Source organism: Candidatus Mycobacterium methanotrophicum (assembly GCF_023515995.1).
Lineage (GTDB): Bacteria > Actinomycetota > Actinomycetes > Mycobacteriales > Mycobacteriaceae > Mycobacterium > Mycobacterium methanotrophicum.
Genome location: NZ_CP097320.1, coordinates 1,700,240 through 1,812,393, shown reverse-complemented (window position 1 = coordinate 1,812,393; position 112,154 = coordinate 1,700,240). Strand labels below are relative to the sequence as shown.

Below are 112,154 nucleotides of genomic sequence, written 5' to 3'. Positions count from 1 at the left end.
TCGTCGTCAAGGTCAAACCGAGGAGCCGCAAAGGTCCACTCGTAGAGGTCGGCGCCGATGGTGGGCTGACGATCTACGTCCGTGAGCCCGCCGTCGACGGCCGGGCCAACGAGGCCGTCGTCCGGCTACTCGCCTCGCACCTAGACGTGCCGCGCAATCACGTGGAACTGATATCCGGCAGGTCAGCACGCGTCAAGCGATTCCGCGTCACCGGTTAGGCATACGCCCCGCGGCGGCCGTTAGCCCGACGGTTCCGCGCCTTTGGGCGCGTCGAGGGTTTCCAACACGACTTCGGCGACGTGCTTCATCGTGGTCCGCCGATCCATCGCGGCGCGCTGTATCCACTTGAACGCCTCCGGCTCGGTCATCCCCTGGTTGGCCTGTAACAAGCCTTTCGCTCGTTCGACGAGCTTGCGGGTTTCCAGTCGCTCCGACAGGGTGGCGACTTCCCGCTGCAGCGCCCTGACCTCGCTGAACCGGCTCAGCGCCAGTTCAATCGACGGGATGAGGTCCGAGATGGTGAACGGTTTGACCAGGTAAGCCATCGCGCCCGCGTCTCGCGCCCGTTCGACGAGGTCACGCTGACTGAACGCGGTCAGCACCACAATCGGTGCGATGTGTTTGCGGGCAATCTCCGACGCCGCGTCGATGCCGTCCCGGCGCGGCATCTTGACGTCCATGATCACCAAGTCGGGCTTGAGCTGCTCGGCCAGCTCGACGGCTTCCTGGCCGTCGCCGGCCTCGCCGACGATTTCGTAGCCTTCTTCGCGGAGCATCTCGGCCAAGTCGAGCCGGATGAGCGCCTCATCCTCGGCGATCAGCACGCGCGGCGCGGTTTGGCTATCGACGTTGGTCGTGGAGCTGGTCATGACGACATTCTGTCCTGGTTCCCGGCGATCATCGGCCGCGGGGTCGTGACACTCGACTCCTTGCGGCAATCCTCTAGGGTGGGATGCCGTAGAGAGCAGGCCCTCGTATCCCAACTGGCAGAGGAAACGGATTCAAAACCCGTCCAGTGTGAGTTCGAATCTCACCGAGGGCACTCACAAACGGTGCTGTACACGATCGGCCACGGCGCCAAGACCGCTGAACAACTGACCGCCCTACTTCGCCAACATGACATCGAACTGCTGGTCGACGTGCGCAGTGCCCCCGGTTCGCGTCGCAATCCGGATGTTGAGAAAGAGGTCATGCCGGACTGGCTGTCCGCCGCCGGAATCGGCTACCGCCATGAGCGCGATCTTGGCGGACGACGCAAGCCGCCCGCCACGCAACTACCGCGCGACCGATGGTGGCAAAATCAAGCGTTCGCCAACTACGCGGCCCACACCCGCACACCCGAGTTCCACGCCGCATATCAGCGACTGCTGCAGGAGGCCGACGGCCATAACGTCGCCATCATGTGCGGGGAGCCGACCTGGTGGCGTTGCCACCGGCGGATGATCGCGGACCTGGCCACTCGCGATGGCCGGATGGTGCAGCACATCATGCCCAACGGGTCGCTGGTCGGACATTCCATGTCAGGGTGGCTGATCCATTAAGCTTTTGCCGTGGCAGCTAACTTTGCCGTGGCGGCTAAGAAATGCGGTGCCACACAGCCAGCAGGTTCGGGGCGAACGCCGGACTGCGTAGCGGCAGTGCGGGCACAACCGCGCGTGCGCGATCAGCTCTATACCGACCGCATCGCGCGCCGGCGCCGCATACTGCGCCTCAACACATCCCTCGCGACATTCATCAGCGCGGGATTCGGGGTCATGCAGTTTGTTGTCGTGCCCCAGCTGTGGTGGACCGGTGTGATTTAGTCGCAGCCTGCCTGGTGGTAGTCCAACTCGCCGTTAGCGCATTGTCCTGGCGGCGACCTTGGCCGCCATCGCCGCCGCGATGGTGATCACGCTGCAGTTCCTCGTCCCCCGCGCTACCGGTGTTGAGCCACAGTGGTTTATGTCCCTGGGCTTCGTCGTCACCTCCGCCTGCGCGATGGCGGTCGCGACGGTGTGGTACGCACTGCGCCACGCGCGGGAGGCCGTGGAAATGGAATACCGACGCTCCGAAGCCCTGTTGGTCAATATCTTGCCGGCCAGCATCGCCGAGCGGCTAAAAGACCCGGCGCGCAACATCATTGCCGATAAATACGACGACGCCGCGGTGCTGTTAGCCGACATCGCCGGTTTCACCGAGCGGGCCAGCGACATCGCGCCGGACAAGCTGATCCGATTGCTGGATCGGATTTTCAGCGACTTCGACGCGCTGGTGGATAAACACGGACTGGAGAAAATCGAAGTCAGCGGCGATTCCTACATGGTGGTCAGCGGAGTGCCCCAGCCGCGGCCGGATCACCTCGAGGCATTGGCAGGCCTTGCGCTCGACATGGCCGCAGCTGCAAGCGAATTGAAGGATTCGCGCGGCAATACGTTGCCTTTGCGTATCGGACTTGCCAATGGTCCGGTCGTCGCGGGCGCGGTGGGCTCTCGCCGCTTCGTGTTACAGGAACGGGGTGTCGTCGAGGTCAAAGGCAAAGACTTCATGCGCACCTGGTATCTCGTTGGCCGCAAACCCGACACTGGTTCCGGCGGAGTGCGTGCGCAGGCGCCGCAAACGGCGGGGGTCTGAGTCCTAACGCAAACCTTCCATCCTGATCGTCATTTGTGCGAGACTTCGGGCATGGAAACCACTGCTGTCCCAAGGTTGTTGCCGCATCTGTGGAAGTCGACGCTGGTGTCTGGAATTCTGGCCCTGGCGTTGGGCATCTTGACGTTGGTGTGGCCTGGCGATTCTATTCTCATCGCGGCCATTCTTTTCGGCGTTTACCTGCTGATCACCGGAATCGCGCAAGTCGTCTTCGCGTTCAGTCTGCATGTCTCTGCCGGCGGGCGCGTGCTGTTGTTCATCAGCGGCGCCGCGGCGCTAATTCTGGCGGTGCTCGCTTTCCGGCATTTCGGCAAGGATCCACTGACCGCGATCCTGTTCTTGGCAATCTGGATCGGCGTCGGCTTCATCTTCCGCGGCGTGGCGACCACGGTCTCGGCGATCAGCGATCCCGCATTGCCGGGCCGCATCTGGCAGATATTCCTTGGGCTGATCAGTCTTTTGGCCGGCATTGTGCTGATCGCGTCGCCCTTTGAATCACTGGCGATCCTGACGCTGATCGTCGGCATCTGGCTGGTCGTGATCGGCGCCTTCGAGATCGTGTCGTCGTTCGGTATCCGTAGCGCATCCAACAGGGCCGACAAGGCGCTGGCGGGTGGACCACATGACGCGGCCTGACCGCGCCGACCGTGATGCGCACATCAATTGTCGTAGCGTTAGCCGTCTACTACACTACGTCGGAGTAGCTCGCGCCCGTCGTCAGGGAGATGACACATGAACGTCGTCGACATGTCGCGGTGGCAGTTCGGTGTCACCACCGTCTACCACTTCATCTTCGTGCCGCTGACCATGGGTCTGGCGCCGCTGATCGCCATCATGCAAACCGCGTGGATGGTCACCGGCAACACCGCGTGGTATCGGCTGACCAAATTCTTCGCCAAGCTGTTCTTGATCAACTTCGCGATCGGTGTGGCCACCGGGATCGTGCAGGAGTTCCAATTCGGGATGAATTGGAGCCAGTACTCCCGGTTTGTCGGCGACGTGTTCGGCGCGCCACTGGCGATGGAGGGGCTGGCTTCATTCTTCTTCGAATCCACCTTCCTCGGGTTGTGGATCTTCGGCTGGAGCCGGCTGCCCCGGCTGGTGCACCTGGCGTGCATCTGGATCGTCGCGATGGCGGTCGAGGCGTCCGCGTTCTTCATCATCTCCGCCAATTCCTTCATGCAGCACCCGGTCGGCGCGCATTACAACCCCGCCACCCGGCGCGCGGAGATGACCAGCATCGTGGCGTTGCTGACCAATAACACCGCCCAGCAAGCGTTTTTGCACGCCTTCACCGGCGGATTGCTGACCGGGGGGACGTTCGTCGCCGCGGTCAGCGCGTGGTGGATGGTCCGCGGCAAAGACGACAACGATGCCCGCACCATGCACCGCCCGGCCACCATCCTTGGATGTTTCGTCGTGCTGGCCGCCGCGGTCGCATTGTTATTCACGGGGGACGCGCAAGGCAAGCTGATGTTCCGCCAGCAACCGATGAAGATGGCGTCGGCGGAAACACTGTGCGACACAGCGACCGACCCCGACTTCTCCGTGTTGACTATCGGCACGCACAACAACTGCGACCACGTCACCCGGGTGATCAAGGTGCAGTACGCATTGCCGTTTTTGGCCGACGGCCGGTTCAGCGGTGTGACGCTGCAAGGGGTGAACGACCTGCAACGCGAATACCAGCAGCGCTTCGGGCCCGGCGACTACCGGCCGAACCTGTTCGTCACCTACTGGTCGTTCCGAATGATGATCGGGTTGCTGGCGATTCCGATGCTGTTCGCGCTGGCCGCATTGTGGTTGACCCGCGGCGGGCACATCGCGAACCAGCGCTGGTTTGCCTGGTTCGCGCTCCTGACCATTCCCACGCCGTTCCTGGCCAACATCACGGGCTGGGTGTTCACCGAGATGGGCCGCCAACCGTGGATCGTCGCACCCAACCCGACCGGCGACCAAATGATTCGGCTGACCGTCCGCCAAGGCGTCTCGCAGCACGCCCCCGCAATGGTCATTACCTCCCTGGTCATGTTTGCCCTGGTCTACGGGGTGCTCGCGGTGATCTGGTTCTGGCTGCTCAAGCGCTACGTCGTCGAGGGGCCACAGAAATACGACGCGGAACCGGCAGCGCCCCGCTCTCCCAGCGACGACGAGGTCGCACCGCTGTCGTTCGCCTATTGACACCTGCTGTCCGAAAGGAGCTGACCGATGGGACTGCAACAGTTGTGGTTCGGCATCATCGCAATGCTGTTCGTCGGCTTCTTCATCCTCGAAGGCTTCGACTTCGGCGTGGGCATGCTGATGGAACCGTTGGCCCGCGCCCGCGCCGGCGCCGGCGATCCGGAGGCGCGTCGCCGCGCGGCACTTAACACCATCGGTCCGGTGTGGGACGGCAACGAGGTTTGGCTGATCACCGCCGGCGCGGGGATGTTCGCCGCATTTCCCGGCTGGTATGCCGCCGTCTTCTCCAGCCTGTATTTGCCGCTGCTGGCGATCCTGTTCGGCATGATCGTGCGTTCGGTGTCGATCGAATGGCGCGGCACGGTCGACGACTCGAAATGGCGGACATGGGCCGACTTCGGGATCGCGGCCGGGTCCTGGCTACCCGCCGCGCTGTGGGGCGTGGCGTTCGCCATCCTGGTGCGAGGGCTCCCGGTGGACGCCAATGGACGCGTCGACTTGTCCATCACCGACGTGCTCAATGCGTACACGCTGCTGGGCGGTCTGGCCACAGCGGGGCTGTTTCTCTTTTACGGCGCAGTGTTCGTCGCCCTGAAGACATCGGGCGCGATCCGCGACGACGCTCACCGCTTCGCGGTGCGGCTGTCACTCCCGGTGACCGGACTGGTCGGCGGGTTTGGGCTTTGGACGCAACTGGCCTACGGCAAGAATTGGACCTGGCTGGTGCTGGGCCTCGCGGTGGTCGCACAGCTGGCAGCAGTTGCGCTGGTGTGGCGACGAGCATCCGATGGCTGGGCTTTTCTGTGCACTGCCGTGGTCGTGGCAGCCGTGGTGATCCTTCTTTTTGGAGCGCTCTATCCGAACCTCGTGCCTTCGACGCTGAACAAGCAATGGAACCTGACGATCTACAACGCGTCGTCCACGCCGTACACCCTCAAGATCATGACCTGGGTGACGGTGTTGATGGCTCCGTTGACGGTGATCTACCAAGCCTGGACGTATTGGGTTTTCCGGCAACGGATTTCGACTGACCGTATACCGCCGTCGACCGGTCTGGTGAGGCGCACGTCCTGAGCGCGAGCAGCCGGGGGCCCCTGGATCCGCGATTGTGGCGGGCATCGGCGGCGTTACGCCATTTCCTAGCCGCGACAACGGTTTGCGGTGTAGTGATCTCAGGTTGCGCGATCAGCTCTGCGATCCTGCTGGCGCACATCGCTTCCCGGGTCATCACCGACCCAGCCGCGCAGACCCTAAGCCAGTGGGCGCCGATGTTGTCGATCCTGCTGGCGGTATGGGCGGTGCGAGCCGTGGCGCACTGGCTGCAGGCGCGGTTGGGCCAGCGTGGGGCCAGCGCGGTGATCGCCGACCTCAGCGGCCAGGTCCTTAACGCCGTAACCGCCTGCCAACCCCGCCAACTGGCAGCCCAGCGCGACGCCGCGGCCGCGGTGGTGACCCGCGGGCTCGACGCGCTGCGGCCCTATTTCACCGCGTATCTTCCGGCGCTGCTGCTGGCGGCGATCCTGACCCCGGTGAGCGCTCTTGTGGTCGGGCTCTATGACCTGAAATCGGCTGTGATCGTATCGATCACGCTGCCGTTGATTCCCATCTTCATGGTGCTGATCGGCCTGGCGGCTGCGGAGCGGTCCGCGGCAGCGCTGGCCGCGATGGCCATTTTGCAGGCCCGGCTGCTCGATTTGATCGCCGGAATTCCGACGCTGCGGGCCCTCGGTCGCGCCACCGGGCCCGAACGCCGCATCGCCGAATTGGCCGACGCCCACCGGCGGTCAACGATGGCGACACTGCGGATCGCGTTCCTCTCCGCGCTGGTGTTGGAGCTGCTCGCCACCCTCGGTGTCGCCATGGTCGCCGTCAGCATCGGACTGCGCCTGGTGTTCGGTGAGATCAGTTTGACCACCGGTTTGACCGTGCTGTTGCTCGCGCCCGACGTCTACTGGCCACTGCGCCGCATCGGCGTGGAATTCCATGCCGCCCAAGATGGCCGAGCCGCCGCGGACACGGCGTTCGCACTGATCCAGGATGCCCCACCCGCCGTCCCGGGTTCCCGGACAGTCACGGCGCGCAGTGCCGTAATCGTGCTCGACGAGCTCAGCGTCGCTGGGCGCGACGGGCCGCGTCCGCACGATCTCAGCGCAGTGATCCACCCCGGTCAGGTCACGGTGCTCACTGGTGCCAACGGCGCAGGAAAAAGCACCACGCTCCAGGTCATCGCCGGCATCACCGCGGCCAGCAGCGGCCGCGTCACCGTTGCCGGAGTCGAAATCGCCGATCTCGAATCGACCGCGTGGTGGCAGCAGGTCTCCTGGTTGCCGCAACGCCCTGTGCTGATACCCGGGACCGTCGCCGACAACCTGACACTGTTCGGCGCTCTCGCTGACCTTGATAGCGCCGGTGCTGCAGCCGGATTCGACCAAGTACTCGCCGAGCTGCCCGACCGGATGCACACCGTCATCGGAAGCCGCGGAGTGGGGCTGTCGCTGGGTCAGCGGCAACGCCTCGGCTTGGCCCGCGCGCTCGCCTCACCGGCGCCGGTGCTGCTGCTCGACGAGCCCACCGCACACCTCGACGCCGCAACCGAAACCCGGGTGCTGCGGGCCATTGTCGAACGCGCGCGCGCCGGCGCCACCGTGGTGCTGGTCGGCCACCGCGAACATGTCGTCGGCATCGGTGATCAGGTCATCGAAGTGGCCGGGGCGCAGGACCTTCATCATGCTCGCGTCTGATCCCCTGCCGACCGCGCTGCGGCTGTTGCACCCGCGAACCCCGCGCTTGCTGCTCGGGATCGCGCTGGGGGTGCTATCGCTGGGCAGCGCGTTGGCGCTGGCCGGACTGTCGGCCTGGTTGATCACCCGTGCTTGGCAGATGCCGCCGGTGCTCGATCTGTCAATCGCGGTGGTGGCGGTGCGCACCTTTGCGATTTCCCGTGGCGTACTGCACTATTGCGAGCGGCTGGTCAACCACGACACCGCGCTGCGGGTCGCCGGCAGCGCCCGTGTGCTGCTCTTTACCCGGTTAGCGCACGGTCGGCCCGACATCGCGACCAGATTGCACAGCGGCGAGCTCGTCGCACGGCTCGGCGCTGACGTCGATCAGCTCGCCGACGTGCTGGTACGCGCCTTGCTGCCGTTCAGCGTGGCAGCCGTGCTCGCGGTCGCGGCGATTGCGGTCGTCGGGATCATCTCGCCGTTGGCGGCAGCGATCCTGGCGATGTGTCTGCTCGCCGCCGGCATCGTCGCGCCGTGGCTGTCATCGCGGGCTGCCCGTGCACAGGAACTTGTTGCACGCCAGCATCATTCCGGTCGTGACGTGGCGGCGATGCTGGCGTTAGAGCATGCACCCGAGCTGCGAGTCGGTGGTGTGTTGCCCACGATCATCGCCGAGTCACAACGCCGGCAACGTGATTGGGCCGATGCCATCGATGCCGCGGCCCGGCCGGCCGCGTTCGCGCAGGCTCTTCCCACGGCGGCGATCGGCGTCAGCGTGCTGGGCGCCGTTGTGGCAGGCATCGGTATGGCAGGCTCCGTCGCGCCCACCACATTGGCTGTTCTGATGCTGTTGCCGCTATCGGCATTTGAGGCGACGACACCGTTGCCCGCCGCGGCCACCCAGCTGACACGATCACGGTTGGCGGCGCGGCGTCTGCTCGATTTGGCCCCGCGTGACACCGCGGCGCCGCCCACGGATCCTGGGCCCGCTTCGGCCGCCACACCAGCGCATCCGCTGTCTACCGGGCGGCTTCGCGCCGACAGCGTCGTCACCGCCGGCCGGGCTTCGCGGATGCCGGCGGCGGTGTCTGTCGACCTGCCGCCCGGCGCCCGCCTCGCGGTCACCGGCCCCAGCGGCTCCGGTAAGACGACGCTGTTGATGACCCTCGCAGGTCTGCTCACGCCGTTGCGTGGCGACGTCACGCTCGGCGAATTACCGCTGCCCAGTTTTCGTGAAGCTGCAATTCGCTCGGCCATCGGCTTTTTCGCTGAGGACGCGCACATTTTCGCCACTACCGTGCGGGATAACCTGCTGGTGGCGCGGGGCGACTGCCCGGATAATCAACTGAACATCGCGCTGCGCCTGGTCGGGCTGGACGCCTGGCTGGCCGGTCTGCCGGACGGTCTGGACGCGGTGTTGGGCGGCGGCCCGGAGGCGTTGTCGGCGGGGCAACGTAGGCGTCTGTTGCTCGCCCGGGCACTGATCTCACCCGCGCGGATTGTGTTGCTCGATGAACCGACCGAACACCTCGATGCCGCCGACGCCGAGCCTATTCTGCGCAATCTGCTGAACGCGCACGGTGGTCTCATCGCGGCAGAGCGGACGGTGGTGGTGGCTACTCATCATTTGCCCAACGACATTCGCTGTCCCGAACTGCGTATCGGCCCCGGCGGATACTCTGGCGAACAGTCGACGAGGACGTCCGATCGAGAAAGCGAGCCATGACCGAACCTCCGGACACGCCGTCGGGCAGACGCCAAAACTCCGAGGGAACACCGCAAACGGCGCCGCCATACCGATATCCGTACCCATACCAATATCCGCATCGGCCCGGCCCATACCCGAGCGGTTATTCACCGCCGCACTACGGTTATCGGGCGCCGGTGCAGCCCGAAAACGGCCTCGGCAGCGCCGCGCTGGTCCTGGCGGTTGTCGGGTTGCTCGGTTCCCCGGTGCCGTTGGTCAACATCGTCAGCATCGTGCTGGGCCTCGTCGCGATCGTCATCGGGGCCCTCGGGCGCGGACGGGCCAAGCGCGGCACCGCCAACAATGGCGGGGTGGCAATCGCGGGCATCGTGTTGGGCGCCCTGGCGATAATCGTCAGCTTGGCTTTCATTGCACTCTGGGCGACGCTCTGGAAGGACGCCGGCGGCGGCGACTACATCCGCTGCATACGGCATGCCGGATCGAACCACGTCCAGCAGCGGCGCTGCGCCGATCAATTTCGGCATAACGTCCAAAACCGGTTGAGCGTCACGCTGACGTCGACGCCGGTGCGCTAGACCGCTAAAAGTTGCGGCGACGCGGCGTGAACTCCAGCGAGAGCATCACATAGATCAACGGCACCAGGTGCCTTAGCGACACCAGCGCATACCGCCGCTGGCCCGGCGAGTGGAATTTACGTAGATATCGGTACAGCGACTCAAGCGCGATCAACGGATTCAGCAGATGAATGAGCCAATAAAACAGGCCTTGCATCCGCCCGCGCTGCTTTTGATCGAAGATCTCCGGAAAGGCCGCGAACGCCAACGAAACCCGCTGCGCCCCGGTGTCTTTCGCCGCATTGATCATGTCGATGCTGAGCCGTTCGTCGATCCCGTTGGGTGCTCCGGAACGACGCCACGGCACATCGAGGGTGATATCGCGACCGTGCCCGGCGGTGGCGTACCGATGGAAGCCCTGCACCCGCCCGGATTTGTCCCGCGCGATGATCAGTTTGACGCCCGGGTACCTGCCCTCCAGCACGCCGTCCAGATTCATGCAATATCCGCGGTCGGTGTGCCCACCGCGGACTGACGTCCGCAGCACCTCGGTCAGCTCGGCCAACAACCGACCGTCGAGCTCCTGCTCGTCGACGATCTCGGTGGTGATCCCGCAATTGTGCGTGCGCTTGACGGCCTGACGCAGGTTGCGGAACTTGCGCCCAACCATGTCGAAGGTGGCCACGTCGATGACGACATCGCGGCCGATCGGTATCGGACGCAACGCTTGGCCGAGCACTTTCGGGTCCGTCCACAGCTCAAGCCGGTGCTCACTGCAGGCCAGGACGACGATTCGCCACCCGCGGGTATGGCACATTTTGGCGAAGTCGGCGACCAGCGCAGGGAACTGCGCCTCGTCACCGACCGGATCCCCGCTCACCACCGCGAAGCCGATTCGCGTCCGGTATGCGAGCGCCGCCCTCTGGTCCGCACTGAACAGGTAACACTTGCCCGCCTGCATGGCAAACGGCGCCAGCGGGTCGCCGGCGGTGGCGTTGATCAAGGCCCACACCCGAGACAGGTCGTCGGGATGCCCACGTGCTGACGCGGGCCACGTCAGCGCCAGGCCGGAGCCGGCGATCAGCACGTCGCCGATGAGATCGAAAGCAAGCACGTGTGCGCCGATCCCGGTGGACAACACGAGAACAGCGATGGCCGCGTGCCCGGCCGTCACCGGGCGACCCAGAAAGATACCTCGCGCGATCAGGGCGACCGCGGCAAGCGCCGTCAATGACCATCCCACCCTGCCAGTCGCATGCCAGCCCGCGTGGTCACGGCCGTGGGCGATCGCCGTCACCAGCCAGCAAGCCGCGCTGAATACGGCTGACGCCCCGACCCAACGGGCCGCCGAGGAGTTGACGTGAACGACGACCCGTTCACTTGCGCGGACTCCGGGCGCGACGTCGATCGACGACTCGCACACGCCTAACCTCCGGCTGTTCGGAAACAAATAGGCGGCACGCAGAGCTGCTGCGTCACAGGGCCGTCACCGGTATGCCGCTAGCGCCCGATTACCCAACCACCTCGAACGTTACGCTTCGGGCCGGTTTTGCTTTGGGCAACATTCGGTGCGCCGCAACCGAATCGTTGCCGGCTGTTTTGCGTCGGCCTACCGCCCCGGCCCGGGGAAATACTTCACCACGCCTTCTTGCATCACGGTGGCGACCGGCTGGCCCGCGCGGTTGAAGAAATAGCCGGTCCCAAGCCCACGTGAATCGGCGGCCACCGGCGAGGATGTGGAATACAACACCCAGTCGTTGAAGCTGACCTGGCGATGAAACCAGACCGAGTGATTGACGGTCGCAGCAAAGATGCGGTCGAACCCCCACGAGAGTCCATGGGTGGTGATGATCGAGTCCAGCACCGTGGTGTCCGAGCAATAGAGCATCGTGGCGGTGTGCAGCAGCGGGTCGTCGGGCAGCACACCGTCGGCTTTCACCCAAACTCGGTTGTAGTCGAGCCGGTCGCCTTTCTCCCGCATCACCCACGAGGGGTCGTTGGTATAGCGCCATTCGATTGGTTGCAACGCATTGACGAACAACGGAACGGTGTGCTCATATCCGCGGAGCAACTCCTTGATCGACGGCAACGTCTCCGGGTCGGCGACCTCGGGCGGTTCGACGTTGTGCTCGAGGCCGCGACCGCCGGCCAGGTAGGAGATCATGGCCGTCGCCAACAAGGTGCCATCCTGCGTCACCTCGATGCGCCGGTTCGCAAAGCGGCGCTCGTCGCGCAACCGCACCACCTGGAATTCCATGTCTTTGGCGGTGTCGCCACCGTTGATGAAGTGCACCGACAGCGCGTTGGGCGGCAAGTCGCGGGTCAGCGTGCGGGTACCGGCCACAAATGATTGCGCCGTCATCAATCCGCCGAATGTCCGAGGCGGGTTCTTACTGGGATGGGCGCCGATGAAGACGTCATCGCCCATGGGGTGCAGGTCGAGAACCGCCATCAGCTCGTCGAAGTCAGACACCCGGTCAGCCTAATGGCCCGGCTCTAAACGTCGTCCTCGCCGATCCGGTGCACATGAATCATATTGGTCGACCCGACGGTGCCCGGCGGCGCGCCCGCCACGATCACCACCAGGTCGCCGCGTTTGTAGCGGCCCAGGTCCAGCAGCGACTTGTCTACTTGGCGGATCATGCCGTCGGTGGTTTGGATGATGGGCACTATGAACGTCTCGGTGCCCCATGTCATGGCGAGTTGGCTACGCACTTCGGGCAATGGGGTGAACGCCAGCAGCGGCAGCGGCGTATGCAGTCGCGCCAGTCGCCGTACGGTGTCTCCGGATTGGGTGAAGGCGACCAAAGCCTTGGCGTCCAGCCGCTCGCCGATATCGCGAGCGGCGTAACTGATCACCCCGCGCTTGGTGCGTGGGACGTGGGTCAGCGGCGGGGCGGCGGTCGAATTCTCTTCCACCGCGCACACGATGCGGGCCATCGTCTGGACAGCGGCCAGCGGATGCTTGCCGACGGCGGTTTCGCCGGACAGCATCAGCGCGTCGGCGCCGTCGAGCACCGCGTTGGCGACGTCAGAGGCCTCGGCCCGTGTCGGGCGGGAGTTTTCGATCATCGATTCGAGCATCTGGGTCGCGACGATGACGGGTTTTGCGTTCTCCCTGGCTATTTGGATGGCCCGCTTCTGGACTAGTGGAACCTCTTCAAGCGGCAGCTCGACTCCCAGATCGCCGCGGGCGACCATCACGGCATCGAATGCCAGTACAACTGCTTCGAGGTTGTCGATGGCGTCGGGCTTCTCGAGTTTGGCGATGACCGGTACCCGGCGGCCGATTCGATCCATCACCTCGTGGACCAGCTCGACATCGGATGGCGAACGCACGAATGACAGCGCCACCATGTCGACGCCCAAGTGCAGTGCGAATTCGAGATCGTCGACGTCCTTGGTGGACAACGCGGGCGCCGACACGTTCATCCCGGGCAGCGACATTCCCTTGTTGTTGCTGACCGGTCCGCCCTCGGTGACAGTGCACACGACGTCGTCCCCGTCGATGTCCTCGACCACCAAGCCGACGTTCCCGTCGTCGACCAGAAGGCGATCGCCGGCCGCGGCGTCTTGGGTCAAGTACTTGTAGGTGGTCGAAATCCGGTCGTGGTTGCCCAGGAAGTCCGACACAGTGATCCGCACGGTCTCGCCGTCGGCCCAGTAGGTCGGCCCGTCGGCGAAACGGCCGAGCCTGATCTTCGGGCCCTGCAGGTCGGCAAGCACGCCCACCGCGCGCCCGGTGACGTCCGAGGCGGCCCGCACCCGGCCGTAGGCGGCTTTGTGATCGCTGTAGTCGCCATGGCTGAAGTTCATTCTGGCGACGTCCATCCCGGCTTCAACCAGCGCTCTGACCGATTCGTCAGTGTTGGTGGCCGGACCGAGAGTACAGACGATCTTGCCGCGTCTTGCCACGATGCAACAGCATAGTCCTGCTGGCTGATCATCGCCGAGACGGTTACCGATCCGGCAGCCGGCTAACTCGTGACTAGCGTCGGAACGAAGGGGAATCCCGGCAGGTTACGCAGCACTGTCCAGGCCAGCGTCGCGATGACGACACTCGCCACCGCCGGTACTGGTAAGAGGGAATTTCCCGAGCGGCGGCGCAGCAGAAACCATCCGGTCAACATCGGGGTCCCGACGAGCAGAAACGTATTGTCGGTGATCGCCGCGGCTAGATCACCGTGCAGGATGTCGTGAATCGTCCGCAGGCCTCCGCATGCGGGGCAGTTCCACCCGGTGAGCAGGCGAAAGGGGCAAACGGGAAAAATCGAGTCCGGTCTGTGCGGGTCCACCACGCCGACGTAACCGAGCGCGCCGGCCAGCAGCGCACCCGGACCCAGTGCTGCGAAAAGCCCGCACCTGGCGCCGCGCTCAGCCGGATCGGTCACGTCTTTCAGCATGCCAGTCGGTGTTACCCCGCGGGCGCAGCCGGGAACCCAGCTTTCTCAGCTTCCGCGTGACTGCGTTGCGGTCGGGTCGATCGGCTCCGAGCGTCGGCTTCTCCGGCCCGCCCGTCGCGACCGCCTCCGGCGTCTCGGCCAGCTCGGCCTCGGGGGCGTCGACCTCGGCGTCGTCGGCCTCCGCCGTGGCCGCTTCGGCCTCCCCCGTGGCCGCTTCGGCCTCCCCCGTGGCCGCTTCGGCCTCGACGCCGGGTTTGTCCCCCGGAGTCGCGGGGGTCGTCTCCGCAGGCGCCTCAGTCGTCGCAGGCTCAACAACCGCCTCGCCCACCGCATCCGGGACAAGTCGGTCAGCGGCCGAGGCACTCAGCGTCGCCGGGTCCTCGCGGCCCTTGGGAGCCAGGATCAGATACACCACCGCGCCGATGAAGACAAAGGTCGACGTGAAGGAGTTGATTCGGATCCCGGCGATATGGGTGGCGGCGTCGTCACGCAACAGCTCGATGCAAAAACGTCCGATGCAGTACCCGGCGACATACAGCGCGAAAAGGCGACCATGGCCGATCGCAAAACGCCGATCCAGGTAGATCAGCACGGCGAAAACCACCAGGTTCCAGAGCAATTCGTAAAGGAACGTCGGTTGTACAACTTTGTCAAGCACTCCGGTCGAGATGCCATTGAGGTCGTCCTGGTATCCGGCCGCGTCCCGCCGGACGAAAATCTTCAGTCCCCACGGGATGGTGGTCTCGCGGCCGAAGAGCTCCTGGTTGAAGTAGTTGCCCAGCCGGCCGATCGCTTGCGCGAGAACGATTCCGGGAGCTATCGCGTCGCCGAAGGCGGGAAGCGGAATGCTGTGGCGACGGCAGGCGATCCACGCACCCACGCCCCCCAGGGCGACCGCCCCCCAGATGCCCAAGCCGCCATCCCAAATACGCAGCGCCGCGCCGAGTCCCGCGCCACCCTCACCGAAGTACGTCCGCCAATCGGTTGCCAGGTGGTAGAGACGGCCACCGATAAGCCCGAAAGGCACTGCCCACAACGCAATGTCATAAATGACGCCGCGCTCGCCGCCGCGGGCCTCCCAGCGCCGATCGCCGATCAGCAGCGCAGCGACGATGCCGATGATGATGAACAGTGCATAGGCGCGGATCGGCACCGGCCCGAGGTGCCACACTCCTCGGGGCGGGCTGGGGAAATAGGCGATGACCGTCGTCGTCATAAGTCAACAGATCCTCTGTCGCACACCGGTGGCCAGTTCCTCGGTCAATGCCCGTAGCGTCGGCATACCCGCAGTCAGTGCAGAGACGAGGGCCGAACCGACGATCACACCGTCGGCATAGCCCGCGATTTGAGCGGCCTGTTCGCGTGACCGGACACCCAAACCGACGCCAACAGCGATGTCAGAAACCGCCTTCACCCTGCTCACCAGTTCAGGCGCCGCCTGCGACACCGCGTCGCGGGCACCGGTTACCCCCATGATCGATGCCGCGTAAACGAATCCGCGCGACGCCTGGACCGTCGTCGCCAACCGCTGCGGCGTCGATGAGGGTGCGACCAAAAAGATCCGGTCCAAGTGATAGTGGTCGGACGCCGCCAACCACGCGTCGGCCTCATCGGGAATCAGGTCCGGCGTAATCAAACCGTGCCCGCCAGCGGCGGCGAGGTCCCGCGCGAACGCGTCAACCCCGTAGCGCAACACCGGGTTCCAGTATGTCATCACGACGGCACGGCCACCGGATGCAGTGATCGCCTCGACGGCGGTCAGCGTATCCCGAACTCGTACACCGGCGCGTAGCGCAATCTCTGACGCGTTCGCGATCGTCGGCCCGTCCATGCCCGGGTCCGAGTAGGGCACCCCGACTTCGATGAGGTCGCACCCCGATTCGATCAACGCTGTCATCGCGTCGATCGACGTTTGCACGTCGGGGTATCCGGTCGGCAGGTAGCCGATCAGCGCCGCGCGCTTATCGCGCCGGCATGCGCTGAAAAGCTCCGTCAGACTGCTTGTTTCGCTCTGCTCGACAGTCATGACGGGCCGCCGTCCGCCTTGTCGAGCAGGCCGAACCACTTCGCCGCGGTCTCGACATCTTTATCTCCGCGGCCCGACAAATTCACCACAATGACCGAACCGCTGCCCATCTCGACGCCCAATTTGACGGCGCCGGCCACCGCGTGCGCCGACTCGATCGCCGGGATGATGCCTTCCGTCCGGCAGAGCAAGCGAAACGCGTCCATCGCCTCGCTGTCAGTGATCGGCCGATATTCGGCGCGCCCGGTCTCTCGCAGCCACGCGTGTTCGGGACCGACACCCGGATAATCCAGACCTGCCGAAATCGAATGCGATTCGGTGGTCTGTCCGTCCTCGTCCTGCAGCAGAAAGGAGAACGATCCCTGGAACGCGCCCGGCGACCCGCCGGCGAAAGTGGCGGCGTGCCGGCCGGTCTCAACGCCGTCGCCGGCAGCCTCGAAGCCGACCAGTCGGACACCCGGGTCGTCGAGGAAGGCGTGGAAGATGCCGATGGCATTGGATCCTCCGCCGACGCACGCGGTGACGGCGTCAGGCAGTCGCCCGGCCTGATTCTGGATCTGCACACGGGTCTCGAGCCCGATGACGCGCTGGAAATCACGGACCATCGTCGGAAACGGGTGCGGCCCGGCGGCGGTGCCGAAACAGTAGTAGGTGTTCTCGGCGTTGGCGACCCAGTCGCGAAACGCCTCGTTGATCGCGTCTTTGAGGGTCTGCGAACCAGATTCGACTGAAACGACTTCGGCGCCCAACAATCGCATCCGCGCCACATTGAGGGCCTGCCGCGCGGTGTCGACGGCGCCCATGTAGACGACGCAATCCAAGCCGAGCAGCGCGCATGCGGTTGCGGTGGCCACCCCATGCTGGCCCGCACCGGTCTCTGCGATCACCCGCGTCTTGCCCATCTGTCGGGCCAGCAAGGCCTGACCCAGCGCGCTGTTGAGTTTGTGAGAACCCGTGTGGTTCAAGTCTTCTCGTTTGAGGAATATCCGTGCCGCGCCGGCGTGCGCGCGGAGCCGAAGGGCCTCATACAGCGGGGATGGCCGACCGGTGTAATGCAGCTGCAACTTATCGAGGGTGTCTAGGAATGCCTGGTCGGTGCGCACCTTTTCGTAGGCAGCGGCCACTTCCTCGATCACCGCCATCAGCGCTTCGGCGACATAGCGTCCCCCGTACACACCGAAATGACCCCGGGAGTCGGGATCGTGGTGGGTGCGCTCGGCGATCGCCGCGCTGGAAGCCGGAAGTTCAGGGTGCAAGATATCTGCCATCACGAAGACTCAACGCGTAAGCGCTGCATAGCGTTCAACCATTTCTGCGCATGCATCCCATGAACGCCGGGCTAGCGGGCCGGCTTCGGACACGACGGGTGCTTGCCCGCGGTGACCAGGTCGGCGACGGCTGCACGGGGATCGCCGCTGGTAACGAGGCCTTCACCAACCAGCACAGCGTCAGCGCCCGCGCCGGCATAAGCCAGCAGGTCAGCGGTGCCACGCACGCCAGACTCCGCGATCCTGATCACGTCGCTGGGCAGCCCGGGCGCGATGCGCGCAAAGCAGTCTCGGTCGACTCTCAGCGTGCGCAGGTCGCGGGCGTTCACGCCGATCACCCGTGCTCCAGCCGTCAGCGCCCGGTCGGCGTCCTCCTCGGTGTGCACCTCGACCAGTGCGGTCATACCCAACGACTCGATGCGCTCCAGCATCGACTCCAGCACAGGCTGACCCAGCGCCGCGACGATCAGCAACAGCATGTCGGCACCGTGCGCACGTGCCTCGTGAATCTGATACGGCCCGATCACAAAGTCTTTGCGCAGCACCGGAACCGACACAGCTGCGCGCACCGCGTCGAGATCCTCCAGCGAGCCGTTGAAGCGTCGCTGTTCGGTCAGCACACTGATGATCCGCGCACCGCCGTCTTCGTAAGCGCACGCCAATTTGGCTGGGTCGGGTATTGATGCGAGCTGTCCCGCCGACGGGCTGGCGCGCTTGACCTCCGCGATGACGCCGATTCCCGGCTCGCGCAACACCGCCAAAACATCCAGCGGCGGCGGCACCGCCTCTGCGGCCGCCTTGATCTCGGACATGCTGGCGGCAGCCTCACGAGCGGCAACGTCGGCGCGGACCCCTTCGATGATGGAGTCGAGCACGCTTGCCGAACTCATGTCGGTCCTTTTCCCCTTTTGCCCTAGGGCTGCCCAGCAGATCAACGGCGTCCCTCGAAGGGTAGCGACCGTCGGCGCGCGGTCCGTCACCGACCCTCGGTGTGATCGGTTGGGTCCTCGCCTTCGTCGAGGGCATCCCAGATCATCCGCTCCGAGATAGTCTTCTCGTTGCGCTGCGCCAGTGACCGGCGCGCCGCGGGTGTGACGTATTTGGCGCCAGTGCCGCGAGCCGAGGTCGCCGAGCGCATCGACAGCACGGCGGCGACCAGCGTGCACAGCGCAGTCGCCAGGGTGATCGCCGGACCGGGGTAATGCCGCTGGCTGCCTACCAACCACAGCACCGGGACGTGCGCGAGGTCAGCGGCTCGCACGGCCACATCCGGGGTGACCAACGTGCTGATCGCCAGATAGCCGGTCGCCAGGCTGGCGACGGCCACCAGCATCGCGAGGATCCGCAGCGGCCAGCCCCGCACCGCCAACGCGGCGACGGCGGTGGCCAGCAGCAGCAGCGCCAACGGGACCAGGGCCGATGACCATGCCGCGCCAGACAGCGTGGTCAATTTTGGCGGGCTCAGCCCGTCGAATGTCCGCAGGTCCACCCAGGTCAGCCGGGATGCCGCCCACAACCCGGCGGCGGCCACCACCAGCAGGGCCTGCGCTATCCGCAGGGTCCGCCGATCCGGGCGGCCGGGCGCGGCGTCAGCCATCCTGCGCCGTCTCCGGACCGGTCAGGGTTTCTGCCGCGGCGATCGCGTTGAGCACGGCCCGCGCCTTGTTCGTCGCCTCGGTGTGCTCGTAGGGGCCGTTGGAGTCGGCCACGACGCCCCCGCCGGCTTGAACGTGGGCGGTGCCGTCGCGCATCAGGGCAGTGCGGATCGCGATCGCAAAGTCGGCGTTACCGGCAAAGTCGAGGTAGCCGATTACGCCGCCGTAGAGACCGCGGCGGGTCATTTCGACCTCTTCGATCAGTTCCATGGCGCGCACCTTCGGGGCACCGGACAGCGTCCCGGCCGGGAAGCAGGCAGTGACGGCGTCCAGGGCGCTGCGCCCCTCGGCCAGCATTCCGGTGACCGTGGACACCAGGTGCATGACGTGGCTGTAACGCTCGATGTGGCTGTAGTCCTCGACGCGGACGCTGCCCGGCACACAGACCCGGCCCAGGTCGTTACGGCCCAAGTCGACCAGCATCAGGTGCTCGGCGAGTTCCTTGTCGTCGGCCAGCAACTCCTTTTCCAGCAGCTGATCCTCTTCTTCGGTGTGACCGCGCCACCGGGTTCCGGCAATCGGATGGGTCGTTGCCCACCCGTCGTTGACGGTGACCAGCGCCTCCGGACTGGATCCTACGATTGAGAAATCCGTTCCGCCAACGCTATTCGGTACATGCAGCAGATACATGTAGGGGCTTGGATTGGTCGCCCGCAGCATCCGGTAGACGTCGATCGGATCGACGTCGGTGTCCATCTCGAAGCGTTGCGAGGGCACCACCTGAAACGCTTCGCCGGCCGCAATCTGCTCGACGAGGTGGTCGACGATCTTCCCGTATTCCTCGACGGTGCGCTGCGCGCGGTACCGCGGTTCGGGTCGGCTGAACGTGGCGACTGTCGAGGACAGCGGCTGACCCAGCGCGGCGGTCATCACGTCCAACCGCGCGATGGCGTCGTCGTAAGCCTCGTCGACCCTTTCGTCGGTGCCGTTCCAGTTCACCGCGTTGGCGATCAACGTGATGGTGCCCTCGTGGTGGTCGACGGCCGCCACGTCGGTGGCCAGCAGCAGCAGCATGTCGGGCAAGTTGAGGTCGTCGACGGCCAACTCAGGCAGCCGTTCCAGGCGTCGCACCAGGTCGTAGGCGAAGAAGCCGACCATGCCGCTCGACAACGGCGGTAACCCCGGCAAAGCGGGAGTGGCAAGCAATTCGCACGTCGCGCGCAGGGCTTGCAGCGGGTCCCCGCCGGTAGGAGCGTCATGGAGCGGCGTGCCGAGCCACACGGCCTCGCCGTCACGCACTGTCAATGCCGACGGCGCGCCGGCGCCGATGAACGACCACCGCGACCAGGACCGGCCGTTCTCGGCTGATTCCAGCAGAAAGGTGCCCGGCCGGTTGGCCGCCAGCTTGCGGTAGGCGGACAATGGCGTCTCGGCATCGGCTAAGACCTTGCGGGTCACCGGCACCACGCGATGCTCGGCCGCTAACGCGTGGAAATCATCCCGCGAGGTGGTGGCGGCGTCGAGATTGGCGTGCACCTTTCTATCTTCCCAGATGCTTCGTTGACCTCCGGCGTAGCGTAGGTGGCCATGAAGACCGGTGACACCGTGGCCGACTTCGAGCTGCCCGATCAGACTGGGACCCCGCGCAAGCTGAGCGCCCTGCTGTCCGACGGACCCGTGGTGCTGTTCTTCTACCCCGCCGCAATGACACCCGGCTGCACCAAGGAGGCGTGCCACTTCCGCGACTTGGCGGGCGAATTCGCTGCCGTGGGCGCCAACCGCGTCGGCATCAGCGTCGATCCCGTTGCAAAGCAAGCCAAATTCGCCGACACACAGCGTTTCGACTACCCCCTGCTGTCCGACACCGATGGTGCGGTCGCCGCCCAGTTCGGCGTCAAGCGGCGGCTGCTCGGCAAGTTGATGCCGGTCAAGCGCACCACGTTCGTCATCGACACCGATCGCAAGGTGCTCGACGTGATCTCCAGCGAGATCAGCATGGACACGCACGCCGACAAGGCGTTACAGACGTTGCGGGCCCGCAGCTAGCCGGCGCCTTTGTAGCATGCTCGCATGCCGCTGAACCGGGGCCTGGGCGAAGGCGATGTGTTCGCCGGATACACGATCGTGCGGCGGTTGGGGTCCGGCGGAATGGGTGAGGTCTATCTGGCCCGGCATCCGCGGCTGCCCCGCCGGGACGCCCTGAAGGTGCTGCCGGCCGGCCTGACCGCGGACGCCGAGTATCGGCAGCGATTCAGCCGCGAAGCCGACATCGCCGCCGAGTTGTGGCATCCCCACATCGTCGGCATCCACGACCGCGGCGAGTTCGAGGGACAGCTGTGGCTGTCAATGGATTACGTCGAGGGCACCGATGCCGCCGAATTGCTGCGCACCCGGTTTCCTTCCGGGCTGCCCAAAGTTGAGGTGTTCGAGATTGTCAGCGCCGTCGCTGACGCGCTCGACTACGCGAATCAACGCGGACTGCTGCACCGAGACGTCAAGCCCGCCAATATCCTGCTGACCGAAGCCGATCCGCCAGCACGCCGGATCTTGTTGGCCGACTTCGGCATTGCCAAAGACGTCGGTGATATCAGCGGCCTGACCGCTACCAACATGGTGGTCGGGACCACGGCCTACGCGGCGCCTGAACAACTCATGGGTTCTGATATCGACGGGCGGGCCGACCAATACGCGCTTGGTTGCACCGCTTTTCACCTGCTGACCGGAGCGGCGCCGTATCAGAACTCCAATCCGGCAGTGGTCATCAGCCAACACCTGTCCGCGCCTCCCCCACTGATCGGCGACCGACGACCCGAGCTCGCGGCACTCAACGGCGTGATCACCAAAGTGCTGGCAAAGGATCCCGGTGGCCGCTACCGTACCTGTTCGGATTTCGCGACGGCACTGACCGGCCAGCCGAGGACGGCCGCGGCGGCGAACACGCTTGCCGCCCAGGCAGCCTCGGCACCGACGACGCTTGCTGCCACGCCACAGTCCACGCCGGCGCAAGCCCCGCGTCGGCGGTTGCCGCCAGCGCTGTGGGTATCGGTCGTGGTGACGGTGGTGCTGCTCGCGGTGGCGGCAGTAGTGGGCGTCGATATGATGCGTCGTCACGCGCACCTGCCGGGCCAAAGCGCACCCACCGCGGCCAACCCGCCGACCGACGGCGCCAGCTTGGTCCCAAGCCAGCCAGGCGCAGGTGTGCCCGCGGCGCCGTCATCGATCCAGCTCACGAGATACATCACCGATCAGACGGGCGTGTTGGCCCCCGCCGGCCGAGCCGCCGTGGAGGCTGCCATCAACCGGCTTTACGCTCAACGTAACGTGCACCTTTGGGTGGTGTACGTCAACGATTTCGGCGGGCTCACCCCCTTGAGGTGGGCGGAGGAAACGATGCGCGCCAACGGGTTTAGTAACACCGACGGGCTTTTGGCGATCGCCACCGAAGCGCACCGATTCTCGTTCCGCGTACCGAGCGATGTCCCGGGCGCAACGCCCGCCAACGTCGAGGCCATCCGGCGCAATCGCATCGAACCCGCTGTGCGCAACGGCGAATGGGCCCGCGCGGCGGTGGCCGCAGCCAATGGCTTGGAGAGCATCGGCTAGAACCTGCTAGCCGTCAGTCAGGCGCCCCGATCTCGTCGCAGATCGGTGGGATGATGACCAAGTTGCCTCGCGGGGTGCAGAAGGGGTGCGGCGGTGGCGGAGGCGGTGAAGGCGGAGGCGTGAAGATTGGAGCCGGAATGTCCGCCGAGACAAAGCCACTCACCGGATTTCCCCGAAGGTCGATCATCCGTACGTTACCTTGGCCGAACGGAACCTCGTACCAGGTGCGGCGCACGCCCCGCGCAGCGCGCTCGCCAGGGCAACGTCTGGTGCGGCAAGGCGCGACGGGAGGAGTTCGACGAACGGCCAGCCGAGCCGAGCCAGGGGACGGCGCTGACGGCGGCCCCCCTCGCGGACAGCGCTTTGTCCGTCATTCTCTTATACCCCTGGGGGCATAGTCACGGCCCGACGCGGCCCTTTAACGGGGACCGAATCCGGCGCACCGTCGACAAAGTAGTTGCCCCGCATGAGGAGCTGCCGGTCCACGACCAGTCCGACCGGGAGGAGCGGCTATGACCGTTGAGACGCCCTCTATTTCTTCTTCTTCGCTGCGAGCGCGGCGGCCGTTCCCGGCCCGGTTGGGCCCCAAGGGAAATCTGATTTACCGCCTGGTCACGACGACCGACCACAAGACGATCGGGATCATGTACGTGGTGACCTGCTACGCGCTGTTTTTCGTGGGCGGGCTGATGGCTCTGTTCATGCGCACCGAGCTTGCTTCGCCGGGACTGCAGTTCTTGTCCAATGAGCAATACAACCAGCTGTTCACCATGCACGGCACCATCATGCTGCTGCTGTATGCGACCCCGATCGTGTTCGGTTTTGCCAACCTGGTGCTGCCGCTGCAGATCGGGGCCCCCGACGTGGCGTTCCCCCGACTGAACGCGTTTTCCTACTGGCTGTTTCTGTTCGGCGCGCTGATCACACTCGCCGGCTTCATCACCCCCGGCGGCGCCGCCGATTTCGGCTGGACCGCCTACACCCCGCTGGCCGACGCCATCCACAGCCCCGGAGCGGGCGGTGATCTGTGGTCAAATCCTGGCGTTACGGCGAGCCCGTCACTGTCGATGACCCGTGGGGTTACGGCAATTCGCTGGAGTGGGCCACCAGCTGCCCGCCGCCGCGGCACAACTTCTACGAGTTACCACGGATTCGTTCCGAACGTCGGGCGTCCGAACTGCACCATCCGGACATGGTGGCGCGCATGCGCGCCGAATCCCACGTCGGCCGTCACCGTGAGGTCATCACCGAGTCCGAGGCGGTGTCGGGTCTACGCACATAACGCGGATGCTCACGATCACCACGGAACGAACACCACGGAATGTACCCGGTAGGGTATGTGTTGCGAATACTACTGATGCAGGCCTGAAAGGATCACCATGACCAGTGCCCCAGATACCGACCAGCACTTGACGAGCATGCCCCGTATCGGTGACCCGGCTCCCGCGTTCAGCGCCGCCACCACCCAGGGGGAAATCAACTTCCCTGCCGACTACGCCGGCAAATGGGTGATCCTGTTCTCCCACCCGGCCGACTTCACCCCGGTGTGCACCAGCGAATTCATGACCTTCGCCTCGATGCAACAGCACTTCGCCGCCTACAACACCGAGTTGGTTGGGTTGTCCGTCGACGGACTCGCCAGCCACATCGCCTGGTTGCGCACGATCAAGGACAAGATCACCTTCCGTGACATGCGTGAGGTGGAGGTGACTTTCCCGCTCATCGAAGACGTGTCGATGTCGATTGCGCAGAAATACGGGATGATCATGCCCGGCGAAGACTCCACCAAGGCGGTGCGCGCGGTCTTCGTGATCGACCCCAAGGGCGTGATCCGGGCCATCATCTACTACCCGTTGAGCCTCGGCCGCAACTTCGACGAGTTGCTGCGTGTCGTGAAGGCTCTGCAGACGGCCGACCACTTCGATGTCGCGACGCCGGCGGACTGGCGCCCGGGTGATTCCGTGATCGTCCCCACCGCGGGCACCTGCGGAACCGCCAAGGAGCGGATGGACGGTCACGTCGACGGCGTCGAATGCCAAGACTGGTTCTTTTGCACCAAACAGATCACCGCCGACGAGGTCGAATCCGCGATACGCGCTGATGGCGCCACCTAGCAGATCACGGTCGGTGCGTTGACCGAATCCCTGCCCACGCGACCGGCCCACCGGCCAAGAATGGAGTCTTCGATGAACGGCAACCGCACTCGGCAGCCGGCACCCCGGTGGTCCGCTGTCGGATGACGAGCGGGCCGATCTAGTGCTGATGCGCGAGGAGGAACGACTGGCGCGCGACTTGTACCAGAGGTTCCACCAGGCTTGGGGTGTACCGATCTTCGACAACATCGCCACCAGCGAGCAGCGCCATTACTAGGCGATCGGGCGGCTGCTCCAGCGCTACAGCGTCCCCGATCCGTCGGTAGGACAGCCCGCCGGTGTCTACGCCGAGACCGAACTGCAGGACGCCTACGACACGTGGCTCGCCCGGGGGCTGACGTCGGTGGCAGCAGCATGCGCGGCCGGGATCGAACTCGAAACCGGTGACATCGCCGACCTGTCGGCGGCCGCGGACGGCAGTGACCAGCCGGCAATCCTGAGAGTGTACGAACACCTGCGAGCCGCTTCCGAGAATCACCTGAGGGCCTTCGAAGCCGCGCTGTCAGGTCGGCCGCTGGGCGGCGGCCGAGGGTGGCACCGGCGCGGCGGCGAAGGCTGCGGGGACGGTTGCGGCGGTGGGCGGCACAGTCCCGGGGGTGCTCACGGCCACCATGGTGGGCGGGGACGACGCGAGAAGTGCTGAAGCCAAAAGAGGCTGCGGGCGGCTCGGGAGATGCCCTCGGCGCTCATCGGGTGCTGGTCGGCGAAGGCGGCGAGGTCCCCAGCGTCCAGGCCACGAGACACAGCGAGCCCGATCTGGCCGATCGTCGCCGGTTTCGCCGAAGATCTGCGCCCGGCTGTCCTCGGCGAACGAATAGGCGCCCTCCTGGATGGAGACGCCCTGCGCCACCGCGGATGTGCGGGTCAGACCCACATAGGCGGCGGCCGGAAGGGTGAACACCGTCGTAGGAGTCGACAGGAAGTCCACGACATCGGCACGGTGATCACCGGCCATGATGTTGTTCGTGGCGGCCAGGGATTGACGGACCGCGGCGTGGAACAGCGGGGTTTTCCCGTTGACGTCACCGCAGGCGTAGATGTGGCGGAGAGTGGTTTGCGGGGTGGGATCGACCTGCACGCCATGGGCGCCTACCGCCGATCTGTTCGGGACTCCACCGCTTGCCCAACAGCTCGGCGACGACATTACATAGCTGCTCGTCACGCGCTAAGCGGCGCGTCCGCGACGGCCGGGATTGCCGCTCGACTGTAAGCCGCTCCGCCGTAGCAGGCAGGTAGCGGCCCTGATCATCCGCGTTGCGGCGCAGCTCCCGTGAGACCGTGGAGGCCGCCCTGCCCAGCTCGTCGGCGATGCCGCACACACCGACACCCGCACGGTGAAGGTCGGCGATCGTCGTCCTCTCGGCCAGCGACAGATATCGAGGATGCCGCGGCCTGTGTTCTGCAAGACTCACCGGTGGATAGTGCACCGGCTCGCCGGCAGTGTTGCGGATTGTGCGCCCGTAGCGCCAGCGTGTCCCCGTCCTGCGGTTGATTCCCACGATCCGGCACGCCTGCCGGTTGCTTACCCCTTGCGCAATCAGCCGAACGAACCACTCCTGCTTCTCGACGTCGCCGTGTCGGGTCTTTCGCTGTGCTCCCACCTGCAACCTCCGCATAACCTCGGTGTTGCGACGTTCACTGGAATCTGCCTCGGGCGTGTTGGCCCCCGCCAACGGATTAGAGGCCGCCGGCTGACAGCGCGACCGTCAGACGCTGTCCCACTGCTCGTCGGCTGCATCGGGGATGCAGTGATACCCGATCACAGGAGTCCCCCGGTTCGCCACGCCGCCGTTGACGTTGAGGCAGGGACCGAGAGCACTCGTGATCTGGCCGTTGGCCTGCTGATTCCACTGCTGGTTGGTCGCGTTGTTCTGACAGGGTGCGAGGGTCACCGGGGTGGTGTCCGCTGCGTTGGCGATGCTCAGGCAATTCCCGGCGACGGCCACGTTCTGGATCTGTCCGCCGTTGATAGTCCACAGCTGGGAGTGAGATCCGTTGCAGGGATTGATCACCGTCGCGGTGTTGCCGCCCCCAGGGGCGTCGAGACACCAATTGCCCATTCGGCTCCGCAACTGGACCTGATCGGCGGCACTCACCACACCAGCGCTGAGCAGCGCGACACCGAATGCTGCGCCGGCGACGACAAGGGCCGGCCGCACATTGCCCATCGACTGTGATTCGTGCATTTAGCTCCATCCACTTGCCTTGGTCCATCCTCACGCGCCGCAGGCTGCGCAGGCTAGACCGCTTCAGTCGTCCGGCTCCAGCAGCACGTCGGCGTCGAAGCAGCTGTGGTCGCCGGTGTGGCAGGCGCCGCCGACCTGGTCGACGAGCAGCAGCACCGCGTCGCCGTCGCAGTCCAGCCGCACCGAATGCACGTGCTGCGTGTGGCCGGATGTCGCCCCCTTCACCCACTGTGCGCCACGTGACCGCGAAAAATACGTGCCTTCACGGGTTTTCAGAGTGCGGGCCAGCGCCTCGTCGTCCATCCAAGCGACCATCAACACGTCGCCGCTGCTGCGCTCCTGGACGACGGCGGCGAACAGCCCGTCGGCATTGCGCTTGAGGCGCGCGGCGATAGCGGGATCCAGCGTCAACGCACGGTGATCCCTTCTGCGGCCATGGCCGCCTTCACCTGGCCTATTGTCAGCTGCCGGAAGTGAAAAACGCTGGCGGCCAACACCGCATCGGCACCCGCGGCAATCGCAGGAGCGAAATGTTCCGCTGCACCTGCGCCTCCGCTGGCGATCACCGGCACCGTCACCGCCGCGCGAACCGCCCGCAACATCGCCAAATCGAAGCCGGCCTGGGTACCGTCGGCGTCCATCGAATTGAGCAGGATCTCCCCCACTCCGAGCTCGGCGCCGCGGGCCGCCCAGTCGACGGCGTCGATGCCGGCGCCGCGCCGCCCGCCGTGGGTGGTGACCTCCCAACCCGACGGCGTCGGGTCCGAGCCGGCCGGCACAGTGCGGGCGTCGACGGACAACACGATGCACTGAGACCCGAACTGATTGGCCAGCTCGGCCAGCAGCTCGGGGCGGGCGATGGCGGCAGTGTTGACCGACACCTTGTCTGCCCCCGCCCGCAGCAATACGTCGACGTCGGCGACCGTACGCACTCCGCCGCCCACAGTGAGCGGGATGAACACCTGCTCGGCCGTGCGGCGCACCACCTCCAGCATGGTGGCCCGCCCTGACGACGACGCGGTCACGTCGAGAAAGGTCAGCTCGTCGGCGCCCTCGGCATCGTATACGGCGGCAAGCTCCACGGGATCACCTGCGTCTCGCAGGTTCTCGAAGTTGACACCTTTGACCACCCGGCCGTCGTCGACATCCAGGCAGGGAATCACCCGCACCGCGAGGCTGGTGCCGCAATAAGCCTCAGTACTCATCCGGTTGTCCAACCTTGCGCAGGGTCTCGAGCATCTGGGCATGCACACCAGGTGCGGCGGCCAAGGCCGACCGTGAATCGGGGGACCACGGCTCGCCGGCCAGGTTCGTGACGACGCCGCCGGCCGCCCGAACCAGTGCTACACCCGCCGCGTGATCCCACACATGATCGCCGAAACTGATTGCGCCGCCAAGAATCCCGTCGGCGACATAAGCGAGGTCGATACCGGTGGCGCCGTGCATCCGCAGCCGCGACGACACCCGGCTGAGCTCTTCGAGCACCGCTAGCCGGTAGCGGCCCGGGAATCGGCCGCGCGAGTCGGCACTGAAGGTTCCGACACCGATGATCGATTCGGTGAGCTCACCCTTGGCCAACGACGGCTGCGGCACACCGTTTTTCATCAGTGGACCGCCGGCGACCGCGACGTAACGCTCGCCGGTGAACGGTAACCAGGTCAGGCCGGCCACCGGATCTCCGTCGTGCAGCAGACCCAGCAGAATCGCGGCCATCGGCGAACCGGCCGCGTAGTTGAAGGTTCCGTCGACCGGGTCCAGCACCCACACCCACGTCGAATCGAGCTCCGCTCCGCCGAACTCCTCACCGTGCACGCCGATTCCGGTGGTCTTCAACAACGCGTCGCCGACCTGGCGCTCAATCTCAAGATCAACCTTGGTGGCGAAGTCGTCGCCCCGCTTGCTGACCGCGGAGTCCGCGCGGTGCCCGACGACGAACGGTTCTGCGGCAGCGTCCAGGATCGCCGATGCCTCGGCCACCAGCGCGTCGAGATCCATTGCCGCACTACCCCGCCACGGCTGCCAGCGCCTGCGGCAACGTGAATCGCCCGGCGTAAAGCGCCTTGCCCACGATTGCGCCCTCGACTCCGCTGCCGGTCAGCGTGGCAATGGCGCGCAAATCATCGAGGCTGGACACGCCGCCGGAGGCGATCACCGAGGCCTCGGTGCGCTCGGCGACCGCGCGCAGCAAGTCGAGGTTGGGCCCGGTCAACGTGCCGTCCCTGGTGACATCGGTGACAACGAACCGCGAACACCCTTCGCTATCGAGGCGTTTCAGCACTTCCCACAGGTCGCCGCCGTCGGTCTCCCAGCCGCGGCCGCGCAGCCGATGATCGCCGTCGACGATTTGGACGTCCAGCCCGACCGCGACTTTGTCGCCGTGCTCGGCGATCATCGCGGCGCACCACCGGGGATTCTCCAACGCGGCGGTGCCGAGGTTGACCCGCGCGCATCCGGTCGCCAGGGCGGCCGTCAACGAGTCGTCGTCGCGGATACCGCCGGACACCTCGACCTGCACGTCGAGCTTGCCCACCACCTCGGCCAGCAGCTCACGGTTGGAGCCGCGGCCGAACGCGGCGTCCAGGTCCACCAGGTGAACCCATTCGGCCCCGCCGCGTTGCCAGCTCAGCGCGGCGTCCAGCGCTGAGCCGTACTCGGTTTCGCTGCCGGCGCGGCCCTGCACCAGACGCACCGCCCGACCCCCGACCACGTCGACGGCGGGCAACAAAATCAACCCCACGGCTATAACCCCTCGACCCAATTGCTCAACACGGCGGCCCCGGCGTCCCCGCTTTTCTCCGGGTGGAACTGGGTGGCAGCCAGCGGCCCGTCTTCAACGGCGGCCAGGAACGGCACCCCATGGGTGGCCCACGTCAGCAGCGCCTCGGATCGGCCTTCCCACCGTTGCGCCGCATAGGAGTGCACGAAGTAGAACCGGGCGTCGGCGTCAAGCCCTTTGAGCAGTGCGGTGCCGGGCGCCGCGGCCACCACGTTCCAGCCCATGTGCGGGATCACCGGTGCGTCCAACCGGGTCACGGCACCGGGCCACTGCCCGCAGCCGTTGGTCTGCACGCCGAATTCCACACCGCGGGCGAACAGGATCTGCATGCCGACACACACGCCCAGCACCGGTCGCCCGCCGGCAACGCGCTGCGCGATCACCCGGTCGCCCGCTATCCCGCGCAGCCCGGTCATGCAGGCCTCGAAGGCGCCGACGCCCGGCACCATCAACCCGTCGGCGGCCGCAGCGGCGTCCAGATCGGCCGTGACGTCCACCGACGCGCCGGCGCGCTGCAGCGCACGCTGGGCCGACCGCAGATTGCCCGAGCCATAGTCGAGGACCACAACCGACTTGGCTTTCACCGGTGTACCGCCCAGGAAGTCGCGGCATTTATGCCAGGGAGGAGTGGGCGGTGTTGTCGGATCGCGGCGGTAGCTTTCGCCGCATGAGCGTCGTCCCCTATCGGGACAGGTTGCGCCCCGGCGCGGCGGCGCTGGCCGCGTTGCTGGGAGAGTGGGACCGCTGCCGGTGGGCGTGGAATCAAGCGGTTGCGCGGCTCAACGAGTCCGGCGAATGGGTGCGCGATGACGTGCTCACGAGTTGGCGCCGCGAGCATGACTGGCTGCGCGAGGGCTCGGTCGTGGCCCAACAGCAGATGCTGCGCAACTTCCGCGCCAAGCGGGCAAAGGGTCAGGGGCGTCGCAAGTTCAAGTCCGCCAAGCGCACTCTGCCGAGCCTGAACTACACCAGGCGAGGATTCGCCATCAAAGATCGCCGGTTGTATCTGGCTGGCGGGCTGTGCATTCCGGTGGTGTGGTCGCGCGAGTTGCCCTCTGATCCCGGCAGTGTGCGCGTCTATCGCGACAGCATCGGGCATACCAAGGTCGCCCGGCAGCGGCGGGACGCAGCGCGTAAGTGGGCGAGAAAAGTCGTTGCCAACTACGGGGCGTTGGCGGTTGAGGACTTCAAGCCACGATTTTTGGCTGAGTCTCGGATGGCGCGCAAATCTGCCGACGGCGCCATCGGCGCCACCAAGGCGGTGTTGATTGAGTATGCCCGGCCTGCGGGCCGAAAGGTGGTGTTGGTGCCGCCCGCCTACCCGACGATGACGTGCAGCGGTTGTGGCGCGAGAGCCACGTCCCGCCTGCTGCTGTCGCAACGGGTTTTCGTTTGCGGGTCCTGCGGAATGATCGAGGATCGCGACCGAAACGCTTCCAGAGTGATTCTGGACAGGGCTGGTCTCAACCCTGCCGGTGCTGAAGCTGTAAGACATTCAGATCTCCTCGAGGTCCGTGTGCTTGCCGAGCCGGAAATCCCCTTCCAATAGGGCGGGGGGATGTCAAAGGGTCCCTTTGGTGGACGGCACACCCGACACCCTCAGATCGGCCTCGACTGCCTGACGCAATGCGCGAGCGACGGCCTTGTACTGCGCTTCGGTGATGTGGTGCGGGTCACGACCGTAGAGGACGCGGACATGCAGCGCGATACGGGCGTTGTTCGCCAGCGTCTCGAACACGTGCCGGTTGACGACGGTGTGGTAAGGCACGGTGTTACCGGCGATTGTGAAGTGCCGCAAGTGATCCGGTTCACCGGTGTGCACACAGTAGGGTCGGCCGGACACGTCGACTGCAGCGTGGGCGAGCGCCTCGTCCATCGGGATGAAGGCGTCGCCGAACCGTCGGATGCCGGTTTTGTCGCCCAATGCTTTTGCCAGCGCCTGGCCGAGCACAATCGCGGTGTCCTCGATGGTGTGGTGCGCTTCGATCTCGACGTCGCCCTTGGCGCGCACGGTCAGATCGAAGCTGGCGTGGCTGCCCAGCGCGGTCAACATGTGGTCGTAGAACGGAATCCCGGTCTCGACGTGGACGTCTCCGGTCCCGTCCAGGTCGAGTTCGACGACGATGTCGCACTCCTTGGTGGTGCGCTCCACGCGGGCGTGGCGCTGCGGGCTCATGACGCTCCTAAGGGCTGGGCCAATTCGGTGGCGGCGATCTGGGCACTCGCCTGCAGGAACACGTCGTTCTCCTCGGCTAATCCGGTGGTAGCGCGTAAATACCCGGAGATACCGACGTCGCGTATCAGAACGCCCGCGTCCAGGTACCGTTGCCAGGCCGTCGGAGCGTCGGCGAACTGCCCGAACAGCACGAAGTTGGCGTCGCTGGAAATGACTCGAAATCCCATGCCACGCAACGCCGTGCTCACCCGCTCGCGTTCGGTGATCAGCGTCGCCACGCTGCCTAAGGTGTCGTCGGCGTGCCGCAATGCCGCCCGGGCGGCGGCCTGAGTAATCGAGGACAGGTGATATGGCAGGCGCACCAACAGCATCGCGTCGATCACCGCCGGGGTGGCGATCAGGTATCCGAGCCGGCCGCCGGCGAAGGCAAACGCCTTGCTCATGGTGCGGGTCACGATGAGCTTGGTCGGGTGCTCGGCGATCAGCGCCACCGCGCTGGGCTGCGACGAGAATTCGCCGTACGCCTCGTCCACGATCAGGATCCCGGGCGTTGCGTCGAGCAGTTTACGCAGATCGGGCAGCGAAACACTCTGCCCCGACGGGTTATTGGGACTGGTCACGAACACCACATCGGGCGCACGGTCGACGATCGCCGCGACGGCGGCCTCGGCGTCGAGGCTGAAGTCCGTAGCGCGCACCGTCTGGACCCATTCGGTGTGCGTGCCGTCGGAGATGATCGGGTGCATCGAATACGACGGGACGAATCCGATGGCGCTGCGCCCCGGTCCGCCGAAGGCCTGCAGCAGCTGCTGCAGAATCTCATTGGAACCATTTGCGGCCCAGAGGTTTTCCACGCCGACCCGGACACCGGTCTGCACGGTGAGGTAGGCGGCCAGGTCACGGCGCAAAGCCACCGCGTCGCGATCGGGATAGCGGTGCAGGCCGACGGCCGCATCGCGCACGGATGCGACGACGTCGTCGACCAGCGCCTTGGTGGGCGGGTGCGGGTTCTCGTTGGTGTTCAGCCGCACCGGAACCGCGAGTTGCGGTGCACCATAGGGCAATTTGCCGCGCAAGTCGTGGCGCAGCGGCAGGTCCTCGAGCGCCGGGTGTTTACTCATCGCTCGAACCTCCGCCGGACCGCCTCGCCGTGCGCGGGGAGGTCTTCAGCCTTGGCTAACGTAACTACGTGTCCGGTAACGTCTTTCAGGGCCGCCTCGGTGTAGTCCACGATGTGGATGCCGCGCAGAAAGGTCTGCACCGACAGACCGCTGGAATGCCGGGCGCTGCCCGCCGTCGGGAGCACGTGGTTGGAGCCGGCGCAGTAGTCGCCGAGGCTCACCGGTGAATACGCGCCGACGAAGATGGCGCCGGCCGAGCGGATCTGCGCGGCAACCTGATCGGCGTTGACGGTCTGGATCTCCAGGTGTTCGGCGGCGTAGGCGTTGACGGTGCGGATACCGGCATCGATGTCGTCGACCAGGATGATCGCCGACTGTCGCCCGGAAAGCGCGGTGGTCACCCGCTGGCGATGCACGGTGGTCGCCAGCTGGGTGGCCAGCTCGCTGTCGGTGGCATCGGCCAGGGCGGCGCTCGGCGTCACCAGTACGCTCGCGGCCATTTCGTCGTGTTCGGCCTGGCTGATCAGGTCGGCGGCGACATGCGTGGCGTTGGCGGTGTTATCCGCCAGGATGGCGATCTCAGTCGGTCCCGCTTCGGCGTCGATCCCGACCCGCGAGCGGCAGAGCCGTTTGGCGGCGGTGACGTAGATGTTGCCGGGTCCGGTGATCATGTCGACCGGTGCGAGTTCGGCGCCGTCGGTGTCGATGCCGCCATAGGCCAGCAGCGCCACCGCCTGCGCGCCGCCGACCGCCCACACCTCGTCGACGCCGAGCATCCGGGCGGCGGCCAGGATCGTCGAGTGCGGCAGGCCCTCGAATCGGCCCTGCGATTGCGCTTGCGGCGGGCTGGCCACCACCAGCGAGCCGACGCCGGCGGCCTGCGCCGGCACCACGTTCATCACCACGCTGGACGGGTACACCGCGTTGCCGCCCGGCACATACAGCCCGACCCGTTCGACCGGAACCCACCGCTCGGTGACGGTGGCGCCCGGGGCCAGCGTCGTCGTGGTATCGGCGCGGCGCTGGTCGGCATGCACGGCACGGGTGCGCTCGATCGCCACCTCCAGTGCGACCCGGACATCGCGGTCCAGCCCGGCCAGCGCGGCGTCCAGCTCGGTGGAGGGCACCCGCACGGTCGGCGGCCGCACCCTGTCAAACGTCTCGCCGTATTCCAGCGCGGCCTGCGCGCCCCGCTCGGCGACCGCCTCGACGATCGGACGCACCGATGGCAGCGCGGCATCCACGTCCACCCCGCCGCGGGGCAACGCCGCGCGCAGCCGGGCAGCCGACAGCTCGACGCCCCGCAGGTCGATGCGTGCCATCACGTTCACGTCGACCATTGTCCCAGAGCAGAGCAACTGCGTATCGGAGCGGTAGGCTGACCGCCATGTCCGCCAAGGATCATCCCAACAATGTCCCAGGCGTGCCGATGCTTTTCCCGCCCTGGTTCGAGCGATTCCAAGTCAAGTACTTCAACCCCGCAGTGAAGCCGTTCGCCCGCTATCTGCCGACGTTCTCGGTGATCAAGCACCGTGGCCGCACATCCGGCGCGCCCTACGAAACGATCGTGACTGCCTACCGGAAAGGCAACGTGTTGGCCATTGCGCTGGCCCACGGGAAGACCGACTGGGTCAAGAACGTGCTGGCCGCAGGCGAAGCCGACGTGCATTTCATCCGCAAGGACGTGCACATCACCAACCCGCGGGTGCTGCCGGCCGGCTCCGACGGCGAGGGGCTGCCGTGGCCGGCGCGGCTGCAGGCCCGCCGGGTCGGGGTTTTTGTCGCCAATATCGCCTGAGTCGCACTCCATCGTCTGCAATGCAGCGAAGGATTGCACACAACTCACTGCGACGCTCACCGTCGGCCGCCCTTGGAGGACCCACCCGCGCGACGGTCACGCAGCCCGGCCAGCCCCGTGTCCGCTTGCGCCTCCAGCTCTGCCCTGGCGGCCTGTTAGCGGGCCACCGCGGCCGCGACCTCCTCGACCTCGGCGGCTGACAGCGTGATGGTCCTGGTCCGACCCGCGTCGGTGAAGGTCACTCCAAAAGAGCCGCACCCCATTCATTGTGACTGCCGACCGATACTGATCTGACGGCTCGACCACTCTCCCGAGACCCAGACCGGCGCTTCTTGCGCCTTTCCCGACGAGAGCGCGGTCGGGTCGCTCGGCGGGGTCGATGTCGCAACGCAGTCGCAGCCCGCGCGCACCGGGCTTCACCCTCAGGGATAGGGTGCCGATAACCGTCTTTCCGCTTATCCCCAGGCGGACTGGTTGGCGGCCAATTCCTCTTCCCATTCCGGCGGGAGCGCCAGCCGATCCGGTGCCGGGCCCACCGGTCTGCGGGCGTTGTAGGCCAAAGTCGCCGCCAGCCAGCCGCTGGCCATCACCAAGGCCGCCGCTGACCGCTCCCCGTCCTTCTCCTCTTTTCCCTTCTGCTTCTTGCCCCCCCGATTCCCGTCGTGGTCATCCGTCACACCGCTCACCGCGCCCCGTCCGGACATCGTGCCCATCGTCGCCTCTTGCATCGCCATTCCCGGTGGCAGGGCGCTGACGGCCGCCGGGGCGGCGCCGGCCTCGGCGGCCGTCAGCGACACCGCCACTGGCTCAGCGTCCGCGGCGGCCGTCGCCCAGCTTGGCGGCACCGACACCATCCCGACCGAGGACGCCTGGCCCACCGCCGCGCGCGGCCCGAGCAAAGCCGTCTTCCCCAGACCCCCGAGCGCGTTTTGCCCGCCGACACCGAAGAGGGCGTCACGCGGCCCCAGCCCTTCGAAGTTGGTGTAGCCGAGGATCCCGCCGCGCACGGCGAATTCCCTGAACCAGCCGTAAAAGTTCGCCCCGGCGGTATAACTGGCGGTAAACCAGCCGAACCCGTTAGAAGGATTACCTGTCGCCTGATTCAGCCAGCCATCAGCCTGTTCGAATAAACCGCCGGCATCGGTGTTCAAGAACGACATTAGGTCCGACCACCAGTTCGGCACACTCGATGTGGCCGATGCCAGCGTCTGGCTGTGGGTGGCGGAGCTGGCGGCCTGGGCGACCGCACCGGCCTGGGCGCCCAGCCCGGCCGGGTTGGTGGTCGGTGGCGGCTCGCGGAACGGCGCCAGCGCGCTCGCCGACGACGAGGCGCCGGCGTAGGTGTACATCGCTGCGGCGTCTTGCGCCCACATCTCGGCGTAGTGAACTTCGGTGGCCATGATCGCCGGGGTGTTCTGTCCGAAGAAGTTCGTGGCGGCCAGCGCCGCCAGCAACGCCCGGTTGGCGGCGATCACCGCTGGAGGCACCGTGGCGGCGAACCCGGCTTCGTAGGCGGCCACGGCCGTCATGGCCTGCATCGCGGTTTGCTCGGCCTGCGCGGAGGTGTTCTGCAGCCACTCCACATACGGCGCGGCCGCACCCGTCATCGCCGCCGACGCGGGGCCGGACCAGGTCTGGCCGGCCAGCCCGGAGACCGCCGAGGTGTAGCCGGATGCCGCCAACTCCAGTTCGTCGGCCAGCGCGCCCCACGCCGCCGCGGCCGCCAGCATCGGTCCCGACCCGGGGCCGGCGTACATCCGCCCGGAGTTGATCTCCGGGGGAAGCAATGCAAAATCCATTGTGGTGTGTCGCTCTCGTGTTAGGCGGGTGCGAAAATCTCCGACGGGACAGTCCGGTCAGCCGGCCGCGGGCGACCGGGGCACCACACTGGGGCGCCGCGACACCGCGCGGGCGGTCGCGCCACCAAGACCCCGCCCGGCCAGTGTGCCCAGCATGGTCTCGCCGAACGCTCCGCCCGGAAAGCCCCCGACGACACCCGAGGCGGCAGGCGCGCTGGCGACCGGCAGGGTGAAGGAGGCGGGAGTGACCGCCGAGGCGGGCATCGCCCAGGTCGGCGGCGCCGACAACGCTCCGATCTTGATTGCCTGGCCCACGCCCGCGCTCAGCCCTGCGCCGCCGAAGCTGCTCAGGGCTGGGCCGCTGAAACTGCTCAGCCCTGTGCCGCCGAAACTCAAACCCGCCGGTCCCAGGAACGGCGGGGTCAGCGTCTCGAAGAGGCCGGCGGGGTTTTCTGCTATCCACGTGAACAGACCGACCCCGTTGTTGGCATTGCTGAGGGCGTTCGCGGCATCGGCCCAGGCGGCCGCGCCGTTGCCGAATGCTTGTCCCCCGTAGCCGGCAGCCTGGTTAGCTAAGCCGTCTCCATTGACGAGGTCGCCATCTGAGAGTATCTGTTGCAGCCACGATGGGAGGTTCGATCCGGTGCTGTTGCCGGTGGCCTGCGCGACCGAGGCGGATTGAGCGGCCTGTCCGGCAGGGTTGGTGTTCTGCGCCGGTTGGCTGAACGGGGTGAGTCCCGAAGCGGCCGACGACGAACGGGCGTAGCCGTGCATCGCAGTAGCGTCCTGGGCCCACATCTGCGCGTACTGGCGCTCGGTCTCGCCGATCGCCGCGGTGTACTGCCCGAAGAAGTTGTTCGCGATCAGCGCGCTCAGCAGGGAGCGGTTGGACGCGATCACCGGCGGGGGCACATGAGCGGCCAGCGCCGCGCCATGAGCGCTCGCAGCCGCCTTGGCCTGGCCGGCCGTCTGCTCGGCCTGCACCGCGGTGTCGTGCAACCAGGTCACGTACGTTTGAGCGGCGGCCGCCATCGCCGTCGACGACGGGCCTGCCCACCGCGCGGCAGCCAGTCCTGAGACCACCGAACTGTATTGGGCTGCCGCAGAGTGCAATTCGGCGGCAAGCGAGTCCCAGGCCGCCGAGGCGGACAGCAGCGACCCCGCTCCGGGCCCGGTGTACATGCGCCCGGAGTTGATCTCCGGCGGCAACAAACTGTAATCAACAAACATCGTGCTTCCCGTTCTCCCTGCTCTTGATCTTCGTGGCGCCAGCCGATTTCGATGTGGTGCGGCTCGTCATCTGATCGGACCGACCGTGCGGGTTCTCGACCGTGCGGGTTGCGGCGGCTGCGGATCATGACCGCGGCCCGCGTTTGAGAATCCGCCACCGACGCGTGCTCGGTGAACCTCCAGCCAAGTAACCAGTTCTCGCACGGGAGCTACGTAAGCCCGCCGCGGTGAATCGAAGGTTGCCGCAAGCTGGAAATTTCCTGTTTTAACGTTGACAATTCCCTGGAAGCGTGAAATTTGGTCGTGGGGATGTGATTTCGAGTAGGAGCAGGACCGTCGCGCCGCGATCGCAATAGCGACTCTTGAGCCGGCGAGGCGACCCCCGTGGCGGCGCAGCGCACGAAGATGACGACTAACGTTCACCTGCGCTTCGCCCGACGCACCACCGCGGTTAAACGCCGGTGATCACGCTCATGAAGCTATGAAGCATGCAAGATGGCTATTCACGGTCGCCGGTGCGGTCGCGGCAATCGGCTTGGGCGCGCCGGCGCACGCCGATAACGCCGACACCGCATTCCTCGATCAACTCGATCAGGCCGGCATCGAATACGCCAATGCGCAGGACACCATCTCCATGGGCAAGGAGGTGTGTGCCCGACTCGCGGGGGGGCGTTCGCCGACCGTCATCGCGCGGTCGCTGAAGATCTCGAATCACCACCTCTCGGCGAATAACTGCGCTCAATTCGTCGCGATCTCCGCACAGGTGTACTGCCCCGCCCAGCTGCCGGCCGCGGGCGCCGGCGGCTAAGGGCTGTCGATGGACATCGCGCGAGTAGCAATGGCGCGAAGACCCAGACCTCGGACGTTGCTGAACACTGCCGACGGGAGGGCGCATCGTCGTGGTCCCGCCACGGGCGCGGCGACACGCTTTTGTCTCGCAAAGCATTTCAAGAAACCGCTGAGTTCGTCACGTGGCGAACCGGCCAACATCTCGTCATTACCACGGAGGGAACAATGACAGCTGTGAAATCGCTTCTGGCCGCCGCCGCGCTGGTTGGCTTGATCGGCGTGCCCGCGCCTGCCGCCGCGGATCCCGGTGACACCGCCTTCCTGGGCTCGCTCGACAAGATCGGGATCCGGTATCCGGATCCGGCCCAAGCCATCAGCGGCGCCAGGCAGGTGTGCGACTACGTCGCGCAGGGGCACACCGCTAACCAGGCCGCACGCGGGGTGAGAAACGCCAACCCCAACTTGTCGGTGACGCAGGCGTCGCAATTTGTGGCGGTCGCTCAAGCGATCTACTGCAACCAGCCCCCCGCCGCGGCCCAGTCATAACGTCCGCTTTTGGGCGTTGCAGCCCGAACAACCTCTCAACCTTCTCCCCGGAGCGCGTTATTCACGAATGACGTTCGGCGGCAACTGAATCACCGTGAAAGCCTTCGGGTTAGCTGCTCGTTGCCCGCTCTGACCCGACTTCCGCAGATAGTGGGCACACGGTTCGCCGAATTTCGACGTTGAGTAGCGCAAACGTGAGCGAAACTGGTTTTGCTCAGCGGGCGGCCCCGAACGGTGTTGGGTCGCCTGACGTCCCGCGTTCTTCGTCGCGGGTGAACGAACGGATCATGTCTGTGGTCCTGGGCTGGGGTGGCGGGTTGTCTCACGCTGCCGGACGCCCGATGCGGCCTGCGTGGTCATGCGGCCTGCGTGGCCGGCCTCAACGTGGGCCAGGCGAGCGACCAGGGCCGAACGCCGGCGGGACTTGACGAACCATTCTGCTTCACTCCACCAGCATGGCTCTTCTGCCGACTGCTCAAACCCCGTGTGCGAATTACGGGGTCAGCCGTGGGCTAGCCGCCACCGCCACCGCCGGCCGGCCCTGGCGGACAGTACGCATCCTTTGCGAGATCGACGAATTGAAGGGCCTGCTTCGGCGATAGTTGGGGGTTCTCCTCCGCGACTTTTTGCACGGTTTCGTCGAAAGGATGCCGCCCCGCGATGATATACGAGCAAACCCCTTTGCCGCTGGCGATAGCTTGATCCGCGCTCGGGAACCCGATACCGACTTCATGGAGCGCCTGCAGAAAATTATCGTCGCGGGAGTCGTCATCTGCGTGCGCCACGGCGGCGAAACCGGCCAAACTGATCACACCGACCGCAGCCAAAAGCAGCTTCACCACGAGCATCGTATCTCCCATCTTGAGATCCGAACAGTCCGGCGCTTCGATGTCAGGAAAAGCATAGAGCAGGACGCGATCCGCGCGTATCTTCGCAACGACTCCGCAATCGGGAGTCCGCCCAGCGACGGTCGCCTCGCCAGGGCCCGCGGACGGTCCGCCGAGGCGTGGAACGGCCCCATCGGCGCCATGTTCACCTGGCTCGATCCCACCACTGACATGACCCCGAGTCCCTGGCGTGGTTGAGGGAAAGCCAGGTTGCCGATGCGCCCTCCGAACAGCTCAATAACAAGGACCGCGGCGGCCGCCGGGGGGTGATGATCCCGGCGTCAACGAGGAGGCCCTGATTGCAGTATGTTGCTCGCGCGACCGACACGAAATTGGGCGCCATCGTCAGCGACAACTCGGGATTGGCGTTTTCACCCCGCGTGAAGGCTGGATGAAGATGTGTCCCCGCGCCAGATACCGGCATACCTCTTTGCCGCCGTTATGCCCTCGGTCGGGTTCGGGAACTGTCCACCGATGTGGTGGAGCGAACTGAAGAGCTCAGTGTCACCGGGATCCGCATCGGCGGGCGCGGCGCGCCGCCGGCAGCCAAAAACGATCTCACAACGGTCATTGTCTCCTCTGCGGCGACAGTAAGTTTTCCGGCTCGCCCCTATGGGGAACAAAGTTATTTCCCGAAATACCTTATGCGACAGAGTATATCGCTGCGCGGGCACGGAGATCATGGCGATGTGCCCGTTGGCTGCAATCATTCACGCGGTGTTGAGCTGCGGGTAAAGTTCACGTCACTCGCCGTCCGGTGTGCGGCATCGGAGGTTAACCCGGTCTTTGTGGAAGCTCAGGTGTGGGCGGTCCTCCACCTGGTCCCTGCCGCGTGTGGTAGGTCTCGGGTGATCCGCCATGAAGACCCACAAGGACGGCCGTGACGACCGTACCGACTTTTTCGCGTGGCCGACACCGCCGATACCGTGGTGTCGGCCAGATCCGCCGGAGGAAATCGCGTCGGCGTTGGCCGATATCGCTGGCCGGGGCCCCGAGGGGTTGCCGGCGATGAGCGCCGCGGGCGGGAGACCGCCGTCCGCGCCAGCGCGCCTATTCTGGGCGGAAGGGGCGCGGCATGACTCGTGATGAACTTTTCGCCTCGATCGTGGCGACACGCCCCGGTCGCGATGACCTTGTGTACCTGGAGCGCTGCGGCGACTCCTACAACGGGCGAATGGTGATGGCCGCCGAAGTCCCGCCTGCGACTGCCGCGCCGGACGTGTAGATGTCGATTTCCGCGGTCTGGCCCCTTGACGAACCGGCACAGCTGCGGGCGTTCTTCGACGACCTGCTGGCCGAACTCGAGTCGATGGCCAATACCGCAGACCGGTGCCGGTGGCCGCTCGACGAGCCCGGGCCGCACCACCACTGAGCGGCCGGGGACATGGTCGACTATCGGATCACCGCGCGGGAGCGCACACGGTTCAAGCGCTGCCGACGGCAGTGGGATTTCGCGTCACCGCACCGACGGAACCTGCGATCGACCGGATTCGTCGAGCCGGCGCTGCCCGCTGCTCTCAAGGATGCGCTGGCGGTGTACTACTACCCGGGCACCTGGGGCTAGCGACGCTTGGTCGCTAGGCCGTTGACGGGTGAGCCGAGTTTTTATGCGGGGATGCGGGCGTGGTGAATGTATTCCTTGACGTGTCGGTCGATGGTTCGCAGCGCCTGGCGTAGCGGCAGCGGGGCCGGTGGCGCGTTTGCGGCCAATAGTGGACGCAGCAGCCGGTTGTGGACTTTGGTGTAGAAGATCGCGAAGGGTTGCCCGTCGCCGCTCAGCACGTAGGTGTGGGAGTGTTCAAGCCGCATGATCAGCCCTTTGAGGCGAAGCCGGCGCAGATCGTAGCTGCAACGCCCTTGTCGGTAGGGTTCGTCGTGGAGTTGGGCGGCGATGAGCGGACGCAGTGTTTTGTTGCTGAACCCGCCGATCAGGTTCGCGGTGATGGCCGGGGCGGCCGGCCAGGGCCATGACCCGTGGGTCGCCGAAGCGTAGGGCTGGGGCCCTGCGGCCGTCCACAAGAGACGGTCGCGCGATCCGCTCAAAGGCTGGACTCGCAAGGACGCAGGCCCTGGCCGACATGTTCATGGTCCAACAATCGGCGGTTGACGTCACGGGCTTTGGCCTGCAATTCGTCGAGATGGGGTAGTCGTCGCAGCACACCGAGATCGGTGGGGTCGTTGATGACCGTCTCGATGCGCAGCGCCCGCCCTTCTTTGAAGTACTCCTTGACGCGGGAGTGTTTGTAGCCGGCGTTGATGGTGACATCGACGCCGCGGGTGACGACCCGGGCAGCAAAGACGCCGGTCGTCGTCGACCGGACGGCCCGGCCGAAGATCGGTTCTACTTGTTCGGGGCGGCCCGGGTCGAGATTGTCAGCGGCGAGCTCCTCGAAGAACACCCGCCCGTCATGGGGCCGGTCGAACACCAAGGTCCGCGACACCTGGATTTGGCGCATCGACAACTCCCGCCAATACCCGGCGGCGCGATCGGCCGGTCCCAGCGGCAACGGCAGCCGTGACATCCACCGCTCAAAGAACACCGTTATGGCACCGGGGCCAAGGCGGTCGCAGATCTCGTGTAGCGCGCTGTGATCGGTGCAGGTGGCGAAACCGTTGGCCAGCGGCGTGAACCCGATCCCAGACTGGGCGGCGCGGCGTTTGGCCCATTCGTGGCCGTTGAGCCACACCTTGATCGGGTACGGAAAGTAGGTGCAGATCTTGATGAACGCCGACCCGAAATCGGCGTCCCAGACATAGAGGTAAAAGCACGTCACCCGCCGATCAGCCCGATCCCACACGAAGTGCGGCGCCCCACCATTGCGGGCCGCCCTGGTGGTGCAGGTGGCGACCCGCTGGAACTCTTGGGCCACCCCGATCGCGGCCACCCCGGACCGGCCGGTGGCCTCTTGTCTGGCCAGGTGTTTGCCCATCACGGTGATCGTGCGGCCGCCCTTGGCGAAGCGCACCACCGGAATGTGGTTGTCGGCGGCGAAGCGGCGCACCGCCTCCCCGAACCGTTGCCCGTTGCGGTTGACCACCGCCGGAGACGGGATCGGGAATCCCCGCGCCGCCAAAAACCGCACCACCTGCCCGCCGACCTGCAGGCTGCCACCTCCGCGCTGAAGCGACCGGCCGCTTGGGCCGGCGTCGGACCGCTACGCAAGTACCGCATCACCGCAAGCTGCGCGACCAACCCGACCACCGCCTCGACGGTCCGAGACCGGCCTCATTAGTAGGAAGGGCATACCGTGGGCATACCGGCTCGTACGACGAGGACCCGCCCCAGTCGCCCGCGCCGGCGACGCGCTCAGAAAACAATGCTCAGATGGGCCGCAAGGCGCGAGTAGAAAGATCCCCCCGCTCGACGGACCACCCTAAGTCGGTAATGAAAAACATCACGCGCTGACGGCGTGTCCGCGGAGAAGATCGTCTCGTCGACGTTGGCGCCCCGTGCGGCAAGTTCGGCGATCTTTGCGTCGTAGTCGTTACCGGTGGTGATCGCGGCCTGGAAGATCGACCGGTTGGTGGTGACGCCCACGACGTTCTTCTCGTGGATCAGCTTCTGCAGCGAACCGGTGTCGAGGCGATTGCGGGCGAGGTCATCAAGCCAGATTGAGACGCCGGCTTCCGAAAGCTGTGCGGTGGGGGTTGCGTTGGTCGTCGCTTCTTCCTTCAAATATCGAATACGTTGGCTAGTTTGCGGTCGCGCCGCGGGACGGCCCAGTGGACGGTCCCGCGGCGCGCCGGCCGCAATGCAGTTGAGGGGTTAGTTGCCTGCGGCGGCGATGGAGTCCCTGGCGGCAGCAACAACCGCTTCTGCGGTGATGCCGAACTCCTGGAACAGGCGCTTGTAGTCCGCCGAGGCGCCGAAGTGCTCAAGGCTGACGGAACGGCCGGCGTCGCCGACGAATTCCTTCCAGCCCAGGGCCAACCCGGCCTCGACCGAGACGCGGGCGGTCACGGCGGCAGGCAGCACGGACTCGCGGTAGGCGGCGTCCTGCTTGTTGAACCACTCGACGCACGGCATGGAGATCACGCGGGTGGGGATGCCTTCGGCCTGGAGTGCTTCTCGGGCCTGGACCGCCAGCTGGACCTCGGAGCCGGTAGCAATCAGCAGCACCTGAGCCGGGACGGTAGCGCTGTCCTTGGAGGCCTCCGCCAGCACGTAGCCACCCCTGGCCACACCGGCTGCGGATGCGAAGGTGTCACCCTCGGCTGCACCTTCGCCGCGTGCAAAGGTCGGGACGTTCTGACGGGTCAGCACGATCCCTGCCGGGTTCTCGTGGTTCTCCAGGATGGTCTTCCACGCGACGCCAACCTCGTTGGCGTCGCCGGGACGAACGACATCCAGTCCGGGGATCGCACGCAGGGTCGACAGCTGTTCCACCGGCTGGTGCGTCGGGCCGTCCTCGCCCAGGCCGATGGAGTCGTGCGACCACACATAGACAGACGGCACACCCATCAGTGCGGACAGGCGGATGGCCGGGCGCTGGTAGTCACTGAAAATCAGGAACGTGCCAGAGAACGCGCGGGTGGGGCCGTGCAGCGAGATTCCGTTGACGATCGACGCGGCAGCGTGCTCGCGGATGCCGAAGTGCAGAACCCGTCCATAGGGGTTGCCCTTCCACGCATTCGTCGAGCGGGAGACCGGGATGAACGACGGCGATCCCTCGATGGTGGTGTTGTTCGACTCGGCCAGGTCGGCCGAACCACCCCAGAGTTCAGGCAGGACGGGGCCGAGGGCGTTCAGAACCTTGCCGGATGCTGCACGGGTCGAGACGTCCTTGCCGGCTTCGAAGACGGGCAGGACGCCGTCGACGCCGTCGGGAAGTTCCCTGGCCTCGATGCGCTGCAGGAGCGCGGCGCCTTCCGGATTGGCGGCCTGCCAGGCCTCGAAGGACTCGTCCCATTCGAAATGTGCGGCCGCTCCGCGGTCCACTGCCGCGCGGGTGTGAGCCAGGACCTCCTGGTCGACCTCGAAGGTCTTGGCAGGGTCGAAGCCCAGCACTTCCTTCACCGCTGCGACTTCGTCGGCGCCCAGCGCAGAACCGTGGATCTTGCCCGTGTTCTGCTTCTTCGGGGCGGGGTAGCCGATGATGGTGCGCAGCGAAATGATGGACGGCTTCGAGGTCTCGGCCTTCGCGGCCAGCAACGCCGAGTAGAGCTCTTCCACGTCTTCCTTGTACTCACCGGTCCGGGTCCAGTCCACCCGCTGGACGTGCCAGCCGTAGGACTCGTAGCGCTTGAGAACGTCCTCGGTGAAGGAGATGTCGGTGTCGTCCTCGATCGAGATGTGGTTCTCGTCGTAGACCACGACGAGGTTCCCCAGCTCCTGGTGCCCGGCCAGGGAGGAAGCCTCGGACGTCACACCTTCCTGCAGGTCGCCGTCGGAAGCGATCACCCAGATCGTGTGGTCAAACGGGGAGGTTCCCGGGGCGGCGTCGGCGTCGAGCAGGCCGCGCAACCGACGCTGCGAGTACGCGAAACCAACCGACGACGCGAGACCCTGGCCCAGCGGCCCAGTGGTGATCTCCACGCCCTTGGTGTGCTTGTACTCCGGGTGGCCCGGCGTCAGCGAACCCCACGTGCGGAAAGACTGCAGGTCCTCCAGCTCCAGCCCGTAGCCGGCGAGGAATAGCTGGATGTACAGCGTCAGCGACGAGTGGCCCGGCGACAGGATGAACCGGTCACGGCCCACCCAGTCAGGGTCGCGGGGGTCGTGGCGCATCAACTTCTGGAACAACAAATACGCCGCCGGAGCCAGACTCATCGCCGTGCCCGGGTGACCGTTCCCGACCTTCTCCACCGCATCCGCGGCCAAAACCCGGACGGTGTCCACAGCGTGCTGGTCCTCGACCGTCCAGTTCAACGGTGAAGGTGTGGAATTTGGCGCGGTAAGGATCGCACTTGCAGTCTGAGTCACGATTTCTCCCCTTCGATTCGGTTATCGGCCCGGAGCGGCCGCACGGATGCTTCTGGTTGGTTGGGACGATCGCGTTGACGTAGATGATCGCGAACCAAACGGGCAGCGGTAACACTTTTTTCTGACGGTTCTGACTACCCTTTAGGACTGGTCGGACGATTCCACCCCGGGTAGACTGCGGAGAATGGGCGGAACCACCAACCAGCCCCTGAAGGCAGCCACCCTGCCCCTTGCAGACCTGCCGTGGCCGCTTTTGCAGGCCGTGGCGTCATTGGCTGAAGCCCCCCTGATCCAGATAGCGGAGCGGCTACGTGCTGCCACGCTCCCCTACTTGGGAAGCAGCGCGCTGGTCATCTTCACGGAAGACTGCCCGGGGCGGCCGCAGAAGAAAGCGGGCGCGGAAGAGATCATTTCCCGGGTCTCCATCGCCGAGCTTGACACGCTTCGCGCAGGCCTTTCGGATGAGACACCCTGGTCCGGGGAAGCCGAGCTCGCCGGCCGGCCCCGCCCCGTACTCGCCATGAAACACTCCTCCAGCGGTGCCCTCCTCGTCCTCACGGATCCGCACCCGGCCGATCCAGAGCACAACGCCGGGCTGGACTTGGTGACGTATCTGTGGCGCATTGCTGCCCAGCGGATTCAGGAGAAAGTGGCCGATGCGCCGCCGTCGTACCTGCTGGAATCGCGGGCGGCGTCAGCTGAACGCCTCCGCGTGACGGCGGAACTGACCGATCTGCACTCCACGACCCTGAAGACCCTCCTGGCAGCCCTGCGCTCCTCCTCCTTGGACGATGCATCAGCCCGCTCAACCGTCACTGACCTCGCCGTCAAGGCCTTGGTCGGGCTCCGGACCCTCAGCGACCGCACGACGGACCTGGTGGAAGTGCCCGTCGCCATAGCCTTCGAACGCCTGCGGGAGGATCTGCGGCCGCTCACGCGCTTCAGCGGCGTTGAGATCGAATTCATCGAACCGCCGCAGGATGGAAGAGCCTTGCCCGGCGAAGTTGCCCACGCGGGACGGGCCATCGTCCGCGGACTTGTGCTGGCCATGATGGAACAACCCGACGTCAGCAGGGTACGGACGCAGTGGGACTGCGACGGCGAAAACCTGCTGATCAACGTTCGCGACGACGGCCCTGGCATGCTCGCCGCCGACGCGCCGAGCATCGCCCGCCTGGACCGCCGGGTCCAGGCGCTCTCCGGACAACTGCGGATCGACGTCATGCCACGCTGGGGTGCAGACGTCTTCGTCACACTCCCCTTGGATATGCCGACACGCCCGACCGGAGATGTCGCCGGATGGGACCTTGCTGCCCGGGAGGTGGAAGTGCTCCAGCACCTTGTCGCCGGACACCGCAACCGCACCATCGCCGCAATGCTGGGGATCAGCGAGAATACGGTCAAGTTCCATGTGCGGAACTTGTTCAGGAAGCTCGACGTCGGCTCACGCACCGAGGCCATCGCACTGGCACACAGCCACGGACTCCGGTGACGCACTGAGGCGTCAATGTCACGCTGCTTTCCGGCGCACCTTGAAAGTACCGAGACCACGAACCGTTTCTCCGAAGACCCCGTCGGGGTCGAGGCGGCGGAGCTCTTCGGCGAGGCAGTCCTTGAGGGTGCGGCGGGGCAGGGAGATCCGCTGCGTGGGCTGTCCCGGCTGGGTCAGTTCAGCCACTGAGCGATCTGGCCGGGACAACAGGACATCCCCGGTGTCACGGCAGAGGCGGACACTGTGGATACCCGTCCCTGCGCGCTCGGCGACAACAGTAACCGGAGCCTTCAGAGACAACTTGAGCCATGCTGCGAGGAGCAGGGTGCTGGCTGAGTCCGAGGCGCCCTCGACGGTGACGGCTGTGACGGGCGAAGCATCCACATGGTCCAGCGCCGCCGCCAGCTGGATCCGCCAGTTCGTGAGGCGGGTCCAGGCGAGGTCGGTGTCGCCGGCCTTGTAGGTGTTCCGGATGTTCTCCAAAGCCACCTGGGGTTCGCCCTCGTTCGCGGAGTCGGTGATCCGGCGGTGGGCGATGCGTCCGATAGAGGTCTCGCTGGCGTTGTTCGGTGCGCCGCGCGGCCACCAAGCCACGGTCGGCGCATCGGGCAGCAGCAGCCCGGCAACCAGGGATTCACTCTCGGCGGCGAGTTCCCCATACCTGCGCAGGATGATGACTTCGGAGGCGCCAGCGTCCCCGCCCACCCGGATCTGGGCGCCCAGCCGGTTCGGAGCCGAAGCCCCGCCGTCGGTGAGGACGATTATCCGGCAGGGGTGTTCCCGGCTGGCTTCGTTGGCGGCTTCGATGGCCTCCTCTTCGAGCCCGGAACGGGTCACCACCACGAGGGTCAACACCCGGCTGAGGGCGATCACACCGCTCTGCTCACGCAGGGCCACGATCTTCTTGGCGATGTTCGTGGTGGTGGTGTCGGGAAGATCTACGATCATGGCCTTCTCCAGGTTCGTCCGCCGCGGGCAAGCAGCTCATCGGCCGAGGCGGGGCCCCAGCTTCCGGGCGCGTACGGTTCTGGCTGTTCGTCGAGGCTGGCCCAGTAGCCCTCGAAGGGGTCGAGGATCTTCCAGGACAATTCGACTTCGGTGTGCCGGGGGAACAGCGGCGGCTCGCCCAGCAGCACGTCCAGGATGAGCCGTTCGTACGCCTCGGGACTGGACTCGGTGAAGGAGTGTCCGTAGCCGAAGTCCATGGTGACGTCGCGGACCTCCATCTGGGTGCCCGGGACCTTGGACCCGAACCGGATCGTGGCGCCCTCGTCGGGCTGTACCCGGATCACGACGGCGTTCTGGCCGAAGTCGTCCTCACCGTAATCACGGAACAGCAGGTTGGGTGCGCGCTTGAACACCACGGCAATTTCCGTCACGCGGCGGCCCAGGCGCTTGCCGGCGCGCAGGTAGAACGGCACTCCGGACCAGCGCCGGGTGTGGATGTCCAGGCGGATGGCCGCGTAGGTTTCCGTGGCGGAGTCGGCCGAAATGCCCTCTTCGTCCAGACAACCGCGGATCTGCTCGCCACCCTGCCAGCCGCCGGAATACTGCCCGCGGGCCGAGTGGGTCGACAGGTCGTCCGGCAGCTCGACCGCGGCCAGAACCTTTTCCTTCTCGGCACGCATGTCGTCGGCGTTGAACGAGATCGGTTCCTCCATGGCCGGTCAGGGCCAGGAGCTGGAGCAGGTGGTTCTGGATGACGTCGCGGGCCGCGCCGACGCCGTCGTAGTAGCCGGCCCTGCCGCCGGTGCCGATGGCCTCGGCCATGGTGATCTGGACGGGTCAACGTAGTTGGCGTTCCAGAGCGGCTCGAAGAGCCGGTTGGCGAAGCGCAGGGCCAGGATGTTCTGGACCGTCTCTTTACCCAGGTAGTGATCGATCCGGAACACGGCGTCCGGGGGGAACACGGACTCGACGGTGTCGTTGAGCTGGCGGGCTGACTCGAGTTCGTGCCCGAATGGTTTCTCAATCACCACCCGGCGCCACTTGCCGCCCTCGGCCTGCGCCAATCCATGCCGGGACAGCTGGCGGCAGACTTGTTCGAAGGCCTTCGGCGGGATCGAGAGGTAGAACGCGTGGTTGCCCCGGGTGCCGCGCTGCTCGTCCAGCTCGTCGATCGTTGCGCTGAGCCGCTTGAACGCCTGGTCGTCGTCGAACTCGCCTTGCACAAAGCGGATGCCTCCGGAGAGCTGCTTCCACACGGCCTCGTCGAACGGGGTCCGGGCATAAGCCATGACGGACGCCTTGACCTCGGCGGCGAAGTCCCTGGCATCCCATTCGCGCCGGGCAAAACCCACCAGGGAAAGCTCGGCGGCAACAGGCCCCGGTTGGCGAGGTCGTTCTTGCGGGCCAGGTCTCCGGTGACTCCGAAGAGGATCAGGGACGACGGACCGGCGATGCGGTTCAACCGACGGTCGCGCGGATCCCGGAGCGGGTTGTGTCCGGACCTCACACTCGAATCAACATAAGTAACAGACATGGCGGAGCTTCCAGCTTTCGAACCGGTAGCGCCCGCCCGCGATGACGCCGGAGCGGGCAAGAAGTTCCACGACTGCGCCCCCTGAAAATTGCAGGGGCCCGCCGCAAAAGTGGCGTCCCGCGCCCTTAAGGGTGCGGGACGCCACCTTTGATCGGATCGCTAGGCGATGGCGGCGCGGAGTTCCTTCGCGGCCTTTGCGGGGTCGGCTGCGCCGTAGATGGCGCCGCCTGCGACGGCAACCTCAGCGCCGGCCTTCTGCACCGCGGGGATGGTGTCGACATTCACGCCACCGGCCACGGAGAACGGAACGCGGGCCGTCGCTCCGGCGGCGAGCAGTCCGTTCAGGTCGTAACCGGGCTTGGCCTGCTCGTCCAGGCCGGCGTGCATTTCCACGAACTTCGCACCCAGCGCGCGGACTTCCTTGGCGCGGGTGACCTTGTCGGCCACGCCGATCAGGTCAACGACGACGCCCTTGTTGTGGGCCTTGGCTGCCTTGACGGCACCAACGATGGTGGAGTCGTCGGCTACGCCAAGCACGGTAACCAGGTCGGCGCCGGCCTTGAAGGCGATGTCGGCCTCGAGTTCACCGGCGTCCATCGTCTTGAGGTCGGCGAATACGATCTTGTCCGGGTGGGCGGCCTTGACGGCGGTGATGGCGGGCAGCCCTTCGGCCTTGATCAGTGGCGTGCCGAGTTCGATGATGTCCACGTATTCGGCAACCTGGCCTGCCAGTTCGAGGGCGGCTTCGGTGGTCAGGAGGTCCATGGCGACTTGGAGCTTCATTGTGTGCCTTCTTTCTGTTGGGAACTGCGATGGGTATGGAACTGTGGTTGGTGTGGAAGCGGGTTGAACGGCCCGGTCACTCGAGATTGGCGTGCCGCAGCCAGAGCTCTTCGGCCTCTTCGTCGCTGTTGTCCCACAGCGACTGGAACACGGCCTCGGTGACGACGAAAAGAACCTGCTCGAACAGGGATCCGGCGTACTGGCGCGAAATACTGGAGCCGTGATCGGTCTTCTGGGCCGCCGGAATGACCACCACCGCGTCGGCGAGTGCAGCCAGCGGCGAATCCGGATTGGTGGTGAACGCGGCGATGCGCGCTCCGGCCTTCTTGGCCGTCTCGGCCGACTTGACCACGCCCGAGGTCGTTCCTGACCCCGACGCCACCAACAGCAGGTCACCGGAACTGATCGCCGGAGTGGTGGTGTCTCCGGCCACATGCACAGTCAGACCAAAGTGCATCAGCCGCATCGCGAACATCCGCAGGACCAGCCCACTGCGACCCGCTCCGGCGACGAACACCCGAGAGTGCCGGCAGAGGTGGCGCGCGAGGTCGGCCACCTGCGGTTCATCGACCTTGGCCACGGTATCCGTGATCTCGTCCCGGACGAGGGGCAGGTTGCGCTTAATGTCATCGACACTTGTCTTCAAACTCAAGATGTCTCCCCTTCAATTCGGCCATCAGGCCTGTAGCGGCCGAACGGATGCTTTCTGGTCCGACACCCATAATCCCGAAGCAAACGGGTGGGGGTAACACTGATTTCTGACGGTTCTGACTACCCTTAAGGATAGTCGGGCGTTCCCGCTCCCCCGGTAGATTCGCCGGATGAGCGCAACTCCGGGCTGCGGCTAGCCCCGTAATTCGCACATGGGGTGCGGTGGGTCGGTGTCGTCGCGTGCGCCCTGGATCGGGTTAGCGCGTGCGCCGTGGGTCGATCTGGAGTAGGTGGAGGAGGCGTAGCTGGAGGGCGTCAGGCTGCGCTATTTCTGGTGTGGCGTCGGCGGTGGCGGTTCGCAGCCGTAGCGTGGCGAGGGCGGTGAAGATCAGGCCGGCGGTGGGTTTGGCGGGTCGGCCGGCGTAGAGGCCGTCGAGGTTGGTGGCGGGGGCGAGGTTGCGGCGGGCTTCGCGTTCGACGAGGCAGTAGATGAGCAGGGCGAGGCAGAGCACGCCGATGAGTGCGGCGATGCGCCGGTGGGTGTGCAGGAACATCGGCGCGGCGGCGAGGGGCCCCTTCAGGTCGTGGTAGCGGCGTTCGCTGGTGCCGGGCTGGTTTTTGTAGCGCGCCACCACGTCCGCGGCGGTGATGGTGGCGGGCAGGTTGGTCAGCAGCGCGTACCAGCCGTCGGTGGCGGCCTCGGCGTCGATGGCGGCCTGGTCGAAGTGCCAGTCGAGGGTCGTCGCGGGCGCGGTCGAGTTTTTTGGTGCGGGCGGCAGCGGCGCGGGCCGAGGAGTAGACGAACACCCGGCGCACCGCGTACGACGGGTCTTTCTTGCGGGGCCCGGTGATGGTCATGGTGTCCTCGACGACGCGGTAGCGGCCGCGCTGTTCGGCCGGGCGGGTGGTGTCGCGTTCGGCGATGTAGGGCACCGCACCGCCGGCGGCGGTGGCGGCGCCGGCCTGGATCTGCTTGAGATCGGGCCGGCGGTCCTTCGGATGACCGAACTCGGGCTGCGGGAAGTCGGTGTCACAGGCCGGGTAGTCGCCGTAGAGGCTGATCGAGGTCATGTCCCAGTGCAGTTGCGACACGTCGATGCCGTACGCCCCGATCGCGGCCGCCCCGACCGAGCCGGTCACCTGCTCGGCCACCGGCGCCAGCGCATCCAACGCCCGCGCGATGCGGTCGTCGTCGAGCACGCCCGGATCCAGGCCCAACGCGTGCTCGATGGCGAACTGGCGCGCCCACGCCGCCACGTGGATCATCGGCGACGGTGCGGTCAGCCGGTTGGCGATCAGCGCCTCGATCACCTGCCCGTGTGTGGCGTGGGCGATCTCGCGCGCCGGAACCGCCCGGTCGATGATGCCCGCGATGTCCAGCCGTCGGCACAACCCGGCCGCCACCGGCAACGCCCCCAGCACCTGCTCGGTGCTGGCCGGACCGTACCGAACCCGCACCGTCGCCTGCTGGCATGTCACACCATCATCTTGAATGATATAGGATTCAAGATGATGGTGACACGCCGGGGCGCAGAGGTTGAATCAGGGTCATGACGCACCAGACACCACGCCAGGCTCGGGTCCGCGAGATCCTCGCCGAGCTGGCCGCGATCGACTATGCCCTGCCTGGCAGCATCGTCCGGCGCACGACCAGCTGCGGCCGGCCCGGCTGTCACTGCCAAGCCGACCCGCCCGTCCTGCACGGCCCGTACCTGAGCTGGATCCGCAAGAGCGACGGCCAGGCCATCACCCGCAAGCTCACCCCCGAACAGGAGCAGCGCTACCGGCCCTGGTTCGACAACTCCCGCCGCCTGCACGAACTCATCACCGAACTCCAGGCGCTGTCGGTGCAAATCGCCGAGAACGCCGAGGGATGGCAGCACCGGCGACCATAGGATCCAGATGACGAGCCGACCCACCGCACCTCATGTGCGAATTACGGGGCTAGCACGATCTTGGCCCGGATCACCATGCGCTGCTCGGTGCGGCCGGCCCGGATCAGGCGTTTGAGTTCTCGTCGCTGCGACCCGGTCAAGGTGATGCGGTCGGCGGGTGGCATGTCGTCTGCTCCACGAGGCGTGAGATTCATAATTGCCACTTGAGCCTCATTCATCACGTGCGTTTCATTGCTCAGCGACACGCGATCGGGCACGATCGCTGACTATGCCCGCCCCGCCCGCATCAACGAAAACGTCGCTGCAGCAACGGCTGACTGCACACGCCCACCAACGGTGGCCCCAGCTCGACGGCGTCGACGTGCGCTTTCGCGGTGTTTTCGCCTACGTCAGCGCACGCCTGCCCGACGGCGACCGCCTACCGCTCATGCGGCTGCGCTACGGCGGATCAGCCGCCCGGTGGGGCTTCGCGATCTACCTCGCCAGCAAGGACGGCTACGAAGACTCGATTCTGCCGACCGGGTTCACCGCCGGCGCTCCCGAAGACGCACTCGACACAGCCTGCGGCCTCTACCTCGACGACCCAACCGCCTAAACCTGACCCCCGACGAACTTACGAGCGAAACCACTTAGTGACGAGGGTGAGGGTTGGTCGCTGACCTACCGGGAACTCGATGAGACGTCGAACGCGTCGGGTTGGCGAAGGTGGTGCAGGTCCGGGACAGTCTGTCGCTCTGCTGCTTTCGCGTTCGGCCGAGGCGATCCTGGCGGTGCTGAAAACCGGGGCACCGGGGACGAACAGGGCTTCATGTACCCGGTGAGACGATTGTTACCGGCACCCCCCTTCGATGGAGCAGAAAAATGACCTTTGACAATCCACCGCCGGCAACGGCGGCTGGCGACCACAAGCACAGGCTCCAAATCATCACGACCGCGCAGCGCGTCGCGAACGACGAATTCGACCCGCAGGCGCTGCAAGATCGGATGTACGGCGAGGGGGCGGAGGCTCCCGTCGTGGAGTCGCGCCGTGTGGTGCTGTGTCTGATGAAAAGCGCGGAGATCGAGGTAGTCGTGGCCGAACTCATGAACGAGTACGCCGACGACGATTCGTTCGTCGTCGAAGACGCGGGCACTTTCTATCGGCTGGAAAACGAAGAGGGCTTCGAGATCGACCTCGACGTGATGGAGCCGTTGATCGGGCATCGCTACGACGTGTGGGATTTCATTGTCAACGTATCGACTGCTATGGGCTCGACTGCTATGGGCCGCTCCTACAACGACGGCAACAAGTTCATCATCACCACGAAATTGATGGGCTGGGAGGAGGATCTTCCCCGGTATAACCGTGACGACGACGAAACCGACAAACCTGCGCGTTCCTACGAAAATTGAGGTGCCCACAGCTGGTGAGCACAGGCGTCGGTAACCGGCTACGTGGTCAGTGACGGCTGGTCGGTTTTGTGTTTGTCTATGCCGCGTCGGGTTCTCGAGGATGACGCGGTAGCCGAGTGCTTCGAGTTGTCGGACGGGGTTGGCTTTGATGTGTTCGGGCCGGCGTCGGGTGTAGTAGTCGGGTCCGGGGTCACGGTAGAACTTGCCGCCGGCCAGCATGTGCCACGCCGCGGTGACCATGGCGTGCTCGACGGCGACGATCGTTTTCATCGGTGCACGCCGTGCGGTGATACGGCGGAATTTCGCGCCGAAGAACGTGGTGTTGGCCGGTCGGGCCGCAGCCGATGCGGCGATGCCGACGGCTGCCTTGAGGCGCCTGTTGGCGGGGCGGGTCTTGGTTGATTTGACCCTGCCGGCGGATTCGTTGGCTCCGGGTGACATCCCGGCCCAGGAGGCGAGTTCGGCGGAGGTGGGGAACACGCTCATGTCCGCGCCGGTCTCGGCGGTGAACACCTCAGCGATCTTCGTCGACCAGCCCGGGATGCTGCACAGCAGCTCCCGGGCTCCCGTGAAAGGTGTCATTGCCTCCTCGATACGGGCCTCCGCCCTCGCCAATGCCAGGGTGTGCTGATCGATCAGATCCAGGTGCATCCGGATCAGGAACCCGTGATGCTCGGTGAACCGGCCGCCCAGCGCCTCGGTCAGCTCGGGGATCTTGCGGCGTAGTTTCCGTTTGGCGAGGTCGGCCATCGCCTCGGGGTCGCGGCAACCGCCGATCAACGCCTCTAGCATCGCCCGCCCCGATACTGCGGTGATGTCGCTGGGCGCCGACGACAGTTTGATCCCGGCGCTTTCCAGGACTTTCTCGATCTTCTGCACTAACCGGCCCCGTTCACGGGCCAGGGCGGTGCGGGCGCGGGTCAGATCCCGCAACTCACGGATCGGCGGCGGCGGGACGAACGACCCGCGAACCAGCCCGTGTGCGGCGAGGTCTGCCAGCCACGCCGCGTCGCTGACGTCTTCTCCGAACTAGACGATGATCAAGCTCGGGTCGTCGAAAGTGGCTGGTGGTCAGTGGTTTTGGTTGTGGTCAGGCCCGCTGCGGCTGACGCGTCCGGCGGCGTCGGAGAAAGTTGGTATGCCCAGGCGCACTGCAGTGTCGCGGCGGGTGGCGATCTGGTCCATCTGGGCGAGTTTGTCGCGGGCGCCGGCAAGGCTGACTTTGAGGCCCTCGGCCTCGCCGAACCAACGGTTCGTTTCGGCTTCGGCGAGGCGGTCCAGGAGGTTGTCGCGGATTTGGGTGAGGCGGCCGCGTTCGTCGGGGTCGGGTCGCAGCAGCGGGCAGCGCAGGCAGCTGTGTTCGTGGATGCAAGGTGTGGCGTAGGAGCGTCCGCAGTCGCCGACGGCGACCTTGCGGCGTTCGAAGTGGCCGAGGAAATCGGCCCATTCCTCGTCGCTGGGGGTTCGGTATTCCTCGCTGGGACGTTGCGCACGACGGCGGGCAATGAACGCCCGGTGTCCTGTGATGACTTCGTCGGGGTAGACCGCCTTGTATCCCATGGTGGTGTTGATGTCGCGGTGCCCGGCGACGAGTTGGGCGATGTGTGGCGGCATGCCGTGCATGATCGCGTCGGTGATGAACAACCGGCGGAAGTCGTGGAAGGTGTAGCGCAACGGACTGCCGGTCCTGTCGGTGATCCCGGTCGCGGTGAGTGCGTGGTCGAGGTAGCCGCGCGGCGACGTTTCGGAGACCGCGCGTATCTCGAGCCGCCGCCGCCATTGGAACAGCAGCGGCATGGGTGGGTTGTAGACGCGTTCGTTCTTGTCGTAGGACACCACCAGTGGGACGTCCGGTTGGTCCCCGCGGATGCGGGCGATGATGGTGGACAACACATCGGCCAGTTCCGGCGAGATCACCAACAACCGCTCCTGATCGGTCTTGGACGGGGTGATCTGCAGTAGCGGGATCAGCTCGCCGGTGGTCGGCAGCCGGTATTGGATCAGGCTGTGGTGAGACAGTTCTGTCAGTTCCTCGATCCGTATCCCGGTGTGCCGCAACACTTCTACCATAGCCCAGGTCCAGAATGCGCGGTGTTCTTCGAAGCTGACGTCACGTCGTTGCCCGCTGTCGGGATGTTCGGCCCAGATCCGTCCAGTCGTCGGAGTCTTCATCACCGAGCGGCGCAGAGTCAACCCGCCCGCGGTGAACAGCGCACCCGGGGCGGCACTGCGCGCGGCGTGCAGCACCGCGGCGGTGATGTCGCGTTCGCGTTGGACCCAGGCGGTCAGGGCCGGCAGTACCGGCAGCCGTTCTCGGGTCCGTTGGTCCACCCGAGACTTGCGCTGTGATCGGTCTTTCTTGTGGGAGACGTCGCTGGCGCTGACCGGGCAACGCACCGCCCACGGCGCCCAACGAGCCGGATCGTCGTCGGCCCACTCGGCGATGTCGAGGTAGAACGCCCTGACCGCCGTCATCACGCTGCGCCCGTCCAATCGGGCAGATACCTGCGTTTGTTTCCCGCCGTCACCGGTAGCGGTCGTCCTGGTTTTGGTCATCACCCGCTGCTTCCAGGCAGCGGCAACCTCGCGTGTCAGGCTCATCAGCGAGTCGATGCCAGGGTGATGGGCCTCCAGGTCCGCCCAGAACAGCTTGCCGAGCAGATACGCCAAACGTTGCAGCGTCGAGAAGTCCACCGAGGGCTGCCGCTCGCGCAGGTAGTCGACCAGCACGTCCCGCACCGGCCGACACTGGATCCGGTAGCGATCGATGAGCTGCTCGCAGCTGGGCTGTCCCCGGCCGGAGAACACCTGAATCGCCGCGGGAGTGTCCTCGCCCCAGTCGCCGCGAGCATGGAGCAGCTGATAGAACAGCGGGCTGCGGGCGTGCATGTCGTGTTGCTCAGACGCCGCGGCGATGGCGAGCAGTTCCAAGCAGTCCCCGACCCGCACGTCGCCGACCGTCCCTCCCTTCGCGGCCATGATCACCGCGATCCGGGTCAACGCCTGCTGGCCGACCTGCAAGCCCACGTCGCCCGCTGCGCACATCCTGTCGAGTTCAGCGAAGGTGGTGGTGTCGCGGGTGCGGGCCATCTCGACAGCAAGGTTGCGGCGGACCTGCGGTGAGGTCAGCATCCAACCCAGACTCGGTCGGATCACGTCGGCGCAGATCAACACCAGCAGACCGGGACTCAGGTGCGACGGCGGCTTCCCGGTGTGCACCGCGGCGCTGCGCAGGGACCCGGTCCGGCGCCCACCAGGTCCCGCCAGTCCCGCTGATCTTCTGCACCGCTGGAGCGCCACCGACCCTGCCACGTATCGCCGGGCTGAGCCTGCAGCCAACTCACCACGGACAACACAGCCAACCGCCGCTTCTGTTGACTACCCGCATGATTCAACGCGAACGGCGGCGTCAGCAGCTTGCTCAGGACCTCCGACCGACCGGCCTCGGTCGCTGGCCACGACAACCTCGGCGACCGCGGCGACCGCGGCGGAAACCGGGACAACATCTGCGCCCCGGTAACGGCCGGGGCAGGTGCTGCCGCTATCGGGGCAGCCGTCTGCTGCTGCGGCAGGGTTTGCAAGCTTTCAGCGGGGTTCACACGGCGTCCTTACCGAATAACATCTGAAGGCTCTCGGCGCGGTATCCAGCCGCCGGCGGCGACACCGGTCCGTGTTCGGCTCGGCGGGCGTGGAAGGCCAACACGCCCTCGATCACGTCCTGGGCCAGCGGGTTGAGATAGCGCTGCGTGGTCGAAAGATGGGCGTGACCCATCACCCATTGCACGTCGCAGAGAGAGACCTGCGGATCCCGAGCCATCCGATACGCCGCGGTGTGGCGAAGATCGTGCAGCGACCAATTCGCCCCCAGCGTGGCGTTGGCGCGGGTGAACATCAACCTGGCAGCGTCATGACGCCGTGGCGGCGCGCGTTGGTGTTCACGGTGACGGCGGCAGTCGGGCGCGCGAGAGCAAAGCCCGACCCCGTAGATCGAGCCGCAGGGCGAATCAGCCCGGTGCCGCCAGAAGCCTGCCTCCGGTGTGTAGGCCGATGAGAGTCCACAGGGGTTCATTGATGTCCAACCGCCGCTGCGTCCACCAGGCCGCGGCAGCCAGCATGGTGAGCGCGTCGCGCAACGGGTTGCCGGCCGCGGTCAGCTGATTGAACGCGTCGGCGTTAAGCCGGATCAGTTGCTGGGCGCCGCACTGCCATAGCCGTGTCAGATGAGCATGGTCGCGTCCGCGGCGCAGCCAGCGACGCACAGTCGATGGTGAGCGCCCCAGCGCGGTGGCGATCCGCCGATGCCCCATACCTGCGGCTTTGTTGGCCAGCGCGGTGCCGATCACTTCGGTGGCATCCGCGCGGTGTGGCTGCAACGACGCCGGCAGCAGGACATGGGTGGTTTGGCAGGTGCCGCAGCGCACCCGCCGGGGCCGCACGTTGATCACCTGTGTGCCGAGGCCGCGGACGTGCCGGCGGCGACCGTAGCCCCACCGCTGCAGGGTGCCGCCGCAGCCGCGGTGAGGACAGACCAGCTGGCCCTCGGCCACGGCCTGCTCTCCGGATTCGACGGTGCGGACGACGATCATCGCCTGCTTGGACGCACATGAGTCACCGGCGTGGTCTACCACGTCCTGGCCGGGAAGGGGCCAACTGGTGTTGATACCGACCGGACCGGAATCGGTTCTGCCCCAGCAAGTCCCCTCGGATCGACACCGTCACCATGACCACCAAAGCCATACCAGCCACCGGTCGGTTCCTCGGCAGACCCTGATCGTCGTCATCATGCCGCCGGAGATGAACCGTCTACTCGTCCTCACCGGCTGGGTGGACAGCTCCACGCCGGGTACAACGGCGTACCCGAACTCCTCATCCCAGCGACCAGATTTTCGGAGGAACCCGGCGAGCGTCTGCTCGACGAACCACGGCTCCGAAAGCGGCTCGGTGACCTGGACCTCGACCCGGCATGCGATCCCGAAACCGACCTCTTCGAGCTTGCCGCCGAGGGCGCGGACACGTCGATCGTCGGAAGCTTCGGCAACGGGTTGGAGCAGGGGTGAAGATCGAGGGTTGCTTGGGCGGTCGCGAACCGAGGGAACATGCCCCGGTCGATGATGCCCAGGCCGATGCCGTCCCGGCGGCGCCGGTCGATCTCATAGAACAGGTAGGGATTGGTTAGGAGTTCCGCATCGGCCACGGTGGACGCGTCGATGGTGCGCGTAGCGGCACTATACAGTTGACTCACAGGCTCAGCAGCACCACAAAGCGACCGGGATCGACCGCGATACGCACCACCACATCCTGCGCGACCCGACCCCCCGTCAACGCGAGATCAGGGAAAAATTTTCAACCTCCACGGAGGACGGCGAAGCCGCCCTGGGGCTGTTGACTCGCGCATGAACCCGCCGCGCTCAAACACGCAGGGCGGGACCCGGTCCCGGGACAGATCAATCCACGACAGCCCGCTGTCCTCGGCTTCGATCTCGGAGTTCTTCTTTTCCTTGATGTTCTTCAGCACGGAGCAGAAGTGGTTCCTTCCAGGGTTCCCACACACCCGGCCGGTCCAGTCGGTGTCGTGCCACGGCACCCTGACGGAGAGATGCGCGGGCGGGGCGCTGCTCACCGTCTACCAGGCGATCCGCCGGGCCGTGCTCACAGCGGTCGAATCCCGACCCGGCGACCGACCCCTCGCCGACGTGCTCCCACCGCGGCGACCAGGCACCAGCGTGCGCAAGGTCAAATCCCCACTGCCGCGCTACAACAAAAAAGAGCCCTACCGGCCCGAACCCAGCACGCCCATCACCAGCATCGCCTCAATCAGCGGCGTGGAAGCGAAAAACGCGACACGCGAACCGCGATCGTTGACAACCGACCTTGGTCCTTAACTACCCGGCATCGAGCGCAGCCCAGGATTCGATGATCACCCGCGCGATCGATACCGATCCGGGTAGCAGCAGCGGCGCGTCCGCGGCGCTGCTCCAATCACCAAGCGCCAGCGCGGCGCGCACCTCGTCGCGGGCGAACCAGGCCGCCTCGGCGATCTCCCCGTCGTTGAAGGAGAACTCCTGGTCGGGATCGCCGATCGCGTGAAAGCCGACCATCAGCGAGCGCGGGAACGGCCACGGCTGGCTGCCCAGATAGCGCACGTCGCGGACCGACAAGCCGACTTCTTCGCGGATTTCCCGCGCGACACACGTTTCGAACGACTCGCCGGCTTCGACGAAGCCGGCCAGCAGCGAGAACATCCGTTGCGGCCACACCGTTTGACGGGCCAGCACCGCCCGGTCGCCGCCATCATGCACCAGGCAGATCATTGCCGGGTCGATGCGCGGGAATTCCTCGTCACCGGTGACGGGATTGACCCTGGCCCAGCCGGCCCTGGCCGGCTTGGTAGGCGAACCGTCCACCGAGCTGAACCGGGCACTGGCATGCCAGTTCAGCAGCGCTGCGGCCGACGACACCAGCTGTGCGCCGACGTCGTCGAAGAGCTGGCCTGCCCGGCGCAGATCGGCCACTACGGTTGACAGGTTCGGATCGTCGGGTGGTTCCAGTGGGCCGCGGACCGCCCACACTTGTCGACCATCTTCGATGCGGCCCAAAAACACCGCATCCGGCGGTGGCTTGTCGGCCAATGCCTTCGCGCTGCCCAGCACCACCCGGCCGTCGGCGACCAACACCTGATTGCGCGAGTCCAGCCGTAGCAGAGCGGCTTCGGGCCAGCCCTCAGCGGCCGCATTGACGTCGGTTCGCACGGCATCGGCGCGGTCGGCGCCGATGCGCGACAGCAACGGCACGCTTTGCAACTGAAAGTCCATCTGCTACACCCTCCTGTGGCGACACGCTGCGCCCGGCTCCGCCGCGCTTGCGATCGCCACGCTCACGTGCTCGGACTGCGCACATACAGCAGCCGGTCGCCGGCCTCGATGGCGTCGACCTCGGGTGCGTCGACCCGCAGCAACTGGCCGTCGCGCACCACCCCGAGCACGATTTCGGACAGATGCCGCGGAGAGCCGCCGACCTCGCTTTGCTCAACGTCCCGCTCGACAATGGCGAATCCCTCGGCCGGCGTCAGCAGGTCTTCGATCATCGCCACCACGCTGGGCGTGGTGGTGGCCACGCCCAGTAGCCGGCCCGCCGTCTCCGAGGAGACGATCACCGCGTCCGCGCCGGATTGCTTTAGCAGATGCTGGTTTTCGGCCTCCCGAATCGACGCCACGATTTTGACATTGGGCGCGATTTCACGGGCGGTCAGCGTGACCAGCACCGCGGTGTCGTCGCGGCTGGTCGCGATGACGATCGCCGACGCGTGCTGGACAGCCGCCAGACGCAGCACATCGGATTTGGTCGCGTCGCCGTGCACGGTGACCAGGCCGGCGTTGGAGGCGTGGCCGAGGGCGGTCGTGTCGGTGTCGACGACAATGACGTCCTTGGGACTGTTTTCGTCATCGAGAATCGCGGCGACGGCGGTTTTGCCTTTGGTGCCGTAGCCGACCACGACGGTATGGTTGCGCACTCTGCTCCTCCAACGCTGAATCTTCCACGCTTGCCGGGACCGTTCGGTGAGCACCTGAAGCGTCGTACCAACCAACACGACGATGAACAGGATCCGCAGCGGGGTGATGATCAGGATGTTGGTGAGCCGGGCGGACTCCGAGTACGGGGTGACGTCGCCGTAGCCGGTGGTCGTCAGCGACACCGTCGCGAAATATACACAGTCCAGAAGCGACATCCGGTCCCCACGGACGTCTACGTATCCGCCCCGGGTGAGGTAGACGGTGATCACCGCGACCAGTAGCGCGAGCAGTGCGATCAACACTCGCCGCCAGATGGCGCGCACCGGGCCGATCGGCAGTTCCGGAACCCGCAGCACTCCGACCAGCGCATACGCCGGGCGCTTGGTCAGCGTCTGGTCGAGATCGCCCGGCCGCCGACTAGTTTTGGCCACAGTTCGTCGGCTCGAGCGGGCGCACGACACAATGTAACCATGACCGCCACCACACCAATAGCTCAGCGTGGCGCCAGCCAGGCAGCCGCATACTGGATGGCGGCGCTGCTGCTCGGCGTCGGCGCCGTCCACTTTTTGGCGCCGAAACCGTTCGACGAGATCGTCCGCGCCGAGCTGCCCGGCAGTCCGCGGCTCTATACCTATGTTTGCGGTGTCGCCGAGGTTACGATCGGCGCCCTGCTGCTGGCCCGACGGACTCGGCGCAACGCTGCACTGGCGGCCGCGGCATTGTTCGTCGGTGTGTTCCCGGCGAACGTCAACATGGTTCGACTGTGGTGGGACAAGCCATGCCCGATGCGCATCGCCGCGCTGGCCCGGCTGCCGTTGCAATCCCGATGATCGCCGAGGCGTTCAAGGTACGCCGCAACGCCTAACCGGCGGGCTGGGCCAGGAGCGCGGCCAGCTCGTCGGGCCCCGGCAGCACGTCGGGGACGACGGTGACGCCAGGGCGCACGTAATGAAACGCAGTGCGCACCAATGATTCCGGGCATCCGCGTAGCGCAGCCCAGGCCAGCCGGTAGACGCCGAGCTGGATGGCGGCGTGTCGGGCGGCCTCCGGCGCCCGCGGGGGCTCACCGGTCTTCCAGTCCACCACGGTGGCGCCGCCGTCGGGGTCGGCGAAAACCGCGTCGATGCGGCCACGCACCACGGTGTCGCCGATGGCCATTTCGAACGGCACCTCGACGTCCACCGGCGTCCGAGAAGCCCACGGTGACGCGAGGAACGCCGCCTGCAGCGTGGCCAGCTCATCGGCATCGGGCTGCGTAGTGTCGGTGTCCGCCGCGCCCGGCAGGTCGGTGAGGTCGAAGAGCCGCTCGGCACCGTAGAACCGCTGGACCCACTCGTGAAATGCGTTGCCCAGCAATGCGTGCGGGTCTGGTCGCATCGGGAGCCGGCGCGTCAGCCGCTGTGCCGCGTGCTTCGGCTCGCGGGCCAAGTCCACCAGGCTGCTGACCGACAGTTGGCTCGGCAGCGTTGGCGCCGGCTGGTGTGCGGCGCGGGCACGCTCGCGCAGCAGTGCATCGACGTCGGCGGCCCAACATTCGGTGTCGGCGTCGGCCGGCGGCGGTGGTGCATGCGCCGACATCGCCGCGGCTACCAGGGCGGCCCCGCGCTGCACGTCGGCGCTGCGTCCGTCCAGCGGATCGACCGGCCACACCGCCTCATGAATGCTGTCGCGCAGGGGGTTTCGGTCGCCATCGGCCGGCGTTGGCGCCCACTGCTCGATCACACCGCATGGTTCGCCGGCGGCGGCCGACCGGTCGATGATGTCTTTGAGCTCAGTCAGGAAATTTGACGGGCCGCGCGGCTTGATCCCGGTGGCGCCCCAATGGTGACCGGACAGCAGCAGGGTGTCTTCGGCGCGGGTGATGGCCACGTAAAGCAGCCTGCGTTCCTCGTCGAGGCGACGCTGCTCAAGCTGGCGACGATGCGCGGATATCTTGTCGGACAGCTGCTTTCGATCGGTCACGTCCGACGTGTCCAGCACCGGGACGCCGTGCGCACCCGCCGACGCGCGATCGCCGCGCAGCAGCGGCGGCAGGTCCGCGGCGTCGGTCAGCCAGGTGCGCGCCTGCGCGGTCGACGGGAACACTCCCGCCGACAGGTGAGGCACGGCGACCAGCTGCCATTCCAAACCCTTAGCGGCGTGCACGGTCAGCACCTGCACCCGATTGTGGGCGACGACGCTCTGGGCCGGGGGCAAGCCGTTCTCGACGACAGTGGCCGCATCCAGGTAGGCCAGCAAACCGTCGAGACAGGCCGCGGTCGCCGCCTCGGCGTAGCGGCTGACCACGTCGGCGAAGGCGTCCAGCTGCTCGGCGCCCGACCACCCTGACGCGGCGGGCATCGCCGCCCTGACCTCACAGTCGACGCCGAGCAGCCTGCGCACCTCGGCGACCAGGTCGGGAAGTGGATGGCCGAGATGGCCGCGCAGCACGCTCAACTCCTCGGCGAGTGCAACGATGCGCCGATACCCGACCACCGAATACTCGCTCGCCGGCCCCGGGTCGGCGACAGCGTCGGCCAGGCCCGCGGCCTCAGCCTCCGGCCCGGCCGCCTCGGCGATCCGCTCGGCGGTATCACCGCTGCGCGCTGCAGGCCCGCCGTCTATCGCCACGGCGCGGCGCCACAGCGCGGCGATGTCGCGGGCTGCGAGCCGCCACCGGGGACCGGTGAGAACCCGCATTGCGGCTGTACCGGCACTCGGGTCGGCAACCAGCCGCAGCATCGCGACCACGTCGGCGACCTCGGGCACCGACAGCAATCCGGCCAGCCCGACGACCTCCACCGGGACGCCGCGCGCGCGCAGCGCGGCCGCCATCGGTGCGGCATCGGCGTTGCGCCGCACCAAGATCGCGGCGGTCGGGGGTGCGACACCGTCGTCGGCGGCCCGCTGATAGCGCCGATGCAGATGATCGGCGACCCACTCCCGCTCGGCCTGCACGTCAGCCAGCAGCGCGCAGCAGACGGTGCCGGGCCCAGCACCGGGGCGAGAACGAAGCGCGCGCACCGCCACCGATCGTCGCCGCGCGTCCGCCGCCACGGCGTTGGCCACGCGCAGTGTGCGCGGGGGATTGCGCCAGCTGGTTAGCAGTTCGAGTACCGGCGCCGGGCTGCCGTCGGTTCGCGGGAAGTCGGTGCTGAACCGGGGCAGGTTGGTCGCCGAGGCGCCACGCCACCCATAGATCGATTGGATTGGGTCGCCGACGGCGGTCAGCGCCAACTGATCGTCGACTCCCCCGCCGAACAGCGACGACAACAGCATCCGTTGGGCAAATCCGGTGTCTTGGTATTCGTCGAGCAACACCACCCGGTAGCGCCCGCGCAGTTGCTCGCCGACCTTCGGGACGGCGGTTGCCAGGCGCGCGGCGTAAGCCATTTGCATGCCGAAGTCCATCACCTTCTCGGCCCGCATCCGGCGGTGCAAGGCGTCGATGAGCGGCACCAGCTCCGCACGCTCGGCCTGGGTGGCCAGCATCCGTAGCAGCCACTGACTGGGTCCGCCGCGTTGGTAGCGGCCCGCAGGCAGGGTGTGCACGAGCCGTTCGAGCTCGAGATGCGTATCGCGCAGCTGATCGGTGTCGACCAAGTGCTCGGCGAGTTGACCCGACAGCCGCAGCACCATCGAGGTGACCGCGGCCGGGGCCTTGTCGGTGTTCAGCTCCCCGGGATATCCGTTGACGACATCGAACGCCAGCTGCCACAGTTCGGTCTCGTCGAGCAGCCGGGTGTCCGGCTCGACGGGCTGTGCGCGCTTTGCCGCGTCCGCGGACATCAGGCCGTAGTCGCGCAGCAGCTGGCCGGCGAAAGCGTGATAGGTGCTCACGACTGGGGCGCCGGCGGGTTCACCCGGTGGCGGGCCCGGCCGGCTGCCGATTGTCAATCCGGTGCCGCCCAGCCGGGACAGGCGGGATCGGACCCGTCGCAGCAGCTGACCGGCGGCCTTGCGGGTGAAGGTCAGACCCAGTACCTGGCCGGGTTCGGCGTAGCCGTTGGCGACCAGCCACACCACCCGCGCCGCCATTGTCTCGGTTTTGCCGGCGCCGGCCCCCGCGATGACCACCAGCGGCCCGGGCGGCGCAGCGATAACCGCCGCCTGCTCCGCACTCGGCGCGAAAAGACCTAATGCAGAGGCTAATTCGGCGGGAGTGTAGCGAGCTGCAACCGATGTCGTCATACCGCCCCCTCGGTGCCGGCGTGAGCCGGGCAGCTCGGCCGCAGCGCACAGTGCGCACAACCGTCGTTGATCCGGGCGATGAATTGCGGCCCGGCCGTCGCCTCGGCAGCCTCCCGGACGAGGTTGCGCCACTCGGCGCGCGCCTCGGGCGTCAACGGGTCCTGGTCGCGTTCAGTCGCGCCGCCCGGTCCGGTGCGGCCCAGATAGACCAATCGCGCGCCGCCCGGCTCCTCGCCGTGCGCTACCAGACCCTCGGCCACCGCCAGCTGGTAAGCGGCGAGCTGCGCATGTCGTTGCGCATCATCCTTGCTGACGGGCGTCTTGCCGGTCTTGACGTCGACGATCACCAGCCGGCCGGCCGCGTCGCGTTCGATCCGATCAACCCGGCCGCGCAGCCGCACACTGGCACCGCCGCGGCCGTCGAGCACGCCGTCGACGTCGACTTCTACCCCGACCTCGGTCAGCTCGCTACGCGTCCGCGCCCGCCACGCTAAGAACGTCTGGATCATCGCGCGATGCCGGGTCAATTCGTTGGCTGAATACCAACGGGATTCGAAGGGCAGATGCTGCCAGGCCCGTTCCAAGGCGGCCAGCAGCTGCGACTCGCTGCCTGCCGATTCGGCGATCAGCGCATGCAGCATCGAACCGATCGTTGAGCGCAGGTCGCGGGCGTCGGTTCCGCCGTGGCGTTCGACCAGCCAGCGCAGCGGGCAGTCGGTCAGCATCTGCAGGCTCGACGGAGTCAGCGTGATCACGTGATCGTCTCCGCTCCGCAACGGTTCGGTGCTGCTGAGCGGCGTCATGCCGTACCATCCGGCCGGGTCTGCACCTGGCACGCCTGCCGCGGCAAGGCGGGCCAATTGCGTTGCCGCACAGGAGCGTAGCGCGTCGCTCACCGCGTCCTGCGGTGCGCACACCACTCCGCGCAGCCGGCCCACCACCGCCACCGTCGAGAGCACCCGCGGCGCCGTGACCGGTTGCAGCCGGTCGCTGCCATCGACTAAAGCAACATCGGCGCCGCCGGTGTCCCATTGCGCGATCTCGGAGAAGAACGGCGACGGCAAGGCCGCCTCACCGCCGTCGCTTGCCTCCCCGCCCACGGCCGTGACCAGCAACCGATTCCGCGCCCGGCCCATCGCGGCCACCAATAGTCGCCGCTCCTCGGCGAGCAGCGGTGCGCGCATCGACGCGTTCTCGGTGATCCCGTCCAGGACGTCGAGCAGCCGTTGGGTGCCGAGCACGCCGCCGCGTGGAATCGTGTTGGGCCACAAGCCTTCCTGCAGGCCGGCGATGACCACCAGGTCCCACTCGTGGCCGAGCGCCGCGTGCGCACTGAGCACCCTGACCTGCTCAGCCGCGGCCGTAGGTCCGCCACCGGCCGCGGGCATCGGCAACGCGGCCAGGTGGTCGATCAACCCGGGCAGCGACGCGCCGGCAGTACGGGACAGGTATCGGTCAGTGGCGTCGAACAGAGCCGTCACTGCGTCGAGGTCTCGGCCGGCCTGAGCGCCAACCGGTCCGCCCCGCTCACACGCGGCCAGCCAGCGTCGTTGCAAACCTGAGCGGTGCCAGGCCGCCCAGAGGGTATAGCGCGGGTCTTGGCCGCGCGCATGAGAGCGCGCGGCGGCGTCCAGCACCGCGCGTACCCGCCGCAGCGGCCGGGCCTGCGTCGGGGTCAGCCGGGACAATCCCCCGTCGCCAAGGGCATTCACCAACAGGTCGGCGAATTCGCTTGGCGGCCCGCTCACTTCGGTGCGACGCAGCGCCCGTCGCAGCTGACCCAGTGAAACCGGGTCGACCCGTCCGATCGGCCCGGTAAGCAGTGTCAGCGCACGCTCACCGTCCAGCCCGTCGGCGGCGGCGGTCAGCACCGTCAGCAGCGCCTGCGGCGCGGGCTGCTCGGCCAGCGATCCCGAGACCGTCGGCGCGGCGACCGGCACTCCGGCGCGCATCAACGCGAGCGACAACCCCGCGGCGGCGCGCGGAACCGACCTGACGATGACCGCCATCTGCGACCACGGCACTCCCTCAACCAGGTGCGCGCGACGTAAAGAATCGGCGATCAGCGCCGCCTCCGCGCCCCCGGACGCCGCCAGCCTCACCGCCACCGATCCGGAATCGCCTTCAGCTCCTTCGATTTCACAACCGCCTGAAAGGCGACCGGCGATGCCTGAGATAGCCCGGGCGACCGCTGGGGCGCAGCGGTGTGATGTCGTCAGCGCCACCGACGGCGCGTCGTCGCCCAGCAAAGCTGCCGGCTCGGCGCCGCGGAAGCCGAATACCGCCTGGGAAGGGTCACCGGCGAGCAGCGTCAACTCCGCGCCGGCAGCCAGCATCCGCACCAACAGTGCTGCTTGCGGGTCGAGTTGCTGCGCGTCGTCAACCAGCAGAACACCGATCCGGGCGCGTTCGGCGGCCAGCAACTCGGGATCGACCGCGAACGCCTCGAGCGCCGCTCCGACCAATTCGGCAGCTCCGACGGCCAGCGTGGTCGCCCGCGGCGCAGCCGTCCCGACGGCGGCGCGTAGCAGCATCACTTGCTCGTAGTTGTGCGCGAACTGGCCCGCGGCCACCCATTCCGTGCGACCGCACAGCCGGCCCAGCCGCTGCAGCTGCTGCGGGTCGACACCGCGTTCGGCGCAGCGGGTCAGCAGCTCGCGCAGTTCGGCGGCGAACCCCGCGGTGCCCAGCGCGGCCCGCAGCTGCGCCGGCCACGCCGTGGTCGCATCGGCGCCGTCCGCCATGTCGCCGGCGAGCAACTCGGCGATGATCTCGTCTTGTTCCGCCGATGTGACCAGCCGAGGCGGCGGAGCGCCGGCGCGCTGTGCTGCCAGCCGCAGCACGGCGAACGCGTAGCTGTGCACGCTGCGCACCAGCGGTTCGCGGATCACCGCGCGGCACGGACCGGCCTGCTGCGAGCGCAGCAACGTCGCCGTCAACGTACTGCGAGCACTCACCCCGATTCGGCCCGAACCCGTGAGCAGCAGCACCGATTCCGGATCGGCGCCCGCGGCGATGCGCGCCGCCGCGGCGTGGATCAACAGGCAGCTCTTGCCGGTCCCCGGTCCGCCCAGCACTCGCACAACGCCGCGCAGCCCGGGATCGAGCACAGCGCGCGCCTCGGGATCCCAGCGGTAAGACATAGCCGCATGACACCACACGGGTCCGACAAGTCCGCCGGCCGGCGACGATGCGGGGTGTGCGACGCGAATGTAGGTAGCGGGAGTTGAGGCTGGCCGGAAGTGCAGTCTGGTTGCGTATCACACAATCAGACAGGAGGCGCGGGTGGGCGACGAGTCGCTGGAGGATCTGGAACAGCAGCGGGCGCGACTGTATGACCAGTTGGCCCGCCCCGCTCTCACTGTTCGGGCAGCTGGGCGGGTGCCGGTATCGGGTGGCGGCTAGCGCGTAGCTGTCGGGAAACGTCTCCACGACGACGCTCACACGTACTGCACCCGGTCGATGCCTTCCAGCGCCTCGCCATAGATCGGATCGGGAGTCCAGTGCCGTAATTCCTCGGCGAGGCATTCGGGGGTGTCCCTGCGCGCCAACGGGAGCTGGGCGTCGGGCTTTCCGGTCCGGCTCAATGTCACCGTCACGCTGTGCTGTGGCCGGCTCAGCGTCATCGTTTCGGTGGGGCGCACCAGCTCGACCTTCAGGTCGCCCACCGCTCGCCGCACCGGCCCGTCGGTTCGGCTGGCCAGCCAGCCCGCCAACACGTCCAGGGCCGGCTCGGTCCGCAGCCCGGACACCAGCGCCGAAATGATCGGCTCGTGCGGCGGCTGGTCCATCGCCGAGGCCAGCAGCGCGCGCCAGTAGGTGATCCGGCTCCACGCCAGATCGGTGTCGCCGGGCATGTACCCGGGCAGCCGGCTCGTGATCGCCGACAACGGGTCGGCGCCGTTGGTCGCGTCGGTGATACGCCGGCTCGCGAGCTTGCCCAACGGGTCGCGAGCAGGCGCTGCCGGTGCATTCTCCGGCCACCACACCGCCACCGGCAAGTCCGGCAACAAGAAGCGCAGCACGACGCTGCCGGCGTGCTCGGTGACCGGCCCGGACAGCGCCAGCACCACCACCTCGGCCGCAGCGGTGTCGCCGCCGGTGCGCAATTGAGCGTCGAGCCGCGGGTCAGCTGCGCTGCGGTCGCCAATCCGCACCGCGATGATCCTGCTGGGATGCTCATGGCTGGCGGCAGTCGCGGCCTGGATGGACTCCTCGAGCATCGCGTCGCGTTCCGGCGCGATGACCAGCGTGAGGATGCGGCCCATCCTGGCCACGCCGACCTTCTCCCGTAACTCTTTGAGCTTGTCGCTGATCGCGGCGGTGCGGGTGTCCGGCAGGTCGATGATCATCGGCGTCGCTTCTCCCTCCTGCACGCGGGCGGCGCCCCCGCGTCGCCGGTCACGGCCGCCGCCATTCCCGGCCGGCCCGGCGCAGCATGGCGAACGCCGACAGCGGGCCCCACGTACCCGCCTCGTAAGGCTCCGGCTTTCCGCATGCGGCCCAGTTATCGAGAACGGGTTCGATGATCTCCCAGGATAATTCGACTTCTTCGTTGACCGGGAACAACGACGGCTCACCGAACAGCACGTCGAGGATCAGCCGCTCGTAGGCTTCGGGTGACTCCTCGGTGAACGCCGCGCCGTAGGAGAAGTTCATGATGACGTCGCGAACCTCCATGGCGCTGCCGGGCACCTTGGACCCGAACCGCAGCGTGATCCCTTCGTCGGGCTGGACTCGGATCACCAGGGCGTTCGCGCCGAGCTCGTCGGTCATGGTGTCGTCGAACGGCAGGTGCGGGGGTCGTTTGAAGACAAGCGCGATCTCGGTTACCCTGCGGCCCAGCCGCTTTCCGGTGCGCAGGTAAAACGGCACACCGGCCCAGCGGCGACTGTCGACCTCCAGCGTGATGGCGGCGAACGTTTCAGTGGTGGAGTCCTTGGCGAACCCCTCTTCGTCGAGCAACCCGATCACGTGCTGTGCGCCCTGCCAGCCCGCCGTGTACTGCCCCCGGCAGGTGGTCTCGTCCAGCGGCTGCGCCAGCCGCGTCGCCGAGAGCACCTTGATTTTCTCGGATTGCAATTCCGAGGGCCGAAAGCTCACCGGCTCTTCCATCGCGGTCAGCGCCAGCAGCTGCAGCAGGTGGTTTTGGATCACGTCGCGGACGGCGCCGATTCCGTCGTAGTAGCCGGCGCGCCCGCCCAAGCCGATGTCTTCGGCCATGGTGATCTGCACGTGGTCGACGTAGTGCGCGTTCCAGATCGGGTCGAACAGTTGATTGGCGAACCGCAGCGCCAAGATGTTTTGCACCGTCTCCTTGCCCAGGTAGTGGTCGATGCGGAACACCGACTCCTCCGGAAAGACGCTGTTCAGCACCGCGTCGAGTTCACGCGCAGTCGCCAGGTTGTGGCCGAACGGTTTTTCGACGACCACACGGCTCCATCGGCCGCTCTGCGAGCGCGCCAGCCCGGCTTTGTCCAGCTGCCCGCACACCGCCGGGAAATCTTTGGGCGGGATCGCCAGGTAGAAAGCGTGGTTGCCGTCGGTACCGCGCTCGGCGTCGAGGCCGGCCAGGGTGTGCGCGAGTTGCGCGAATGCCTTGTCGTCGTCGAAAGTGCCTTGCGTGAAGCGCAACCCGTCGGCGAGCCGGTCCCAGATCGGCGGCCGAAACGCTGTGCGGGCGTTTTCTTCGACCGCGCCGCGGGCCATCCGGCGGAAATCGTCGTGGGTCCAGTCCCGGCGGCCGAAACCGACCAGCGCGAACGTATGCGGCAACAGCCCGTAGTTGGCCAGGTCGTAGACGGCCGGCAGCACTTTTTTACGGGCCAAGTCACCGGTCACACCGAAAAGGACCATCGCGCACGGCCCCGCGATCCGCGGCAGCCGCTTGTCGCGTTTGTCCCGCAGCGGGTTGCGCCGCTGCCCGGCGCTATGCTGGGTGCCAGCCGGGCTCATTCGGCGGCGGGGGAAAGCTGCGTTCGAGTTTCGGCCAGCAGTTGGGTCCAGGACTGTTGGAGCTTTTCGACGCGTTCGTTTTCCGAGACGAAGAACACCTCGGTCAAGTCGACGCCGACCGATTGCAGATCGTCGAACATCTGCTGGGCAGCGGTGGCGACGACACCAAGGGTCTTCTCGGGCATGGTGTCAATAGTATCGGATCCGCGCACTCATCGACTGCGCCGCCCGTGGCGAAGAAAAAACCGCGTTGGCAAAGGAATTCGGCATCAGCCGCAAAACCGTTTACGCCTACTTTCGGGCTGCCACCTCTTTAGGTTGCCGCGGGGGGAATCGCCCCCGCCAATGCCGTTTCAACCGTCGGATGAATCGACAGCAACGGACGCAGTCCCCCGGCGGTTAAAACCCGAACCACGACCGGCTGATCATTCACCAGATGCAAGGGAACGCCACGGCGTCGACACCGTCGCGCCTCCTGGGCCAACACGAGGATCGCACCGCATCCCACGAAATGCATGTGGCGAATGTCGAATACGAGCGGACCCGGCGCACTGACGGTCGCGGCCGTCTTACTCAGCACTGCACGCCAGGCATCTTCGTTGCTGGCATCTACGTCGCCGCACGTCCGGACGACGACGGCCGGCCCGTTTCGTTCGCACGCGGCGCGCAGCGTCGTGTGCGCACCTACAAGCGGCGCACTCGGGGCGGTTCCCGACGCGACCTCCGAACAGCTACTTTCAAGCATAGTTCCGCATTTCTTCCCGGTGTCGTACCGCGCAGCGCAGCGTGTTTCGTCAATCGGAATCTTGCCGAACGCCGTCTTCCGCGGCGGCTTTGCGCGCCGCCGTCCTGTCCTCCAGCCCGACGCGTCCGCCGCCAACTTCGAGCTTATCCCGGGCCGGGGACCGAATCCCGCCCGCCGGTGGCCGTGCGGGCACCTGCTCGGCAGATCACCAGCCGCACACCTAACGCGAACAAATAAGCTGGCCGGCACAGCATTGCTAGCCGTCGCCAAAAATCGAGCGGAGTTCAGGCCGCAGTTCGCGCGGCCACCGTCTGCTCGTAGCGGTCCAGTACGGTCTCGGCCACCAGCCGGTCCGCGCCCAGCGGCGCCGCCATCACGATCCCGGCCTTCCGCGCGTAGGCCTGCACCCGGTCGGGCAAGAGTCCCGGCGCCAAGAACCACGGTGCGATGACGAGCCGACGGGCGCCGCGGCACCGCAATCGTTCGACCGCCTGTGCCACCGAGGGCTGCGGGCCAGTCGCGAAAGCCATTGTGGCACCGACCCATTGGGTGCCTGCAGCCAGCTTTGCCGCCACCGTTGCGGTACGCGCGTTCACAGCGCCATCCGACGAGCCGATCGCGACCATCAGCACACCCAAGCCGCGGTCGCGACCGGAAACGCCGACCTCGGCGAGCCGCTCGCGCGCCACCGAGACCAATCGGTCATCCTCGCCCAAGACGTCGGCCTGCCGCACGCCATGCGCACCGGCACGCGTGATCTGCTTCGGGATGTCCACGCGAGCGTGGTAGGCGCTGGCCAACAGCAAGGGCGCCACCACCGCACGGCGGCCATCCGGCAAGCCGGCAAGCACGTCAACGAGATTCGGCGCGTTTTGCTCGCAGAATGCCACCCGCACATCCAGGCCCGGCCGCATTCGCTCGACTAATCCGGCGACGGCGCACACATTGGCAGCCGATCTCGGATCTTTGCTGCCGTGCGCGGTGAGCACCAGCGTGCTCATGAGCTATGCAATCCGCATTCGGTCTTGGACTGCCCCTGCCAGCGTCCGCTGCGCGGGTCGGCGCCCAAGGCCGGCTTCGTGGTGCACGGGGCGCAGCCGATCGACGGGTAACCTTCCTCGACCAACGGGTTGACCAGCACATTGTTTTCGGCGATGTAGTCGGCCATGTCCTGATCCGACCAGCCGACCAGCGGGTTGATTTTCACCAGCTTGAACGCCTCGTCGAAACTGATCAGCGGCGCGTTGGCGCGGGTGGGAGCATCGACACGACGCAGCCCGGTCACCCAGGCGTGGTAGCCGCTCAGCGCCTTGGTCAACGGAACCACCTTGCGCAGCCGGCAGCACTCGTGTGGGTCGCGGGAGAACAGATCCTTGCCGAGAAGTTCGTCCTGCTCGGTCACCGTGTGCTCGGGGGCGACGTTGAGCACGTGGATGTCGTACACGGTTTCGGCCGCGTCGCGGGTGCCGACGGTCTCGGCGAAGTGATAGCCGGTGTCCAAGAAAAGGATTGGCACGCCCGGGCGGACCTTGGCGGCCAGATCCACTAACACGGCGTCCTGCATGTTGGACGCGACCACGTACCGGCAGGCAGCCCAGTCGCGAGAACCATTGCCGCCACCGAAGTTCTCATCGGTCCAGCGCAACACGTCGATCGCGCTGGCGCCGTCGAGGTCCTTGGCGCCGCGCTCGGCCAAATCGCGCAGCTCCTGCTCGGTAAATGTCCTTCCCTCCACGGTCATCGCAGCTCCGCCTCGTCGGCCCGCATCGCCCACTGCGCGAAGCGTTCGCCGTCTTGGCGCTGTTCGACAAATTTACGCACCACCCGATCGATGTAGTCGCCGAGCTCGTCACCGGTGACCTTGTGCTGGCGCAGCTTGCGGCCGAAATCGCTGTCCTCAAAACCGAGGCTGCCGCCCAGATGCACCTGGAAGCCCTCGACCGAGCCGCCGTGGCCGTCGTCGACCATCTGACCCTTAAAGCCGATGTCGGCTACCTGAACACGGGCGCATGAGTTGGGGCAACCGTTGAGGTGCACCGTAATCGGCACGTCAAGCTGGGCGTTGATATCGCCAAGCCGCTGCTCCAGCTCGGGCACCAGCGTCTGCGCGTGTACCCGGGTTTCGGCGAACGACAACTTACAGAACTCGATACCGCTGCAGGCCATCATGTTCCGTCGCCAATGCGACGGCCGCGACGGCAACCCCAGCTTATCCAGCCCGGCCACCATCGCCTCGACCTTGTCGTCGGGCACATCCAGGATGACCAGCTTCTGGTACGCGGTGAGCCGAGCCCGGTCCGATCCGGCCTCCTCCATCAGGTCGGCCACCGCGCACAACTTGGTGCCCGACACCCGACCGGCGATCGGCGCAACACCGATCGCGTTGAGGCCGTTCTTCTGACGCTGCACCCCGACGTGGTCGATCGGGTGCTTGAGCCGCTCGGGAGCCGGACCGTCGATGAGTTTGCGACCAAGGTACTCGTCCTCGAGAACCTGACGGAATTTTTCCATGCCCCAATCCTTGACCAGGAACTTCAGCCGGGCCTTGGAGCGCAGCCGCCGGTAACCGTAGTCGCGGAAGATCTTGGTGACCGCCTCCCATACATCGGGCACCTCGTCGAGCGGAACCCACGCGCCGACTCGCTGGGCCAGCATCGGGTTGGTCGACAAACCGCCGCCGACCCACAGGTCCATCCCGGGGCCGCGCTCGGGGTGATTGACGCCGATGAACGCGACGTCATGGGTCTCGTGGGAGACATCCTGCAGACCCGATATCGCGGTCTTGTACTTGCGCGGCAGGTTCGCGTAGTCGGGATTACCCAGGAAGCGTCGGAGGATCTCCTCGATCGCCGGCGAAGGATCGAGCACCTCGTCGACCGATTCGCCGGCCAGCGGCGAACCGTGGAAGCTGCGCGGGCAATCGCCGCAGGCCTCGGTGGTGCTCAAGCCGACCGAAGCCAGCCGGTCCCAGATCTCGGGCACATTTTCGATTTCGACCCAGTGGAACTGCACGTTTTCCCGGTCACCGATGTCGGCGGTATCACGGCCGAATTCTTGGGAAATCTTCCCCAGCGTGCGCATCGTGTGAGCCGACAACGGCTTGCCATCGGTGCGCACCCGCATCATGAAGTACTTGGCCTCGATGGTGTCGATGTTCTCGTCGCCGGTCCAGCTGCCGTCGTAGCCCTGCTCGCGTTGGGTGTAGATACCCATCCAGCGGAAGCGCCCCCGCAAGTCGGACTTGGCGATGCTGTCGAAACCTTCTTTTGAGTATTTGTTGATGATGCGCTCTCGCACATTCAACGGCGCGTCTTCTTGCTTGAACTTCTCGCTGTCGTTGAGCGGCTCGCGCTCACCGAGCGCCCACTGGCCCTCACTACGAGTCTTGGCGGGACGAGGTGTGCTCATCGACCCATATCTCCTTCACAAAAATTGTCTTGGACCGCGCACATCACCGATAACTAATCACCGGCGACACCGACGCGACCGCGTGCTGGCCACATCCGGCCAAGCCCACGACATCGACATCCCCAGCGATCGGCGTGCGCCGGTAGACGACCATGTTTCGATTGACTTTACGGGGTCACGACCACGATGCTTCCCCGGCCACGACCCTATCGGTAGCCGTCCGGCCGTTGTGAGGCCACAACAGTTCATTGTGTACGCGCCACACCGACGGCGCCGGCAACCCGCAATGATCGGGCGGTCCGGCATTTCCGAGACGGCCGGCGCAGTGCCCGACGACGATCAAGCGGTGGTCGCGACCGCCGCCGCCTACGGCTGCACGTGGAACACCTGTGACGACGCGGTCGCGGCGACCGCCGACCCGGTGCTAGGCGCTGATCCCCGAGCCGACCAGGCTGCCCGGAATCGATGAAACATCGGCTCGACACCGGGCTGGTCGACATCACCGGTGCCGGCTGCCTGTTGGCGCGGGTCAACGGCCGCTCGGCCAAACCCGTGTCGAACTGGCTGGCCGAACGCGAACCGGCGTGGTGCGAGTCGATCGCCTACGCCAAGGCCGCCCCGAAGTGGATCAACCGGCGACCGTTGCCGCGCGGCGCTGAACAACACCGCGATGATCGTCGCCGGGATGATCGAAGGCGCCTCCGGGTCGATCCTGACCAACCTGATGGCCGCGGCGATGAACCGCTCCATCCCGGCGATCGTCGCGGGGGGTTTCGGCGGTGGCGGCCTCGCCCCGGCCGCCGGCGCGGACGGCGACAAGACGGTCAAGTCCACCTCGGCCGCTGATGCGGCGATTCAGATGGCCTACGCCAACCAAGTGATCGTCGTGCCGGGCTACGGCTTGGCGGTCGCGCAAGCGCAGCACGCCGTCAAGGGCATGGCCAACCTTCTCGAGGAGAAGGGCGTGCCGGTCAAGTACGCGATTCACCCGGTCGCCGGGCGGATGCCGGGCCACATGAACGTGCTGCTGGCCGAGGCCGAGGTCGACTACGACGCGATGAAAGACATGGACGACATCAACGACGAGTTCGCCCGCACCGACGTCGCGATCGTCATCGGCGCCAACGACGTCACCAACCCGGCCGCCCGCAACGAAGCGTCCAGCCCGATCTGCGGCAGTTGTTCAGCTACACCACATCAATGACCTCGCCGCCAGACTAAAGACGCGGCGCCGCTGGCTCCAATCCTCGGCCTCCTGGCCAATTCAGCACAGTCGCAATCTGAGCCCATCGGTAACCAACCTCACCGAAAGTGCACGACGGCCGTTTTGCTCGCAAAACGCCACCCGCACATCCAGGCCCGGCCGCATACGGCTTGCCGCAGCGGCGGTAATTCTCGCTGATCGAGCTGCGCCGGAAATCGCCGGTCGCGGCCGGCTGCGCGTACAGTCGCGCCCGCTGCTGTTCCAGATCCTCCAGCGGAGCGTCGTCCACCTTCGGCCTCCTGTCTGGTTGTTTGATGCACAATCAGACTGCCTCGTGACCAGTGGGCAGAACCGGCCAGTTGGCGCCGCCAGCCATCGCCGGGCATCGAACTGGCACCATCAACGCGTGACTCGGCTGCACGTGCACCGCTACGGCCCTTTTGGTCCCGTGCGAGTACTGGCACTCCACGGGCTGACCGGCCACGGGAAACGCTGGCAGCCGCTGGCGCGTCAGTACCTGACCGAGATCCCCGTTGTGGCGCCCGATTTGATTGGTCATGGCAGGTCGTCGTGGGCGGCACCGTGGACCATCGATGGCAATGTCGCGGCCCTGGCTGCGCTGCTCGAGCAGCACGCCGATGGGCCGGTAGTGGTGGTAGCGCATTCGTTCGGGAGCGCGGTCGCGCTACACCTGGCCGCTGCACATCCCGACCGGGTGGCTGCGATGGTGCTGCTGGACCCGGCGATCGGCTTGGACGGGGCGTGGATGCGTGAGATCGCAGACGCCATGCTGGCCTCGCCTGACTACCCGGACGCGGCGGAAGCCCGCGCCGAGAAGGCCACCGGCTCCTGGGCAGATGTGGACCCCGCCGTGCTCGACGCCGAAGTCGACGAGCACCTCGTCGCGCTGCCCGGCGGGCGATACGGTTGGCGGGTCAGCCTGCCCGCGATGATGTCTTATTGGAGCGAGTTGGCCCGCGAGATTGTGTTGCCGCCCAACCGGATCAGCACAACGGTGGTGCGGGCGGCGTGGACCTCGCCACCGTATGTCACCGACCAGCTGATCGTCGGTCTGCGGAACCGATTGGGAGCCGAGTTTGCCCTGATCGACTTCGACTGCCATCACATGGTGGCGGAGGCCAAGCCGGCCGAAGTCGCCGCCTTGATCCGAGAGCGGATGCGCTGACAGTGGCGCCGGTCACCGGGGAGCAGGTCGAGCGGGTGCGCGCGCTGGTCGCGTCGATACCGGCCGGCCGAGTCGCCACCTACGGTGATATTGCCGCTGTCGCAGAGCTTTCCAGCCCCCGCATTGTCGGCTGGATCATGCGCACGGATTCCTCCGACCCGCCCTGGCATCGGGTGATAACGGCCTCCGGTCGACCCGCCCGGCATCTGAGGACCCGGCAATTGGAACTGCTGCGGGCCGAAGGAATTCTGGCCGCCGACGGCAGGATCGCGCTGGACGAGGTCCGCTATGAGTTTTAGCCGCCCGAGTGTTGGCTTGCGTCACGCTTTTTCGCCAGACGCGTGCATTAACCCCGCACTCGGCGATGCCTAATCGCCTAGAGGATCAGACGCACCAGGGCAGCCGTTCGGGCCAGCCCCGGGAAGGCGGCCACCGTCGAACGCGGGTGCAGCGCATGGACTGCGAGCCGAAACATCAACGCACGCAGTAACATCTGTGGCCATTCCGGCAAAGCATTCCAGCGTTCGATCAGTCCTTCGTCAGCCTCGCCCCAGGACAACGCGTCGACGACGACGACTCCTGCCGCCCATGACGCGGGCCGCCAGTACGGCGTGATGTCGGTGATCCCCGGGGCAGCAGCGCCCGCGAACAGCACCGTGCCGTAGAGATCGCCGTCCACCAGCTGGCTGGGGCTCTTGGTTGGCCGCCGCAGTCCGGCAAGCTGATTGATCAACTCCACCGACCGCTGCCCGTCCGCGGTTGGTGACGCCGCGAGCGCCGTCGCCGGCACCGACTGCAATGGCCGTTCCTCCCAGGCGGCGCAGTCTGCGGCGATGAAGACGTCGACATCGGCCCACGTTCCCGCCGTCGGCCTCTGGGTGAGGAACCGGGGCCGCTCCAGCTTGCCGGTGGCCTCGTGCAGCCGCACCGCCGCCGACACCACCTCGTCATGCCGGGGCTCGGGCTGACCGGCCACAAAAGTGTCTGCTCGCCAGCCGGAAACCACGTAGCGCCCGTCGGTCGACCGGACCGGCCGGGCCAACCGCACGCCGTCGACGAACAGCGTCTCTCGCACCCGCGCGGACCAGGCGGCGCGCGCGTTGTCGGCGACCATCGACAGCACCACTTCGCCGCACCGCCAGCCGCCTTCCCAGCTGGCTCCCAACGGGATGGGCCGCACACCACTCAACCCGAACGCCGCCAGCACATGCTCGGGCGGCGGTTCGACAGTCATGCAATTACCCTAATCGGGGCCAGCGAACTGTCTCCGACGAGACACGATGAGCCGGCCATGCCCAACTGGTTCAGTACATCACCATGTCGGGCTGCATCTGGTTGGCCCACGCCACGATCCCGCCCTGCAGGTGCACCGCGTCGGCAAACCCGGCTTTCTTCAACGCGACCAGGGCCTCCGCGGAGCGCACACCCGTCTTGCAATACAGCACGGCCATCCGGTCTTGCGGCAGCTCGGCCAGCCCTTCGCCGGAATTGATCGCCGACTTGGGGATCAGCTGGGCGCCGTCGATGTGGTTGATGTCCCATTCCGCCGGCTCACGCACGTCGATCAGGGCCACCTTCTCGCCGGAATCCAGCAGCTCGCGCAACTCGCGCGGGGTGATCGTGGAGTCGGCGGCCGCCCCTGCGGTGTCGTCGCAGACCACGCCACAGAATTCGTCGTAGTCGATCAGCTCGGTGATCTTCGGCGTGGACGGGTCCTTGCGGATCGTGATCGTGCGATAGCTCATCTCTAACGCGTCATACACCATCAGCCGACCGAGCAGCGGCTCGCCGATTCCGGTGATCAGCTTGATCGCCTCAGTGCCCATCACCGAGGCGATCGATGCGCACAGAACGCCCAGCACACCGCCTTCGGCGCAGGACGGCACCATGCCCGGCGGCGGTGCTTGCGGGTACAGGTCGCGGTAGTTGAGGCCGCGCGCGGCGGGGGCGTCCTCCCAAAACACCGAAACCTGGCCTTCGAAGCGGTAGATCGACCCCCAGATGTAGGGCCTATGCGCCAGCACTGCAGCGTCGTTGACCAGGTACCTGGTCGCGAAGTTGTCGGTGCCGTCGAGGACCAGGTCGTATTGCTCGAAGAGGCTGACAGCGTTGTGCGGTTCCAGCCGCTCCTCGTGCAGGCGCACTTGTACTAGCGGGTTGAGCTCGGCGATCGAGTCGCGGGCGGATTGTGCTTTGGATCGGCCGACGTCCGATGCGCCGTGGATGATCTGGCGTTGCAAATTCGACTCGTCGACGACGTCGTGGTCGACGATCCCGATCGTGCCGACGCCCGCCGCCGCTAGGTAGAGCAGTGCCGGCGCGCCGAGCCCGCCGGCGCCGATAACCAGCACCCGGGCGTTTTTCAGCCGCTTCTGCCCGTCGACACCGAAGTCCGGAATGATCAGATGGCGGCTGTAGCGGGCGACCTCTTCCCGCGTGAGCTCGGCGGCCGGCTCAACCAGCGGTGGCAGCGACTTGTGTGCTCCAGACAACGAAATCTCCTCAGCTTCGCAGAAAGGCAGTTGTCCTTATTCATCACAGCAGTTGCCCAGGGTCAACGGCAAACAGCCGGCCACGCTGCTAGGCGATCGGATAAGGCCAGGGATTGAACCGACAGGTCTTGCCGTTTGCCTTGACCCATTCCGGGTCGAACTTCGAGGCGTCGTCGTTGCCGGTGGAAAAGGTCTGCTGCATCATGATCGGCGCCAAACCGCCCTGCTCATCGCAGGGTTCGTGGCGCAGATACCCGATGGCATGGCCGACCTCATGGTTGATCACGTATTGCCGATAGGAACCGACGTCGCCCTCAAACGGCACAGCGCCGCGTACCCAGCGCGCCTCGTTGATGAAGACCCGCGGTTCTCCAGCCCCGTAGGACGGGTTGTAACACGACGTCTCCAGCGGAAACTCGTAGCCGCAGCCGTCGCGCACCGTCATCGGGGACGTCAAGGAGATCCGTAAGTCCGGCTTGCTCTTGTCGGCCGCGTCGATCCTGATGAAGGCGATCTGCGCGTTGTGAATCCAGCTTTTGGGGTTGGCCAGCGTCTGGTCGACCATCGCCGCGAACGCATCGTCACCGCCGAATGCGACGGGATCCAGACCGTTTTCGACTTCGACGGTGTATTTGAAGACTTTGGCCGTGCCCTGACCGATCTGGGGCGTGGTACCCGTGACGATGCGCCAGGTCTTATTGCCGGCGTCAGTGAATGGACCGCCGTTGGGCAGCATCCCGGTGGGCAGGTTGGCGTCGAACTGGGTCAGACCGCGCGGCGGCGCGTCGATGATCGACGTGCCCACTGCACCGATCTTCGGCGGGCCCTGGACGGGATCCCCCGAGGCCGGCGCGGGCGAGCTGGTCCCGTCGACGGTCTGGTAGATCACCACCGTGGTGATGGCCATTAGCACCGGCAGCGCATACGCACGCCAGCCGTAAGTCGACACGAAGCGTCCCAGCCGACTCTGTTTGCGCCAGCGCCCGCTTTCCCGATTCGACCGGGCCCGTCCCGAGCCCCGGGCAAGTGGGTCGCGCTGGGCGCGCAGCGGTTCTCGCCAGTCGTCGCGAAGCACCGGTACCCGGGCGCCCCCGCGCCGATCCGGGTCGTAGGTCATTTCCCCAGGATGGCACAACCGCCGCTAGCTGGGAGTCTCGGCGCGCCCGCAGGCAACGGTGCAACGCTGAGCTGCCGCCGTTCGGCGCACGGATGGCGACCCGGAAAGCCAGCGGGTAGTAGTAGTGTCGTTGCGACTAGCCGCGCATCGCCACATCCGCGCTTAGACATTTCCAGACAACCAGATTGAGGACTTGATGAGCGATCTCGCTAATGCCGCCGGAGGGGGTGTGGTCAAGCTGGGCGGCAGCAATCGGCAGGCGCGGACGCCCGGCACTGCCGCTCGGCGCGGCAACCGGATGCCGCGTGACGAGCGTCGCGGTCAACTGCTCATCGCAGCCAGCGAGATTTTTGTCGACCGCGGCTATCACGCCGCCGGCATGGACGAGATCGCCGAACGGGCGGGGGTCAGCAAACCCGTTCTCTACCAGCACTTTACAAGCAAGCTCGAGCTGTACCTGGCAGTCCTGGCTCGACATGTCGAGAATCTGGTGTCCGGCGTGCGCCAGGCCCTGCGCGCCACAACCGACAACCGGCAGCGGTTGCGCTCGGCTGTCCAGGCATTCTTCGATTTCATCGATCACGACGGCCAGGGCTACAAGCTGATCTTCGAGAACGACTACGTCACCGAGCCGCAGGTTGCCGCGCAGGTACGGGTGGCCACCGAATCATGCATCGACGCCGTCTTCGACCTGATCAGCGCCGATTCCGGGCTGGACCCGCATCGCGCCCGGATGGTCGCGGTGGGCTTGGTCGCGCTTAGCGTCGACTGCGCCAGGTACTGGCTGGACGCCGATCGGCCGATTTCGAAAGAAGATGCCGTCGACGGCACCGTGCAGTTCGCCTGGCGCGGGCTGTCACACGTGCCGCTCAGCCGCTCCTAGCGGCACTGCCACCCAGTCCGAACCCGACCCGACGGGCGTCCGCGACGCCGATTTCGACGTACGCGATCTTGCCGGCGTGCACCAGGAAGCGCCGGCCCTTCTCGTCGGTCAGGCTCAGCAGATTGGAATCCTTAACCAGCGCGCCGGCGACGAGTTCTTCGACTTCGCTTTGCGACTGCGTGCTGTTGAACACCAACTCGCGTGGGCTGTCCGTGATACCGATCTTTACCTCCACGTCGGCCCCTTCCCGTTCTTTGCCTGGCGATCGTCGGAAATCGTTTTCCTGCCAAGCAGGCTAGTGCGCCCGGCGACGATGCGGGCCACCGGCCCGTGGAAGAGCCGGGCAAAGCTCACGCTTCTCTTCGATGCGCAAAGCCGGTCGGCGCCAAGGATTCCGTATGCCGGTAGACCGGGCGGCCGTTGGCAAATCGTGACCTGACACGCGCGCACGCCACGTCGTTCGGCGATCCCCCATCGATAACATCTGCATCATCAGCACCATGAATTACTTGGATAGGGATATCCAGGACTACCCAGATGACGCAGTCGACGACATCTACGCCGACGGCGATGAGTTCGCGCCCATCGATCAGCGCTGGCGACCTGTCGCGGCCATCGCCGGCATCGTCTTCGTGCTCGCGCTGATCGCCACGGTCGTGATCGTCAACGGCGGCGACAGCGCGTCGACCTCGGCGACCGTGGTCGAGCCACCCTCTCGCACCATGACCTCACCGCGGCTCAGCGCCCCACCGGCGCCGTCGCTACCTCCGGAGACGGTCACCACCGTGACACCGAAGGCGCCGAGCCCATCGCCCACAGCCGGTCCGACCGACGCGCCGACGATGATCTCGCCGCCGGCCGCCGTCCCGTCCGTGCCGCCGGATGTGGCCGCCCGCACCTTCACCTACCGGGTGACCGGGACCAAGCAGCTCCTGGATCTGGTGACTGTCATCTATACCGACGCCCAGGGCGCGCCGCAGACCGACTTCAATGTGTCGCTGCCGTGGTCGCGAACGGTGATCCTGAATCCGGGCGTGCAGAGCAGGTCCGTGGTGGCGACGAGCCTAACCGGTCATCTCAACTGCTCGATCACCGATGGCGCCGGTGAGCCCCTCGCCATCTCGACGAGCAGCGCGATGATCGCCGCCTGCAGCCGTTAGGCGAGGCCCAGTTCACGTATCCGCTCGTCGTGTTTGCGCTGCAGCCGATCGAAGAACCCCGCCAGCTGCGTCAGGCCCTCGGTTCTGGACACCACCAGGTCGACGAGCTCATCGTGCTCGGCCAACACGTACTGGGCCTGGGTAATCGCTTCGCCGAGCAGACGCCGTGACCACAACGCCAGTCGGCTGCGCTGTCGGGCGCTTTTAGTCACGGCGGCCCGAACCTCGGTGACGACGAACTGGGAGTGTTCGGTCTCTGCCATCGTGGCGCGCACGACGTCGGCGACCTCGTCGGGCAGCTCGTCGGCAATCTGCAGATAGAAATCGGCGGCCAGCGAATCCCCGACATAGGTCTTTACCAGCGCCTCCAGCCAGGTGCTAGGCGTGGTCAGCCGGTGGTAGCCGTCCAGGGCGGTGGCGTATTTCGAAATCGCTGACAGCACGTCGACGCCCCGGCTTTCCAGGGCGTCGTGTAACAGCTCGTAGTGGGTCATCTCCGCTGCCGCCATGCTCGCCATCGAAATCCGCCCCCGCAGGTCTGGCGCCATCCGCGCCTCGTCGGTGAGCCGGTAGAAGGCCGCGACCTCGCCGTAGGCCAATACCGCGAACAATTCGTTGACGCCTGGATGATTCGCCGACACCTGCGGGTGCGGATCGGGCAGCTTATCTGCGCCCGAAAGCGAGGTCATGGCAACACTCTATGTGCTTGTGGTGGCGGCCCGCTGCGCCCGGACCGGACGGAATTCCCCGGTCGCGATAGCCCACCAGCTATGATCGTCGTAGGTATTGGCTGTAGATCCTTACCGCCGCTACCGGCGAAATGTGTGTGCATGCAGTTGGCCCGCCTAGTGAGCAGGGCCCGCGAATCGGCAACGTATTCGACGACAGTCAACTGGTGCGCACGTGACCGCAACGATCGACTAACCGAATACGAACCCCGAAAGGCATCGCGTTTAACGCATGACCCCATTAATCGCACCCACCAGGACCACATCCGAATCCACTTTTGCCGAACTTGGCGTCCGCGCCGAGATAGTCAAGGCATTGACCGAGGATGGCATCAAGCATCCCTTTGCCATCCAAGAGCTAACCATGCCGCTCGCGCTCGCCGGCGACGACTTGATCGGGCAGGCCCGCACCGGAATGGGCAAGACCCTCGCGTTCGGGGTGCCGCTGCTGCAGCGGATCACCACCTCGGGCGCTCACCACCCCCTCAACGGCATCCCGCGGGCGCTGGTCGTGGTGCCCACCCGCGAGCTGTGTCTGCAGGTCTACGGCGACTTGGCCACCGCCGCCAAGCACCTGACCACCGACTTGTCCACTCACGGGGCCCGACGGCTGTCGGTGGTGTCCATCTACGGCGGCCGGCCCTACGAGCCGCAGATCGAGTCGTTGCGCGCCGGCGCCGACGTGGTGGTGGGTACTCCCGGCCGACTGCTCGACCTGGCCCAGCAGGGGCACTTGCAGCTGGGCGGCCTGTCGGTGCTGGTGCTGGACGAGGCCGATGAAATGCTCGACTTGGGCTTCTTGCCCGATATCGAACGAATTTTGCGCCAGATCCCCGACGAGCGGCAGTCGATGCTGTTCTCGGCGACCATGCCGGATCCGATCATCACGCTGGCCCGCACGTTCATGAACCAGCCCACCCACATCCGGGCCGAGGCGCCGCACTCCTCGGCGGTGCACGACCTCACCAAGCAGTACGTTTATCGCGCCCACGCGCTGGACAAGGTCGAGCTGGTCAGCAGGGTGCTGCAGGCCCGCGGACGCGGTGCCACCATGGTCTTCACCCGCACCAAGCGCACCGCCCAGAAGGTCGCCGACGAGTTGGCCGCACGCGGTTTCGCCGTCGGCGCCGTGCACGGCGACCTAGGCCAGGTGGCTCGGGAGAAGGGGCTCAAATCGTTTCGCACCGGTGGAATCGACGTCCTGGTCGCCACCGACGTGGCGGCCCGCGGAATCGATGTCGACGACGTCACCCACGTCATCAATTACCAGATCCCCGAGGACGAACAGGCCTACGTGCACCGGATCGGCCGCACCGGCCGTGCCGGCAAGACGGGAGTCGCGGTCACGTTGGTAAACTGGGACGAGCTGGCCCGCTGGACGATGATCGACAAGGCGCTGGGGCTGGGCTGCCCGGATCCGGCCGAAACCTATTCCAGTTCGCCGCATTTGTACACCGAGCTCGACATCCCGACCGAAGCCCTTGGCACGGTCGGATCAGCGCGCAAATTGCCGGCCAAACGGGCCACCTCAGGCGAACGCGGTAGCGACCAATCCAGGTCGCGGCTCCCTAAGAGCAGCCGTCAGCGCACCCGCGCGGGCAAGCCGGCGACAAGTCATCCCGCTATCTGCCCTGCCGCCAACGGGCAGGCGGACGCTTCATCCACCGACACCCCGGTGGCGAACACCGGCGACGGCGCGCACGACGGCCGCCGCCGTCGCCGTCGGCGCCCCCGCAAGTCGGCGGGCGTAGCCGCGAATGCCAACTGAACCGGTGTCGCCGGCCACCTGATGGTCAAACCGGAACGCCGGACCAAGGCCGACGTACTGGCCGCGGCAACGATCGCGGTTGTGGTCGCTGTAGCGGCGTCGCTGATCTGGTGGACCAGCGACGCCCGGGCCACGATCAGCCACCCGGCCACGGGGCCCGCGCCCAGCCCGAGGCTGGCCCATGAGGCGCCGCACTCGCTCGAGCAGCTCTGGACCGCCCCCAACGCGCCGACCGACCAGCCCGTCGTGGTGGCCGGCACCGTCGTCACCGCCGAGGGGCGTGCCGTCCAGGGACGTCACCCGGTCACCGGCCAGGTGCGGTGGAGCTACTCGCGCGGCAGCGATTTGTGCGGGGTCGCCGGGGTCTACCGCTTCGCGGTCGCGGTCTACCGCGATGACCGCGGCTGCGGTCAGGTGAGCACGATCGACGGATCCACCGGCAGACGCGGGCCCGCCCGAAGCAGCTACGCCGACCAACGGGTCAGCTTGTCCTCCGACGGCAGCACAGTGTTGTCCGCTGGCGACACCAGGCTGGAACTGTGGCGCTCCGACATGGTCCGGATGCTCTCCTACGGCGAGATCGACGCCCGGGTCAAGCCGTCCTCGAAGGGGCTGCACACCGGCTGCCGCTTCGTTTCGGCGGCGGCCAGCTCGGCGGCGGTCTCGGTGCTCGAGGCGTGTGGCAGCCAGGCGGATCTGCGGCTAACTCTGCTGCGCCCGAGCAAGGAAGAAGACGAGCCGGAGCTGCGCCACGTGCCGGAGCCGGGGATCGGCGTGGGTTCCGGCGCCCGGGTGCTGGCGGTGGCCGAAACCAAAACCCTGATCTACCTGCCGGCGCCCCAACCCAGAGTCGACGTGGTCGACGAGGCCGGTGTGACGGTGGCCAGCACGCTACTACCCAAGCCGCCGTCGACGTCGAACGTGGTATCCCGCCCCGGCAACCTGGTCACCTGGTGGACCGGCGGCACCGTGATGGTGTTCGACGGGGCCACGCTGAGCTACCGGTACTCGATTTCGGCTGCCGGTCCTTCGGTTCCGGCGGGGCCGGCGGCGACCATGGCCGGCAAACTGCTGGTCCCGGTCACCGGCGGCATCGCCGTATGTGACCCGGTCACCGGCCACGACGGCGGCTTTTTGCCGGTGACCCGGCCACCGGGCAACTCGCCGGTGATCCCCGCCGTTGCGGGTTCGCAGGTGCTCGAGCAGCGCGGCAACACCCTCGTCGGCCTGGGTTGACCTCAGACGTCGATGGTGAACGTCGGTAGCGCCTTGCCCGACTTCCAGTGTTTGAGCAGCGTCTCTGCCAACTCCCGGTAGGCGGCCGCGCCCTTGTTCTTGCGCGCGGCCATCACCGACGAGCCGGACGCGCTGGCTTCGGCGAAACGCACCGTGCGCGGAATCGGCGGCGCCAGCACCGGCAGGTCGTAGCGATCGGCGACGTCTAGCAGCACGTCGCGAGTGTGGGTGGTACGCGGGTCGTACAGCGTCGGCAGCGCGCCGAGCAACCGCAGCCCCGGATTGGTGATCTGCTGGACGTCGGCCACCGTGCGCAGGAACTGGCCGACGCCGCGATGCGCCAACGTTTCACATTGCAACGGCACAATGACCTCGTCGGCGGCCGTCAGCCCGTTGAGGGTGAGCACGCCCAGTGACGGCGGGCAGTCGATCAAGACCACGTCGAACTGGTCGCCGAGTTTGTTCAGCGCGCGCTTGAGCGCGTACTCGCGGCCGGCTCGCATCAGCAGCATCGCCTCGGCGCCGGCCAGGTCGATGTTGGCCGGCAGCAGCGTCATGCCCTCCGCGGTATCGACCAACGCGACGTCGGGCTCCACCTCACCGAGCAGCACCTCGTGCACCGACACCGCTAACTTGTCCGGGTCTTGGCCCAGCGAGAAAGTCAGGCAGCCCTGGGGGTCGAGATCGACGAGCAGAACTCGCCGTCCCGCGTCCATCATCGCAGCGCCCAGCGAGGCCACCGTCGTTGTTTTGGCCACCCCGCCCTTCTGGTTGGCCACTGCCAGCACTCGGGTGCCTGTCATCGAGCACCGCTCCTTGTCTATTCGTCGCTGTGGATGTGCTACGGCCATCCTGGCACCAATCCCATGGTGTCCGCGTGTTGACGGCGGTGAACCTCAAGGCGTCATCATGATTCATGATTCATGATTCATGATTCAGTTCGACCATCGCGCTGAGATTGACTCTCGGCGCCGGGACCAGCACATAGGGCCAGTTCGGGTTCGCACACAAAGCCATCCTGGATGCGTGGTGAAACATGATGCCGTCGCCGCCGGTGCCGAGATACCCACGGCCGAGTTGACCGCTTTAGAAGATCGCTCCGACCAGCATCAGCGGGGCCAGCCCCTCCAGTAACGCGACCGGGTCGCCGAACGCGGCCACCGGGTCGCCAGCGGCCATCTCGTTGTCGAAGAGTTCCTCCATCATCGTGGGAACGCTGGTGAATAACGCGCTGGCCATGTCGATCGGCGGGATGCCGGTGTGGGTGAACGACACCTCGCTGAACCCCTGGACGAACCAGTTCTCGATGCCGTCGAGTTCGGCGGTGAGGAATTGGGGGAAATTGCTCAGCCCATCGGAGTGGCCACGTCGGCGTCCCCAGGCGACCAGCCGTCGGCGATGCTGCCGTAGCCGAGGTTCACCAGCACCTGCAGATCCGGCTGCAGCAGATCGGCCAGGGGATCGCCCACGACGGGGACCAGTCGCAGCGGGTCCAGCAGCGGCAGGCTGCCCGGGTCCGGCTTGGTGCCGTCCGGGACGTCGAAGCGTTCCAGCCACCCGCCGTTGGAGATGTTTGGATCACCGACGATGACGAAGTGCACGTCGTCGCCTGGCACACCCTGGGCCGCCAGCGTCGACATCACACCCGAGGCCACCGAGGAACCCTGAGACCAGCCGGTGATCACGATGGGGTTGGCGGCGTCCACCCCGCCAGCGGCGATTCGGCTGTCGACCGCGTCCACGACGTTCTGCACCCCCTGAGACGTCGACAGATCGAAGGTCTCACTGAACGGGCCGGTGAACGGGTACAGCGACTCCGGCGTGGTCACCGGCTGCATGGTGCCGGTGAAATCGCGGGGCTGTAGGTACAGCGCGTCGTAGTCGTTCAGCCAGCCCTGACTGGGTGTTGGGACGCCGCTGCCGCCGATCATCGACGCGGTCCCGTCCCCGAGCGGAGAATCCGCCGCGTCGGTGCCTTTGGGGCACAACGGGCGGCCCTTGGGGCACAATCGGTCAACATGGGCGTCGAGAGCCATCAGCTGGTGTTGCTGCGCCACGGCGAGACCGAGTGGTCCAAGTCTGGCCAGCACAGCGGCAGCACCGAACTTGAACTCACCCACCATGGACGCACGCAAGCCGCGGCTGCCGGCCGGGCGCTTGCCGACTTGCACCTCGACGACCCGCAGGTGATCACCAGCCCGCGCAGGCGTGCAGTGGCAACGGCCGAGCTCGCCGGCCTGACCATCGACGAGAAATCGTCGCTGCTTTCGGAGTGGGATTACGGTTCCTACGAGGGCGTGACGACCGCACAGATTCGCCAATCACGGCCCGGGTGGTCGGTCTGGACGGACGGCTGCCCGGACGGGGAGACCGTTGCGCAGGTCAGCGAGCGCGCGGACCGGGCCGTCGCGCTGGCCCTCGATCAGATGGCATCGCGCGACGTGGTGTTCGTGGGTCACGGCCATTTCTCTCGCGCCGTGATCACCCGCTGGGTGCAGCTTCCGCTCGTTGAGGGCAGCCGCTTCGGCATGGTGGCGGCGTCCATCGCGATCTGCGGCTTCGAATACGGGATCCGCCAGCTGAGCGCACTGGGTTGCCCGGTTCCCAATGACAGCTGAACCACCGTTCGTGCTGTGCGGACCGACCGGCGCCCTCGTAGCCGACGACGTCCAACGCTGCTATCGCGACGTGGCCGACGCCCAAACGGCATTGCGTTCGGGTGCAGTGCCAATAGTATTGGGCGCGTTGGCTTTTGATACTGGCAATCCCGCCGCGTTGATGGCGCCGCGTTCCGTACGGCGAACTGCCAAACTGCCCGACTGGCCGACTGGCCCGTTGCCGGCGGTGCGGGTGACCGGGACGGTTCCCGCGCCCGACGAGCACGGCGACCGGGTGCGACGGGCCCGTGAGCGGCTGACCGCTCCGGGCAGCACCCTGCAGAAGGTGGTGCTGGCTCGCGCATTGCGACTGGACGCGGATGCGCCGCTGGACGCCAGGGTCATCTTGGGCCGGCTGGTTGCGGACGACCTTGGCGCCTATGGCTATCTGGTCGATCTGTCCGCGGCAGGTGGCCTATACGCAGGGATGGCCTTGGTGGGCGCCAGCCCCGAGCTGTTGGTGGCGCGCGACGGCGACCGGGTGACGTGTCGGCCGTTGGCCGGTTCCGCGCCGCGTGCCGCCGATCCCGGGCGCGACGCCGCCGCCGGCGTCGCGCTGGCCACCTCCGCCAAGGACCGCCACGAGCACCAGTTGGTGATCGATACCATGGCCGACGCCCTGCGTCCGTTGTGCAGTGAGCTGACCATCGCGCCGGCCCCTGAGCCGAGTCGCACCACCGCGCTCTGGCATCTCAGCACACCGATCAGCGGTAGGCTGCGCGACAAGTCAACTACCGCAATCGATCTGGCATTAGCGCTGCATCCGACTCCGGCGGTCGGCGGGGTGCCGACCAAGGCCGCCTCCGAGCTCATTGAAGAATTGGAAGGTGATCGCGGCTTCTACGCCGGTGCCGTCGGCTGGTGCGACGCGCGCGGTGACGGACGGTGGGTGGTGTCCATCCGCTGCGCGCAGCTGGCTGCCGACCGCCGTTCTGCACTCGCCCACGCCGGCGGCGGGATCGTCGCCGAGTCGGATCCTGACGACGAAGTCGCCGAGACCACAACGAAATTCGTCACTATCTTGACCGCGCTGGGAGTTGACTTATGACCACGCATATCCGCCGGGCCATACCCGCCGACGCCGCGGCGATCACGGCGATGCTCCACCAGCTCGCCCGCTTCGAACGCGCCGCCGAGCAGTGCATCGTCAACGAAAAGCAAATCACCACAGCACTTTTCGACGAATCAATAACGCTACGAGCACACGTCGTCGAAGTAGACGGTGAAGTCGCCGCGATGGCACTGTGGTTCCTTAACTTCTCCACCCGGGACGGCGTCGAAGGCGTGTATCGCCCTCTATGAGACCGTCGACGTCGCGCCGCAAAGCGACCGGACCCCCTATCGGCTGTCCGGTCCGCAGTTGGCGGAACTGGCCGGCCCCCGCTGATCCGCACCGCCGGCGACCCAGCGCACAGCCGCCGGACTGAACAGCAACGCCAGCACGGCCACCGCGACGACACCCGCCGCGACGCCGGCCGGCACCCGATGAGAACCGACGGCCAAATACCATGCGACGGGCAGCAGCAACACCTCGGCGAACACCGCCAGCCCGCGACCCCACCGCCTGCCGACCAGCAGCGCGCAGCCGGCGGCCAGAACAGCACCACCGACGAGGCCGAACCAGGCTGCGGTGCCAAAGCCGTTGACCATCCGCTGATCCGCACCGCCAAGTCCCCGCACTACCAGAGTGGCCGCCAGAACCAGAGCGATCACGCCCTGCACGGCAACGATCACCCCGGCGGCGCGCACGCTGACCGGTGCCGGTGGCCCACTGTTCACACCGTCAGACTAGCCACTTCACTGAGCCCGATTGTCGCGCTCGCCCCCGCAAGCAGGGGAGACCCGCATCGTCGCCGCTCCCGTAGGCTTTGGTCTCATGCGCGCCGTGCTGATCGTCAACCCCGCCGCGACTTCGACCACCACGGCGAGGCGCGACCTGCTGGCGCACGCGCTCAAAAGCCGCCTCGAGCTAACCGTCGAGCACACCCGACACCGCGGCCACGGCGGCGAAATCGCGCAAGCCGCCGTTCAGGACGGGATCGACCTGGTTGTCGTGCACGGCGGCGACGGGACGGTCAGCAACGTGGTCAACGGCCTGCTTGGCCGCCCCGGCCAATTACCGACGGGCCATGTCCCCGCGCTGGCGATAGTTCCGGGCGGCTCGGCGAACGTGGTGGCCCGGCAACTGGGCATCGCACCGGGCCCGATCGACGCCACCAACCAGCTCATCTGGCTGCTCGACAGGTATGGCCGGGAGAAGAAGTGGCGACGGATCGGGCTGATTGACTGCGGCGAGCGGTGGGCGGTGCTCAATGCCGGCATGGGCGTCGACGCCGAGGCGGTGGCCAGAGTGGAAGCGCAGCGCGAAAAAGGCATCAAAGTCACCCCGACCCGCTACATCACCGCTGCGGTGCGCGCCGCGGTGGCCTACTCCCGTCGTGAACCGAGGCTGATCGTCGAGCTGCCCGGGCGAGAGCCGATACCCCGGGTCCACTTTGTCTTCGTGTCCAACTCCAGTCCGTGGACCTACGCCAACGACCGGCCGATGTGCACCAACCCCGGCACCACCTTCGAGACCGGACTAGGAGTGTTCGGCGTCACCCACCTGAAGGTGATTCCGAGCCTGAGGCTGGTTGCGCAAATGTTCTCCAAGCAGCCCAAGATCGAGGGCAAGCAGGTCGTGCGCGACGACGATGCGCCCTGCGTGCGGGTCAGCTGCTCCGGCCCGCCGATGGCCAGCCAGTTTGACGGTGACTACTTAGGCGTGCGGGAGCAGATGACCTATCGGGCGGTTCCCGACGCACTGGACGTCGTCGCGCCCTTCACCAAAATAAGGTCTTGACCGGGTCTTGACCGGGTCTTGACCCGCGGCAAACGTCGCGGAAACGGCGGTATCGCTGGGCAAATTGGCGGCAAGTGCGGCAAGTGTAGTACAAACGACTAAGGGGTTTGGTAACGAATCTCTAAGTGAGATTGACCACGGACCAACGAGTGCTATTGACATCTGTTGAGCCTGTGAAACGATCTAGCTATCGCATGCAACGGTGCCGAAACATCTTCTTGTGCCTGCGTTAACAGCCGAAGAAAAATGCTCATGCGCCCTGCTGCGCACACAGTGAGGAGTAACGACCTATGGATTGGCGCCACAATGCGGTGTGTCGCGATGAGGACCCGGAGCTGTTCTTCCCCGTCGGAAACAGCGGACCGGCCCTGGCCCAGATCGCTGACGCGAAACTGGTCTGTAACCGCTGTCCGGTGACCACCGAGTGCCTGTCATGGGCGCTCAACACCGGCCAGGACTCCGGCGTGTGGGGTGGAATGAGCGAAGACGAGCGGCGCGCGCTCAAGCGCCGCAACGCCCGCACGAAGGCCCGCAGCACCGTCTGACGTCCGCGTCAACGGTGCGGCCCCGGCAACCCGTCGGGGCCGCACCGTTGTGTGGCGCTACTGCGCGGGGCGGACGCGACGCCCGATCGGCACACGTAACACCACGTCGGTTCCCCCTTCGGGGGCGTTTTGCATCTGCAGCGAGCCATCCAGCTCCGCAGACACCAGTGTCCGGACGATCTGCAGACCCAGCCGGTCGGAGTTCTCGACGCTGAAGCCCTCGGGCAGCCCGCGGCCGTCGTCGTGGACAACCACATCGAGCCACCGTGCCGACCGCTCGGCCCGTATCGTCACTGACCCCCCGCCAGCCGCCGGGTCTCGGGCTACCAGGTCAAATGCATGCTCGATGGCGTTTTGCACGAGCTCGGTGATCACCATGATCAGCGCGGTGGCGCGGTCGGAGTCCAGGACGCCGAACATGCCCGCACGGTTGATTCGGATCGGCGTATCCACCGTCGCCACATCATTCATGATCGGCAGGATCCGGTCGATCACTTCGTCGAGGTTCACCTCCTCGTCCACCGACATCGACAGCGCGTCGTGCACCAAGGCGATCGACGACACCCGCCGCACCGACTCGATGAGCGCCTCTCGGCCCTCGGGGTTGGTCATCCGGCGGGCTTGCAGACGCAGCAGCGCCGCCACGGTCTGCAGGTTGTTCTTCACCCGGTGGTGAATTTCGCGGATTGTGGCGTCCTTGGAAATCAGCGCGCGATCGCGGCGCTTGACTTCGGTGACGTCGCGCACCAGTACCGCTGCGCCGGCTGCGCAGGAGTGGACCACCAGCGGCAGCGTCCGCAGCAGCACCGTCGCACCGCCGGCGTCGACCTCGATGCGCATGCTGGCACCGCCGGACAACGAGTCGCGCACATGGGTAGCAAGTTCGCGCGCCTCGAACGGGTCGGAGATCAGCGGACGGGTGACCTCGATGAGGTTGTGGCCCTCCAGCTCCGAGGTCAGCCCCATCCGGTGGTAGGCCGACAGCGCGTTCGGACTGGCATAGGAGACGATTCCGTTGACGTCGAGTCGAATGAAGCCGTCGCCGGCTCGCGGGCTGGAGCGCGACATCGCCAAGTCCCCGACGTTGGGGAAGGTGCCCTCGGAGAGCATGTGGACGAGGTCAGCGGCGCAGTCAAGGTATGCGTTCTCCAGCGGGCTGGATTTGTGGGTGTCGCCGACGGCTGTCTGGTGGGTCAACACCGCGACTACTTTGTCGCCGTACCGCACCGGCACCGCCTCGATGTTCAGGCCCGTTTGTCGCCACGAATACGATTGGCCCGCGTCACTTTCCAGACCGATCGTGCCGGATTCGAACGCCGCGCCGATCAGCGGCACCCGATCGGCGGGCAGCACGGTACCGACGGCGTCTCGCAGCAAGACGGTGGGAGCGGTATTCGGCCGGCATTGCGCCACACAGACCAGCGAACCGTCGTCGCGGCGAACCCACATCAGGTAATCGGCGAACGAGAGATCGGCAAGCAGCTGCCATTCGCCGACCACTGCGTGCAGGTGGTCGACGGCGCTACCCGGCAGAACGGTGTGTTCGGCGAGCAGGTCACCGAGAGTGGACATCGGCGACTCCCGCCAAGAGGTACGGACAAGCCAATGGCTAGCTGATTACGGCGATAAGGTCGCCGGCCTGAATGACGTCGCCCGCCGAAACGCTGACCTTGCTGACCGTGCCGGCGACCTCGGCCAGAACTGGGATCTCCATCTTCATCGATTCCAGCAGCACCAGGGTGTCACCCTCGCCGATCTGGTCGCCCTCGCTGACCACGACTTCGAGTACGCTGGCCACGATTTCTGCGCGGACGTCCTCGGCCATCATCACCCCGTTCGTCACCCACCCGGTTTTTGCCCAAATTCTGTTGCTCCATCGAACCACAGTCAGTTGGCCTGGGCGGGAGGGAGTGAGTCCACGCCGAGTCGTGTCGACGTCGACGGCGCAGGTCAGAGCACTGGCAGATATCGCGCGGGTATCGGTAAGCAAACTCCAAGATTACTAAGCGAACCTATAGAGTTTCTCCTGTGATCGTGTCGTGTTGTTCCTGTGACATTTGAGCAGCATCGTTACCAGAGTGATTGGAGCGCCTGATGCGTACTTGGTGCTTCAGCCGAATTTGAGGGGAACTCCATTGTCCGAGAACATGTTTGCGAATCCGACAGCTCGACGACCATTGACCCGAGTAAAGGCCGGCATCGGGGTTGCGCTGGCCGCAATCGCCACCATTGGGCTCGGCACCGGGATTGCCGCGGCCGCTCCCCAGCAACCATTCCTTGCCGACGACCCGCTGCCCATTCCAGCTATTGGCGGGGCCGGTGCCGGCGCGGGCAGCGCGGTGAACATCGCCAACACGATCTTCGGCCAGCTCAGCTCGCTGATGAACAACGTCATCCCTGGCGCCGGTGACCTGTTGATGCCCGCCAGCAGCGCCCTGTCGTCCGGCGGGCTTCCGGGAGGACTGCCCGGCGCGGCCGGCGGGCTGCCGGGAGGACTGCCCGGCGCGGCCGGCGGGCTGCCGGGAGGACTGCCCGGCGCGGCCGGCGGGCTGCCCGGCTACCCTGGCGCGCTTCCGGGACAAACCCCGGGTCTACCCGGGGGACTGCCGGGGCAGACTCCTGGCTACCCAGGTGCATTGCCGGGCCAGACCCCGGCGCTGTCGGGCCAGACGCCGCTTTTGCCCGGACAGACGGCAGGGGCTCCCGGACAGGTGCCAGGGATTCCCGGACAGCCGGCCGATGTAGTGCCTGTCGGCACCGGGTCGATTGCGTAGCCCCAGAGCTAACCAACACCCGACGCATGGGAAACTGACCCGCAGATAAACCTGCGAGGAGGATCGATTATGGCCAAGCGTGGCCGCAAGAAGAAGGACCGCAAGTACAGCAAGGCCAATCACGGCAAGCGCCCCAACTCCTAGACGGGGCGGCACGGGAAGCGGGGGCGTTGGGGGACGCCCCCGCTTCCCGTGCGTGAGGCCGTTCGACGCTAAGAGCCAGGATGCCTTGTAAGGCGTCCTGGCTCTTAGCGACCGATGATGGTGGTGCGGCTGATCTCGAGTCGTAGGCGCTCCCGAAGGCTTTCCGGAGCCTTCTCGCCGCGGCACTTGGTCGCGATCAATGCCTTGATGCGCCCCTCAAGACCGTAGAGCCGCAGGCATGGCGGGCATTCTTCGAGATGCTTGCGCAGCTTCTCTCGAGTCTCGGCGGTGCATTCGCCGTCGAGCAAGGTCCATACTTCGGCGATCACTTCGGCGCACTCGGCTTTGACGCGCGGGGATACGTCCGCCGGAAGGTCATCGCGGCCAGACGTGGGCGAGAACTCGGTCACGACGACACCTCCTCGGGCGTTTGATCGCCGCGGATGAAACCCCGATCCTTGGCCACATCGGTCAACAAGGCGCGCAGTTGTCGCCTGCCGCGATGCAGTCGCGACATCACCGTCCCGATCGGTGTTTCCATGATCTCGGCGATCTCTTTGTACGGGAAACCTTCCACGTCGGCGTAGTACACCGCCATCCGAAATTCTTCGGGCAGTGCCTGCAGCGCCTCTTTGATCTCGGTGTCCGGCAACGACTCGAGCGCCTCAACCTCGGCGGAGCGCAACCCTGTCGAGGAGTGCTCGGCGGTGGCCGCCAGCTGCCAGTCGGTGATCTCGTCTGTCGGATACTGCGCGGGCTGCCGCTGCCTTTTTCGGTAACTGTTGATGTAGGTGTTGGTCAAGATGCGGTACAGCCACGCCTTGAGATTCGTGCCCTCCTTAAAGGAGCGAAATCCCGCGTAGGCCTTGACCATGGTTTCTTGGAGCAGGTCCTCGGCATCGGCCGGATTACGGGTCATCCGTAATGCGCCGCCATAGAGCTGGTCCAGCAGCGGAATCGCGTCGCGCTCGAAGCGCGCGGTCAACTCCGCGTCGGTCTCATCAGAGCGGCTGCGCGCAGGGGCACCCGAGCCATCGGCGGCCTCCGAGGCCGCGCCGTCGATGTCGGCCATGTTGAGTAACGCAGTCCCTTCTGTCGCGGTGCCGCTGAACAGGTCCATCAGCACCGGACCAGTCCGGCGCCCGGCCAACTGCTCTTCGCCGATAAGGCTCATCGCCGTTGACACCCGATCTCCCCCCTTCCCCAATCTAAAGGCTGCGACCGACAGTGTCTGCGTCGAACCATCAGAACAGCAATGATCGCCGCGCTATTTCCGGTTCATTCCGCCACCGACCGCGAGGCAACCCGAGCCGCCGATTCAGGCGGGTTGTGACCAGCGTTACTGTGACGCACATGTTGCTGAAAGCCAAGACCATGTTCATCTCGGGTGCCAGCCGCGGAATCGGCTTGGCCATCGCCAAGCGGGCCGCCCAGGACGGGGCCAACATCGCGCTGATCGCCAAGACCGCCGAGCCGCACCCCAAGCTTCCTGGCACGGTGTTCACGGCCGCCAAAGAGCTCGAAGAGGCCGGCGGCCAGGCGCTGCCGATCGTCGGCGACGTCCGCGACCCGGATTCGGTCGAAGCCGCCGTCGCCAAGACCGTCGAGCAGTTCGGCGGCATCGACATCTGCGTGAACAACGCGTCGGCAATCAACCTGGGGTCGATCACCGAAGTGCCGATGAAGCGCTTCGACCTGATGAACGGCATTCAGGTGCGCGGCACCTATGCGGTGTCGCGGGCGTGTATTCCGCATCTGAAAGGCCGGCAGAACCCGCACATCTTGACGTTGTCGCCGCCGGTATTGCTCGGAAAAGAGTGGTTGAAGCCGACGGCCTACATGATGGCTAAGTTCGGCATGACGCTGTGCGCGCTGGGCATGGCCGAGGAGTTGCGCAACGACGGCATTGCGTCGAACACCCTGTGGCCGCGCACGCTGGTTGCCACCGCCGCGGTGCAGAACTTGCTCGGCGGCGACGAGGCGATGGGCCGCGCCCGCAAGCCGCAGGTGTACTCCGACGCGGCCTACGTCATCCTCAACAAGCCGTCCCGTGACTACACCGGCAACACGCTGCTGTGCGAAGACGTGCTGGTGGAATCCGGTGTCACGGACTTGTCGATGTATGACTGCATCCCGGGCGGCAAACTCGGCGTCGACTTCTGGGTGGACGGCGTCAACCCGCCTGGCTACACCGGGCCGTAGCGTGGCCGCGGCCGCGACACCGGCTCTCGCGGCTCTGATCGGGGCCGGTGTGCCACACGAGGTCGTCAAGTTCGGTCATGATTCGCGGGCGCGCTCGTTCGGTATCGAGGCGGTCGGTGCGCTGACCGAGGGCGGCGGCATCGCCGCTGAACAGATCTACAAGACGTTGATCATCGCGGTGCCCGACGGGCTCGCCGTCGCGATACTGCCGGCGTCGTCGAAGTTGTCGCTGAAGGCGGCCGCCGCTGCGCTGGGAGTGGGCAAAGCCAGCATGGCCGAACCCGCTGCCGCCCAACGAGCGACCGGATATGTGGTCGGCGCTGTTTCGCCGTTCGGGCAGCGCGCGCCGCTGCCGACCGTCGTCGACTCCGGCGCCCTGGACTGGGACCGGGTCTATTGCAGCGCGGGCCGGCGCGGGTGGGATGTCGGGGTGACACCGGGCGACTTGATCCGGCTCACCGGCGCGGTGACTGCCGCGATCCGGGCCTGACCGCTCCAAGGCTCACCAGCCTCTTGAGTCGCTCTGGGCAGGGAATAGGACCTTCTTCACCGAGAGGGCGCATCTGATATCACCCTGTCGGCGTGACGCCAGTGTGCTGAGGACTGTCGGCGTGACGCCAGTGTGCTGAGGACTGCCCGCCGAAATCGACGCTTTGCAGCGAAAGTGCGAATGGGCGCCTGCAAAAGGCCGATGTCGATGCTCGATGCTTACCCGGCGAGGCGCGTCGGGGTCATCGCCGTCGGCGACCATGCTGTTGTAGAGCGGTTCTGCTGCACTCATCACCCGCCCTCCTTGATTCGGTCCGCAGCACGCCATAGCTGCAGCACGCCACCAGTCGCGCATGGCCGCAAAGAACTCCCGTTTGGCGTCGCGCAGCTCGGCGCTGTCCAGCCGATCGCCCAGCAGCAACGCCGCCTCGCTGCGGTTGGCGGCCACCCACCGCAGGTGGTGCGCGACACCGCCGCGCATGCTGTCCTCGGCGGTGGCGTGGCTGCGCAACATTGCGACGAATCCCGCCTGGTATTCGTTCCTCACTTGGGCGTAGACGGCCGCGGCCAGCAATCGACGGGTTCGTCTCCCCGGTACCTTCTTAGGAGTACATCGCACCTTGGACATCGAGCAGCGGCAGCCTTGAATACTTCACTGGTCGTGGGCGGCGGGCCCAACGGGCTTGCCGCCGCCATCTGCCTTGCCGCCCAAGGCGTGCAGGTGACCGTGCTCGAGGCCGCCGACGAGGTCGGCGGTGGCGTTCGCAGCGGCGAAGCCATCATCCCGGGCCTGCTGCACGACCACTGCTCGGCGATCCACCCGATGGCCGTCGGCTCGCAGTTCTTAAGCCGATTCGACCTGCAGCGGTACGGCCTGTCGTGGCGCTGGCCGGAGATCGATTGCGTTCATCCCCTCGACGACGGCAGCGCCGGAGTGCTGTACCGCTCGGTGCAGGAGACCGCCGCAGGGCTGGGTCGCGATGGGCCGCGGTGGCGGTTCGCGTTTGGTTACCCGGCAACCCGGTTCGACGCGCTCAGCGAGGACATCATGCGGCCGCTGCTGCGGTTCCCGCACCACCCGATGACGCTGGCCCGGTTCGGTGCACCCACCGTGCTTCCCGGGGCGGCGTTGGCCCGGTGGTTTCGCACCGATGAGGGACAGGCATTGTTCGGGGGCGTTGCGGCACACGCCTTTCGGCCGCTGCACTACCCGATGACCTCCGCGATCGGGATGGGCATCATCGTGGCCGGGCACCGGCACGGTTGGGCGGTGGCAGAAGGGGGATCGCAGTCGATTACCAACGCGATGGTGGCGCTGCTGAGCGATCTGGGCGGCAAGATCGTGACCGGGGTTCGGGTAAAGGCGGCAGCGCAGTTGCCTCCCGCCGACGTCACGATGTTCGATCTGGCGCCGAGCGCCGTCGCTGAGATATTGGGCGATCGTCTTCCGCGCCGAATTTCTCGTCGCTTCACCAGGTTCCGGCGTGGACCCGGCGCGTTCAAAGTCGACTTCGCCGTGGAGGGCGGCGTGCCGTGGACCAACCCGCACGCGCACCGGGCCGGCACGGTGCATCTGGCCGGGAGCTATCGCGAACTGGCCGCGACCGAGCGGGATATCCACGCCGGACGCATGCCCCAGCGGCCATTCGTGTTGGTCGGTCAGCAGTATCTGGCCGACCCGCAACGGTCAGTGGGCAATACGCATCCGGTGTGGACCTACGCGCACGTCCCGAACGGCTATGCCGGCGACGCGACCGAGGCGATCACCGCCCAGATCGAGCGGTTCGCCCCGAGTTTCCGGGACCGCATTATCGGGTGCGCGGTTCGATCGACGACGCAGATGGACGCCTACAACCCCAACTACGTGGGCGGCGACATTATGACCGGCGCCAAGGACATCCGTCAGCTGACATTTGGGCCACGAATCACGTTGTCGCCCTACGCCATTGGAATCCCTGGCATGTACATCTGCTCGGCCGCCACTCCACCGGGGCCCGGCGCGCACGGCATGTGTGGCGCCAACGCCGCCGACCTCGCGCTCGCCTATCTGGCGCAGCGGGCGTAACCCGTTGACTCGTTGACGACTACAGCGCTTAGAGCAGCCTCGCTTGTTCGGGCGGCGACTCGGCCGGCTCGATCAGCTCGGGGCCGTTGTTGCGCACGCTGTTGACCAGCGTCGAGATTTCGCGCATCTCGATGCCACGCACGTCAGGCGGATTTGCCAGTAACTCCAGATCGGCCGGCGCGTCGGGATCCAGCCAGCGGTCCCAGTAACGCTCGGGCGCCACCAATGGCATCCGGTCATGGATCTCGGCAAGCTCGCCGACCGCATCGGTGGTGATGATGGTGCAACTCAACAATGGGCTGGCGTCCGTGGCTGGCTTCCAAACCGACCACAGGCCGGCCATGAACAGCGTTTCGCCGTCGGCGCGGTAGATGTAGAACGGTGTCTTACGGGCCTTCTTGCCGTCAGCGGCCGGGTTGGCCCGCCATTCGTAGTAGCCGTCCATCGGCACCAGGCAGCGCTTGGACTTGGCGCTCGACCGAAACGCCGGCGAGGTGGTGACCTTGTCGGCGCGGGCATTGATCAGCTGCGGGCCCTTGGACTCCGGGGCGCCGTCAGACCCCGCCTTGGCCCACGGCGGCACCAACCCCCAGCGCATCAGCCGCACCCGTCGGGTGGGTTCGTCGTCGGGTTCATCGTGACGACGTACCACCGTGGTGATGGTCGTGGTAGGCGCCACGTTGTAGTTCGGGTCGGTTGCTTCACGCGCCGCCCACCTCTCATCGGTCGCCTGGATCTTCTCGGCCAGCGCGGCCGGATCGGTGGTCACTGCGAACCGTCCACACATAACTCCATGGTGCCCGCCGGGTTGTCGGGCGGGCGGCGACCCGCTGCGCCCGGCTTCGCCGCGCTTGCGATCGCCGGGTTGTCGGGCGGGCGGCGACCCGCTGCGCCCGGCTTCGCCGCGCTTGCGATCGCCGGGTTGTCGGGCGGGCGGCGACCCGCTGCGCCCGGCTTCGCCGCGCTTGCGATCGCCGGTAGGCAATGATGGAGCACGTGAATACCTGGTCCGCGCCGCACATGCAGCGGCCGGTGTGCGCGACGGTCACAGTGCCGGGGTCCAAATCGCAGACCAACCGGGCATTGGTGCTCTCGGCGCTGGCCGCCGCGAACGGGGGGGTGTCGGCGATCAGCGGTGCGCTGCGCAGCCGCGACACCGACCTGATGATCGGCGCGCTGGACGCGTTGGGCCTACAGGTCGAGGGGTCGGCAGCAGAGCTGACGGTCAGCGGGAAGGTCGCCCCGCCAGCTGACGCCCGGATCGATTGCGGATTGGCCGGCACGGTGCTGCGTTTCGTCCCGCCGCTGGCGGCCCTAGCAGCCGTCCCTGGCGTGTCAGTGACCTTCGACGGCGACGAGCAGGCCCGGGTCAGGCCGATCACCCCGTTGCTCGACGCGCTGCGCGGCATGGGTGTCGACATCGACGGCGACGGGTTGCCGTTCCGGGTCCGCGCCGCCGGATCGGTCACCGGCGGGACGGTGAAAATCGATGCCTCCGCGTCGTCGCAGTTCGTCTCGGGCCTGCTGCTCTGCGGCGCGTCGTTCACCGCGGGCCTGAGCGTGCAACACGTCGGTCCGGCACTGCCCTCGGCGCCGCATGTCGCGATGACGGTGGCCATGCTGCGACAAACCGGCGTCGAGGTCGACGACACCACGCCCGACCGTTGGCAGGTACGACCGGGCGTGGTGACGGCCCGGCACTGGCACATCGAACCGGACCTGTCCAACGCCGTGCCATTCATCGCGGCGGCCGTGGTCAGCGCGGGCAGTGTGCGCATCACCGGCTGGCCGGCGCACAGCATCCAACCGGCCGAGGCGATTCTGAGTATCCTTGAGCAACTGGATTCGGTTGCCACACAATCTGATTCATATCTTGCGGTGCAGGGGCCGCCATCCTACGGCGGTTTCGATGTAAACCTGCGCGACGTCGGTGAACTCACCCCCGCGGTCGCGGTGCTCGCCGCATTAGCCACGCCGGGCTCGGTGTCAAGGCTGTCCGGCATCGCCCACCTGCGTGGCCACGAAACCGACCGCCTGGCGGCGCTGAGCACCGAGATCAACCGGCTGGGCGGCAATTGCCGCCAAACCGCTGACGGCCTGGAAATCACCGCGACGCCGCTGCGGTCGGGGATTTGGCGGTCGTATGCCGATCACCGGATGGCGACGGCTGGCGCGATTGTCGGGCTACGGGTCTCCGGAGTCGAGGTCGACGACATCGCCACCACTGCCAAGACGATGCCGGATTTCCCGCGGCTGTGGACGAATATGGTTGGGGAGTCCAGCGGTTGAGGCCGGGCGACTACGACGAGTCCGACGTCAAGATCCGCGCCGGACGGGGTTCGCGAGCGCGGACCAAGACCCGGCCTGAGCACGCCGACGCAAAACCGGCCATGGTCATCAGCGTCGACCGCGGCCGCTGGGGATGTGTGCTCGACGGCGACCCCGGTCGCCGGGTCACCGCAATGCGGGCACGCGAACTGGGCCGCACGCCGATCGTCGTCGGCGACGACGTCGACGTGGTCGGCGACCTAACCGGGCGAGGCGACACCTTGGCCCGCATCGTGCGGCGCGGGCCGCGGCGAACGGTGTTGCGGCGCACCGCCGAGGACACCGATCCCACCGAACGGGTGGTCGTCGCCAACGCCGATCAACTGCTGATCGTGGTGGCGCTGGCCGACCCGCCGCCGCGCACCGGCCTGGTCGATCGAACACTGATCGCGGCCTACGCGGGCGGGCTCACACCGATTCTGTGTCTGACCAAGACCGACCTGGCGCCCGCCGCGCCGTTCGCCGAGCAGTTCGCCGACCTCGATCTCACCGTAGTCATCGCCGGCCGCGACGACCCGCTGGAAGCCGTCGCGCACCTGCTGGTCGACAAAATCACCGTGCTACTTGGCCATTCCGGCGTCGGCAAGTCGACCTTGGTGAACCGTCTTGTGCCGGAAGCGGATCGAGCGGTCGGTCAAGTGACCGATATTGGCCGGGGGCGACACACCTCGACGCAATCGGTGGCGCTGCCGCTCGACGACACCGGCTGGGTGATCGATACCCCGGGGATCCGCTCGTTCGGGTTGGCCCACATCCAACCCGACGACGTGATAGCGGCGTTTTCGGATCTGGCCCAAGCCATCGAGGAATGCCCGCGCGGCTGCGGACACATGGGCGCGCCCGCAGATCCCGAATGCGCGCTGGACACGCTGACCGGCCCGGCCACCCGTCGCGTGGGCGCCGCGCGGCGACTGCTGGCCGCGCTACGCGAAAGTTAGCCGGAGCGTGCGTGTCTGTACGCCGCTCGCGGCGTACAACTGTGCACGGTCGCGCAAGAACGCCGCAGAGCGCAGAGCCAAGGGCGCTCAGGCGGCGGCGCGGCGGATTCTCCTGTCGCGGCGCCAACCGCGCACGGTGGCAATCGCGCTCTTGAGCCCGCGGCGACGTCCGGTCGCCGGATCAGTGCCCAGGACCCCCGGCTCCAGGTCGGCGAACATCCGCTCGTTGCGGGTCTCGGGTGCGTTGTCGGCGGTGTCGCGCAGATACTTGTCCGGCAGCGACAGCTTGGCGATGGTCCGCCAGGTCTTGCCGTACTGCAGCAGGAAAGAGCCTGTGGTGTAAGGCAAGTCGTACTTGTCGCAGAGCTCGCGCACCCGCACTGAGATCTCGTGCAGCCGATTGCTGGGCAGATCGGGGTACAGGTGGTGCTCGATCTGGTAGCACAGGTTGCCGCTCATGAACCGCAACACCGGCCCGGCGTCGAAGTTGGCGCTGCCCAGCATCTGGCGCAGATACCACTGGCCCTTGGTTTCGCCGATCATGTCGGTTTTCGCGAATTTCTCTGCGCCGTCTGGGAAATGGCCGCAAAAGATCACCGCGTTGGCCCACAGGTTGCGGATCACGTTGGCGACCGCGTTGGCTTTCACCGTCGAGGTGTAGGTCGCGCCGGGCGACAGCGCGGTCAGTGCCGGGAATGCGACGTAGTCCTTGAACACCTGGCGACCGGACTTGGCCAAGAACTCGTCGATCCGCTGCCGGGCGTCCCCGGTGTCTATCCGCTTCTTGACGATCTTGCCGATCTCGACATGCTGCAGCGCTACGCCCCACTCAAAGCCGATCGCGAGCAGGGTGTTGTACAGCAGATTGAGCAGATTGAAGCGCTTCCAGGGCTGGTCGCGGGTAACGCGCAGCAGGCCGTAGCCGACGTCGTCGTCCATGCCGAGGATGTTGGTGTACTTGTGGTGCACGAAATTGTGGGTGTATCGCCAGTGCTTGGAGGCCCCGCTCATGTCCCACTCCCACGTTGAGGAGTGAATCTCGGGGTCGTTCATCCAGTCCCACTGGCCGTGCATGACGTTGTGGCCGATCTCCATGTTCTCGATGATCTTGGCCACACCGAGGGTCAGGGTGCCCGCCCACCAGGCCGACCGCCGGGAGCCGGCCGCCAGCAGCACCCGGCCGGCGACGTCCAGCGCGCGCTGCGCTGCGATGGTGCGGCGGATGTAGCGGGCGTCCCGGTCGCCACGAGATTCTTCGACATCCTGGCGGATGGCATCGATCTCAACACCGAGTGTTTCGATGTCGGCGTCCGTCAGATGCGCGAATACGTCCAGATCTGTGATCGCCATTATCGCCTTCCCGTCGACTGTCGTGCGTACCTACGCTATCGTAACCTACGAAACCGTAGGTTACCAGTGAGTAACGCTTAAACGTCGAGTACGCAATCGCCCGACGCGGCGGAAATACAGGTCTGCACGCGGGTCCCGGGTTCATGTACAGCACCGGTCCGCAGATCCCGAACATGGCCTTCGACCAGGTCGACCACGCAGGATTGGCAGATCCCCATCCGGCAACCGAACGGCATCTGCACACCCATCTGCTCACCCGCATTCATCAGCGAGGTCGCCGCATCGGCGTTCGTGCTTTTTCCGCTCTTTGAAAAAGAGACCGTGCCGCCGGCCCCGGCCGGCGCCGGGCGCGACACCGCAAAACGCTCGAGGTGCAAGCGGTCGCCGATGCCGGCCGCCGACCAGGCGCGCTCGGCTGCGTTGAGCATGGCTTCGGGTCCGCACGCCCAGGTCTGCCGGTCGCGCCAGTCCGGCGCCTCAGCGTCGAGCCGCGTCAGATCCAGGCGGCCCTGGCTGCGCGTCCTGCGCAGCTGCAGCCGGTAGCCTGCATGGTCGCGGGCCAGCTGGTCGAGTTCGGCGCCGAACATCACGTCGGCCGCGGTGGGCGCCGAGTGCAGATGAATCACGTCGGTGATCTGATCGTGGCGCACCAGCGTGCGCAGCATCGACATCACCGGGGTGATGCCCGACCCGGCAGTGATGAACAGCACCTTCGGTGGCGCCGGCTCGGGCAGCACGAAATTGCCCTGGGGCGCGGCCAACCGCACGATCGTCCCGGGTTTCACGCCACCCACCAGATGCGCGGAAAGGAAGCCCTCGGGCATCGCTTTCACCGTGATCGTTACCGTGCGGGAGCCTCTCGCCGACCCGATCCGATTGCCCCGCTCCTGGGCGGCCCGCGTCGTCACCGGGCATGACGTCAGCGAATACGACCGCCATCGCCAGCGGCCCTCCACCAGCAGCCCGATCCCCATGTACTGGCCGGGCTGGTAGTCGAAGCTGAAGCCCCAGCCGGGCTTGATGACGAGCGTCGCCGAGTCATGGGTCTCCCGCCGGACCTCGAGAATTCGGCCCCGCAATTCACGCGCCGACCACAGCGGATTGGCGAGGCGAAGATAGTCATCGGGCAACAGCGGCGTGGTGATGCGCTCGGCGAGCTTGCGCAGTGCGTGCCAGCCGGGATGGGTGTCCACGCCAGCCACCGTAGCCGGTTTTGTTGCGACGACGTTGGCGGTGACTTTCGCGATTTTCTTGGTCATGGGGCAACTCCTGCTCTGATGACCTACGGTACCGTAACCTACGGTCGCGTAGCCAGGCCTAGCCGCTTGAGGGTCAACTTTCGACAACTTGTTGTCGATGTGGGATGACTGGCCTGCGGTGAATCCTCAAGCGGCTAGTTGCTTAGAGCAGCTCGAGCAGAAACGGCAGCTCTTGGGTGGCGTACCAGGCCAGATCATGGTCCTGCGCGTCGCCAACCGTCAGCTCGGCGTCTTCGTCACCCAAGTCGGCCTCGTCGATGACCGCGATCGCCGCCGTGACATCGGCCTCCGCGGTGGCATTGTCGACGAACGCGGCGACCACATCCTCGATCGCCAACGGCGCCCCCAGCCGCACGACGGCGTCATCGAGATCGGGACGCAACGTCACCGCTCCTGCGTCGTCGACATCGGCAACCAGCACCGCGCGCCGCGGCGGCGACTTGGCGCGCGGCTGCCCCGACTCGTGGTGGGTGGCCGCCAACAGCCGCAGCGAAGCCAGCGCCGCCTCGCGCAGCGCGACTTCGCCGAGCTCGTCGTCGTCGCCGTGCGCGTAGGCCTCCCGCAGTCGCGGGGTCACGGCGAACGCGGTGCCGCTGACGGGCAGCAACGAACCATCGGTGACCAGTTGCTGCAGCATGGCCAGGGTTACCGGGACATAGATCCGCATCGCTATTCGGTGTCACCGATCAACGTGGCCACATGATCGGGGACATAGGTCGATAGCTCACGCGGGGGGCGCTGATAGTTGCCGCTCACCACCGGGTGGCTGGGCAGCTCGACCTTCGGCTTCTCCACATCGTGATAGGGCATCGTCGACAACAGGTGGGCCATCATGTTCAGCCGAGCGTGCTTCTTGATATCGGATTCCACGACAAACCATGGGCTCGCGGGGATGTCGGTGTGCACCATCATCTCGTCTTTGGCGCGCGAATACTCCTCCCACCGGTACACCGATTCCAGGTCCGTCGGGCTGAGTTTCCACTGCCGCACAGGGTCGTTGAGCCGCTTTCTGAACCGGCGTAACTGCTCGTCGTCGGATACCGAAAACCAGTACTTCCGTAGCAGAATCCCTTCCTCGATGAGCATCCGTTCGAAGATCGGTGTCTGCCGCAGGAACAGCGCACGCTCTTGCGGTGTGCAGAAACCCATGACTTTCTCCACGCCGGCACGGTTGTACCACGACCGGTCGAAGAGCACGATCTCGCCTTTGGCGGGCAGATGCGCGATATAGCGCTGGTAGTACCACTGCCCGCGTTCCCGATCTGTCGGCGCCGGCAAGGCGGCGATCCGTGCGAGGCGCGGACTGAGGTATTCGGTGATCCGTTTGATGGTGCCGCCCTTGCCCGCCCCGTCGCGACCTTCGAAGATCACCACGATGCGGGCGCCGGAAAAGCGCACCCACTCTTGAAGTTTCACGAATTCCGTTTGTAGACGGAATAATTCGGCTTCATAGACCGCCTTGGAAATCTTCGGCGGTGACTTTCGCTTCTTCGGTTGCTTTGCCTTCGCCGACGTATCGGGGGCAGATCCGGTGCTCACACCATCGAATGGTAGAGCCGCAAGCTGGTCCATGACTGGTGAATAGCAGCGCTATTGCGCGGCTTCCAGTAGTTCATCGAGCGATTCGGCTAACAGCCCCGGTAGCACGTCGACATCGCTCATCGCGTCCCGGTCAGCGTTGATGCCGAAATACAACATGCCGTTGTAGGAGGTCACGCCGATGGCCAGCACCTGCTTGTTGAGCAGCGGCGGTACGGCGTAGCTCTCCAACAACTTTGCACCGGCCACGTACATCTGCGACTGTGCGCCTGGCGCATTGGTGATCAACAGGTTGAACAAGCGCGGCGACAAGCCGGTGGCCACCCGAATACCCATGGCGTGCAGTGTCGGCGGCGCAAAACCCGACAACGTCGCAATGGTTCGGGCATCGACGAGGCTGGTCGCGGCCGGATTGGATTCGGTGGCGTGCGCGATCTGCGACAACCGCACAACCGCGTTGCCCTCCCCTACTGGAAGGTCGACCAGAAAAGGCACCACCTGGCTGATCTGGCTGGTCGTCCGCCCCCGGCCCGCCGAGCCGAATGTCTCGTCGACGTACACCGGCAACGGCGCCAATGCTCGCACGGTTTCGGTTGGCGCCGCCGCCGCGCCGCGAGACAACAGCCAGTTACGCAGCGCGCCGGCGATCACCGCCAGCACGACGTCGTTGACGTCGCAGTTGTAGCGGGCCCGAATCGCGCGGTAGGCATCAAGACGTCCACGGGCAACCGTGAACCGCCGGTTGCGGGACACCGTGGTGTTGAGCGGGCTGCTGGGCGCACTCCCCCGCGCAAGCCTGCGGGCCAGGCCGAACATCCGCCCACCGACCTCGATGAGCTGGCCGGAATTGGTCGCCAGCATGGTGATCCCGGCACCTACCGCCCGCAACTGCGCCCGCGGGCGGGCGGCCCAGTCGCCGACGGCGCCCACCAACAGCCGCGTGGCGCCCGGTTCGCGGGCCGGCACCCAGAAGTCCTCGACGAACGGCGGCGGACGGCGGCTGCGGTCGGCGACGACGTGGCTGATCTCCACCGCGCCCATCCCGTTGATCAGCGACTGGTGCGACTTGGTGTAAAGCGCGAGACAATTTCCGGCCAGGCCCTCCACCAAGTACATCTCCCAGAGCGGCCGGGACTTGTCCATCGGACGTGCAGCCAGCCGGCCGATCAGTTCATGCAACTGCTCGTCGCTCCCCGGCGACGGCAGCGCCGAGCGCCGAACATGGTAGGTGATGTCGAAATCGCGGTCGTCGATCCACACCGGCCGGGCCAAACCCATGGCCACTTCGCGGACCTTCTGCCGGTAGCGCGGCACCTTCGGCAGCCGCTGCTCGACCGTGGCCAGCAACTTCTCGTAGCTCAGCCCGCCGCGCGGCTGTCGCAGAATCGAAAGGGAGCCCACGTACAGCGGGGTGGCGGTGTTCTCCAGCTGGTAGAACGACGCGTCCGAAGTGGACAACCTCGCCACGTCGCCGCTCCTTGCAGTACCCTTGCGAATTCAGTAGCACCGATCGATCTGCCGCTCACGCTAACCGTCGATGCGAGTGTGCAGCAGCGCGGTACGCGCCCGCGACGAGTGTGCGATGATCATCGCACGCGGTGATCGCAAGCGCGGCGCAGCCGGGCGCAGCGGGTCGCCGCAACCGAAGCGTCTGCCACTCTCCCGCAGGCCTACTTTGTGGGCCCTTCGTAAGCATTGGGAGAGTGCAGAGTTGACCAGCCCCGGCCCCGCCGACCGCGACGCGTTCGCCGTCATGCCCGTCGTCGATTATGAGCCGCCGGCGCGCGATTTCCGGCAGTGCCCGCCGCCCTCGCCCATCGCGCTGCGCCAGCCCGATAAGAGCGGGCCGCAACGACATTCTGCTCCGCCCGCTGCGGCCGGCGAATCGTCGACCAGCTCCGCGTCGATGCGGCAGGCGGCGTGCTTCGCCGATGCCGCGCTGCGTCGAGTGCTGGAAGTCCTCGACCGTCGCCGCCCGGTTGCGCAGCTTCGCGGGCTGTTGACCGCCGCCCTGGTCGACTCGGTGCTGTGCGCCAATCGGTTCACGGCCGGCCGGCTTGCGGCCGACGACGGCGCGGCCAGGGTGTTGCGCCGGTTGCGGCTGCAACCGGCGGGCGCGGCGGACCGGTTCGCCGCGGCCGAGGTATTCGGCAGCTATAGCCGCGGACGCCGCATTCATGCCATCGCCTGCCGCATCGAACGGGTCGCGGGCGGGCGCTGGCAGGTGGTTGCACTGCACATCGGCTAAGCGTGGCCGGTGACCGGCAACGGGCCGGAGGCGAACCGGGTGAGCACCGGCCCGATCATTGCCACGACGAACACGTAGGACATCGCCGTCGCGGCCAAACCGGGTATCGACGTCCCCACCAAACCGATGATGATCAAAGAGAACTCGGCCCTGGCTATCAAGGCGGTGCCTGCCCGCCACTGTCCGCGGCGTGCTACCCCCTCACGCCGCGCCGCGAACACGCCGGTCGCGACCTTCGTCACACTGGTGACCACAGCAAGCGCAATGCCTACCGGCAGAACCGGTGCCAGCGCGCGTGGATCGACCCCGACGCCGACCCCCAGAAAGAACAGCGCGGCGAACAGGTCGCGCAGCGGCCCCAGTACCTGGCGGGATCGGCTCGCAGTCTCGCCGGTCAAGGTCAGCCCGACGAGGAACGCCCCCACCGCCGCCGAAGCGTGCAT

At 66.5% G+C, this 112,154-nt stretch carries 110 protein-coding genes, 1 tRNA gene and 11 pseudogenes (2 of these 122 running past the window's edge); 50 read left to right on the top strand and 72 right to left on the bottom strand.

What is annotated here, in order from left to right; translation table 11 throughout:
• Positions 1-218: the 3' portion of a DUF167 domain-containing protein gene (locus M5I08_RS09765; protein ID WP_219066479.1), read on the top strand. Its footprint begins 19 nt before the window's first position; the window shows 218 of its 237 coding nt (coding positions 20-237); its start codon lies beyond the left edge, outside the window; the stop codon is at positions 216-218.
• Positions 219-239: 21 nt separating this feature from the next.
• On the opposite strand, the gene M5I08_RS09760 is transcribed toward M5I08_RS09765, so the two are convergent.
• Positions 240-869, bottom strand: coding sequence for an ANTAR domain-containing response regulator (locus M5I08_RS09760; protein WP_219066429.1), 630 nt, complete (start codon positions 867-869; stop codon positions 240-242).
• A 99-nt stretch (positions 870-968) separates the two neighbouring features.
• Here M5I08_RS09760 and M5I08_RS09755 point away from each other — a divergent pair.
• The 9 genes and pseudogenes from M5I08_RS09755 to M5I08_RS09715 all read left to right on the top strand — a co-directional run bounded on the left by M5I08_RS09755 (position 969) and on the right by M5I08_RS09715 (position 9,815).
• A tRNA-Leu gene (locus tag M5I08_RS09755) sits at positions 969-1,042 on the top strand.
• A 10-nt stretch (positions 1,043-1,052) separates the two neighbouring features.
• Entirely contained in the window at positions 1,053-1,541 is a 489-nt protein-coding gene (locus M5I08_RS09750; RefSeq protein ID WP_219066428.1) for a DUF488 domain-containing protein, read from the top strand.
• Positions 1,542-1,568: 27 nt separating this feature from the next.
• Positions 1,569-2,610 (top strand): annotated as a pseudogene (locus tag M5I08_RS09745) (adenylate/guanylate cyclase domain-containing protein).
• 33 nt (positions 2,611-2,643) lie between these two features.
• Positions 2,644-3,264 (top strand): HdeD family acid-resistance protein, encoded by a 621-nt coding sequence (locus tag M5I08_RS09740; RefSeq protein ID WP_219066427.1) that lies wholly within the window; start codon positions 2,644-2,646, stop codon positions 3,262-3,264.
• 96 nt (positions 3,265-3,360) lie between these two features.
• Entirely contained in the window at positions 3,361-4,809 is a 1,449-nt protein-coding gene (locus M5I08_RS09735; protein WP_219066426.1) for a cytochrome ubiquinol oxidase subunit I, read from the top strand.
• Between the two features lie 27 nt (positions 4,810-4,836).
• The gene (cydB, locus tag M5I08_RS09730; protein ID WP_219066425.1) at positions 4,837-5,883 is read left to right on the top strand and encodes a cytochrome d ubiquinol oxidase subunit II; all 1,047 of its coding nucleotides are present in this window, start codon (positions 4,837-4,839) and stop codon (positions 5,881-5,883) included.
• A 32-nt stretch (positions 5,884-5,915) separates the two neighbouring features.
• Entirely contained in the window at positions 5,916-7,550 is a 1,635-nt protein-coding gene (gene cydD / locus M5I08_RS09725) for a thiol reductant ABC exporter subunit CydD (protein WP_219066424.1), read from the top strand.
• Positions 7,537-9,258, top strand: a complete 1,722-nt coding sequence (cydC, locus tag M5I08_RS09720; protein WP_219066423.1) for a thiol reductant ABC exporter subunit CydC — start codon at positions 7,537-7,539, stop codon at positions 9,256-9,258. The genes cydD and cydC overlap by 14 nt, the downstream gene beginning before the upstream one ends.
• The gene (locus tag M5I08_RS09715) at positions 9,255-9,815 is read left to right on the top strand and encodes a DUF4190 domain-containing protein (protein ID WP_249763221.1); all 561 of its coding nucleotides are present in this window, start codon (positions 9,255-9,257) and stop codon (positions 9,813-9,815) included. Before cydC ends, M5I08_RS09715 begins: the two co-directional genes overlap by 4 nt.
• A gap of 4 nt (positions 9,816-9,819) precedes the next feature.
• Here the strand turns inward: M5I08_RS09715 and M5I08_RS09710 are convergent, their stop codons facing one another.
• From M5I08_RS09710 to M5I08_RS09665, 10 genes are all read right to left on the bottom strand, one after another.
• On the bottom strand, positions 9,820-11,217 hold the full coding sequence (locus tag M5I08_RS09710) for a bifunctional lysylphosphatidylglycerol flippase/synthetase MprF (protein WP_219066422.1): 1,398 nt from the start codon (positions 11,215-11,217) through the stop codon (positions 9,820-9,822).
• Positions 11,218-11,403: 186 nt separating this feature from the next.
• Positions 11,404-12,246 (bottom strand): acyl-CoA thioesterase II, encoded by an 843-nt coding sequence (locus M5I08_RS09705; protein ID WP_219066477.1) that lies wholly within the window; start codon positions 12,244-12,246, stop codon positions 11,404-11,406.
• Between the two features lie 44 nt (positions 12,247-12,290).
• Complete coding sequence (gene pyk / locus M5I08_RS09700) at positions 12,291-13,709, bottom strand: pyruvate kinase (protein ID WP_219066421.1); 1,419 nt, start codon at positions 13,707-13,709, stop codon at positions 12,291-12,293.
• A gap of 62 nt (positions 13,710-13,771) precedes the next feature.
• The gene (locus M5I08_RS09695; protein ID WP_370328600.1) at positions 13,772-14,185 is read right to left on the bottom strand and encodes a DUF2752 domain-containing protein; all 414 of its coding nucleotides are present in this window, start codon (positions 14,183-14,185) and stop codon (positions 13,772-13,774) included.
• A complete protein-coding gene (gene lgt / locus M5I08_RS09690; RefSeq protein WP_219066419.1) occupies positions 14,169-15,413 on the bottom strand; it encodes a prolipoprotein diacylglyceryl transferase in 1,245 nt (414 codons plus the stop codon). Before lgt ends, M5I08_RS09695 begins: the two co-directional genes overlap by 17 nt.
• A gap of 3 nt (positions 15,414-15,416) precedes the next feature.
• A complete protein-coding gene (trpA, locus tag M5I08_RS09685) occupies positions 15,417-16,223 on the bottom strand; it encodes a tryptophan synthase subunit alpha (protein WP_219066418.1) in 807 nt (268 codons plus the stop codon).
• Positions 16,220-17,491 (bottom strand): tryptophan synthase subunit beta, encoded by a 1,272-nt coding sequence (trpB, locus tag M5I08_RS09680; protein ID WP_219066417.1) that lies wholly within the window; start codon positions 17,489-17,491, stop codon positions 16,220-16,222. The genes trpA and trpB overlap by 4 nt, the downstream gene beginning before the upstream one ends.
• Before the next feature lie 71 nt (positions 17,492-17,562).
• Complete coding sequence (trpC, locus tag M5I08_RS09675; protein WP_219066416.1) at positions 17,563-18,381, bottom strand: indole-3-glycerol phosphate synthase TrpC; 819 nt, start codon at positions 18,379-18,381, stop codon at positions 17,563-17,565.
• An 86-nt stretch (positions 18,382-18,467) separates the two neighbouring features.
• Complete coding sequence (locus M5I08_RS09670) at positions 18,468-19,088, bottom strand: TIGR02234 family membrane protein (RefSeq protein WP_219066415.1); 621 nt, start codon at positions 19,086-19,088, stop codon at positions 18,468-18,470.
• Positions 19,081-20,622 carry an anthranilate synthase component I gene (locus tag M5I08_RS09665; RefSeq protein WP_219066414.1) on the bottom strand — a complete coding sequence of 514 codons (1,542 nt, stop codon included), beginning with the start codon at positions 20,620-20,622 and terminating at the stop codon, positions 19,081-19,083. Before M5I08_RS09665 ends, M5I08_RS09670 begins: the two co-directional genes overlap by 8 nt.
• Positions 20,623-20,673: 51 nt before the next feature.
• On the opposite strand from M5I08_RS09665, the gene M5I08_RS09660 reads away from it, so the two are divergent.
• The 5 genes and pseudogenes from M5I08_RS09660 to M5I08_RS09640 all read left to right on the top strand — a co-directional run.
• Complete coding sequence (locus tag M5I08_RS09660; protein WP_219066413.1) at positions 20,674-21,132, top strand: peroxiredoxin; 459 nt, start codon at positions 20,674-20,676, stop codon at positions 21,130-21,132.
• Positions 21,133-21,156: 24 nt separating this feature from the next.
• Positions 21,157-22,689, top strand: coding sequence for a serine/threonine-protein kinase (locus tag M5I08_RS09655; protein WP_219066412.1), 1,533 nt, complete (start codon positions 21,157-21,159; stop codon positions 22,687-22,689).
• A 512-nt stretch (positions 22,690-23,201) separates the two neighbouring features.
• Positions 23,202-23,720: pseudogene (locus M5I08_RS09650) on the top strand (cbb3-type cytochrome c oxidase subunit I); the annotation flags it as partial.
• A 387-nt stretch (positions 23,721-24,107) separates the two neighbouring features.
• The gene (locus tag M5I08_RS09645; protein WP_219066476.1) at positions 24,108-24,803 is read left to right on the top strand and encodes a peroxiredoxin; all 696 of its coding nucleotides are present in this window, start codon (positions 24,108-24,110) and stop codon (positions 24,801-24,803) included.
• 148 nt (positions 24,804-24,951) lie between these two features.
• Positions 24,952-25,284 (top strand): annotated as a pseudogene (locus M5I08_RS09640) (DUF2202 domain-containing protein); the annotation flags it as partial.
• Between the two features lie 60 nt (positions 25,285-25,344).
• Here the strand turns inward: M5I08_RS09640 and M5I08_RS09635 are convergent.
• The 8 genes and pseudogenes from M5I08_RS09635 to hisH all read right to left on the bottom strand — a co-directional run bounded on the left by M5I08_RS09635 (position 25,345) and on the right by hisH (position 30,388).
• Positions 25,345-25,797 carry an oxidoreductase dimerization domain-containing protein gene (locus tag M5I08_RS09635; RefSeq protein ID WP_440271476.1) on the bottom strand — a complete coding sequence of 151 codons (453 nt, stop codon included), beginning with the start codon at positions 25,795-25,797 and terminating at the stop codon, positions 25,345-25,347.
• Positions 25,798-25,918: 121 nt separating this feature from the next.
• A pseudogene (locus M5I08_RS09630) lies at positions 25,919-26,443 on the bottom strand (transposase); the annotation flags it as partial.
• 105 nt (positions 26,444-26,548) lie between these two features.
• Positions 26,549-27,028, bottom strand: coding sequence for an Rv1419 family lectin (locus M5I08_RS09625; RefSeq protein ID WP_219066410.1), 480 nt, complete (start codon positions 27,026-27,028; stop codon positions 26,549-26,551).
• Between the two features lie 63 nt (positions 27,029-27,091).
• Complete coding sequence (hisI, locus tag M5I08_RS09620) at positions 27,092-27,439, bottom strand: phosphoribosyl-AMP cyclohydrolase (RefSeq protein ID WP_219066409.1); 348 nt, start codon at positions 27,437-27,439, stop codon at positions 27,092-27,094.
• A complete protein-coding gene (hisF, locus tag M5I08_RS09615) occupies positions 27,436-28,233 on the bottom strand; it encodes an imidazole glycerol phosphate synthase subunit HisF (protein WP_219066408.1) in 798 nt (265 codons plus the stop codon). The genes hisI and hisF overlap by 4 nt, the downstream gene beginning before the upstream one ends.
• A complete protein-coding gene (locus M5I08_RS09610) occupies positions 28,223-29,023 on the bottom strand; it encodes an inositol monophosphatase family protein (protein ID WP_219066407.1) in 801 nt (266 codons plus the stop codon). Before M5I08_RS09610 ends, hisF begins: the two co-directional genes overlap by 11 nt.
• Before the next feature lie 7 nt (positions 29,024-29,030).
• Entirely contained in the window at positions 29,031-29,765 is a 735-nt protein-coding gene (priA, locus tag M5I08_RS09605; protein WP_219066406.1) for a bifunctional 1-(5-phosphoribosyl)-5-((5-phosphoribosylamino)methylideneamino)imidazole-4-carboxamide isomerase/phosphoribosylanthranilate isomerase PriA, read from the bottom strand.
• Positions 29,766-29,767: 2 nt separating this feature from the next.
• Complete coding sequence (gene hisH, locus M5I08_RS09600; protein WP_219066405.1) at positions 29,768-30,388, bottom strand: imidazole glycerol phosphate synthase subunit HisH; 621 nt, start codon at positions 30,386-30,388, stop codon at positions 29,768-29,770.
• 83 nt (positions 30,389-30,471) lie between these two features.
• Between hisH and M5I08_RS09595 the strand changes: the two genes are divergently transcribed.
• Entirely contained in the window at positions 30,472-31,353 is an 882-nt protein-coding gene (locus tag M5I08_RS09595) for an RNA-guided endonuclease InsQ/TnpB family protein (RefSeq protein WP_219066404.1), read from the top strand.
• Between the two features lie 12 nt (positions 31,354-31,365).
• Here M5I08_RS09595 and hisB read toward each other — a convergent pair whose 3' ends face one another.
• Genes hisB through hisD form a run of 3 tightly spaced genes read right to left on the bottom strand, consistent with a single transcriptional unit; the run spans position 31,366 to position 34,426 of the window.
• Positions 31,366-31,980, bottom strand: a complete 615-nt coding sequence (hisB, locus tag M5I08_RS09590) for an imidazoleglycerol-phosphate dehydratase HisB (protein WP_219066403.1) — start codon at positions 31,978-31,980, stop codon at positions 31,366-31,368.
• Positions 31,977-33,101: a histidinol-phosphate transaminase gene (locus M5I08_RS09585; protein ID WP_219066402.1), complete on the bottom strand. Its 1,125-nt coding sequence runs from the start codon at positions 33,099-33,101 to the stop codon at positions 31,977-31,979. Before M5I08_RS09585 ends, hisB begins: the two co-directional genes overlap by 4 nt.
• Complete coding sequence (hisD, locus tag M5I08_RS09580) at positions 33,098-34,426, bottom strand: histidinol dehydrogenase (RefSeq protein WP_219066475.1); 1,329 nt, start codon at positions 34,424-34,426, stop codon at positions 33,098-33,100. Before hisD ends, M5I08_RS09585 begins: the two co-directional genes overlap by 4 nt.
• A gap of 62 nt (positions 34,427-34,488) precedes the next feature.
• On the opposite strand from hisD, the gene M5I08_RS09575 reads away from it, so the two are divergent.
• Entirely contained in the window at positions 34,489-34,899 is a 411-nt protein-coding gene (locus M5I08_RS09575) for a nitroreductase family deazaflavin-dependent oxidoreductase (protein ID WP_219066401.1), read from the top strand.
• 455 nt (positions 34,900-35,354) lie between these two features.
• Here M5I08_RS09575 and M5I08_RS26320 read toward each other — a convergent pair whose 3' ends face one another.
• Both M5I08_RS26320 and M5I08_RS09560 read right to left on the bottom strand, forming a co-directional pair.
• Positions 35,355-36,698, bottom strand: a complete 1,344-nt coding sequence (locus M5I08_RS26320) for a PPE family protein (protein ID WP_219066400.1) — start codon at positions 36,696-36,698, stop codon at positions 35,355-35,357.
• Positions 36,699-36,755: 57 nt separating this feature from the next.
• A complete protein-coding gene (locus M5I08_RS09560) occupies positions 36,756-37,928 on the bottom strand; it encodes a PPE family protein (RefSeq protein WP_219066399.1) in 1,173 nt (390 codons plus the stop codon).
• Between the two features lie 481 nt (positions 37,929-38,409).
• Between M5I08_RS09560 and M5I08_RS09555 the strand changes: the two genes are divergently transcribed.
• Complete coding sequence (locus tag M5I08_RS09555; RefSeq protein ID WP_219066398.1) at positions 38,410-38,736, top strand: DUF732 domain-containing protein; 327 nt, start codon at positions 38,410-38,412, stop codon at positions 38,734-38,736.
• 206 nt (positions 38,737-38,942) lie between these two features.
• Complete coding sequence (locus M5I08_RS09550; protein ID WP_219066397.1) at positions 38,943-39,263, top strand: DUF732 domain-containing protein; 321 nt, start codon at positions 38,943-38,945, stop codon at positions 39,261-39,263.
• A 512-nt stretch (positions 39,264-39,775) separates the two neighbouring features.
• On the opposite strand, the gene M5I08_RS09545 is transcribed toward M5I08_RS09550, so the two are convergent.
• On the bottom strand, positions 39,776-40,111 hold the full coding sequence (locus M5I08_RS09545; protein WP_219066396.1) for a DUF732 domain-containing protein: 336 nt from the start codon (positions 40,109-40,111) through the stop codon (positions 39,776-39,778).
• Between the two features lie 1,114 nt (positions 40,112-41,225).
• On the opposite strand from M5I08_RS09545, the gene M5I08_RS09540 reads away from it, so the two are divergent.
• From M5I08_RS09540 to M5I08_RS09530, 3 genes are read left to right on the top strand one after another with little or no spacing between them, the layout of a single operon-like run.
• Complete coding sequence (locus M5I08_RS09540; protein ID WP_219066395.1) at positions 41,226-41,375, top strand: hypothetical protein; 150 nt, start codon at positions 41,226-41,228, stop codon at positions 41,373-41,375.
• Entirely contained in the window at positions 41,376-41,522 is a 147-nt protein-coding gene (locus M5I08_RS09535) for a hypothetical protein (RefSeq protein WP_219066394.1), read from the top strand.
• A gap of 12 nt (positions 41,523-41,534) precedes the next feature.
• Positions 41,535-41,714 (top strand): hypothetical protein, encoded by a 180-nt coding sequence (locus tag M5I08_RS09530; protein ID WP_219066393.1) that lies wholly within the window; start codon positions 41,535-41,537, stop codon positions 41,712-41,714.
• 41 nt (positions 41,715-41,755) lie between these two features.
• On the opposite strand, the gene M5I08_RS09525 is transcribed toward M5I08_RS09530, so the two are convergent.
• The 4 genes and pseudogenes from M5I08_RS09525 to tkt form a co-directional block, all read right to left on the bottom strand.
• Complete coding sequence (locus tag M5I08_RS09525) at positions 41,756-42,169, bottom strand: hypothetical protein (RefSeq protein WP_249763219.1); 414 nt, start codon at positions 42,167-42,169, stop codon at positions 41,756-41,758.
• Between the two features lie 20 nt (positions 42,170-42,189).
• The gene (locus tag M5I08_RS09520) at positions 42,190-43,236 is read right to left on the bottom strand and encodes a hypothetical protein (RefSeq protein ID WP_219066391.1); all 1,047 of its coding nucleotides are present in this window, start codon (positions 43,234-43,236) and stop codon (positions 42,190-42,192) included.
• A gap of 311 nt (positions 43,237-43,547) precedes the next feature.
• Positions 43,548-43,826: pseudogene (locus M5I08_RS09515) on the bottom strand (transaldolase family protein); the annotation flags it as partial.
• A gap of 90 nt (positions 43,827-43,916) precedes the next feature.
• Positions 43,917-46,073 (bottom strand): transketolase, encoded by a 2,157-nt coding sequence (gene tkt / locus M5I08_RS09510; RefSeq protein ID WP_219066390.1) that lies wholly within the window; start codon positions 46,071-46,073, stop codon positions 43,917-43,919.
• A 184-nt stretch (positions 46,074-46,257) separates the two neighbouring features.
• Here tkt and M5I08_RS09505 point away from each other — a divergent pair, with 184 nt between their 5' ends.
• Positions 46,258-47,565, top strand: coding sequence for a helix-turn-helix transcriptional regulator (locus M5I08_RS09505; RefSeq protein ID WP_219066389.1), 1,308 nt, complete (start codon positions 46,258-46,260; stop codon positions 47,563-47,565).
• Between the two features lie 18 nt (positions 47,566-47,583).
• On the opposite strand, the gene M5I08_RS09500 is transcribed toward M5I08_RS09505, so the two are convergent.
• From M5I08_RS09500 to M5I08_RS09480, 5 genes and pseudogenes are all read right to left on the bottom strand, one after another.
• Positions 47,584-48,513: a glucose-6-phosphate dehydrogenase assembly protein OpcA gene (locus M5I08_RS09500; RefSeq protein ID WP_219066388.1), complete on the bottom strand. Its 930-nt coding sequence runs from the start codon at positions 48,511-48,513 to the stop codon at positions 47,584-47,586.
• Positions 48,510-50,047: pseudogene (zwf, locus tag M5I08_RS09495) on the bottom strand (glucose-6-phosphate dehydrogenase). Before zwf (M5I08_RS09495) ends, M5I08_RS09500 begins: the two are co-directional and overlap by 4 nt.
• A gap of 159 nt (positions 50,048-50,206) precedes the next feature.
• Positions 50,207-50,830, bottom strand: coding sequence for a 3-hexulose-6-phosphate synthase (gene hxlA / locus M5I08_RS09490; protein ID WP_219066387.1), 624 nt, complete (start codon positions 50,828-50,830; stop codon positions 50,207-50,209).
• 76 nt (positions 50,831-50,906) lie between these two features.
• Positions 50,907-51,482 carry a 6-phospho-3-hexuloisomerase gene (gene hxlB, locus M5I08_RS09485; protein WP_249763218.1) on the bottom strand — a complete coding sequence of 192 codons (576 nt, stop codon included), beginning with the start codon at positions 51,480-51,482 and terminating at the stop codon, positions 50,907-50,909.
• A gap of 314 nt (positions 51,483-51,796) precedes the next feature.
• Complete coding sequence (locus M5I08_RS09480; RefSeq protein WP_219066386.1) at positions 51,797-52,960, bottom strand: DUF4277 domain-containing protein; 1,164 nt, start codon at positions 52,958-52,960, stop codon at positions 51,797-51,799.
• 71 nt (positions 52,961-53,031) lie between these two features.
• Between M5I08_RS09480 and M5I08_RS09475 the strand changes: the two genes are divergently transcribed.
• Positions 53,032-53,376: a DUF6788 family protein gene (locus tag M5I08_RS09475; RefSeq protein WP_219066385.1), complete on the top strand. Its 345-nt coding sequence runs from the start codon at positions 53,032-53,034 to the stop codon at positions 53,374-53,376.
• Positions 53,377-53,417: 41 nt separating this feature from the next.
• Here the strand turns inward: M5I08_RS09475 and M5I08_RS09470 are convergent, their stop codons facing one another.
• Positions 53,418-53,570, bottom strand: a complete 153-nt coding sequence (locus M5I08_RS09470) for a hypothetical protein (RefSeq protein ID WP_249763217.1) — start codon at positions 53,568-53,570, stop codon at positions 53,418-53,420.
• A gap of 74 nt (positions 53,571-53,644) precedes the next feature.
• Between M5I08_RS09470 and M5I08_RS09465 the strand changes: the two genes are divergently transcribed.
• Both M5I08_RS09465 and M5I08_RS26685 read left to right on the top strand, forming a co-directional pair.
• Positions 53,645-53,971 carry a hypothetical protein gene (locus tag M5I08_RS09465; RefSeq protein ID WP_219066384.1) on the top strand — a complete coding sequence of 109 codons (327 nt, stop codon included), beginning with the start codon at positions 53,645-53,647 and terminating at the stop codon, positions 53,969-53,971.
• A 266-nt stretch (positions 53,972-54,237) separates the two neighbouring features.
• Positions 54,238-54,768: an MmoB/DmpM family protein gene (locus M5I08_RS26685; protein WP_219066383.1), complete on the top strand. Its 531-nt coding sequence runs from the start codon at positions 54,238-54,240 to the stop codon at positions 54,766-54,768.
• A 93-nt stretch (positions 54,769-54,861) separates the two neighbouring features.
• On the opposite strand, the pseudogene M5I08_RS09455 reads toward M5I08_RS26685, so the two are convergent.
• The 5 genes and pseudogenes from M5I08_RS09455 to M5I08_RS09435 form a co-directional block, all read right to left on the bottom strand.
• Positions 54,862-55,788, bottom strand: a pseudogene (locus M5I08_RS09455) (IS110 family RNA-guided transposase); the annotation flags it as partial.
• A 51-nt stretch (positions 55,789-55,839) separates the two neighbouring features.
• Entirely contained in the window at positions 55,840-57,987 is a 2,148-nt protein-coding gene (locus M5I08_RS09450; RefSeq protein ID WP_249763216.1) for a tyrosine-type recombinase/integrase, read from the bottom strand.
• Positions 57,988-58,363: 376 nt separating this feature from the next.
• Complete coding sequence (locus M5I08_RS09445; protein ID WP_249763332.1) at positions 58,364-58,660, bottom strand: site-specific integrase; 297 nt, start codon at positions 58,658-58,660, stop codon at positions 58,364-58,366.
• 112 nt (positions 58,661-58,772) lie between these two features.
• The gene (locus M5I08_RS09440) at positions 58,773-59,075 is read right to left on the bottom strand and encodes a helix-turn-helix domain-containing protein (protein ID WP_249763331.1); all 303 of its coding nucleotides are present in this window, start codon (positions 59,073-59,075) and stop codon (positions 58,773-58,775) included.
• Positions 59,076-59,354, bottom strand: a pseudogene (locus tag M5I08_RS09435) (DUF6431 domain-containing protein); the annotation flags it as partial.
• A gap of 807 nt (positions 59,355-60,161) precedes the next feature.
• Between M5I08_RS09435 and M5I08_RS09430 the strand changes: the two are divergent.
• Positions 60,162-60,650, top strand: coding sequence for a hypothetical protein (locus tag M5I08_RS09430; protein WP_219069663.1), 489 nt, complete (start codon positions 60,162-60,164; stop codon positions 60,648-60,650).
• Here M5I08_RS09430 and nudC read toward each other — a convergent pair whose 3' ends face one another.
• Complete coding sequence (gene nudC, locus M5I08_RS09425) at positions 60,651-61,580, bottom strand: NAD(+) diphosphatase (protein ID WP_219069665.1); 930 nt, start codon at positions 61,578-61,580, stop codon at positions 60,651-60,653. It lies immediately after the preceding gene.
• 62 nt (positions 61,581-61,642) lie between these two features.
• A complete protein-coding gene (locus M5I08_RS09420) occupies positions 61,643-62,710 on the bottom strand; it encodes a potassium channel family protein (RefSeq protein WP_219069667.1) in 1,068 nt (355 codons plus the stop codon).
• Positions 62,711-62,749: 39 nt separating this feature from the next.
• On the opposite strand from M5I08_RS09420, the pseudogene M5I08_RS09415 reads away from it, so the two are divergent.
• A pseudogene (locus M5I08_RS09415) lies at positions 62,750-63,144 on the top strand (DoxX family protein).
• Here the strand turns inward: M5I08_RS09415 and M5I08_RS09410 are convergent.
• The 9 genes from M5I08_RS09410 to M5I08_RS09375 all read right to left on the bottom strand — a co-directional run bounded on the left by M5I08_RS09410 (position 63,141) and on the right by M5I08_RS09375 (position 76,557).
• Positions 63,141-66,449, bottom strand: coding sequence for an ATP-dependent helicase (locus M5I08_RS09410; RefSeq protein ID WP_219069669.1), 3,309 nt, complete (start codon positions 66,447-66,449; stop codon positions 63,141-63,143). The pseudogene M5I08_RS09415 and the gene M5I08_RS09410 sit on opposite strands and share 4 nt — an antisense overlap.
• Positions 66,446-69,592, bottom strand: a complete 3,147-nt coding sequence (locus M5I08_RS09405) for an ATP-dependent helicase (protein WP_219069671.1) — start codon at positions 69,590-69,592, stop codon at positions 66,446-66,448. Before M5I08_RS09405 ends, M5I08_RS09410 begins: the two co-directional genes overlap by 4 nt.
• 297 nt (positions 69,593-69,889) lie before the next feature.
• Positions 69,890-70,801 carry a glucose-6-phosphate dehydrogenase assembly protein OpcA gene (gene opcA, locus M5I08_RS09400; RefSeq protein WP_219069673.1) on the bottom strand — a complete coding sequence of 304 codons (912 nt, stop codon included), beginning with the start codon at positions 70,799-70,801 and terminating at the stop codon, positions 69,890-69,892.
• 49 nt (positions 70,802-70,850) lie between these two features.
• Positions 70,851-72,404 (bottom strand): glucose-6-phosphate dehydrogenase, encoded by a 1,554-nt coding sequence (gene zwf, locus M5I08_RS09395; RefSeq protein ID WP_219069675.1) that lies wholly within the window; start codon positions 72,402-72,404, stop codon positions 70,851-70,853.
• Complete coding sequence (locus M5I08_RS09390) at positions 72,401-72,589, bottom strand: hypothetical protein (protein ID WP_219069677.1); 189 nt, start codon at positions 72,587-72,589, stop codon at positions 72,401-72,403. The genes zwf (M5I08_RS09395) and M5I08_RS09390 overlap by 4 nt, the downstream gene beginning before the upstream one ends.
• 128 nt (positions 72,590-72,717) lie before the next feature.
• Positions 72,718-73,149: an anti-sigma factor antagonist gene (locus tag M5I08_RS26680; RefSeq protein ID WP_219069679.1), complete on the bottom strand. Its 432-nt coding sequence runs from the start codon at positions 73,147-73,149 to the stop codon at positions 72,718-72,720.
• Between the two features lie 284 nt (positions 73,150-73,433).
• A complete protein-coding gene (locus M5I08_RS09385; RefSeq protein WP_219069681.1) occupies positions 73,434-74,150 on the bottom strand; it encodes a sirohydrochlorin chelatase in 717 nt (238 codons plus the stop codon).
• A complete protein-coding gene (locus M5I08_RS09380; protein ID WP_219069683.1) occupies positions 74,147-74,890 on the bottom strand; it encodes a phosphoadenylyl-sulfate reductase in 744 nt (247 codons plus the stop codon). The genes M5I08_RS09385 and M5I08_RS09380 overlap by 4 nt, the downstream gene beginning before the upstream one ends.
• Entirely contained in the window at positions 74,887-76,557 is a 1,671-nt protein-coding gene (locus M5I08_RS09375) for a nitrite/sulfite reductase (RefSeq protein WP_219069685.1), read from the bottom strand. The genes M5I08_RS09380 and M5I08_RS09375 overlap by 4 nt, the downstream gene beginning before the upstream one ends.
• Positions 76,558-76,807: 250 nt before the next feature.
• Between M5I08_RS09375 and M5I08_RS09370 the strand changes: the two genes are divergently transcribed.
• The 4 genes and pseudogenes from M5I08_RS09370 to M5I08_RS09355 all read left to right on the top strand — a co-directional run bounded on the left by M5I08_RS09370 (position 76,808) and on the right by M5I08_RS09355 (position 79,246).
• Entirely contained in the window at positions 76,808-77,026 is a 219-nt protein-coding gene (locus M5I08_RS09370; protein ID WP_249763215.1) for a hypothetical protein, read from the top strand.
• A gap of 183 nt (positions 77,027-77,209) precedes the next feature.
• Positions 77,210-77,734, top strand: a pseudogene (locus M5I08_RS09365) (NAD(P)(+) transhydrogenase (Re/Si-specific) subunit beta); the annotation flags it as partial.
• 433 nt (positions 77,735-78,167) lie between these two features.
• Positions 78,168-78,947, top strand: coding sequence for an alpha/beta fold hydrolase (locus M5I08_RS09360; protein WP_249763214.1), 780 nt, complete (start codon positions 78,168-78,170; stop codon positions 78,945-78,947).
• 2 nt (positions 78,948-78,949) lie between these two features.
• A complete protein-coding gene (locus M5I08_RS09355) occupies positions 78,950-79,246 on the top strand; it encodes an MGMT family protein (protein ID WP_219067366.1) in 297 nt (98 codons plus the stop codon).
• Between the two features lie 77 nt (positions 79,247-79,323).
• On the opposite strand, the gene M5I08_RS09350 is transcribed toward M5I08_RS09355, so the two are convergent.
• The 3 genes from M5I08_RS09350 to M5I08_RS09340 form a co-directional block, all read right to left on the bottom strand.
• A complete protein-coding gene (locus M5I08_RS09350; RefSeq protein WP_219067365.1) occupies positions 79,324-80,181 on the bottom strand; it encodes a TIGR02569 family protein in 858 nt (285 codons plus the stop codon).
• Between the two features lie 70 nt (positions 80,182-80,251).
• On the bottom strand, positions 80,252-81,439 hold the full coding sequence (gene moeZ, locus M5I08_RS09345) for an adenylyltransferase/sulfurtransferase MoeZ (RefSeq protein WP_249763213.1): 1,188 nt from the start codon (positions 81,437-81,439) through the stop codon (positions 80,252-80,254).
• An 88-nt stretch (positions 81,440-81,527) separates the two neighbouring features.
• A complete protein-coding gene (locus M5I08_RS09340; protein WP_219067364.1) occupies positions 81,528-82,556 on the bottom strand; it encodes a DUF3152 domain-containing protein in 1,029 nt (342 codons plus the stop codon).
• Between the two features lie 196 nt (positions 82,557-82,752).
• On the opposite strand from M5I08_RS09340, the gene fasR reads away from it, so the two are divergent.
• Positions 82,753-83,439: an HTH-type transcriptional activator FasR gene (fasR, locus tag M5I08_RS09335; RefSeq protein WP_219067363.1), complete on the top strand. Its 687-nt coding sequence runs from the start codon at positions 82,753-82,755 to the stop codon at positions 83,437-83,439.
• Here fasR and M5I08_RS09330 read toward each other — a convergent pair.
• A complete protein-coding gene (locus M5I08_RS09330; RefSeq protein ID WP_219067362.1) occupies positions 83,426-83,674 on the bottom strand; it encodes a DUF3107 domain-containing protein in 249 nt (82 codons plus the stop codon). The genes fasR and M5I08_RS09330 overlap by 14 nt on opposite strands.
• Positions 83,675-83,939: 265 nt before the next feature.
• Here M5I08_RS09330 and M5I08_RS09325 point away from each other — a divergent pair, with 265 nt between their 5' ends.
• Positions 83,940-84,599, top strand: coding sequence for a hypothetical protein (locus M5I08_RS09325; RefSeq protein ID WP_249763212.1), 660 nt, complete (start codon positions 83,940-83,942; stop codon positions 84,597-84,599).
• Here the strand turns inward: M5I08_RS09325 and M5I08_RS09320 are convergent.
• Positions 84,596-85,288, bottom strand: a complete 693-nt coding sequence (locus M5I08_RS09320; protein WP_219067361.1) for a ferritin-like fold-containing protein — start codon at positions 85,286-85,288, stop codon at positions 84,596-84,598. The two genes, M5I08_RS09325 and M5I08_RS09320, sit on opposite strands and share 4 nt — an antisense overlap.
• Before the next feature lie 271 nt (positions 85,289-85,559).
• Between M5I08_RS09320 and M5I08_RS09315 the strand changes: the two genes are divergently transcribed.
• Positions 85,560-87,095, top strand: coding sequence for a DEAD/DEAH box helicase (locus M5I08_RS09315; RefSeq protein WP_219067360.1), 1,536 nt, complete (start codon positions 85,560-85,562; stop codon positions 87,093-87,095).
• 21 nt (positions 87,096-87,116) lie between these two features.
• Positions 87,117-88,331, top strand: a complete 1,215-nt coding sequence (locus M5I08_RS09310; protein WP_219067359.1) for an Rv3212 family protein — start codon at positions 87,117-87,119, stop codon at positions 88,329-88,331.
• 2 nt (positions 88,332-88,333) lie between these two features.
• Here M5I08_RS09310 and M5I08_RS09305 read toward each other — a convergent pair whose 3' ends face one another.
• From M5I08_RS09305 to M5I08_RS09295, 3 genes are all read right to left on the bottom strand, one after another.
• Entirely contained in the window at positions 88,334-89,134 is an 801-nt protein-coding gene (locus M5I08_RS09305) for a ParA family protein (protein WP_219067358.1), read from the bottom strand.
• Positions 89,135-89,417: 283 nt separating this feature from the next.
• Positions 89,418-89,606 carry a hypothetical protein gene (locus tag M5I08_RS09300; RefSeq protein WP_219067357.1) on the bottom strand — a complete coding sequence of 63 codons (189 nt, stop codon included), beginning with the start codon at positions 89,604-89,606 and terminating at the stop codon, positions 89,418-89,420.
• Between the two features lie 71 nt (positions 89,607-89,677).
• Positions 89,678-90,367 carry a PE-PPE domain-containing protein gene (locus tag M5I08_RS09295; protein ID WP_219067356.1) on the bottom strand — a complete coding sequence of 230 codons (690 nt, stop codon included), beginning with the start codon at positions 90,365-90,367 and terminating at the stop codon, positions 89,678-89,680.
• Here M5I08_RS09295 and M5I08_RS09290 point away from each other — a divergent pair.
• From M5I08_RS09290 to M5I08_RS09280, 3 genes and pseudogenes are all read left to right on the top strand, one after another.
• Positions 90,350-90,949: an acid phosphatase gene (locus M5I08_RS09290; protein ID WP_219067355.1), complete on the top strand. Its 600-nt coding sequence runs from the start codon at positions 90,350-90,352 to the stop codon at positions 90,947-90,949. The two genes, M5I08_RS09295 and M5I08_RS09290, sit on opposite strands and share 18 nt — an antisense overlap.
• A complete protein-coding gene (locus M5I08_RS09285; protein WP_219067354.1) occupies positions 90,939-92,036 on the top strand; it encodes an isochorismate synthase in 1,098 nt (365 codons plus the stop codon). The genes M5I08_RS09290 and M5I08_RS09285 overlap by 11 nt, the downstream gene beginning before the upstream one ends.
• Positions 92,033-92,375, top strand: a pseudogene (locus tag M5I08_RS09280) (GNAT family N-acetyltransferase). Before M5I08_RS09285 ends, M5I08_RS09280 begins: the two are co-directional and overlap by 4 nt.
• Here M5I08_RS09280 and M5I08_RS09275 read toward each other — a convergent pair.
• A complete protein-coding gene (locus M5I08_RS09275) occupies positions 92,327-92,767 on the bottom strand; it encodes a hypothetical protein (RefSeq protein WP_219067353.1) in 441 nt (146 codons plus the stop codon). The pseudogene M5I08_RS09280 and the gene M5I08_RS09275 overlap by 49 nt on opposite strands.
• Positions 92,768-92,864: 97 nt before the next feature.
• Here M5I08_RS09275 and M5I08_RS09270 point away from each other — a divergent pair, with 97 nt between their 5' ends.
• Entirely contained in the window at positions 92,865-93,830 is a 966-nt protein-coding gene (locus tag M5I08_RS09270; protein WP_219067352.1) for a diacylglycerol/lipid kinase family protein, read from the top strand.
• Positions 93,831-94,120: 290 nt separating this feature from the next.
• Entirely contained in the window at positions 94,121-94,375 is a 255-nt protein-coding gene (gene whiB1 / locus M5I08_RS09265; RefSeq protein WP_219067351.1) for a transcriptional regulator WhiB1, read from the top strand.
• A gap of 57 nt (positions 94,376-94,432) precedes the next feature.
• Here whiB1 and M5I08_RS09260 read toward each other — a convergent pair whose 3' ends face one another.
• Complete coding sequence (locus M5I08_RS09260; protein ID WP_219067350.1) at positions 94,433-95,947, bottom strand: sensor histidine kinase; 1,515 nt, start codon at positions 95,945-95,947, stop codon at positions 94,433-94,435.
• Between the two features lie 37 nt (positions 95,948-95,984).
• Positions 95,985-96,200, bottom strand: coding sequence for a biotin/lipoyl-binding carrier protein (locus M5I08_RS09255; RefSeq protein ID WP_083410850.1), 216 nt, complete (start codon positions 96,198-96,200; stop codon positions 95,985-95,987).
• A gap of 352 nt (positions 96,201-96,552) precedes the next feature.
• Between M5I08_RS09255 and M5I08_RS09250 the strand changes: the two genes are divergently transcribed.
• A complete protein-coding gene (locus M5I08_RS09250; protein ID WP_219067349.1) occupies positions 96,553-97,149 on the top strand; it encodes a hypothetical protein in 597 nt (198 codons plus the stop codon).
• Between the two features lie 69 nt (positions 97,150-97,218).
• Positions 97,219-97,293 carry a 50S ribosomal protein bL37 gene (locus M5I08_RS26675; protein WP_139825066.1) on the top strand — a complete coding sequence of 25 codons (75 nt, stop codon included), beginning with the start codon at positions 97,219-97,221 and terminating at the stop codon, positions 97,291-97,293.
• A 104-nt stretch (positions 97,294-97,397) separates the two neighbouring features.
• Here the strand turns inward: M5I08_RS26675 and rsrA are convergent, their stop codons facing one another.
• Entirely contained in the window at positions 97,398-97,703 is a 306-nt protein-coding gene (rsrA, locus tag M5I08_RS09245) for a mycothiol system anti-sigma-R factor (RefSeq protein ID WP_219067348.1), read from the bottom strand.
• Positions 97,700-98,365 carry a sigma-70 family RNA polymerase sigma factor gene (locus tag M5I08_RS09240; RefSeq protein WP_370328630.1) on the bottom strand — a complete coding sequence of 222 codons (666 nt, stop codon included), beginning with the start codon at positions 98,363-98,365 and terminating at the stop codon, positions 97,700-97,702. The genes rsrA and M5I08_RS09240 overlap by 4 nt, the downstream gene beginning before the upstream one ends.
• A 281-nt stretch (positions 98,366-98,646) precedes the next feature.
• Between M5I08_RS09240 and M5I08_RS09235 the strand changes: the two genes are divergently transcribed.
• A complete protein-coding gene (locus tag M5I08_RS09235; protein ID WP_219067376.1) occupies positions 98,647-99,495 on the top strand; it encodes an SDR family oxidoreductase in 849 nt (282 codons plus the stop codon).
• A 1-nt stretch (position 99,496) separates the two neighbouring features.
• Positions 99,497-99,985 carry a YbaK/EbsC family protein gene (locus M5I08_RS09230; protein WP_219067347.1) on the top strand — a complete coding sequence of 163 codons (489 nt, stop codon included), beginning with the start codon at positions 99,497-99,499 and terminating at the stop codon, positions 99,983-99,985.
• 12 nt (positions 99,986-99,997) lie between these two features.
• On the opposite strand, the gene M5I08_RS09225 is transcribed toward M5I08_RS09230, so the two are convergent.
• A complete protein-coding gene (locus M5I08_RS09225) occupies positions 99,998-100,603 on the bottom strand; it encodes a hypothetical protein (protein ID WP_249763211.1) in 606 nt (201 codons plus the stop codon).
• Between the two features lie 24 nt (positions 100,604-100,627).
• Here M5I08_RS09225 and M5I08_RS09220 point away from each other — a divergent pair, with 24 nt between their 5' ends.
• Positions 100,628-102,049 (top strand): phytoene desaturase family protein, encoded by a 1,422-nt coding sequence (locus tag M5I08_RS09220; RefSeq protein WP_219067346.1) that lies wholly within the window; start codon positions 100,628-100,630, stop codon positions 102,047-102,049.
• Positions 102,050-102,077: 28 nt separating this feature from the next.
• Here the strand turns inward: M5I08_RS09220 and M5I08_RS09215 are convergent, their stop codons facing one another.
• On the bottom strand, positions 102,078-102,836 hold the full coding sequence (locus tag M5I08_RS09215) for an SOS response-associated peptidase (RefSeq protein ID WP_219067345.1): 759 nt from the start codon (positions 102,834-102,836) through the stop codon (positions 102,078-102,080).
• A gap of 6 nt (positions 102,837-102,842) precedes the next feature.
• On the opposite strand from M5I08_RS09215, the gene M5I08_RS09210 reads away from it, so the two are divergent.
• From M5I08_RS09210 to rsgA, 3 genes are read left to right on the top strand one after another with little or no spacing between them, the layout of a single operon-like run.
• A complete protein-coding gene (locus tag M5I08_RS09210; protein WP_305883655.1) occupies positions 102,843-103,037 on the top strand; it encodes a hypothetical protein in 195 nt (64 codons plus the stop codon).
• Positions 103,037-104,338, top strand: a complete 1,302-nt coding sequence (aroA, locus tag M5I08_RS09205; protein ID WP_370328629.1) for a 3-phosphoshikimate 1-carboxyvinyltransferase — start codon at positions 103,037-103,039, stop codon at positions 104,336-104,338. The genes M5I08_RS09210 and aroA overlap by 1 nt, the downstream gene beginning before the upstream one ends.
• A complete protein-coding gene (gene rsgA, locus M5I08_RS09200) occupies positions 104,335-105,315 on the top strand; it encodes a ribosome small subunit-dependent GTPase A (protein WP_219067343.1) in 981 nt (326 codons plus the stop codon). The genes aroA and rsgA overlap by 4 nt, the downstream gene beginning before the upstream one ends.
• Positions 105,316-105,402: 87 nt before the next feature.
• On the opposite strand, the gene M5I08_RS09195 is transcribed toward rsgA, so the two are convergent.
• The 5 genes from M5I08_RS09195 to M5I08_RS09175 form a co-directional block, all read right to left on the bottom strand.
• Complete coding sequence (locus tag M5I08_RS09195; RefSeq protein ID WP_219067342.1) at positions 105,403-106,665, bottom strand: fatty acid desaturase family protein; 1,263 nt, start codon at positions 106,663-106,665, stop codon at positions 105,403-105,405.
• Positions 106,666-106,742: 77 nt separating this feature from the next.
• Positions 106,743-107,924: a ferredoxin reductase gene (locus M5I08_RS09190; RefSeq protein ID WP_219067341.1), complete on the bottom strand. Its 1,182-nt coding sequence runs from the start codon at positions 107,922-107,924 to the stop codon at positions 106,743-106,745.
• A gap of 142 nt (positions 107,925-108,066) precedes the next feature.
• Positions 108,067-108,591: a DUF6912 family protein gene (locus M5I08_RS09185; RefSeq protein WP_219067340.1), complete on the bottom strand. Its 525-nt coding sequence runs from the start codon at positions 108,589-108,591 to the stop codon at positions 108,067-108,069.
• A gap of 2 nt (positions 108,592-108,593) precedes the next feature.
• A complete protein-coding gene (ppk2, locus tag M5I08_RS09180) occupies positions 108,594-109,391 on the bottom strand; it encodes a polyphosphate kinase 2 (protein WP_249763329.1) in 798 nt (265 codons plus the stop codon).
• A gap of 123 nt (positions 109,392-109,514) precedes the next feature.
• Positions 109,515-110,930 (bottom strand): WS/DGAT/MGAT family O-acyltransferase, encoded by a 1,416-nt coding sequence (locus tag M5I08_RS09175; protein ID WP_219067338.1) that lies wholly within the window; start codon positions 110,928-110,930, stop codon positions 109,515-109,517.
• A 286-nt stretch (positions 110,931-111,216) separates the two neighbouring features.
• Between M5I08_RS09175 and M5I08_RS09170 the strand changes: the two genes are divergently transcribed.
• Positions 111,217-111,711 carry an Rv3235 family protein gene (locus M5I08_RS09170; protein ID WP_219067375.1) on the top strand — a complete coding sequence of 165 codons (495 nt, stop codon included), beginning with the start codon at positions 111,217-111,219 and terminating at the stop codon, positions 111,709-111,711.
• On the opposite strand, the gene M5I08_RS09165 is transcribed toward M5I08_RS09170, so the two are convergent.
• A protein-coding gene (locus M5I08_RS09165; protein WP_219067337.1) for a cation:proton antiporter crosses the window boundary here: on the bottom strand, positions 111,708-112,154 show its 3' portion. The gene runs 708 nt beyond the window's last position; the window shows 447 of its 1,155 coding nt (coding positions 709-1,155); the start codon falls outside the window, past its right edge; its stop codon occupies positions 111,708-111,710. The genes M5I08_RS09170 and M5I08_RS09165 overlap by 4 nt on opposite strands.

What these genes read in the sequence shown, in the direction of transcription:
- M5I08_RS09445 (WP_249763332.1), bottom strand. Translation starts at nt 58,660, where the DNA reads ATGTTCACCCGCGCCAACGCCACGCTGGGGGCGAATTGGTCGCTGCAC.
- M5I08_RS09735 (WP_219066426.1), top strand. Translation starts at nt 3,361, where the DNA reads ATGAACGTCGTCGACATGTCGCGGTGGCAGTTCGGTGTCACCACCGTC.
- M5I08_RS09540 (WP_219066395.1), top strand. Translation starts at nt 41,226, where the DNA reads ATGACTCGTGATGAACTTTTCGCCTCGATCGTGGCGACACGCCCCGGT.
- M5I08_RS09670 (WP_219066415.1), bottom strand. Translation starts at nt 19,088, where the DNA reads ATGGCTGACGCCGCGCCCGGCCGCCCGGATCGGCGGACCCTGCGGATA.
- M5I08_RS09625 (WP_219066410.1), bottom strand. Translation starts at nt 27,028, where the DNA reads ATGCACGAATCACAGTCGATGGGCAATGTGCGGCCGGCCCTTGTCGTC.
- M5I08_RS09595 (WP_219066404.1), top strand. Translation starts at nt 30,472, where the DNA reads ATGAGCGTCGTCCCCTATCGGGACAGGTTGCGCCCCGGCGCGGCGGCG.
- M5I08_RS09405 (WP_219069671.1), bottom strand. Translation starts at nt 69,592, where the DNA reads ATGTCTTACCGCTGGGATCCCGAGGCGCGCGCTGTGCTCGATCCCGGG.
- trpB (WP_219066417.1), bottom strand. Translation starts at nt 17,491, where the DNA reads ATGGCAGATATCTTGCACCCTGAACTTCCGGCTTCCAGCGCGGCGATC.
- M5I08_RS09295 (WP_219067356.1), bottom strand. Translation starts at nt 90,367, where the DNA reads ATGGCTCTCGACGCCCATGTTGACCGATTGTGCCCCAAGGGCCGCCCG.
- M5I08_RS09550 (WP_219066397.1), top strand. Translation starts at nt 38,943, where the DNA reads ATGACAGCTGTGAAATCGCTTCTGGCCGCCGCCGCGCTGGTTGGCTTG.
- trpA (WP_219066418.1), bottom strand. Translation starts at nt 16,223, where the DNA reads ATGACTGTCGAGCAGAGCGAAACAAGCAGTCTGACGGAGCTTTTCAGC.
- fasR (WP_219067363.1), top strand. Translation starts at nt 82,753, where the DNA reads ATGAGCGATCTCGCTAATGCCGCCGGAGGGGGTGTGGTCAAGCTGGGC.
- M5I08_RS09430 (WP_219069663.1), top strand. Translation starts at nt 60,162, where the DNA reads ATGAACCCGCCGCGCTCAAACACGCAGGGCGGGACCCGGTCCCGGGAC.
- cydC (WP_219066423.1), top strand. Translation starts at nt 7,537, where the DNA reads ATGCTCGCGTCTGATCCCCTGCCGACCGCGCTGCGGCTGTTGCACCCG.
- M5I08_RS09655 (WP_219066412.1), top strand. Translation starts at nt 21,157, where the DNA reads ATGCCGCTGAACCGGGGCCTGGGCGAAGGCGATGTGTTCGCCGGATAC.
- M5I08_RS09505 (WP_219066389.1), top strand. Translation starts at nt 46,258, where the DNA reads ATGGGCGGAACCACCAACCAGCCCCTGAAGGCAGCCACCCTGCCCCTT.
- nudC (WP_219069665.1), bottom strand. Translation starts at nt 61,580, where the DNA reads ATGGACTTTCAGTTGCAAAGCGTGCCGTTGCTGTCGCGCATCGGCGCC.
- M5I08_RS09320 (WP_219067361.1), bottom strand. Translation starts at nt 85,288, where the DNA reads ATGACCTCGCTTTCGGGCGCAGATAAGCTGCCCGATCCGCACCCGCAG.
- M5I08_RS09170 (WP_219067375.1), top strand. Translation starts at nt 111,217, where the DNA reads ATGCCCGTCGTCGATTATGAGCCGCCGGCGCGCGATTTCCGGCAGTGC.
- cydB (WP_219066425.1), top strand. Translation starts at nt 4,837, where the DNA reads ATGGGACTGCAACAGTTGTGGTTCGGCATCATCGCAATGCTGTTCGTC.
- M5I08_RS09270 (WP_219067352.1), top strand. Translation starts at nt 92,865, where the DNA reads ATGCGCGCCGTGCTGATCGTCAACCCCGCCGCGACTTCGACCACCACG.
- M5I08_RS09260 (WP_219067350.1), bottom strand. Translation starts at nt 95,947, where the DNA reads ATGTCCACTCTCGGTGACCTGCTCGCCGAACACACCGTTCTGCCGGGT.
- M5I08_RS09645 (WP_219066476.1), top strand. Translation starts at nt 24,108, where the DNA reads ATGCCCCGTATCGGTGACCCGGCTCCCGCGTTCAGCGCCGCCACCACC.
- M5I08_RS09235 (WP_219067376.1), top strand. Translation starts at nt 98,647, where the DNA reads ATGTTGCTGAAAGCCAAGACCATGTTCATCTCGGGTGCCAGCCGCGGA.
- whiB1 (WP_219067351.1), top strand. Translation starts at nt 94,121, where the DNA reads ATGGATTGGCGCCACAATGCGGTGTGTCGCGATGAGGACCCGGAGCTG.
- M5I08_RS09285 (WP_219067354.1), top strand. Translation starts at nt 90,939, where the DNA reads ATGACAGCTGAACCACCGTTCGTGCTGTGCGGACCGACCGGCGCCCTC.
- M5I08_RS09380 (WP_219069683.1), bottom strand. Translation starts at nt 74,890, where the DNA reads ATGACCGTGGAGGGAAGGACATTTACCGAGCAGGAGCTGCGCGATTTG.
- M5I08_RS09575 (WP_219066401.1), top strand. Translation starts at nt 34,489, where the DNA reads ATGTCCGCCAAGGATCATCCCAACAATGTCCCAGGCGTGCCGATGCTT.
- zwf (WP_219069675.1), bottom strand. Translation starts at nt 72,404, where the DNA reads ATGAGCCCGGCTGGCACCCAGCATAGCGCCGGGCAGCGGCGCAACCCG.
- M5I08_RS26680 (WP_219069679.1), bottom strand. Translation starts at nt 73,149, where the DNA reads ATGCTTGAAAGTAGCTGTTCGGAGGTCGCGTCGGGAACCGCCCCGAGT.
- M5I08_RS09255 (WP_083410850.1), bottom strand. Translation starts at nt 96,200, where the DNA reads ATGGCCGAGGACGTCCGCGCAGAAATCGTGGCCAGCGTACTCGAAGTC.
- M5I08_RS09315 (WP_219067360.1), top strand. Translation starts at nt 85,560, where the DNA reads ATGACCCCATTAATCGCACCCACCAGGACCACATCCGAATCCACTTTT.
- M5I08_RS09560 (WP_219066399.1), bottom strand. Translation starts at nt 37,928, where the DNA reads ATGTTTGTTGATTACAGTTTGTTGCCGCCGGAGATCAACTCCGGGCGC.
- M5I08_RS09385 (WP_219069681.1), bottom strand. Translation starts at nt 74,150, where the DNA reads ATGAGCACGCTGGTGCTCACCGCGCACGGCAGCAAAGATCCGAGATCG.
- opcA (WP_219069673.1), bottom strand. Translation starts at nt 70,801, where the DNA reads ATGATCATCGACCTGCCGGACACCCGCACCGCCGCGATCAGCGACAAG.
- hxlA (WP_219066387.1), bottom strand. Translation starts at nt 50,830, where the DNA reads ATGAAGCTCCAAGTCGCCATGGACCTCCTGACCACCGAAGCCGCCCTC.
- M5I08_RS26685 (WP_219066383.1), top strand. Translation starts at nt 54,238, where the DNA reads ATGACCTTTGACAATCCACCGCCGGCAACGGCGGCTGGCGACCACAAG.
- M5I08_RS09190 (WP_219067341.1), bottom strand. Translation starts at nt 107,924, where the DNA reads ATGACCAAGAAAATCGCGAAAGTCACCGCCAACGTCGTCGCAACAAAA.
- M5I08_RS09375 (WP_219069685.1), bottom strand. Translation starts at nt 76,557, where the DNA reads ATGAGCACACCTCGTCCCGCCAAGACTCGTAGTGAGGGCCAGTGGGCG.
- lgt (WP_219066419.1), bottom strand. Translation starts at nt 15,413, where the DNA reads ATGACGACGACGGTCATCGCCTATTTCCCCAGCCCGCCCCGAGGAGTG.
- M5I08_RS09390 (WP_219069677.1), bottom strand. Translation starts at nt 72,589, where the DNA reads ATGCCCGAGAAGACCCTTGGTGTCGTCGCCACCGCTGCCCAGCAGATG.
- M5I08_RS09500 (WP_219066388.1), bottom strand. Translation starts at nt 48,513, where the DNA reads ATGATCGTAGATCTTCCCGACACCACCACCACGAACATCGCCAAGAAG.
- M5I08_RS09610 (WP_219066407.1), bottom strand. Translation starts at nt 29,023, where the DNA reads ATGGATCTCGACGCGCTGGTGGCCGAGGCATCGGCGATCCTGGACGCT.
- M5I08_RS09305 (WP_219067358.1), bottom strand. Translation starts at nt 89,134, where the DNA reads ATGACAGGCACCCGAGTGCTGGCAGTGGCCAACCAGAAGGGCGGGGTG.
- aroA (WP_370328629.1), top strand. Translation starts at nt 103,037, where the DNA reads ATGGAGCACGTGAATACCTGGTCCGCGCCGCACATGCAGCGGCCGGTG.
- M5I08_RS09760 (WP_219066429.1), bottom strand. Translation starts at nt 869, where the DNA reads ATGACCAGCTCCACGACCAACGTCGATAGCCAAACCGCGCCGCGCGTG.
- M5I08_RS09545 (WP_219066396.1), bottom strand. Translation starts at nt 40,111, where the DNA reads ATGCTCGTGGTGAAGCTGCTTTTGGCTGCGGTCGGTGTGATCAGTTTG.
- M5I08_RS09195 (WP_219067342.1), bottom strand. Translation starts at nt 106,665, where the DNA reads ATGGCGATCACAGATCTGGACGTATTCGCGCATCTGACGGACGCCGAC.
- M5I08_RS09660 (WP_219066413.1), top strand. Translation starts at nt 20,674, where the DNA reads ATGAAGACCGGTGACACCGTGGCCGACTTCGAGCTGCCCGATCAGACT.
- M5I08_RS09340 (WP_219067364.1), bottom strand. Translation starts at nt 82,556, where the DNA reads ATGACCTACGACCCGGATCGGCGCGGGGGCGCCCGGGTACCGGTGCTT.
- M5I08_RS09530 (WP_219066393.1), top strand. Translation starts at nt 41,535, where the DNA reads ATGGTCGACTATCGGATCACCGCGCGGGAGCGCACACGGTTCAAGCGC.
- M5I08_RS09585 (WP_219066402.1), bottom strand. Translation starts at nt 33,101, where the DNA reads ATGAGTAAACACCCGGCGCTCGAGGACCTGCCGCTGCGCCACGACTTG.
- M5I08_RS09705 (WP_219066477.1), bottom strand. Translation starts at nt 12,246, where the DNA reads ATGGCGGTTCTCGACCTGCACCCCATGGGCGATGACGTCTTCATCGGC.
- hisB (WP_219066403.1), bottom strand. Translation starts at nt 31,980, where the DNA reads ATGAGCCCGCAGCGCCACGCCCGCGTGGAGCGCACCACCAAGGAGTGC.
- M5I08_RS09465 (WP_219066384.1), top strand. Translation starts at nt 53,645, where the DNA reads ATGCCCGCCCCGCCCGCATCAACGAAAACGTCGCTGCAGCAACGGCTG.
- M5I08_RS09210 (WP_305883655.1), top strand. Translation starts at nt 102,843, where the DNA reads ATGGTGCCCGCCGGGTTGTCGGGCGGGCGGCGACCCGCTGCGCCCGGC.
- M5I08_RS09555 (WP_219066398.1), top strand. Translation starts at nt 38,410, where the DNA reads ATGAAGCATGCAAGATGGCTATTCACGGTCGCCGGTGCGGTCGCGGCA.
- M5I08_RS09310 (WP_219067359.1), top strand. Translation starts at nt 87,117, where the DNA reads ATGGTCAAACCGGAACGCCGGACCAAGGCCGACGTACTGGCCGCGGCA.
- M5I08_RS09325 (WP_249763212.1), top strand. Translation starts at nt 83,940, where the DNA reads ATGAATTACTTGGATAGGGATATCCAGGACTACCCAGATGACGCAGTC.
- M5I08_RS09350 (WP_219067365.1), bottom strand. Translation starts at nt 80,181, where the DNA reads ATGACTGTCGAACCGCCGCCCGAGCATGTGCTGGCGGCGTTCGGGTTG.
- M5I08_RS09185 (WP_219067340.1), bottom strand. Translation starts at nt 108,591, where the DNA reads ATGCGGATCTATGTCCCGGTAACCCTGGCCATGCTGCAGCAACTGGTC.
- M5I08_RS09410 (WP_219069669.1), bottom strand. Translation starts at nt 66,449, where the DNA reads ATGACGACATCGGTTGCAGCTCGCTACACTCCCGCCGAATTAGCCTCT.
- M5I08_RS09475 (WP_219066385.1), top strand. Translation starts at nt 53,032, where the DNA reads ATGACGCACCAGACACCACGCCAGGCTCGGGTCCGCGAGATCCTCGCC.
- M5I08_RS09240 (WP_370328630.1), bottom strand. Translation starts at nt 98,365, where the DNA reads ATGGCCGACATCGACGGCGCGGCCTCGGAGGCCGCCGATGGCTCGGGT.
- M5I08_RS09470 (WP_249763217.1), bottom strand. Translation starts at nt 53,570, where the DNA reads ATGAATCTCACGCCTCGTGGAGCAGACGACATGCCACCCGCCGACCGC.
- M5I08_RS09535 (WP_219066394.1), top strand. Translation starts at nt 41,376, where the DNA reads ATGTCGATTTCCGCGGTCTGGCCCCTTGACGAACCGGCACAGCTGCGG.
- trpC (WP_219066416.1), bottom strand. Translation starts at nt 18,381, where the DNA reads ATGAGTTCGGCAAGCGTGCTCGACTCCATCATCGAAGGGGTCCGCGCC.
- M5I08_RS09290 (WP_219067355.1), top strand. Translation starts at nt 90,350, where the DNA reads ATGGGCGTCGAGAGCCATCAGCTGGTGTTGCTGCGCCACGGCGAGACC.
- M5I08_RS26320 (WP_219066400.1), bottom strand. Translation starts at nt 36,698, where the DNA reads ATGGATTTTGCATTGCTTCCCCCGGAGATCAACTCCGGGCGGATGTAC.
- M5I08_RS09440 (WP_249763331.1), bottom strand. Translation starts at nt 59,075, where the DNA reads ATGGGGCATCGGCGGATCGCCACCGCGCTGGGGCGCTCACCATCGACT.
- M5I08_RS09635 (WP_440271476.1), bottom strand. Translation starts at nt 25,797, where the DNA reads ATGGCCGGTGATCACCGTGCCGATGTCGTGGACTTCCTGTCGACTCCT.
- M5I08_RS09715 (WP_249763221.1), top strand. Translation starts at nt 9,255, where the DNA reads ATGACCGAACCTCCGGACACGCCGTCGGGCAGACGCCAAAACTCCGAG.
- hisF (WP_219066408.1), bottom strand. Translation starts at nt 28,233, where the DNA reads ATGAGTACTGAGGCTTATTGCGGCACCAGCCTCGCGGTGCGGGTGATT.
- M5I08_RS09215 (WP_219067345.1), bottom strand. Translation starts at nt 102,836, where the DNA reads ATGTGTGGACGGTTCGCAGTGACCACCGATCCGGCCGCGCTGGCCGAG.